The organism is Streptomyces azureus (assembly GCF_001270025.1).
Classification (GTDB): Bacteria; Actinomycetota; Actinomycetes; order Streptomycetales; family Streptomycetaceae; genus Streptomyces; species Streptomyces azureus.
The window spans coordinates 1-96942 of the sequence record NZ_DF968232.1; the positions used below are offsets into that span (position 1 = coordinate 1).

General features: G+C 72.9%; 87 protein-coding genes and 8 pseudogenes. 44 read left to right on the forward strand and 51 right to left on the reverse strand.

All coding sequences use genetic code 11. The features are described from left to right. Positions 1-1099, reverse strand: a 1099-nt coding sequence (locus tag AOQ53_RS09805) for an MFS transporter (RefSeq protein ID WP_059416684.1), incomplete at its 3' end; no start/stop codon positions are given. A 90-nt stretch (positions 1100-1189) separates the two neighbouring features. Between AOQ53_RS09805 and AOQ53_RS09810 the strand changes: the two genes are divergently transcribed. The 4 genes from AOQ53_RS09810 to AOQ53_RS09825 all read left to right on the forward strand — a co-directional run bounded on the left by AOQ53_RS09810 (position 1190) and on the right by AOQ53_RS09825 (position 5262). Further along, on the forward strand, positions 1190-1936 hold the full coding sequence (locus AOQ53_RS09810; protein ID WP_059416610.1) for an AraC family transcriptional regulator: 747 nt from the start codon (positions 1190-1192) through the stop codon (positions 1934-1936). A 76-nt stretch (positions 1937-2012) separates the two neighbouring features. Further along, on the forward strand, positions 2013-2393 hold the full coding sequence (locus AOQ53_RS09815; protein WP_059416611.1) for a DoxX family protein: 381 nt from the start codon (positions 2013-2015) through the stop codon (positions 2391-2393). After that, on the forward strand, positions 2390-2857 hold the full coding sequence (locus AOQ53_RS09820; protein WP_059416612.1) for a peroxiredoxin: 468 nt from the start codon (positions 2390-2392) through the stop codon (positions 2855-2857). Before AOQ53_RS09815 ends, AOQ53_RS09820 begins: the two co-directional genes overlap by 4 nt. A gap of 62 nt (positions 2858-2919) precedes the next feature. Further along, a complete protein-coding gene (locus AOQ53_RS09825) occupies positions 2920-5262 on the forward strand; it encodes an ATP-binding SpoIIE family protein phosphatase (RefSeq protein ID WP_059416613.1) in 2343 nt (780 codons plus the stop codon). A 9-nt stretch (positions 5263-5271) separates the two neighbouring features. Here AOQ53_RS09825 and AOQ53_RS09830 read toward each other — a convergent pair. Together AOQ53_RS09830 and AOQ53_RS09835 are read right to left on the reverse strand one after the other, a co-directional pair. After that, a pseudogene (locus AOQ53_RS09830) lies at positions 5272-5688 on the reverse strand (ATP dependent DNA ligase); the annotation flags it as partial. A gap of 7 nt (positions 5689-5695) precedes the next feature. After that, positions 5696-6526 (reverse strand): aldo/keto reductase, encoded by an 831-nt coding sequence (locus tag AOQ53_RS09835; RefSeq protein WP_059416614.1) that lies wholly within the window; start codon positions 6524-6526, stop codon positions 5696-5698. A 110-nt stretch (positions 6527-6636) separates the two neighbouring features. Between AOQ53_RS09835 and AOQ53_RS09840 the strand changes: the two genes are divergently transcribed. Then, entirely contained in the window at positions 6637-7701 is a 1065-nt protein-coding gene (locus AOQ53_RS09840) for a LacI family DNA-binding transcriptional regulator (RefSeq protein ID WP_059416685.1), read from the forward strand. Here AOQ53_RS09840 and AOQ53_RS09845 read toward each other — a convergent pair. The 4 genes from AOQ53_RS09845 to AOQ53_RS09860 are packed head-to-tail and all read right to left on the reverse strand — an operon-like array spanning position 7664 to position 12268. Next, entirely contained in the window at positions 7664-9040 is a 1377-nt protein-coding gene (locus AOQ53_RS09845) for a glycoside hydrolase family 32 protein (RefSeq protein WP_059416615.1), read from the reverse strand. The two genes, AOQ53_RS09840 and AOQ53_RS09845, sit on opposite strands and share 38 nt — an antisense overlap. Beyond that, positions 9037-9891 (reverse strand): carbohydrate ABC transporter permease, encoded by an 855-nt coding sequence (locus tag AOQ53_RS09850; RefSeq protein WP_059416616.1) that lies wholly within the window; start codon positions 9889-9891, stop codon positions 9037-9039. Before AOQ53_RS09850 ends, AOQ53_RS09845 begins: the two co-directional genes overlap by 4 nt. Positions 9892-9905: 14 nt before the next feature. After that, positions 9906-10862 (reverse strand): carbohydrate ABC transporter permease, encoded by a 957-nt coding sequence (locus AOQ53_RS09855; RefSeq protein ID WP_059416617.1) that lies wholly within the window; start codon positions 10860-10862, stop codon positions 9906-9908. Further along, positions 10859-12268, reverse strand: coding sequence for an extracellular solute-binding protein (locus tag AOQ53_RS09860; RefSeq protein ID WP_059416618.1), 1410 nt, complete (start codon positions 12266-12268; stop codon positions 10859-10861). The genes AOQ53_RS09855 and AOQ53_RS09860 overlap by 4 nt, the downstream gene beginning before the upstream one ends. Before the next feature lie 159 nt (positions 12269-12427). Between AOQ53_RS09860 and AOQ53_RS09865 the strand changes: the two genes are divergently transcribed. Together AOQ53_RS09865 and AOQ53_RS09870 are read left to right on the forward strand one after the other, a co-directional pair. Next, entirely contained in the window at positions 12428-13972 is a 1545-nt protein-coding gene (locus AOQ53_RS09865) for a glycoside hydrolase family 32 protein (RefSeq protein ID WP_059416619.1), read from the forward strand. A gap of 88 nt (positions 13973-14060) precedes the next feature. After that, positions 14061-15035, forward strand: coding sequence for a TauD/TfdA dioxygenase family protein (locus tag AOQ53_RS09870; RefSeq protein WP_059416620.1), 975 nt, complete (start codon positions 14061-14063; stop codon positions 15033-15035). Positions 15036-15198: 163 nt separating this feature from the next. Here the strand turns inward: AOQ53_RS09870 and AOQ53_RS09875 are convergent, their stop codons facing one another. The 4 genes from AOQ53_RS09875 to AOQ53_RS09890 all read right to left on the reverse strand — a co-directional run bounded on the left by AOQ53_RS09875 (position 15199) and on the right by AOQ53_RS09890 (position 19245). Continuing rightward, a complete protein-coding gene (locus AOQ53_RS09875; protein WP_059416621.1) occupies positions 15199-16704 on the reverse strand; it encodes a metallophosphoesterase family protein in 1506 nt (501 codons plus the stop codon). Between the two features lie 46 nt (positions 16705-16750). Further along, a complete protein-coding gene (locus tag AOQ53_RS09880; RefSeq protein WP_059416622.1) occupies positions 16751-17605 on the reverse strand; it encodes an MHYT domain-containing protein in 855 nt (284 codons plus the stop codon). A 119-nt stretch (positions 17606-17724) separates the two neighbouring features. Next, on the reverse strand, positions 17725-18480 hold the full coding sequence (locus AOQ53_RS09885; RefSeq protein WP_059416623.1) for a dienelactone hydrolase family protein: 756 nt from the start codon (positions 18478-18480) through the stop codon (positions 17725-17727). Positions 18481-18624: 144 nt separating this feature from the next. Continuing rightward, entirely contained in the window at positions 18625-19245 is a 621-nt protein-coding gene (locus tag AOQ53_RS09890) for an L-threonylcarbamoyladenylate synthase (protein WP_059416624.1), read from the reverse strand. Between the two features lie 164 nt (positions 19246-19409). Here AOQ53_RS09890 and AOQ53_RS09895 point away from each other — a divergent pair, with 164 nt between their 5' ends. Then, positions 19410-20903, forward strand: coding sequence for a helix-turn-helix domain-containing protein (locus AOQ53_RS09895; RefSeq protein ID WP_059416625.1), 1494 nt, complete (start codon positions 19410-19412; stop codon positions 20901-20903). A gap of 230 nt (positions 20904-21133) precedes the next feature. Here the strand turns inward: AOQ53_RS09895 and AOQ53_RS09900 are convergent, their stop codons facing one another. Genes AOQ53_RS09900 through AOQ53_RS09925 form a run of 6 tightly spaced genes read right to left on the reverse strand, consistent with a single transcriptional unit; the run spans position 21134 to position 26623 of the window. Beyond that, a complete protein-coding gene (locus AOQ53_RS09900) occupies positions 21134-22360 on the reverse strand; it encodes a cytochrome P450 family protein (RefSeq protein WP_059416626.1) in 1227 nt (408 codons plus the stop codon). Beyond that, positions 22357-23595 carry a cytochrome P450 family protein gene (locus tag AOQ53_RS09905; protein ID WP_059416627.1) on the reverse strand — a complete coding sequence of 413 codons (1239 nt, stop codon included), beginning with the start codon at positions 23593-23595 and terminating at the stop codon, positions 22357-22359. The genes AOQ53_RS09900 and AOQ53_RS09905 overlap by 4 nt, the downstream gene beginning before the upstream one ends. Continuing rightward, positions 23592-24218, reverse strand: a complete 627-nt coding sequence (locus AOQ53_RS09910; protein WP_059416628.1) for a GTP-binding protein — start codon at positions 24216-24218, stop codon at positions 23592-23594. Before AOQ53_RS09910 ends, AOQ53_RS09905 begins: the two co-directional genes overlap by 4 nt. Continuing rightward, positions 24190-24552: a DUF742 domain-containing protein gene (locus AOQ53_RS09915; protein WP_059416629.1), complete on the reverse strand. Its 363-nt coding sequence runs from the start codon at positions 24550-24552 to the stop codon at positions 24190-24192. The genes AOQ53_RS09910 and AOQ53_RS09915 overlap by 29 nt, the downstream gene beginning before the upstream one ends. Then, on the reverse strand, positions 24549-24971 hold the full coding sequence (locus AOQ53_RS09920; protein ID WP_059416630.1) for a roadblock/LC7 domain-containing protein: 423 nt from the start codon (positions 24969-24971) through the stop codon (positions 24549-24551). The genes AOQ53_RS09915 and AOQ53_RS09920 overlap by 4 nt, the downstream gene beginning before the upstream one ends. Then, the gene (locus AOQ53_RS09925) at positions 24968-26623 is read right to left on the reverse strand and encodes an ATP-binding protein (protein ID WP_063888875.1); all 1656 of its coding nucleotides are present in this window, start codon (positions 26621-26623) and stop codon (positions 24968-24970) included. Before AOQ53_RS09925 ends, AOQ53_RS09920 begins: the two co-directional genes overlap by 4 nt. A gap of 342 nt (positions 26624-26965) precedes the next feature. Here AOQ53_RS09925 and AOQ53_RS09930 point away from each other — a divergent pair, with 342 nt between their 5' ends. Beyond that, entirely contained in the window at positions 26966-27202 is a 237-nt protein-coding gene (locus AOQ53_RS09930; protein ID WP_020276938.1) for a hypothetical protein, read from the forward strand. Between the two features lie 128 nt (positions 27203-27330). Here the strand turns inward: AOQ53_RS09930 and AOQ53_RS09935 are convergent, their stop codons facing one another. After that, entirely contained in the window at positions 27331-27945 is a 615-nt protein-coding gene (locus tag AOQ53_RS09935) for a hypothetical protein (RefSeq protein WP_059416631.1), read from the reverse strand. Positions 27946-28041: 96 nt separating this feature from the next. Between AOQ53_RS09935 and AOQ53_RS09940 the strand changes: the two genes are divergently transcribed. After that, a complete protein-coding gene (locus AOQ53_RS09940) occupies positions 28042-28401 on the forward strand; it encodes a hypothetical protein (protein ID WP_059416632.1) in 360 nt (119 codons plus the stop codon). A 186-nt stretch (positions 28402-28587) separates the two neighbouring features. Beyond that, positions 28588-30246 (forward strand): catalase, encoded by a 1659-nt coding sequence (locus AOQ53_RS09945; RefSeq protein ID WP_059416633.1) that lies wholly within the window; start codon positions 28588-28590, stop codon positions 30244-30246. A 4-nt stretch (positions 30247-30250) separates the two neighbouring features. Here AOQ53_RS09945 and AOQ53_RS09950 read toward each other — a convergent pair whose 3' ends face one another. Beyond that, positions 30251-31105: a fructosamine kinase family protein gene (locus tag AOQ53_RS09950; protein WP_059416634.1), complete on the reverse strand. Its 855-nt coding sequence runs from the start codon at positions 31103-31105 to the stop codon at positions 30251-30253. 338 nt (positions 31106-31443) lie between these two features. Here AOQ53_RS09950 and AOQ53_RS09955 point away from each other — a divergent pair, with 338 nt between their 5' ends. Continuing rightward, positions 31444-31767 (forward strand): hypothetical protein, encoded by a 324-nt coding sequence (locus AOQ53_RS09955; RefSeq protein ID WP_059416635.1) that lies wholly within the window; start codon positions 31444-31446, stop codon positions 31765-31767. Positions 31768-31794: 27 nt separating this feature from the next. On the opposite strand, the gene AOQ53_RS09960 is transcribed toward AOQ53_RS09955, so the two are convergent. Continuing rightward, the gene (locus AOQ53_RS09960) at positions 31795-32328 is read right to left on the reverse strand and encodes a hypothetical protein (RefSeq protein ID WP_059416636.1); all 534 of its coding nucleotides are present in this window, start codon (positions 32326-32328) and stop codon (positions 31795-31797) included. Positions 32329-32597: 269 nt separating this feature from the next. Here AOQ53_RS09960 and AOQ53_RS09965 point away from each other — a divergent pair, with 269 nt between their 5' ends. The 10 genes from AOQ53_RS09965 (at position 32598) to rfaE2 (ending at position 43674) form a co-directional block, all read left to right on the forward strand. Then, complete coding sequence (locus AOQ53_RS09965; protein WP_059416637.1) at positions 32598-33122, forward strand: hypothetical protein; 525 nt, start codon at positions 32598-32600, stop codon at positions 33120-33122. Positions 33123-33696: 574 nt separating this feature from the next. Next, complete coding sequence (locus AOQ53_RS09970) at positions 33697-34662, forward strand: NAD-dependent epimerase/dehydratase family protein (RefSeq protein WP_059416638.1); 966 nt, start codon at positions 33697-33699, stop codon at positions 34660-34662. Positions 34663-34728: 66 nt separating this feature from the next. After that, positions 34729-36393: a carbamoyltransferase family protein gene (locus tag AOQ53_RS09975; RefSeq protein WP_059416639.1), complete on the forward strand. Its 1665-nt coding sequence runs from the start codon at positions 34729-34731 to the stop codon at positions 36391-36393. Next, complete coding sequence (locus tag AOQ53_RS09980) at positions 36390-37463, forward strand: glycosyltransferase family 2 protein (protein WP_059416640.1); 1074 nt, start codon at positions 36390-36392, stop codon at positions 37461-37463. Before AOQ53_RS09975 ends, AOQ53_RS09980 begins: the two co-directional genes overlap by 4 nt. Next, positions 37460-38230 carry a D-glycero-alpha-D-manno-heptose-1,7-bisphosphate 7-phosphatase gene (locus tag AOQ53_RS09985; protein WP_059416641.1) on the forward strand — a complete coding sequence of 257 codons (771 nt, stop codon included), beginning with the start codon at positions 37460-37462 and terminating at the stop codon, positions 38228-38230. The genes AOQ53_RS09980 and AOQ53_RS09985 overlap by 4 nt, the downstream gene beginning before the upstream one ends. After that, positions 38227-39300 carry a glycosyltransferase family 9 protein gene (locus tag AOQ53_RS09990; RefSeq protein WP_059416686.1) on the forward strand — a complete coding sequence of 358 codons (1074 nt, stop codon included), beginning with the start codon at positions 38227-38229 and terminating at the stop codon, positions 39298-39300. The genes AOQ53_RS09985 and AOQ53_RS09990 overlap by 4 nt, the downstream gene beginning before the upstream one ends. Continuing rightward, complete coding sequence (locus tag AOQ53_RS09995; RefSeq protein WP_059416642.1) at positions 39297-40262, forward strand: glycosyltransferase; 966 nt, start codon at positions 39297-39299, stop codon at positions 40260-40262. The genes AOQ53_RS09990 and AOQ53_RS09995 overlap by 4 nt, the downstream gene beginning before the upstream one ends. Next, on the forward strand, positions 40259-41536 hold the full coding sequence (locus AOQ53_RS10000; protein ID WP_174523258.1) for a glycosyltransferase: 1278 nt from the start codon (positions 40259-40261) through the stop codon (positions 41534-41536). The genes AOQ53_RS09995 and AOQ53_RS10000 overlap by 4 nt, the downstream gene beginning before the upstream one ends. A gap of 99 nt (positions 41537-41635) precedes the next feature. Next, positions 41636-42271 (forward strand): D-sedoheptulose-7-phosphate isomerase, encoded by a 636-nt coding sequence (locus tag AOQ53_RS10005; protein WP_059416643.1) that lies wholly within the window; start codon positions 41636-41638, stop codon positions 42269-42271. Beyond that, positions 42268-43674: a D-glycero-beta-D-manno-heptose 1-phosphate adenylyltransferase gene (rfaE2, locus tag AOQ53_RS10010; protein WP_059416644.1), complete on the forward strand. Its 1407-nt coding sequence runs from the start codon at positions 42268-42270 to the stop codon at positions 43672-43674. Before AOQ53_RS10005 ends, rfaE2 begins: the two co-directional genes overlap by 4 nt. Positions 43675-44394: 720 nt before the next feature. On the opposite strand, the gene AOQ53_RS10015 is transcribed toward rfaE2, so the two are convergent. The 4 genes from AOQ53_RS10015 to AOQ53_RS10030 form a co-directional block, all read right to left on the reverse strand. Next, positions 44395-45636: an MFS transporter gene (locus AOQ53_RS10015; RefSeq protein WP_236711639.1), complete on the reverse strand. Its 1242-nt coding sequence runs from the start codon at positions 45634-45636 to the stop codon at positions 44395-44397. A gap of 427 nt (positions 45637-46063) precedes the next feature. Continuing rightward, positions 46064-46627: a hemerythrin domain-containing protein gene (locus tag AOQ53_RS10020; RefSeq protein WP_059416646.1), complete on the reverse strand. Its 564-nt coding sequence runs from the start codon at positions 46625-46627 to the stop codon at positions 46064-46066. A 75-nt stretch (positions 46628-46702) separates the two neighbouring features. Further along, a complete protein-coding gene (locus AOQ53_RS10025; RefSeq protein WP_059416688.1) occupies positions 46703-47236 on the reverse strand; it encodes a DoxX family protein in 534 nt (177 codons plus the stop codon). Positions 47237-47299: 63 nt separating this feature from the next. Next, positions 47300-48481: an amidohydrolase gene (locus tag AOQ53_RS10030; protein WP_059416647.1), complete on the reverse strand. Its 1182-nt coding sequence runs from the start codon at positions 48479-48481 to the stop codon at positions 47300-47302. Between the two features lie 299 nt (positions 48482-48780). On the opposite strand from AOQ53_RS10030, the gene AOQ53_RS10035 reads away from it, so the two are divergent. Then, entirely contained in the window at positions 48781-50259 is a 1479-nt protein-coding gene (locus AOQ53_RS10035; protein WP_059416648.1) for an aminotransferase class I/II-fold pyridoxal phosphate-dependent enzyme, read from the forward strand. 267 nt (positions 50260-50526) lie between these two features. Here the strand turns inward: AOQ53_RS10035 and AOQ53_RS10040 are convergent, their stop codons facing one another. The 6 genes and pseudogenes from AOQ53_RS10040 to AOQ53_RS10065 form a co-directional block, all read right to left on the reverse strand. Continuing rightward, a complete protein-coding gene (locus AOQ53_RS10040; protein ID WP_059416649.1) occupies positions 50527-51903 on the reverse strand; it encodes an alpha-lytic protease prodomain-containing protein in 1377 nt (458 codons plus the stop codon). A 145-nt stretch (positions 51904-52048) separates the two neighbouring features. After that, a pseudogene (locus tag AOQ53_RS10045) lies at positions 52049-53715 on the reverse strand (alkaline phosphatase D family protein). 244 nt (positions 53716-53959) lie between these two features. Then, positions 53960-54724, reverse strand: a complete 765-nt coding sequence (locus AOQ53_RS10050; protein ID WP_059416650.1) for a metallophosphoesterase family protein — start codon at positions 54722-54724, stop codon at positions 53960-53962. Beyond that, positions 54721-55008, reverse strand: coding sequence for a BON domain-containing protein (locus AOQ53_RS10055; RefSeq protein ID WP_059416651.1), 288 nt, complete (start codon positions 55006-55008; stop codon positions 54721-54723). Before AOQ53_RS10055 ends, AOQ53_RS10050 begins: the two co-directional genes overlap by 4 nt. Positions 55009-55024: 16 nt before the next feature. Further along, a complete protein-coding gene (locus AOQ53_RS10060; RefSeq protein ID WP_059416652.1) occupies positions 55025-55702 on the reverse strand; it encodes a nucleotidyltransferase family protein in 678 nt (225 codons plus the stop codon). A 91-nt stretch (positions 55703-55793) separates the two neighbouring features. Further along, complete coding sequence (locus tag AOQ53_RS10065) at positions 55794-56390, reverse strand: protein-arginine deiminase family protein (protein ID WP_167745702.1); 597 nt, start codon at positions 56388-56390, stop codon at positions 55794-55796. Positions 56391-56747: 357 nt separating this feature from the next. Here AOQ53_RS10065 and AOQ53_RS10070 point away from each other — a divergent pair, with 357 nt between their 5' ends. Together AOQ53_RS10070 and AOQ53_RS10075 are read left to right on the forward strand one after the other, a co-directional pair. Next, positions 56748-57329, forward strand: a complete 582-nt coding sequence (locus tag AOQ53_RS10070) for a hypothetical protein (RefSeq protein WP_059416689.1) — start codon at positions 56748-56750, stop codon at positions 57327-57329. A 15-nt stretch (positions 57330-57344) separates the two neighbouring features. After that, positions 57345-61682: a cation-translocating P-type ATPase gene (locus AOQ53_RS10075; protein WP_059416654.1), complete on the forward strand. Its 4338-nt coding sequence runs from the start codon at positions 57345-57347 to the stop codon at positions 61680-61682. 76 nt (positions 61683-61758) lie between these two features. Here AOQ53_RS10075 and AOQ53_RS10080 read toward each other — a convergent pair whose 3' ends face one another. Further along, on the reverse strand, positions 61759-62208 hold the full coding sequence (locus AOQ53_RS10080) for an SRPBCC family protein (RefSeq protein ID WP_059416655.1): 450 nt from the start codon (positions 62206-62208) through the stop codon (positions 61759-61761). Between the two features lie 95 nt (positions 62209-62303). Here AOQ53_RS10080 and AOQ53_RS10085 point away from each other — a divergent pair, with 95 nt between their 5' ends. Continuing rightward, on the forward strand, positions 62304-62756 hold the full coding sequence (locus AOQ53_RS10085) for a flavodoxin family protein (protein ID WP_059416656.1): 453 nt from the start codon (positions 62304-62306) through the stop codon (positions 62754-62756). Positions 62757-62761: 5 nt separating this feature from the next. Here AOQ53_RS10085 and AOQ53_RS10090 read toward each other — a convergent pair whose 3' ends face one another. Both AOQ53_RS10090 and AOQ53_RS45945 read right to left on the reverse strand, forming a co-directional pair. Beyond that, on the reverse strand, positions 62762-63889 hold the full coding sequence (locus AOQ53_RS10090) for a YihY/virulence factor BrkB family protein (RefSeq protein ID WP_236711640.1): 1128 nt from the start codon (positions 63887-63889) through the stop codon (positions 62762-62764). Between the two features lie 53 nt (positions 63890-63942). Further along, positions 63943-64488, reverse strand: coding sequence for a hypothetical protein (locus tag AOQ53_RS45945; protein ID WP_059416658.1), 546 nt, complete (start codon positions 64486-64488; stop codon positions 63943-63945). Positions 64489-64587: 99 nt separating this feature from the next. On the opposite strand from AOQ53_RS45945, the gene AOQ53_RS10100 reads away from it, so the two are divergent. Beyond that, on the forward strand, positions 64588-65220 hold the full coding sequence (locus AOQ53_RS10100) for a GNAT family N-acetyltransferase (RefSeq protein WP_059416659.1): 633 nt from the start codon (positions 64588-64590) through the stop codon (positions 65218-65220). A gap of 26 nt (positions 65221-65246) precedes the next feature. Here AOQ53_RS10100 and AOQ53_RS42695 read toward each other — a convergent pair. The 3 genes and pseudogenes from AOQ53_RS42695 to AOQ53_RS10105 form a co-directional block, all read right to left on the reverse strand. After that, positions 65247-65445: pseudogene (locus AOQ53_RS42695) on the reverse strand (IS5/IS1182 family transposase); the annotation flags it as partial. Between the two features lie 119 nt (positions 65446-65564). After that, a complete protein-coding gene (locus tag AOQ53_RS40610; RefSeq protein ID WP_078945235.1) occupies positions 65565-65903 on the reverse strand; it encodes an ANTAR domain-containing protein in 339 nt (112 codons plus the stop codon). 100 nt (positions 65904-66003) lie between these two features. After that, the gene (locus AOQ53_RS10105) at positions 66004-66477 is read right to left on the reverse strand and encodes an ATP-binding protein (protein WP_059416660.1); all 474 of its coding nucleotides are present in this window, start codon (positions 66475-66477) and stop codon (positions 66004-66006) included. A gap of 208 nt (positions 66478-66685) precedes the next feature. Between AOQ53_RS10105 and AOQ53_RS10110 the strand changes: the two genes are divergently transcribed. From AOQ53_RS10110 to AOQ53_RS10125, 4 genes are all read left to right on the forward strand, one after another. Further along, positions 66686-67888: a PP2C family protein-serine/threonine phosphatase gene (locus AOQ53_RS10110; RefSeq protein ID WP_059416661.1), complete on the forward strand. Its 1203-nt coding sequence runs from the start codon at positions 66686-66688 to the stop codon at positions 67886-67888. A gap of 232 nt (positions 67889-68120) precedes the next feature. Further along, complete coding sequence (locus AOQ53_RS10115) at positions 68121-68807, forward strand: lytic polysaccharide monooxygenase auxiliary activity family 9 protein (protein ID WP_059416662.1); 687 nt, start codon at positions 68121-68123, stop codon at positions 68805-68807. A 252-nt stretch (positions 68808-69059) separates the two neighbouring features. Then, on the forward strand, positions 69060-71072 hold the full coding sequence (locus tag AOQ53_RS10120; RefSeq protein WP_059416663.1) for a DUF1996 domain-containing protein: 2013 nt from the start codon (positions 69060-69062) through the stop codon (positions 71070-71072). A gap of 195 nt (positions 71073-71267) precedes the next feature. Beyond that, the gene (locus AOQ53_RS10125) at positions 71268-72017 is read left to right on the forward strand and encodes a sulfite exporter TauE/SafE family protein (RefSeq protein ID WP_408055144.1); all 750 of its coding nucleotides are present in this window, start codon (positions 71268-71270) and stop codon (positions 72015-72017) included. Positions 72018-72071: 54 nt separating this feature from the next. Here the strand turns inward: AOQ53_RS10125 and AOQ53_RS40615 are convergent. Next, positions 72072-72941, reverse strand: a pseudogene (locus AOQ53_RS40615) (EamA family transporter); the annotation flags it as partial. A gap of 89 nt (positions 72942-73030) precedes the next feature. After that, a pseudogene (locus AOQ53_RS10135) lies at positions 73031-73866 on the reverse strand (chitosanase). Between the two features lie 199 nt (positions 73867-74065). Here AOQ53_RS10135 and AOQ53_RS10140 point away from each other — a divergent pair. Together AOQ53_RS10140 and AOQ53_RS42705 are read left to right on the forward strand one after the other, a co-directional pair. After that, complete coding sequence (locus AOQ53_RS10140; protein ID WP_059416665.1) at positions 74066-74251, forward strand: hypothetical protein; 186 nt, start codon at positions 74066-74068, stop codon at positions 74249-74251. Positions 74252-74658: 407 nt separating this feature from the next. Further along, positions 74659-74931: a SpoIIE family protein phosphatase gene (locus AOQ53_RS42705; RefSeq protein ID WP_236711642.1), complete on the forward strand. Its 273-nt coding sequence runs from the start codon at positions 74659-74661 to the stop codon at positions 74929-74931. Between the two features lie 23 nt (positions 74932-74954). On the opposite strand, the gene AOQ53_RS10150 is transcribed toward AOQ53_RS42705, so the two are convergent. Then, the gene (locus AOQ53_RS10150; protein WP_408055145.1) at positions 74955-75620 is read right to left on the reverse strand and encodes an ANTAR domain-containing protein; all 666 of its coding nucleotides are present in this window, start codon (positions 75618-75620) and stop codon (positions 74955-74957) included. 154 nt (positions 75621-75774) lie between these two features. Next, positions 75775-78348, reverse strand: coding sequence for a SpoIIE family protein phosphatase (locus tag AOQ53_RS10155; protein WP_078945236.1), 2574 nt, complete (start codon positions 78346-78348; stop codon positions 75775-75777). Between the two features lie 149 nt (positions 78349-78497). On the opposite strand from AOQ53_RS10155, the gene AOQ53_RS10160 reads away from it, so the two are divergent. Further along, on the forward strand, positions 78498-79085 hold the full coding sequence (locus AOQ53_RS10160) for an AMIN-like domain-containing (lipo)protein (protein ID WP_059416668.1): 588 nt from the start codon (positions 78498-78500) through the stop codon (positions 79083-79085). Between the two features lie 48 nt (positions 79086-79133). Here AOQ53_RS10160 and AOQ53_RS10165 read toward each other — a convergent pair whose 3' ends face one another. From AOQ53_RS10165 to AOQ53_RS48000, 3 genes and pseudogenes are all read right to left on the reverse strand, one after another. Further along, a complete protein-coding gene (locus AOQ53_RS10165) occupies positions 79134-80237 on the reverse strand; it encodes a GNAT family N-acetyltransferase (RefSeq protein WP_059416669.1) in 1104 nt (367 codons plus the stop codon). A gap of 716 nt (positions 80238-80953) precedes the next feature. After that, a complete protein-coding gene (locus AOQ53_RS10175) occupies positions 80954-81634 on the reverse strand; it encodes a hypothetical protein (protein WP_236711641.1) in 681 nt (226 codons plus the stop codon). 81 nt (positions 81635-81715) lie between these two features. Beyond that, positions 81716-82325, reverse strand: a pseudogene (locus tag AOQ53_RS48000) (LLM class flavin-dependent oxidoreductase); the annotation flags it as partial. Between the two features lie 392 nt (positions 82326-82717). Here AOQ53_RS48000 and AOQ53_RS10185 point away from each other — a divergent pair. Continuing rightward, positions 82718-84070 (forward strand): diacylglycerol/lipid kinase family protein, encoded by a 1353-nt coding sequence (locus tag AOQ53_RS10185; protein ID WP_059416670.1) that lies wholly within the window; start codon positions 82718-82720, stop codon positions 84068-84070. A gap of 82 nt (positions 84071-84152) precedes the next feature. Here AOQ53_RS10185 and AOQ53_RS10190 read toward each other — a convergent pair whose 3' ends face one another. Then, positions 84153-85382 (reverse strand): serine hydrolase domain-containing protein, encoded by a 1230-nt coding sequence (locus AOQ53_RS10190; protein ID WP_059416671.1) that lies wholly within the window; start codon positions 85380-85382, stop codon positions 84153-84155. 214 nt (positions 85383-85596) lie between these two features. On the opposite strand from AOQ53_RS10190, the gene AOQ53_RS10195 reads away from it, so the two are divergent. Both AOQ53_RS10195 and AOQ53_RS10200 read left to right on the forward strand, forming a co-directional pair. Next, positions 85597-86940, forward strand: coding sequence for a sensor histidine kinase (locus AOQ53_RS10195; protein ID WP_167745703.1), 1344 nt, complete (start codon positions 85597-85599; stop codon positions 86938-86940). Beyond that, positions 86937-87665: a response regulator gene (locus AOQ53_RS10200; protein WP_059416673.1), complete on the forward strand. Its 729-nt coding sequence runs from the start codon at positions 86937-86939 to the stop codon at positions 87663-87665. Before AOQ53_RS10195 ends, AOQ53_RS10200 begins: the two co-directional genes overlap by 4 nt. On the opposite strand, the gene AOQ53_RS10205 is transcribed toward AOQ53_RS10200, so the two are convergent. The 3 genes from AOQ53_RS10205 to AOQ53_RS44540 all read right to left on the reverse strand — a co-directional run bounded on the left by AOQ53_RS10205 (position 87662) and on the right by AOQ53_RS44540 (position 89281). Further along, complete coding sequence (locus AOQ53_RS10205; protein ID WP_059416674.1) at positions 87662-87988, reverse strand: antibiotic biosynthesis monooxygenase family protein; 327 nt, start codon at positions 87986-87988, stop codon at positions 87662-87664. The two genes, AOQ53_RS10200 and AOQ53_RS10205, sit on opposite strands and share 4 nt — an antisense overlap. A gap of 146 nt (positions 87989-88134) precedes the next feature. Next, the gene (locus AOQ53_RS10210; RefSeq protein WP_059416675.1) at positions 88135-89007 is read right to left on the reverse strand and encodes a hypothetical protein; all 873 of its coding nucleotides are present in this window, start codon (positions 89005-89007) and stop codon (positions 88135-88137) included. 127 nt (positions 89008-89134) lie between these two features. Next, positions 89135-89281 carry a hypothetical protein gene (locus AOQ53_RS44540; protein WP_167407405.1) on the reverse strand — a complete coding sequence of 49 codons (147 nt, stop codon included), beginning with the start codon at positions 89279-89281 and terminating at the stop codon, positions 89135-89137. A gap of 138 nt (positions 89282-89419) precedes the next feature. On the opposite strand from AOQ53_RS44540, the gene AOQ53_RS10215 reads away from it, so the two are divergent. Both AOQ53_RS10215 and pgm read left to right on the forward strand, forming a co-directional pair. Continuing rightward, complete coding sequence (locus AOQ53_RS10215; RefSeq protein ID WP_099054564.1) at positions 89420-89848, forward strand: hypothetical protein; 429 nt, start codon at positions 89420-89422, stop codon at positions 89846-89848. A gap of 239 nt (positions 89849-90087) precedes the next feature. After that, on the forward strand, positions 90088-91728 hold the full coding sequence (pgm, locus tag AOQ53_RS10220) for a phosphoglucomutase (alpha-D-glucose-1,6-bisphosphate-dependent) (RefSeq protein ID WP_059416677.1): 1641 nt from the start codon (positions 90088-90090) through the stop codon (positions 91726-91728). 54 nt (positions 91729-91782) lie between these two features. Here pgm and AOQ53_RS47650 read toward each other — a convergent pair whose 3' ends face one another. Both AOQ53_RS47650 and AOQ53_RS47660 read right to left on the reverse strand, forming a co-directional pair. Beyond that, positions 91783-91917 (reverse strand): DUF5949 family protein, encoded by a 135-nt coding sequence (locus AOQ53_RS47650; protein WP_330219315.1) that lies wholly within the window; start codon positions 91915-91917, stop codon positions 91783-91785. Between the two features lie 89 nt (positions 91918-92006). Beyond that, positions 92007-92518: pseudogene (locus AOQ53_RS47660) on the reverse strand (DUF5949 family protein); the annotation flags it as partial. Between AOQ53_RS47660 and AOQ53_RS10230 the strand changes: the two are divergent. Then, positions 92432-92719 (forward strand): zinc-ribbon domain-containing protein, encoded by a 288-nt coding sequence (locus AOQ53_RS10230; protein ID WP_059416678.1) that lies wholly within the window; start codon positions 92432-92434, stop codon positions 92717-92719. The pseudogene AOQ53_RS47660 and the gene AOQ53_RS10230 overlap by 87 nt on opposite strands. A gap of 31 nt (positions 92720-92750) precedes the next feature. On the opposite strand, the gene AOQ53_RS10235 is transcribed toward AOQ53_RS10230, so the two are convergent. Further along, positions 92751-93476: an ArsR/SmtB family transcription factor gene (locus AOQ53_RS10235; RefSeq protein ID WP_059416693.1), complete on the reverse strand. Its 726-nt coding sequence runs from the start codon at positions 93474-93476 to the stop codon at positions 92751-92753. 66 nt (positions 93477-93542) lie between these two features. Between AOQ53_RS10235 and AOQ53_RS10240 the strand changes: the two genes are divergently transcribed. Beyond that, entirely contained in the window at positions 93543-94175 is a 633-nt protein-coding gene (locus AOQ53_RS10240) for a flavin reductase family protein (protein WP_059416679.1), read from the forward strand. A gap of 40 nt (positions 94176-94215) precedes the next feature. On the opposite strand, the gene AOQ53_RS10245 is transcribed toward AOQ53_RS10240, so the two are convergent. Then, positions 94216-94608, reverse strand: a complete 393-nt coding sequence (locus AOQ53_RS10245) for a hypothetical protein (RefSeq protein WP_059416680.1) — start codon at positions 94606-94608, stop codon at positions 94216-94218. Between the two features lie 202 nt (positions 94609-94810). On the opposite strand from AOQ53_RS10245, the gene AOQ53_RS10250 reads away from it, so the two are divergent. The 3 genes and pseudogenes from AOQ53_RS10250 to AOQ53_RS10260 all read left to right on the forward strand — a co-directional run. Beyond that, positions 94811-95293, forward strand: a complete 483-nt coding sequence (locus AOQ53_RS10250) for an SRPBCC family protein (RefSeq protein ID WP_059416681.1) — start codon at positions 94811-94813, stop codon at positions 95291-95293. 260 nt (positions 95294-95553) lie between these two features. Beyond that, on the forward strand, positions 95554-96561 hold the full coding sequence (locus AOQ53_RS10255) for a trypsin-like serine peptidase (protein WP_059416682.1): 1008 nt from the start codon (positions 95554-95556) through the stop codon (positions 96559-96561). A 70-nt stretch (positions 96562-96631) separates the two neighbouring features. Next, positions 96632-96874: pseudogene (locus tag AOQ53_RS10260) on the forward strand (DUF7638 domain-containing protein); the annotation flags it as partial. Positions 96875-96942: the final 68 nt, after the last annotated feature.

Here is a 96942-nt window from a genome sequence, read left to right on the forward strand (position 1 = left end):
CGGGCTCGCGCAGCCGGCACAGCAGCAGCCGGCCCACCGCGGGCAGGGCGATGAGCGGCAGCAGGGCCGTCCGCAGGGACGTCACGTCGGCCAGCGCCCCGAGCAGGGGAGCGGCGAGGCCGCCGACGCTCACCGTCAGCCCCAGCGTGACCCCGCTCGCGGTGCCCACCCGCCGGGGCAGACAGTCCTGGCCCAGCGTGATGTGGAGCGAGAACGGCACGTACAGGCCCGCCGACGTCAACGCGACGAACAGATACACCGACGGCCCGGGCACCAGGACCAGACCGGCCACGGCGGGCACCGTCAGGGCGTACGAGCGGCGGACCACCGTCAGCCGCCCGTACCGCTCGGCCAGCCGCCCCCCGGCCAGCGTGCCCACCGCACCACCGGCGTAGAGCACGAACAGCGCCGCCGTACCGGCCACCTCACCGCCACCGGTGCGCTCCCGCACGTACAGCGAGACGAACGCGCTCAGGCCGACGAAGACGACCGAGCGGCAGACCACGGCCCCGGACAGCCGCAGGAAGGACGCCCAGTCGTCCCGGCCCGCGGCGGTGGACGCACCGGCCCCCGCCCCGCCGGACGCGGCCGCGCGCACCGCCGCCGCACACAGCGCCGCTCCCGCAACCGCCGGGACGGCCAGCAGGGGGGAGGCGCGCAGCCCGCCCGTCGCCACCACGGCGAAGACCAGCAGCGGTGCCAGGGCGAAACCGGCGTTGCCGCCGAAGGAGAACCAGCCCATCGCCGTGTGCCGGCCGTGCGCGACGGCCCGGGCCACCCGGGCGGCCTCCGGATGGTAGGCGGCAACCCCGACCCCCGACACGGCGACCACCGCCAGCGTCGCCGCGTAGGAGCCGGTCACCCCGCTCAGGGCGACGCCCGCCCCGGCCGTCAGTGCGCTGAGCGGCAGCAGCCACGGCATCGCGCACCGGTCGGTGAGCATCCCGAACAGCGGCTGCACCAGTGACGACAGCAGGGAGGCGGCCAGCACGACGCCGGAGGCGGCGGCGTAGGAGTAGGCGCGCTCGGCGACGAAGTACGGCACCAGAGCGGCGACGGCACCCTGGTACACGTCCACGCAGGCGTGTCCCAGGGACATCAGAGCGACGGGCCGGTTGCGGCGGGAAGCGGTCACCCGGCGATCGTCGCCGCCGGGGCGACCGGCCCGCTTCCGATAATCTGCCGGACTGTGCCGAACATCCGCCACAGCCCCACGGCGCCGACCCGTGCCCAGCGGCTGACCGCGGGCGACCGTATCGACGCACACCGGCACGACGACCACCAGATCGTCTACGCGGGCTCCGGCGTCGTCGCCGTCACCACCGACGCCGGCACCTGGTTCGCGCCCGGCACCCGCGCCATCTGGGTCCCCGCGGGCACCGTGCACGCCCACCGCGCCCACGGCCGGCTCGACCTGCACCTGGTGGGCCTGCCCGCCGACGACAACCCCCTCGGCCTGCGCCATCCGGCCGTCCTCGCCGTCAGCCCGCTGCTGCGCGAGCTGATCCTCGCCTACACCCGCGACCCCGGCGACGACAGCCCTGAGCGCCGCAGGCTGCGCGCCGTCCTCCGCGACCAGCTGCGCCTCTCGCCGCAGCAGCCGCTGCGCCTGCCCACGCCCGCCGACCCGCGCCTGGCCGCCGTCTGCGCGCTCGTGCACGCCGACCCGGCGGGCGCGGGCACCCTCGCCGCCCTCGGTGCCGCGACCGGGGTGGGGGAGCGCACCCTCAGCCGGCTCTTCCGCAGCGAGTTCGGGATGACGTTCCCGCAGTGGCGCACTCAGTCGCGGCTCTATCACGCCCTGCGGATGCTGGCCGACGGCCTGCCCGTCACGACCGTCGCCCACCGCTGCGGCTGGTCCTCCGCCAGCGCCTTCATCGACGTCTTCCGCCGCTCGTTCGGCTACACCCCGGGCACGCACAACCACCGCGGCTGACCCGTCGAAACCCCCGCCGCATCACCTCTTTACCGTCCAGTAATATCGCCCGGCAGGCCATCAGAGGAGAAAAACCGTGTCCCGGTCCGAACGCTCGCCCCTGCTGCTCGCCGGCCTGCTGGCCGCCGCGGGGGTCGCCCACTTCGCCGCCCCACGCCCGTTCGACGCGACCATCCCGCGCGGCCTGCCGGGCACGCCCAGGACCTGGACCTACGCCAGCGGCGCCGCCGAGCTCGCGCTGGCCGCGGGCCTGGCGCTGCCGCGTACCCGCAAGGCGGCCGCGCTGGCCACGGCGGCCTTCTTCGTCGGAGTGTTCCCCGCCAATGTGAAGATGGCGGCCGACTGGCGCCACCGCCCCGCGCCGCAGAAGGCCGCGGCCTTCGGACGCCTGCCCCTCCAGCTGCCCCTCGTGCTCTGGGCCCGAGGTGTCGCACGCAACGCCGAGGGCCGGTCATGACCGCGCGCGTGGAGGCCGGGGACAAGGTCGAGGACTTCTCCCTGCCCGACGAGACCGGCACCGTCCGCAGCCTGTCCGGACTGCTCGCCGAGGGGCCGGTCGTGCTCTTCTTCTACCCGGCCGCCCTGACCCCCGGCTGTACCGCACAGGCCTGCCACTTCCGCGATCTCGCCGCCGAGTTCGCCGCTGTCGGCGCACGCCCCGTCGGCATCAGCGGGGACACCGTCGAGCGGCAGCAGGAGTTCGCCGGACAGCACGCCCTCGGCATGCCCTTGCTGTCCGACGCCGATGGCACGGTCCGCGAGCGGTTCGGCGTGAAGCGCGGCTTCTCCCTGGCCCCCACCAAGCGCACCACGTTCGTCATAGGGCAGGACCACACCGTCCTCGACGTCGTACGCAGCGAACTGCGGATGAACGCGCACGCCGACCGGGCGCTCGCCGCCCTGCGCGCTCACCGGAGCTGACAGGCGTCACGAACGCTCCACCGCGGTTGATACAGGGCGACAAAGGGATAATCCTGGACGATATGGAGGACGCCTCCGCTGCTGCGATCATCGACGCCCGCGGCACTGTGACGGGGTGGAGCGAGGGTGCCCGGCGGCTGACCGGCTACTCGGCCGAGGAGGCCGTGGGCCGGTCCGTACGGGAGCTGCTCGCCGAGGACGTGCCGCCCGAGGTGGTGGCCGCTCGGTCGGGCACCGTCATGGTGCGTCATCACGAGGGCTACCTGGTCGGGCTGCGCGTCAGAGCCTGCGTGGTGACCGGCCGGGACGGGGCACCGGACGGCTATGTGATCACCGCCGACGCGCCCGGCAGCGCCGAGACGTCCCTGGCCGGACAGGCCTTCCAGCAGGCGTCCATGTCGATGTCCGTGTTCGACACCGGCCAGCGCTATCTGCGGCTCAACGACGCCGCCTGCCATGTGATGGGCGTGCCCGAGGAGACCCTGCTGGGGCGGCACTTCCCGGAGACCGTCATCGAGGCCGAGCACAGCCGCGGCTTCAACTGGCACCTGCGCCACGTCGTCGAGACCGGCCGCCCGCTGCGCTACGAGAGCTACACGGGCGCCCCGGCCCTGAACCGGGAGCACGCCTGGGTCACCGAGATGTGGCCGCTCCGGGACCCCTCCGGAGAGCTCCTGGGCACCGCCCTGGCCGCGTTCGACAGCACCGAGCAGTACTGGGCGCGGCAGCGGCTGGCCCTGCTGAACGAGGCAGCGGCGGCCATCGGCACCACCCTGGACGTGGTGCGCACGGCCGAGGAGCTGATCGGGGTCATGGTGCCCCGGTTCGCCGACTTCGCGAGCGTGGACCTGTTCGACTGGGTCCTCGGTGCGGAGGAGGCGCCGACCGTGCCCGCCGACGACATCATGCTGCGCCGCGTCGCCCACGGCTCCATCACCGAGGGCACCCCGGAAGCGGCCGTCCACCTGGGAGAGGTGGACGTCTACCCCGCGTTCTCCCCCATCGCGCGGGCGATGTGGGAGGGCCGGGCGATTCTCAGCCAGGCGGGGGAGCCGTCCTTCATGCGCTGGGTCGCGGAGCGCAACACGCGCGCCCCGCAGGGCCGCTCCTACCGTCAGGGCGTCCACTCGATGATGGCGGTGCCGCTGCGGGCCCGCGGCACCACCCTCGGCGTCGCAGTGGCCGTGCGCATCCGGCAGCCGGACGACTACGCCGCCGACGACGCCGTGTTCGCCGAGGAACTCGCCAGCCGCGCCGCGGTCTGCGTCGACAACGCCCGCCGCTTCGCCCGCGAACGCAGCACCGCACTGGCCCTCCAGCACAGCCTGCTGCCGAGGGGACTGCCCGGCCAGGCCGCCGTCCAGGTCGCCCACCGCTATCTGCCCTCCGGCTCGGCGGCCGGCATCGGCGGCGACTGGTTCGACGTGATCCCGCTGTCCGGCAGCCGGGTCGCGCTCGTCGTCGGTGACGTCGTGGGCCACGGCATCCCCTCCACGGCGACCATGGGCCGGCTGGTCACGGCCGTACGCACCCTCGCCGACGTGGACCTGCCACCGGACGAACTGCTCACCCACCTCGACGACCTGGTCACCCATCTCGCGTCGGACGACGACGGCGACGAGGTCGCCGAACTCGGCGCGACCTGCCTGTACGCCGTCTACGACCCCGTCGCGCGCCGGCTGAACCTGGCCGCCGCCGGGCACCCAGCCCCCGCGCTGGTGCTGCCCGACGGGTCCGCGCGGCTGATCCCCATGAGCGCGGGGCCCCCACTGGGCGTCGGGGGGCTGCCGTTCGAGGCGACGGAGCTCCAGCTGCCCGAGGGCTCCGTCGTCGCCCTCTACACCGACGGACTCGTCGAGGACCGCGACCGCGACATCGACCACACCACCGGCGAACTGTGCCGCGCGCTGACCGTGCCCGCCGAATCGCTCGACGCCCAGTGTGACATCGTGCTGAAGGCCGTACTGCCGGAGGAGCCGAGCGACGACGTGGCCCTGCTGCTGGCCCGCACTCGGGCGCTGGGCGCCGACCAGGTCGCCACCTGGGACGTGGACCCGGATCCCGCGCAGGTGGCCGCCACCCGCCAGGCCGCCACCGAGCAGCTCACAGCGTGGGGGCTGGACGAGACGGCCTTCGTCACCGAACTCGTCGTCAGCGAACTGGTCACCAACGCCATCCGGTACGGCGCCGCGCCCATCCAGCTCCGTCTGATCCGCGACCAGACCCTCATCTGCGAGGTGTCCGACGGCAGTTCGACCTCCCCGCACCTGCGGCGGGCCCACCAGGACGACGAGGGCGGACGCGGACTGCTGCTGGTCGCCCAGCTCACCCAGCGCTGGGGCAGCCGGCAGACCACCCGGGGCAAGACCATCTGGTGCGAACAGCCGCTCACGCCGCTGTTCTGACCGGACTGTTCACGCGGCGGTGCGCCCCGACGGGCGTTCCCGCACCACGTCCTGCGGCTTCTTGTCGTCCCGCGGCCCCACGTACCGCGGGTGGCGCAGCATGCCGTCACGGGTCCACTCGGCGAACGCGATCTGCGCCACCAGCTCCGGCCGCACCCACCGCGCACCCGCCTCCCGCACCGGCCCGCCGAACGGCGAGCCGGACTCCCGCAGCCCGTCGAGCCGCTCGCGCAGGTCGAGCAGCGTGCGCCGGCCGAAACCCGTGCCGACCTTGCCCGCGTACCGCAGCCGCCCGCCCTCGTAGTGGCCCAGAAGCAGCGCGCCGAGCCCCACGCGGCTCCCGGCCGACTCGGTGAAACCGCCGATGACGAACTCCTGCCCCAGGGAGCACTTCAGCTTCAGCCAGCCCGCCGACCGGCGCGGCTCTTACCCGTCAGAACTCCTCGTGCACCTCGGGGTCCCCGCCGACGCGCCGGTGCGTCCGGTCCGCGACGGCGGTCATCTCGGCCTCGCTCAGCTCGAAGCCGAAGACGTCGAGGTTCTGGCGCTGCCGCTCGGGGTTCGCCGACTTCGGGATGGGCACCGCGCCGAGCTGCGTGTGCCAGCGCAGCACGACCTGCCCGGGCGTCACCCCGTGCGCCCGGGCGATCCGCGCCACGGCGGGATCCTGAAGCAGGGACGTGCCCCGGCCCAGCGGGCTCCAGCTCTCGGTGAGGACGCCCTTGCCCGCGTGGAAGACGCGAAGGTCCTCCTGCGGTAGGAACGGGTGCAGCTCGATCTGGTTGACGGAGGGCAGCACCCCGGTCTCCTTCTCCAGCCGCTCGATGTGCCCGGCCGTGAAGTTGGAGACGCCGATCGACCGGACGAGCCCGTCCTCGCGCAGCTTGATCATGGCCTTCCACGAGTCGACGTACCGGTCCACGCGCGGCAGCGGCCAGTGGATCAGGTACAGGTCCACGTACTGCAGGCCGAGGCGGGCCCGGGACTCCTCGAACGAGGCGAGCGTCTCCTCGTAACCGTGGTGCCGGCCCGGGAGCTTCGTCGTCACGACGATCTCCTCGCGCGGCACCACGCCGGAGGCCACCGCCCGGCCGACCCCCGTCTCGTTGCGGTAGTTCGTCGCCGTGTCGATCAGGCGGTAGCCCGCCTCCAGGGCGGAGAGCACCGCCTGCTGCGCCTCGTCGTCGCCGAGCGGCCAGGTGCCCAGGCCCAGGGCGGGGAGCGTCGTACCGTCGTTGAGCGTGTGCGTCGGGATGCTGATCACCGTCGGACCTTCCCGTTGGCTGTGTCGTCTGGCTGTGTCCTCCCTCCAGCGTCACGGATAGGGTGAGCAATGATCAACCGGACGGGTGGGGGATGAAGGCGGCGGACGGCATGGGCAGCGCCGAGGGAAAGCAGTCCACGGGATCGGGGCGTCCCACCTCACGGGACGTCGCCCGGCTCGCCGGCGTGTCGCACACCGCGGTGTCCTTCGTGTTCAACGGCCGCGCCGAGGGCAACCTCTCGCCCGCCACCCAGGAACGCATCCGGCAGGCCGCGGTCCAGCTCGGCTACCGGCCCGACCCCGTCGCCCGCGGTCTGCGCCGCAGCCGTACGGCCGTGATCGGGCTGGTCACCGACGAGATCGCCTCCTCGCCGTTCGCCGGGCGGCTGCTGCGCGGCGCCATGGACACCGCCTGGGCCGACGGGCACCTGGTCCTCACCGTCGACTCCGGCGGCGACCCGGCCAAGGAGGACGCGGCGGTCGCCGAGCTCCTCGACCGGCGCGTCGACGGCATCATCTACGCGGCCATGTCCCTGCGCCGCGTCCGGGTCCCCGAGGGACTGCACCGCACCCACTCCGTGCTGGCCAACTGCCTGCCCGAGGACGACTCGCTGCCCGCCGTCATCCCCGCCGAGCGCGCCGGCGGCCGTACGGCGGCCTGGCTGCTGCTGGAGCAGGGGCACCGGCGGGTCGCGTTCGTCGGCGGGCACGGCGACATCGCGTCGGCGGAGCGGCTGCGCGGCTTCCGCGACGCGCTGCGCGCCGAGGGCATCACCGTGCCCAGGGACTGGGTCGTACGGACCGGAGGAGAGATCTCCGGCGGCCACGAGGGTGCCGTCCGCCTCTTCGACGGCACCCCGGCCGACCGCCGGCCCACCGGGGTCTTCGCCTACAACGACCGGGTCGCGGCGGGCGTCCTGCACGCCGCGACCCGGCTCGGGATCTCCGTGCCCGGCGATCTGTCGGTGGTGGGCTACGACGACCAGGAGCACATGGCCGCGTACCTCACGCCGCCCCTCACCACCGTCGCGCTGCCCCACCGGGAGATGGGCGAGGCCGCCACCCGTCTCCTCCTCGACGCCATCGCCACCGGCCGGACCCCGCCCGCCACCGTGCGGCGCCTGGGCTGCCCGGTGATCAGCCGTGCGTCGGTGGGACCAGCTCCCATCCGGTGACGGTCGCGCCGGACGGCACCCTCAACTCCCGTACGTCATCGGGCCGGTGATAGACGCGCTCGGTGACCGTGGCGCGGTCGCCGACGAACAGTTCGTACAGCGAGCCGTCGACGAGGACGCGTACCGTGAGCTCCTCGTCAGGTGGCACCTGGACGACGATCGGCGCACCGGCCCCTTCACGCGGCCAGTCGCCCCGGTCCAGGGTCACGGTGCCCTCCGCCGGGTCCAGCCGGACCGTCAGCTCGGCGCCCGAGGCCGAGCGCAGCAGACTCACGGTGGCCTGACCGCGGGCGCCGACCGTCAGGTCGTAGGCCGTCGGCAGCGCGGCCCGGCCCGGGGCGACGACGAACGGCTCGGCGGCACGCAGCCGGCGCAGCTCCGGGGCCGGGGTCACCCGCAGCGCCCCGTCCGGGTGGACGTCGACGACACGGGGCGCGGTCAGGACGCCGGCCCAGTCGGCCTCGGCCTGCTCGCGGGCCTCCCACGACCAGCCCCACAGCAGGGCCCGGTCAGGCTCCTGGAGCACGGCGGGCGCGTAGAAGTCACGGCCGTGGTCGAGGAGACCGCCCGCGCGGGCGGAGAAGCGCAGGTCCCTGTCCAGACGTCCCGTCAGATAACCGGTGGTCCACGGGTCACCGTCCCACAGGGACACGACCAGCACCCACTCGCCGCCCCGCGTCGCGTACAGCTGCGGGCACTCCCAGCCGGTCGCCCGGTCGCCGAACGCCGCCGCGGCGGCCGGGTCCCGGCCGTCCAGGAGCACACCCGCGAAGCGCCAGTCGGCCAGGTCGTCGCAGTCGTACAGCAGGGCCGACGGCGTACCGTCGGCGTGCCCCGCGCCGACCAGGGCCCAGCGCCGTCCGTCGTGCCGGAAGACGAACGGGTCGCGGAACATCACCACGTCCAGGCCCTCGGGCGGGCCCGTCACCACCGGCGTGGGCAGGGGAGTCCAGTCGGTCAGCGCGGGGTCGTCCGGATCCGCCGCCCGGGCCAGGCAGATCGTGCCGAGCCCGCCGTGGTCACGGTCGACCCCGGTGTAGACGGCCGTCGGCACGCCCCCGTCGTCGACCACGCACCCGGACCAGCAGCCCGCCTCGTCCGGGCCGCCCGGGGTCGGGGTGAGGGCGATCGGGTGGTGCTCCCAGTGGGCGAGGTCGGGGCTGGAGGCATGGCCCCAGTGGACGTTCGCGTGCACCGGGGCGTCGGGGTTGTGCTGGTAGAAGAGGTGGTAGCGGCCGCGCCAGCGGAACGGTCCGTTGGGGTCGTTCATCCAGTTGGCGGGCGGGCGGACCCGGAAGCGCGGGGCGTGCGGGTCCTGCGGGGGAGCGGCGAGGCTCAACGGTTGACTCCTGCGGACGTGATGCCCTCGCGCAGAGGGCGCTGGCCGACGGCGAACACGGCGACGGCGGGGATCATGGAGAGGACGACACCGGCGAGCACCACGGAGATGGAGCCGGTGCCGAGATTGCCCTGGAGGGAGACCAGGCCCAGCGGCAACGTGTAGTTGTGGCCGGACGTTTCGAGGATCAGCGGCCGGAAGAACTCGTTCCAGTGGTAGTTGAAGGCCAGGACGCCGACGATCGCGAGGCCCGGCGCGGCCAGCGGGGCGTACACCGACCGGAACGTCCGCCAGGGACCGGCGCCGTCCAGCATCGCCGCCTCGCCCAGGTCCTTGGGCATGCCCAGGAAGTACTGCCGCATCAGGAACGTGCCGAACGCCGTCGGGAAGGCCGGGATGATCAGCCCGAGCAGGGTGTCGGTGAGACTCATCGACTTCAGGACCAGGAACACCGGCACGATCGTGACCTGCAAGGGCACCATCATCGTCGCCAGGACCAGGGCGAACAGCGGCTTCTTGAAGCGGAACTCCAGGCGGGCGAAGGCGTATCCGGCCAGCCCCGCCGTGATCATCTGGCCGATCGCGATCAGAGCCGTGACCAGAGTGGAGTTGAGGGCGAGCAGCCACACGTCGATCTGGTCGAACACTCCGCGGTACGCCTCGGTCGAGGGGTCGGCGGGGATGAGCTGCGGCGGCAGGTTGAACGCCTCGGCGGGCGTGCGCAGCGAGGTGGACACCGTCCACACCACCGGGCCGAGCGTGAGCAGGGCGCACACCGTCAGCCCGGCGATCCGCGCCCACGGCGCCAGCCCGTGGCGCGCACGGCTGAAGGACAGGGTTGCTTGGCTCAAGGGACTCACCCGGCTCACTGGTAGTGGACGAAACGCCGGCTGAGCCGGAACTGGAGGGCCGTGACCGCCATGATCAGCACGAACAGCAGCACACCCACCGCGGACGCCTCACCGAAGCGGAGCTGCTCGAACGCGGTCTCGTAGATCACCATCACGACCGTGCGGGTCGAGTCGCCGGGACCGCCGTTGGTCAGGACGTACGGCTGCTCGAAGACCTGGAGCGCGTTGATGATGCCGACCACCGAGGCGACCAGCAGCGTCGGCGACAGCAGCGGCAGCGTGACGGAGAGGTGCTTGCGCAGGCCGGTCGCGCCGTCCAGGGCGGCGGCCTCGTGGATCTCCTTCGGGATGTTGTTCAGGCCGCCGACGAACAGCAGGAACGAGAAGCCGAACTGCTGCCAGACGTAGACCAGGACCACGGTCGTCATCGCCGCGTTCTCCGACGTCAGCCACGGCACCGGCGCGATCCCGACGAAGCCCAGCAGCCAGTTGACCACCCCGAAGTCCTGGTTGAACAGGTACTTCATCACCACCGAGATCGACGCGGCGGACAGCACCAGCGGGAAGAAGAACGCCGAGCGGAACACCGACCGCAGCCACACGGGCATCCGCCCGTTCAGGGTCAGCGCGAGCGCCAGCGCGACGAGCAGTTGCAGCGCCACCGCGAAAACCATGAAGACGAGGGTGTTGCGGAAGGACACCAGCACGGTCTCGTCGCCGAACACCGCGCCGTAGTTGGAGCCGCCGGCGAAGCGCGGTTCGTCGATCACATTCCAGTGGAAGAGGCTCAGCACCACCGAGCCGACGATGGGGACGACCGTGAAGACGACGATGCCGACGATCGTCGGGGCCAGGAACAGCGTGGCCAGCAGCCGGGTGCCGCGGTCGCGGGCCGAGGGACGCGGTGCGTCCTTGGCGGGCGGGGCCTTCGGCCGTTCGGCTCGCGCGGGCGGTATCTGGGTGTTCGTCATACGTCACGCTCCATGGCCTTCTCCAGGTCGCCCTGCAGCCGGCGCAGCGCGGGACGCACCGAGCGCGGTGAGGCCAGGGCCGTGCCGGTGTGCTTGAGCAGCAGCTGCTCGACCTCGGCGACCTGCGGCGGCGCCGGGATCGGGCCCGTGTCGGGGAATCGGTCGAGGGTGTCGTAGAAGACCGGCCAGTGCGCCGGGCCGGTCTCCGCGTAGCGGTCCGCGGTCAGCATCGAGCGGCGGGCCGGGGTGGTCTGGTTCGTCGTGAACAGCCGCGTCAGGGTGTCCTTGCGGGCCGCGTACTTGATGAACTCCCAGGCCTCTTCCTGCCTCTTCGAGGTGCGCAGCAGCGCGTAGCCCGCCGCGCCGTACTGCATGCGCTGGGTGCGCCAGCGCGGGAAGTACTGCACGTCGAACCCGTCCCGCTTCATCCCCGCCAGGTGCAGGCCGCCCGCCCAGAAGCCGCCTGCCGGGGTGACACCGACCCTGCCGGTGGAGAACACGCCGATGAGGTTCTGGCCGTTGCCGCCCTCGGGGCGGGTGCACAGACCGTCTTGGACGAGGGAGGCGAGATAGTCGTAGACCTCCTCCACCCGGTCGTGCGTGGCCTGCGGCGTCGTCCACCGGAAACCGCCCCCGCGGCCCCTGCGCTGGCCGGCCGGGTAGAAGGAGTCCCACAGCCACTCGCCGCCGGGCGCCTTGGACTCCGCGAGCAGATTGGTGCCGTTCGCGAACAGCCAGGGCACCACACCGCCCCACAGCCGGTTGGTCCAGAAGTAGGGCGTGAAGCGGGAGCCGCTCGCCTGCTTCATCTCCCGCAGCAGCGTCGTGAAGTCGTCGCGGGCCCAGTCGGCCGGCGGGTACTGTGCCCCGGCTCGCCGCAGCACCTGGCGGTTGAGGTACATGTCGGCCGCGTTGAACTCCACCGGCAGCTGGTAGAGGCTGCCCTCGTACATCATCGACTCCACCAGCGACGCGTGGACGTCGGCGAAGTACTCCTTCAGCTCGGCCGCGTCCCGCTTCACCCACGTGTCCAGGGCCACGCCGAGCCGCTGCGCGAACAACTGCACCCCCTCGGTGGCCACATACACCAGGTCCGGTGCGGTGCCCGCTGCCACCTGCGTGAGGATCTTCGCGAAGAAGTCCGACCAGTCCACGGCCTGCACCGCGTTGATCTGGAGCTTGATGTCGGGGTGCAGCTCGCGGAAGCCCTCGCGCAGCGTGCGGATGGCCTCCGGCCCGTAGGCGGGGCCGAGTGTGGCGACGACGAGGGAACCGTCGTCACGTCCGGGGATGTCGGCTCCGGTGAGCCGCTCCCAGCTCGCGGCGGTGCCGCCCAGGGCGGCGGCACCCGCGCCGTAGGCGCCGTACCGCAACAGCCTGCGGCGGGTGAGGTGCGAGTCGGTCATCGTGGGGCCTAACTCGTGTTAGTTGAGGACTGATGCCCCAGATGATGTGAGCGCCGCCCAGACGTGTCAAGACGGCGTGACCGCTTGACCTTTAACGAGTTAGGTCCCACAGTCCTGATGCACATGAGCCACCGTTTCCGACGAGAGGAACAAGGTGTGATGGGCGGGATCACGAGGAGGGCCCTGTTCGCCGGGTCGGCCGTGGGCGCGGCCGGCGCGTTGCTGCCCGCTGCGGCGGGCACGGCCGGGGCCAGGCCGCGCAACGGCTGCGCGAGCTACCGCGCGGCCTACCACTTCACCGTCCCCGAGCAGTGGAAGAACGACCCGCAGCGCCCGGTCTGGATCGACGGCGCGTATCACTACTACTACCTGCACAACGCCGACTACCTGTCCGGCGCGATCGGCACGGCCTGGCGGCTGGCCACCAGCACCGACCTGGTCTCCTTCACCGACCGGGGGATCGCCGTGCCCAAGGACACCACCCCCAACGGCGATGTCTGGTCGGGCTCCGCGGTGGTCGACACGGAGAACACGGCGGGCTTCGGGGCGGGGGCGGTCGTCGTCCTGGCCACCATGTCGCCGCACGACGGCCCGAGCGACCAGGCGCAGTACCTGTACTACTCCACCGACGGCGGCCGGACGTTCACCCCGCACGGCACCGACCCGGTGCTGCCCAACCCGGGCGTGCGCGACTTCCGCGACCCGAAGATTATCCGCGACGAGGAACGCGGCCGGTGGGTGATGACCCTCGCCGAGAACGACAAGGTGGGCTTCTACCACTCCGCAGATCTCAGGTCCTGGACGTACGTGGGCGGCTTCGTCAAGAGCGGAATCGGCGTGCTGGAGTGCCCGGACCTGTTCCGGATCCGCGCCGGGGACGGCACGGCCAAGTGGGTGCTCGGGGTGAGCGCCAACGGCAAGGGAGCCGGACTGCCCAACACGTACGCGTACTGGACGGGCTCCTTCGACGGCAGCGCCTTCACGGCCGACGCCGAAGAGCCGCAGTGGCTCGACCACGGCTGGGACTGGTACGGGGCCGTCACCTTCGAGAAGCGGATGGCGAACGGCGCCCTCGACGAGCGGACGCGCTACGCGATCGGCTGGCTGAACAACTGGGACTACGCCCACATCACGCCCACCATCGACAGCGACGGCTTCAACGGCACCGACTCGATCGTCCGCGAGATCACGCTGAAGCGCGCGGCCGACGGCACGTACCACCTGGCGTCCCGGCCGGTCGCCGCGCTCGACCGGTACGTCTCACGCACGGTGCCGCTCGGCGACCTGGTGGTCGAGGGCACCCGCGCCCTCGACTACCGGGGCACCGCCTACGAACTGACCTGCGAGATCACCTGGGACCAGCTCACGGGCGCGGGAGTGCAGCTGCGGCGCTCCCCGGACGGCGTCCGGCACATCGACGCCGGCGTCCACCGCGACTACGCCTACCTCAACCGCCGCCCCACCGTGTCACCCGACCTGTCGGGCAGATGGCAGGAGAGCCGGAGCCCCTTCGACCCGGCCCGGCGCACGGTGAGTCTCCGCATCCTGGTCGACCGCACATCCGTGGAGCTGTTCCTCGACGACGGCCGGTACGCGCACGCGTCGGCGGCCTTCCCGTACCTGGTCGACACCGGGCTCGCGCTGTTCACGGTCGACGGGAGGGCGGTGTTCCGGAACACCGTGATCCGGGAGTTCCAGGTGTGAGGGGCGCTGGTGCGGTGTCGCCCCGGGCGGGGATCGCTGTCACGATCTTCCGGAAGGCACGACCACGCCCACGACCAGCGGAGTGCGCATGACGACGGACAGCCCGATGACGGACGAGGCGGTGCGGGGCGCCGGGGTGGAGGTGAAGCCGGTCGCCGGGCACATCGGCGCCGAGATCGGCGGGGTCGACCTGGCCGCCGACCTCGACGACGCCGTGGTCGCCGCGATCAGGGCGGCGGTGCTGCGGTGGAAGGTGGTGTTCTTCCGGGGACAGCGGCTGGACCACGCCGGACACGTGGCGTTCTCGCGGCGATTCGGGGAGCCGGTCGTGCTGCCGCGGCGCGGCAAGGCCTCGCCCCCGGACTTCCCCGAGATCGAGACGACCGCCGACCGGCTGGAGCTGGGCGGGCGGTTCGGCATGGAGCACGACGAGTGGCTGCGGCGCCGCCGCCACACCCTGCTGCGCGGCTGGCACTGCGACCACGGCGCCCGCGTCGACCCGCCCGCCGCGACGATCCTGCGCGCCGAGACCGTGCCGCCCTACGGCGGCGACACCACCTGGGCGAACCTCGCGGCGGCCTACGCCGGACTCTCCGCGCCGCTGCGGGAGTTCGTCGACGGCCTGCGGGCCGAGCACCGGCTCGGCGTCGGCTACCAGCCCCGGCCCGGCGACGACGCGTACGTACGCCACCTGCTGGACCGCCAGGTCGCCACGCTGCACCCCCTGGTGCGCGTCCACCCGGAGACGGGCGAGCGGATCCTGTACGTCAACGGCTACTACGTCGAGCAGATCGCCGGCCTCTCCCGGCCCGAGAGCGGCGCGATCCTGGAGATGCTGCTGGAGCAGGCGGTCCGGCCCGAGTACACGGTCCGGTTCCGCTGGGAGCCGGGCAGTGTGGCGTTCTGGGACAACCGCGCCACAATGCATCTGGCTCCCGGCGACACCGCGCACCTCGACCACCCGCGGATCATGCACCGGGTGATGCTCGCCGGGGACGTGCCCGTCGGGGTGGACGGCAGGGCGTCGGAGCCGATCACCGGGACCGCACCCGGGCGCTGGTGACCTGCACCGGTCCGGTGGGCCGGGCGGGGAAGAGGTGCCGTCGGGGTGGCTCGGGACCGGTGGGGACGCAGTTCAATGGTGTGCACCTGTGCCAACCCGGCGGCGGACCGGCCGTCCCGCCGCACCGGATCAGCGCCGGGCCGGCGCAGCGAGACCGCCCGGGTCAGCGCAGCGGGATCGTCACCTCGTCCTCGACCGGCGGGTCGATTTCCTGGGCCCGGTTGCCGGTGGCCGCGTAGCAGCGCAGCCGGATCGACCCCGGGGAGACGTCCAGGCGCAGGAAGCACTTGAAGAACGGCGGGCTGTACGTCGCCGAACTCGGCGAGAACAGCGACGTGTAGATCTTGCGCACGGGCAGCCGGAACCGCTTGGCCCGGTCGGGCCGGCGGCCGGTGCCGAGCAGCCCGGCGACCAGCCGGACGCGCCGGGTGACGCGGGTGGCCGCGCCCGGGACACGGGTCGGCGGGATGCCCAGGCGCTCGGCGATCACGGCCGTCGCCTCCGCCTCGGTGAGCGTGAAGAAGCGGGGCATGCGCAGCCGGCGGCCGTAGAGCCGGCTGTAGAAGGCGAGGGAGTCACCGCGCAGCGGATAACAGCGGAAGTCCTGCTCGGTCACGTTCGCGACGTTGACACGGGGGATGGTGTGGGTGGCGTGCATGAACGCCCCACCGCCGCCCGCGACCACGTACTGGAGGGTGCGTCCGTCGTCCAGCCGGACCGGGTACCGCTGGTAGTTGTGGATGTCGCCGCCGATCGCCGCCACGTAGTGGTGTGCCGGGTCGCGGACGATGTCGTCGACGGTGCCACCTCCTTCGATGGCGCACGGCTTGTGTCGGCCGTCCACGTACAGGGGAGATCCGGTGACCAGGATCTTCGGACGGGACCCCCGGGAGACCTCGCGCAGCCAGGCGCCCTGCTCGGCGTCGAGGGTGCCCAACAGGCCCGTGTCGATGCCTATGATCCGTACCGGTCCGGCGTCGATCGCCCAGTACGGGCCCGGTTGGACGGCCTGCTGGGCGGCAGCGGACCGCAACGCGCGGGCCTCGGCGAGGTGGTGACCGTCGTCGGGACGCGGCCGGTGCCAGAGCAGGGACCGCAGCCAGGCCCGGGTCAGGGGACGTGGCCGGGGTTCGGGCGGCAGCGGCGGGGCGTCGTCGCAGAAGACGCGCATGAAGCCGCCGAGGTCCTCGTACCAGTCGTGGTTGCCGGGTATCGCGTAGATCGGCGCCTGGTAGTCCCGGTACGGGCGGAAGAACTTGGTGCCGTAGTCGTCCGCGCTGCCCACCGGGTAGATCACGTCACTGGCCAGCACGGCGAAGCTGGTGTCCTGACCGGTCTTCAGAAAGCCCGGCACGACGGCGTACTGGGGGTCGTCGCCCTCGCCGGTGTCGCCGATGACCAGGAAGGAGAACCGGTCCGGGTCGTCGCGCCGGATCACCTTGCCGGCCGGTGCGCCGGCGGCCGCGCGCTGCGCCGCCCACCGGCCGCGGGTGCGGCCGGTCGGGTCCCCGAACCAGGAGGCCAGCACGCCGTTGCGGGCGGCCCACAGCATCTTCGGGTCCAGCCAGGAGATCTTCTCGACCTTCGGAGGCATCAGCTGCTGGTACGCGCCGCGTTCGTCGGTACCCCAGCCGGCGCCCTCGGCGGTATCGCGTGAGGAGTCGGACACGGCTGCACCGTAACAATGATCTACGAGCCGTCCGCGGGCGGGTCGTTCACCGTCCGCGGGTGGGTGAGTCCATGTCGTGCCACGAAGTGCGCGGCGAGGGAATGGAGTTGGCGGCCCGGCCCCTGGCGGAGGCGCCCGGGTTCGGGGCGGGCTTCCGGTTCCCGGCCCGTTCGCCGTGGACCAGCGGGTCGAACATGACCACGACCCCGGCCAGCAGCAGGAAGACGACCGGCCCCAGCAGCATCGGCAGCAGCAGGGACAGGGGCGAGTCGCCCTCCCACGTCCCGCCGGTCGTGTCGTGCACATGGACGTCGATGGCGGCCATGCCCGTGTAGTGCATCCCGGACACCGCCACGCCCATCACCAGGCTCGCCCCGACGCTGGTCAGGAAGCCGCGGATCGTGACGGCCGACCACAGCGCGGCGGTCGCGGCGGCGATGGCGATCAGGACGGACAGGGCGACGCCGACCGGGTCGTACCCGATGTCGCCGTGCAGCCGCATCGCGGCCATGCCCATGTAGTGCATGGCCGCCACCCCCAGTCCGGTGACGACACCCGCGATCGCCAGGGTGACACCGCTCGTGCCGCGGTAGCCGACGATGAACACGCCGATGCCCACAACAGCGACGGCCACGATGAGACTGAGCACCGTCGTGGCCGCGTCATAACGGACCCGGGTCTCCTCCACGTGGAAGCCGATCATGGCGATGAAGTGCATCGTCCAGATGCCGCACCCGATGGAGGCGGCGCCTAACGCCAGCCAGCCGGGCTTCCACGACCGCGCGTCGGGCAGGGAGCGCACGATGCACCGCAGCCCCAGCGCCCCTCCCAGACAGGCCATCAGGTACGCCGCCACCGGGGTCACCGCACCGTAGCGGAACCCGTCGACCGTGCCGTCCATGAGCCAACTCCCCCCGAGTCATGGCTGGTTTCCAGCAAGGTCTACGCGCAGGGATCGAGGGAGAGCAAGCCCTTACCGTCGGTAGGACGGCAACTTCTGTTCACCAGAGTCGATTGAGGTCAGAATGTGCGCTTCAGCAGGTCGAGCAGAGCCGACCAGTGCCGCTCGTCGGCCTCCTTGTGGTACGACGCGGTGTCGGCCTGCGTGAAACCGTGGGGCGCCCCGGTGTACACATCGCACCGGTGGCGGACGCCCGCGGCGGTCAGGGCCTCCTCCAGGCGCTCGATCTGCTCCTGCGGCAGTGAGGGGTCCTGGTCGGCGTGGCCGAAGTACAGCTCGGCGGTGACCTTGCCGGCCACCAGGTGCGGGCTGTCCGGCGTGTCCGTCGCCAGCCGCCCGCCGTGGAAGCCGGCCGCGGCCGCGACCCGCTCCGGGTAGGTCCCGGCCGTGAGGAGAGACAGGCGTGCCCCCAGGCAGTAGCCGGTCAGCGCCACGGGGCCGTCGGCCACCGCGGGCGACTCGGCCAGCCAGCGCAGATAGGCACCGGCGTCCCGCATCGCCAACTCGGCCGTCAGCGCCTGCATGACCGGCATGATGCGCTCGAATATCTCCGGACGCGCCCCCGGGTCGATGAACTCGGGCAGCTCGAACAGCGGGGCGCGGCCGTGCCGGTAGAACACGTTGGGCACCAGCACCGTGTAGCCCTCGCCGGCCAGCCGGTCGGCCATCGACCGCAGTCGGGGACGCAGTCCGAAGGCGTCCATGTAGAGCAGGACCGCCGGGTGGGCGGCCCCGTCGGCGGGGTGTGCCAGATACGCGTCGGCGGTGCCGTCCTCGGTGGGGATGTCGACAGCGGTTCCCTGTACGGCGGTCATGGCTGTGCTGCCTCTCTGCGGGGTCTCGGCCAGGGACCCGTCCGCGTGACCGGGCGGATCACGGGCATCGTGACACGCCGCTTCCCGGGCATTTCGCCTACCCCCCGCAGGCGGTGCAACCGTGAACGCCCCTTGGCGCGCCCTTTACTCGAAGCGTGTCGTGTCGCCCGCGCCGTGCCGCACGATCTCGGCCTCACCGCCGGAGAAGTCGATCACCGTGGTCGGCTCGGTGCCGCAGTCACCGGAGTCGACCACTCCGTCCAGCACATGGTCGAGCAGGTCCTTGATCTCCCAGCCCTGCGTCATCGGCTCCTCCTCGCCGGGCAGCAGCAGGGTGCTGGACAGCAACGGCTCACCGAGCTCGGCGAGCAGGGCCTGGGTGACGACGTGGTCGGGGATCCGCACGCCGACCGTCTTCTTCTTGGGGTGCTGGAGCATGCGCGGCACCTCCTTCGTCGCGGGCAGGATGAACGTGTAGCTGCCGGGCGTCGACGCCTTGATCGCGCGGAACACGTCGTTGTCGATCCGCACGAACTGGCCGAGCTGCGCGAAGTCCTGGCACACCAGAGTGAAGTGGTGCCGGTCGTCCAGCTTGCGGATCGTCCGGATCCGCTCGATGCCGTCACGGCTGCCCAGGCGGCAGCCCAGTGCGTAACAGGAGTCCGTGGGGTAGGCGACAAGAGCGTCCGCACGGATGCTGTCGGCGATCTGGCCGATGGTGCGGGGCTGGGGGTTGTCGGGGTGCACGTCGTAGTACTTCGCCATCCGTCGAGCTTATGCCGCCCGCGGGGTGCGGCGGCGCAGGGTGGGGTGTCGGCCTGCGGGCGGGCGCCGGGGCGCGTTCGCCCCGGGTGAGAGCGCGGGACGTGTGAGGTAACGTCCCCGACCGGTGCGCCGGAGGCGGCGCGAGGAGCGAGGGGAAGGCCGAGGTGGCTGGCCGAGAGGACGGGAACCGGCAGCGGGAGACGCGGGCCGGGCCGGGCCCGGCATGGGCGGAGGAACTGCTCGAGCACCTGCGCCCGGCGGGGCGGGACGTGCGCAGGGTCGTGGACTGGCTCTCCGGTGCCGTGCGCGGGTCCGTAGCCCTTCAGGACGCCGCCGGGAACCTCATGGCCGGAAGCCGGCTCCCGCTGGACGGGGACCTCGTCACGGAGATCACCGCCGGCCGGATCGCCTCCGCCGCCTGGGAGAGCCGGGAGCGTCATCTGCGGCTGGTCAGGGTGGAGCACCCGTCCCACACCTGCGTCCTGGCCGTCTCCCGCGAGACCCCCTTCGACCGCCGGGCCTCCGACGTCGTCACGCACACCGCCCAGGTGATCGAGCTCCTGCTGGCCGCGCGCGAGTCGACCGCGGCCGGACACCGGCTCCGTCGGGCCACCTCCGACCTGCGCCTGGCGATCCTGCAACTGCTGATGGTCGAGGACACCATAGCCGCCCGCCGTGTCGCCGCCGGGCTCTGGCCCGGGCTGCTCGACGCCGACACGGCGTGCGTGTACGTCGTCGAGTCCGACCCCGCCCTGCGCGACCGGATCGCCGAGGAGTGCCTGGACAGCACCAGGGAGGACGCCCTGGTCGTGCGCTGCCCGGCCATGGCCGGACACGTGATCGTCGTCAGCCTCCGCGACACCACCGGCGAGGCCCTGCGGTCACTGGTCGGCCGGCACCCGGACATCTTCCTCGGCGGCAGCGTCCGGCAGAGCCTCGCCCGGACCGCCACCGCCTACGGGCAGGCCGTCAGCGCCCTCGCCGTCGCCCACTTCCGGCCCGACAAGACCGCGGTCTACGCCGAGCGCACCCACCCCGAACGCCTCATGGACCCGGAAGGGCTGCGCGCCTGGACGGCCAGGGTGCTGCGCCCGCTCGACACCCTGCCGCACCACACCCGCGCCGAACTCCTCGCCACCACCCGCCTCGGCCTGGAGTTCACCGCCGTCAACGCCGCGAAGGTCCTCGGCGTCAGCCGCAACACGGTCCGCGCCCGCATGGAACGCGTGGAAGCCCTGCTCGGCACCGACTTCGCCGACCTCACCGTCCGGGCCGTCGTCCACCTGGCGCTCAACACCCAGATCGGCCTGTCCGACGCCGAGTTCACCGACGGCACCGCGAACTCCACGCTCCGGCTCTCCGACCTGCTGTCCGGGCCCGCCGTAGGCACCTGGGCACAGGGCCTGCTGGGCCGGCTGGACCAGGACGCCAGGAACCCGCGCCGGACGCTGCGCACCTGGATTGCCGCCGGCGGCAACGCCGAACGGGCCGCGCAGGCCCTGGGCATGCACGCGCAGACCGTGCGCGAGCACGTCCGCAGCGCCGAACCCGTCCTGGAACGCCAGCTGCTCGCCGCGGGCACCGACCTGTACGAGGTCGTACTGGCGCACCTGGCCGTCGGCGACCTCGACCTGCCGGTTCTCCACCGCCACGACTGACCGGTTTGCCCCTGGGGCAACCGGTTGGCCAGGTCGGGGCGGGACGAAACCGGACCATCCGGACTCAACTGTGCACGGGTGAGCCTTGTTGAGCGTGCAACGGGCATCGACGCGATTCACAAGGCCTCTGCCATGGACGTAGGTTCGACGAGCCGCGGGGGCTCGACCGGAACGGGGGACCGGTCGCGCTCCCGCGAGCTGTCCGATGAGGTGGTCTTCCTCCTGTTGCCTCAGCCCCGCAGCCGCACCGGGATCTCCTGCCAGCCGAAGGCGATGAAGGACGGCACCTGCCGCAGGCCCTCGGTGCCGGTGGCCAGGCTCAGGCCGGGGAACCGGTCGAACAGCGCCGGCAGCGCGGTGAGCGCCTCCAGGCGGGCCAGGGGTGCCCCGATGCAGCGGTGGACCCCGATCCCGAACGCCAGATGGTCGTCTGCGGCGCGCGTGGCGTCGAAGACGTCGGCGTCCGGGCCGTAGTGCTCGGGGTCGAGCCCCGCGGCGGCGTACGTCGTGAGGATGGCGTCTCCGGCCGGGATCGTGACGTCGCCGACGGTGAGGTCCGTGACGGCGAACCGCAGCGGCAGCGACGCGATCGACGGGTGCGCGCGCAGCGTCTCGTCGACGACGGCGTCCCAGCCGATCTCCCCGGACCGTACGGCGGCGAGCTGCTCGGGGCGGCGGAGCAGGGCGACGGCCGCGTTGCCTATCAGGTTGACGGTGGTCTCGAAACCGGCCCCGATGACCAGCAGCAGCGTGTACAGCAGCTCCTCGTCGCTGAGCCGGTCGCCGTCTTCGTCCCGGACCCGGATCAGCTCGGTGGTCATGTCGTCGCCGGGGTGCGCGGCCTTGTGGGCGATCAGCGCGGGCAGCACCGTGCCGATCTGCCGCTGGACGGACGCCGCGTGCTCGGGGCTCGGGTCGGTGGTGTCCATGATGGCCGCGATCATCCGGCTGGTGTCCTCGCGCAACGCGTCGGGGACGCCGAACAGTTCGCAGATGATCCGCATCGGCAGGGGACGGGCGAGCCCCTCCTTGATGTCCACGACCTCGGCGCCGGCCGCGTCGAGCGCGTCCAGCAGCTCCGCGGTGACGGCCTCCACCCGGGGCCGCATCGCCTCGGTGCGCCGGTGTGTGAAGCTCGGCGCCACCAGCTTGCGCAGCCGCCTGTGGTCCGCACCGTAGGCGGTGAACATGTTGACCACGCCTACCCAGTTCACGATCCAGCCCCAGGACGGATGTTCGCCGAGCTCGGGCCACAGCCGCCAGTGCAGCCGCGGGTCCTTGCTGACCCGCGGGTCGAGGATGAGTTCCTTCAGCGTGTCGTAGCGCGTGGGCGCCCAGGCGGGGATCCCGCCGGGCAGCTCCACGGGCACGATCGGGCCGAGGGCGCGCAGCCGGGCGCTCTCGCCCGCGATGTCCGCGCCGAACGGGTCGAGTGCGATGCGGTCGGTCACGGTCACGGTCGTCCTCCTGGCTGATCGGGGGAGCGGGGAGTGAAACGGACGGGCAGCGCCGTCAGCGAGCGGTGGAAGGGGCCGGGCCGCCAGGTGAGACGCTCGCGGGGCAGCACGGGTTCCAGGTCGGGCAGCCACTGCGTGAGCCGTTCGATCGCCTCGGCGGCGATGAGCAGTGTGTGCTGCTTGACCGGGCAGGCGTGCGGCCCCGCCGACCAGGACAGGTGGGAGGCGTCGCCCGGGTGCCGGTCCGCGCCGCGCTCCTGCTCGGTGGCCTGCGCCAGCGCCCCGTACGAGATCACCACCGGCACCGCCGCCCTGATCCACACGCCGTGGAAGGTCAAGGGCGTGCGGGCGTAGTGGATGCCGTAGTTGGCGAGCGGCGTCTCGTGGTGCAGCACCTCCAGCACCGCGTCCGTCACCGGTCGGGCGCCACTGGTGAGCGTCGAGTAGTACGCCGGATTGCCGAGGATCCTGGACAGCGCGTTGGACACCAGGTTGGCCGTCGGCTCGTGGCCCGCGCCGAGCGTGAGGAACACCTGCCAGGTGACCTCCTCGGGGGTCAGCCCCGCCGGATGGTCCAGCAGCCAGCTCGGCAGGTCGTCGCCGCGCCGCTCGGTCTTGGCCGCGATCAGCTCCAACACGTACCCGGCGTACTCCGCCTCGCCCTGTGCCGCCTGAGCGCCGCCCTCGATCAGCTTGCCGAGCGCGGCATTGAGCCGGTCGCTCGCGCTGTCCGGCAACCCGAACAGGCTGTTGAACACCAGCGCCATCAGCGGCCGAGTGAACTCGCCGACCAGGTCGGCCGCGCCCCGCGGTCCGATCCGGCTCACCAGCAGATGCACCGCCCGGTGCACCCGGGCCCGCAGGTCGTGCGGCTCCACCAGGTCGAAGGCGTCGATCAGCGTGGTGCGGTAGCGGATGTGGGCGGCACCGTCGGCGAAGAGGGTGTTGGGCCGCCAGCGCATCATCCCGAGCACGGGGGAGTCGTCGGGGACGGTCGCCTCCCACGGCCGGGGATCGTGCGAGAACGTCTTCGTGTCGTGCAGCAGATCCAGCGCCGCCCGCCGGTCCGTGACGACGTACGCCGGCACACCGGGCGCCAGTTCCGCCCAGCCGATCGGCCCCTGGGCGCGCAGGGCGGCGTAGTACGGGTGGGGATCGCGGGCGAAGCCGTCCTCCCACAGGCGGACGGGCGCCGCGAGACAGAAGGCCTGCTCGGCAGGGGACGGTTGGGTCACCGGTGCTCCGCGGGTCGGTGGTCGATCAGGTGCTGGACCAGGGCGAGCAGGGAGTCGATCGAGGAGTCCGCCTCACGCGCGTCACAGGTCACCATCGGGATCGTCGGTTCCAGGTCCAGGGCGGCGCGTAACTGCTCGGGCGTGTGGTGGCGAGGCGCGTCCGGAAACGTGTTGAAGGCGACCGCGTACGGCAGTCCGGTCTCCTCCACCAGCCCGAGCACGTCGAACGAGGCGTCGATCCGGCGGGCGTCGACCAGCACGAGCGCGCCGAGCGCCCCGTGGGCGATGTCCTCCCACAGCGACCGGAACCGCTCCTGACCGGGCGTGCCGAACAGATACAGCACGATTCCGCCCGGCAGGCTGATCCGGCCGAAGTCGATGGCGACCGTGGTGGTCGACTTGTCCCGGACCCCGGCGAGATCGTCGACCTGCGCGGACGCCTCGGTGAGCCGCTCCTCCGTGTGCAGCGGGCGGATCTCCGAGACCGATCCGATCAGGGTGGTCTTGCCCACCCCGAAAGCCCCCGTGACCAGGATCTTCACCAGGTCACGGGCGGTGTCCGGGAGGTGGATGCCGTCGCCGCCGGCGGCGGTGTCAACGGTGCTTGAGGTCGCGGAGGCCATCGGCCACTCTCTTCAGCAGGTCGGGGTCGAAGCGCCGGGCGGGCGGGATCGGCGCGCGGGCCAGCACCAGGTCGCGGTCGATGAGGTCGGCGGCCAGCACCAGCACGGCGGAGACCGGCAGCCGCAGCAGGGCCGCGGCCTCCACCACCGTCAGCGACCCGTACTCCAGTTCCTCCAGCAGGGCCGCCTGCGCGGCGGGCAGATCGGCGGGAGCCGGCTCGCCGCTGCCGGTGAGGACCGACAGCCGCTCCAGATGGGCACGGCTGGGCCGGGCCACCCCGCCGGTCGACAGATACGCGGGAACCAGGGGACGGCCGCCTCGGCGGCCGGTCATGCCGGTGTGTCGCCGTCGGCAGCTCGGGGCCCGGCGGCCATCGCCTTCTCACCGAGCCGTGCGACCTGTGAGTGCACCCGGTGGGCGAGCAGGTCCAGGCGTACCTCGGGGTCGCCGTACGCGGCCACACAAGTGCCGTGGTCCGTCGGCACGATGAGCACATAGCCGTGGTCCGACTCGATCACGACCTGCCGGATGTCGGCCCGGTCGGTGTCGGCGAACGCCGCCGCCGCGGTACGGCACGCGCCCTGCACGGTGCTGGTGATGGCGGCGACCCGCTCGGCCGAGGGCTGCGACAGCGCGTCGGTGTAGCCCGTCACGAGCCCGTCCCGGGTGAGCAGGACGACGGCCACGACGTGCGGCACCTCCAGGACCGGTTCGAGCACCCAGGCCGTGTCCCCCGTTGCGCGGCTGGTCATCGAGCCGTTCCCCCTTCGTGGTCGTCCCGGTCTCGGCCGGTGTCGTCGGTCGCTCCGTCGGCCGTGGTCGCGGCCGGGGCATCATCAGGTACGGCTGGAACGGCGCCGGTGTTCGGCCGGGCGGCAAAACGTGCGGCAGCCGTGCCGGACTGGAGGGCGCCGAGGGCGGCGGCGGACTCCTCGGGGCGCCGGGGCCGGCGCTGTGACGCGGGTGCGGGTGCGGGTGCGGGTGCGGAGGCCGGGGCGTCCGGCGGGGGCGTGGCGCGGCTGCGGCGACGCCGCTGGGGGAGGCCGCCGCTGTCACGGGGGCCGTGGTGGCCGGGGGCCGGGGCGGAGGCCTGGTCGTCGTGGTCCGGGCCGTAGCCGTGATCGTCGGACGGCGTGGGACGGGCGGTGGTGGTGGACGGCTGCTCGGGCTTCCGGGACGCGGTGTCCGCGGCCGGCCCGGATTCCCGGGCCGGGCCGGATGGGGTGGCAGGGGCGGAGGCGTCCGGTTCGGCACTGGGGGACGAGGCGCCACTGGAGGACGGTGCGCCACCGGGGGACGAGGCGGCACCGCCCGCCGTCTCCCGCTCCGCCCTGCGCGTCGGACGCGGGGCGCCGGCCGCAGGGGGACGTTCGGCGGGATCGATGCGGGTCAGCAGGTGACTGTCAATCCGCAGCACCGCCCGCACACCGCCGTACGGGGACGGGGAGGACAGGTCCACGCTCAGATCGAACTGCCGGGTCAGCTGGCCGATGGCGGCGAGCCCCATGCGCGGCGGGTCGCCGAGTTCGGTGAGCAGGATCGGTTCGGAGCCGGCCACCAACCGCTGGGCACGGGCCCGTTCGTCCTGTGTCATGCCCAGCCCGGCGTCGTCGACGGTGACACAGACACCGTGGTGGACGTCCTCCAGGTTGACCACGACGTCGGTGTCGGGCGCCGAGTGGCGCAGCGCGTTGTCGAGGAGCTCGGCGACGATGATGGCGACCGGCTCGACCGCGTGGGACACCAGGGCAGTGCCCGCCGCCAGGTGGTTGTGGACCCGGACGCGCTGGTAGCCCGCGAGCCTGGCCTGACCGCCCGTCACCGCGTCCACGAGGTGGGACTCCTCCCGGGCGAGTCCCACCCAGGCCCCGCACACCACCGCGGCGATCTGCGCGCGCCGCAGCGACTGCTCGTTCTCGTGGTCCAGCTCGAACAGGGTCTGCGCCAACTCGGGGTCGTCATAGCGCTGTTGCAGTCCGCGCAGGGCGTCCTGCAACCGGTACAGCGCCGCCTGGATCTCCCGCGTGGCCCCGCGCATCCCGGCCTGCGCGGCGGCGTCGATCCGGGTGCGCTGCGCGGCGAGTCCGGCGTGCAGCCCCTTCAGCACCTGCTCCAGTGCGAGTCCCAGGGGCGAACCGGCGAGCTGCGGGTTGAGCGGGCCGGGCACGGCGACGTGCGGATGGGCCACCTGCCGGGCCGCGGCGGGCACCCGCCGCACCGCCAAGTGCTCGACCTCGGCCGTGAACGTCCGCGAGGTGCCGTCGAGTTGAGCCCGCAGTGCGGCCGTCTTGGCACGCTGCGCGGCCAGTTGCCGTCGTGAGCGCAGCCACCCGCCGCCGAGGGCGAACGCGGACAGTGTGCCGACGGCGAGACCGCCGACGACCAGGTCCGGTAATTCGATCATCGAGTCGAGTCCAGGGAGAGTCGGGCAGGGCGGGGTCCGAGGTGCTCTGACGAGCCACCCGCAGCACAGTACACACCGTCATCGATCGATCTCGCACGGTGGATCGGCACTTCTTTCGGAAAGTGACCAGCGTCTGTTCGCTTCTGTGGCAACTGTCAGGATTGCCGTACGGGGGAGGGGAGTTGATGGTGCGTACGGATCTGACCGCCCGGTCGGCGACCCGCTCCGGGATGACGTGATCATGCGGTCACTGAAAGTGATGCGGGCGGGCTGTGTGCCCGCCCGGAGGACGGGTACCCGTCCGGCGCCTGAAGAGGTCCGCTCCGCAAGAAGGAGGTCCGAATGACCAGCGAGACGGAGACCGGCGGCGTGACCGGTACGCAGGACAAGGACTACAACCTGATCTGGTACGTCGAGGCGTGCCTGAACAACGCCCTGCGTCTGGAGAGCTACATCCAGGACGCGGAGCGCGCCAAGGACACCGAGGTCGCGGACCTGTTCCGCAAGGCTCAGGCGGACAGCCGCAAGGGTGCCGAACTGGGCAAGAACCTCCTGCGCGCACGCCTCAACGGCGGCTGAGGCCCCACCGGGGTCACACGGCCCGGACATCGCCGGTCGGCGGGGTCCGGGCCCTTTCCGTGTCCGGGCGGCGGAACCATCCGGGCCGGTCCGGCCGGCCGGCGTGGGCCCTGCCCTCCTTCACGAGGTCAGAGCCGGAAGATTGCGCTCACCCGCTCGACGAGCTCGTCCTCCGGCATCGTGAGGTCGACGGTGACGGTGGGCAGCCGGAGGCGTGCGGTCTCCTCACGGAGGCGTTCCGTGAACATGTGGTCCCGTGCGGCGATGTTGTGGTTCGCCCGCTCCGGGTCGCTGGTCCTCACCGTGAAACTCCCTTCCGGCGTGGCCCGGCTCGTGAGCGCGGCCTGCCGGAACTCCGGTGTGGGCAGGAGCCAGACCGCGTGTCCGGGCTCGGTGAGCAGGGGCTTTACGAGGTGCGGCAGCAGGCGGAAGCCCTCGACGACGACACACGTCTCCCGCGGCATGCGCAGCAGGTCCTCGACGATCAGCCCGAAGCCCTCACCGCGAAACCAGTGAAATGTCTCGAGCATGGTCTCCGGAGACCGGTTCACCCAGCGCTCGTCCATGTCCATGGCCATGAACTCGTGCAGGAACGGGGCCTCGTCGGGCGTCGTCCGCCGGGCGTGATCCCCCATCACGTCGTCGGTCGAGTACAGACGCCAGCCCTGCCGATCGGCGAGTCTGCGGGCGATCGCGGACTTGCCCGCGGCGCTCCCGCCCCCGATCCAGTAGACGTGCCGCATGCCTCTGCTCTCCCGTGATCGCGCTCTGACTGTCAGTGGCGGACGCCACGATGCCGACAGCTCACCATCCCATCCCCGGACGAGGAGGAGCTGATCGTGCGCAAGCCGGTCGAGGGAGAGGTCCATGTGCAGTACGGCCAGATCTACGTCGAGACCGATCCGGACAGCTTCGGGCCGGGCCTCGCGGAGGCGTTCCCCGGGCAGAGTGCGGGACTGTGCGGGGCGGCGACACCGGGCGCCCTGTGGCTGAACACCGGGCTGCACACCGGCGATGTGGGCTTCACGGTCGAGGTGCACGAGCAGGCGCCGCCGCTGGATCCGGCCTGGGAGGACGTGCTGGAGGTGTCCTTCCGTCCGGTGTCGGCGGACAGCGCGCTGGTGGAATGGGGAGGGGGAGCCTCCTGGCAGCTCGAGGGCTACGCCCCGCCCTTCCGGGGCCGCAGGCCCCACGCGTGAGGACCGCGACGGCGGGGCTGTCCCTGCCTGTCCCCGGACAGCACCGCCGCCGGGCCCCCGACCCGCGAGGCACGTGACTGACCCCGCTCCGCCGGGTACCCGGGCGTTCCGCCAGGGCCGGCCGGGCGGCCGCTCGCGGCGCCGACCCGGTCGGCCGCCGGCCATGAGCCGAAGGAGCCCACGCATATGACGGACGTATCCGGTACCGGTCCCGCTCCGGGCGACGACCGCAAGGTCCTCACCAACCGCCAGGGCCATCCGGTCTACGACAACCAGAACCAGCGCACCATCGGCGCCCGCGGGCCCGCCACGCTGGAGAACTACCAGTTCCTGGAGAAGATCAGCCACTTCGACCGGGAACGCATCCCCGAGCGCGTCGTGCATGCCCGCGGCGTCACCGCCTACGGGCACTTCGAGGCCTACGGCACCTGGGGCGACGAGCCGATCAGCCGCTACACCCGGGCCAAACTGTTCCAGGAGCGCGGCAAACGCACGGACGTGGCGGTCCGCTTCTCCACCGTCATCGGCGGACGCGACTCCTCCGAAGCGGCCCGCGACCCGCGTGGTTTCGCGGTGAAGTTCTACACGCAGGACGGCAACTGGGACCTGGTCGGCAACAACCTCGGCGTCTTCTTCATCCGGGACGCGATCAAGTTCCCGGACGTCATCCACGCTCTCAAGCCGGACCCGGTGACCTTCGAGCAGCAGCCCGGCCGCATCTTCGACTTCATGTCGCAGACGCCCGAGGCCATGCACATGCTGGTCAACCTCTTCAGTCCGCGCGGCATCCCCGCGGACTACCGCCACATGCAGGGTTTCGGCGTCAACACGTACAAGTGGGTCAACGCCGACGGCGGCACCAAGCTCGTCAAGTACCACTGGATGCCCAAGCAGGGCGTGCGCAGCATGACCGAGGAGGACGCGGCCAACGTCCAGGCCGACTCCCTCGGCCACGCCACCAAGGACCTGTACGAGTCGGTGGCCCGCGGTGACTACCCGGAGTGGGAGCTTCTCGTCCAGATGATGGACGACCACGACCACCCCGAGCTCGACTTCGACCCGCTGGACGACACCAAGACCTGGCCCGAGCAGGACTTCCCGCCGAAGCCGGTCGGCCGGATGGTGCTCGACCGGATGCCGAAGGACTTCTTCGCCGAGAACGAGCAGATCTCCTTCGGCACCGGCGTCCTCGTCGACGGCCTGGACTTCTCCGACGACAAGATGCTCGTCGGCCGGACCTTCTCCTACAGCGACACCCAGCGCTACCGGGTCGGCCCGAACTACCTGCAACTGCCCGTCAACCAGGCCAAGAACGCGGACGTGCGCACCAACCAGCGCGACGGCCAGATGACGTACCACGTGGACGGGGGCGGCGAGAACCCGCAGGTCAACTACGAGCCGTCGATCACCGGCGGCCTGCGCGAGGCCCGCTACCCGACCCACGACGAGCAGGGACCCGTGATCGAGGGGCGGCTCACCCGCAAGCGCATCCCCCGTACCAACGACTACATGCAGGCAGGCCAGCGCTACCTGCTCCTGGAGGACTGGGAGCGCGACGACCTGGTGAAGAACTTCATCGACCTGCTGTCCCAGTGCGACCGGCCCGTCCAGGAGCGCATGGTCTGGCACTTCCTGCTGGTCGAGAACGACCTCGGCCTGCGGGTCGGCGAGGGGCTGGGCATCGGCCCGGAGGACGTGGCCGGTCTGGAGCCGCTGGCGAGCCAGGATCTCACGGACGAGGACCGCGAGCGCCTGGCCAACCTGGGCAAGAACCCGCCGCGTGACGTCGAGGGCCTCACCATGACCCACTGTGTGCCGGACGAACGGCACGTCGTGACCCGCTGACCGGTCACCCCGCCAGGGCGCTACGGGCCACCGCGAGGGCCTGCTCCGCATAGCTCCGGCCGAACAGCACGGCGTGCACCAGCAGTGGGAACAGCTGGTGCACGCCGACGCGGTCCGCCCAGCCGCCGGCCAGCGGCGCCTCCTGCTGATAGCCGTCCAGCACCTGCTCCAGATGCGGGCAGCCGAACAGACGCAGCATCGCCAGATCGGTCTCGCGGTGTCCGCCGTGCGCGGCCGGGTCGATCAGCCGGACATGCCCGTCGGCCGCCCACAGCACGTTGCCGTTCCACAGATCGCCGTGCAGCCGCGCGGGCGGCTCGGCGGGGCCCGCCAGCTCCGGCAGTTGCCCGCACAGGCGTTCCACATCGGTCGCCTCGCCGGGCTGGACGGTGCCCTGGTCGACCGCGCGCCGCAGATACGGCAGCACGCGATGCTCGGCGTACCAGCCCGGCCAGTCGGTGCCGGGTTCGTTGCGCATCGGGGCGAGCCCGATGTACGCGTCCGCCGGGCCCTCCGGGGGCGGCGCGCCGAACGCGGGCGCCCCGGCGGCGTGCAGAGCGGCCAGGTCACGGCCGAAGCGGACCGCCGCCTCCCGGCTCGGCCGCCCCCGCGTGACCCGGTCGACGACCAGCCAGTTCCCGTCGTGGCCGTGCACGTCCGGTACCCGCACCGTGCCGGCGCCGGCCAGCCAGCGCAGTCCGGCCGCCTCGGCCCGCGTTGCCCCCGGATCGTCGGCACGCTTGACGATCACCACCCGCCCGTCGTCGAGCGTGACCTCGGCGAGGGCCCCGGACAGCGGCCGTTCCCCGGTGACCACCCGCCCGGTGAGCCGGGCCACGACATCCGTAGGGGCGGTCATACGCACTCCTCACCTGGGTCCGAGCTTGATCGAACACCCAGAGTACGACCGCGCCTCCAGGGGCCCGGCACTCAGCCTTCGGACCCGCGATCGCGTGCAGTGGTGCGGAACATTCCGGATACCCCCGTTGTGGTCTTCTCCCCGTGCTCCCCGAGCCGCGGCGGACCGCTCGCCCGGGGAGCCGATCGCAGGAGTAGACCTCTCGTACCGGGCCGCCGTAGCGCGTCGCTCTGCGGCCGTTTCGATTCCGGGACATTCGCCACCTCCCGGTCACGCGGGACGGTGAAATCCCGCCGCCCGCCGACAGAACCGGCCGCCGTCGGGGGACCAGTCGGAGCATGACGAGTTCATCGTTCCAGCGCACCATCGCCCTGCCCGCCCCTGTGTGCGAACAGGCCGCACAGCACCTGGAGCAGGCCGCGCACCGGGCCGTCGACGGGGCCGCGATCCCCCTGAAGGCGTTCCGCGCCGCCGCCGACAGCGACTTCATCCTCCCCGCGCCGATCGTCGAGCAGGCGGCGGCCTGCCTGCTGGTCCTGGCCACGGAGACCGCCCAGACCGTACGTCCCTCCGCCCTGCGCGCCACCATCAGCGTCGCGCTGCGGCTGCGGGATGCCGTGGAACTGTCGCATCAGCCGGCTCTCAGCAGCAGGTTCTGGTAAGGCGGGGTTGACGGCGGGGCCGGTGCGTCAGGTCTGGCGGAAGGTGACCCCGACCTGCTTGCGGCGCAGCTCCTCCAGCGTGGCGCGCTGCCGCCGGGCCCGTTCGATGAGGTCGTCGAGCTGCCGCGCGTCGAGGCGTGCGTCCGTGGCGGCCAGGTCGCGGAGCGTTTGCCAGCCGGCCGTCTTGCCCTCCACTCCCAGACCCATCGCCTCCAGCTCCCACAACGTGCTCAGCGGAGATCGCCGCACCAGGCTGCCGTTGCTCTTCAGCCGGCTCATCTGCTCGGCCGCCCGGCCCGCGTAGACCTTGTAGCGCCGCACCGGGACGTCGAGCCGCCGCATGATGTGGAGCAGGCTCGCCCGGTCCTCGGCGATCTCGGCGGCGACCGGGGCCAGGGCATCGGAGAGTGCCGTACCCCGGCACGAGCGCAGCAGGTAGCGAATCCGCGCGGTCCCGGCGGTGGCGCCGGCGAGATGGTCGTTGAGGTAGATGCCCAGCAGCGACATGTCGGTGGCCGGAGCACGGGGGGCGCCCGGCGGATCCGTTCGCTGTTCCGTCATGACAGTGCTCCTGTCCTGCTCCGGCCCTGCCCCAGAGCGGCCGGAACAGGGGGTTCGCCGGACCTTTCCGGCTTGCGGAAGGTTACCCGGGGCGGGTGCCCGGGGCCTTCCCGGCGAAACGGGACCAGCCTTCCTGCGTACGAGCCTTGTTTCGGTGTGGCCGAGGCCACAGCCTGGACGAGGTCCCGATCACGTCCGGGGGCGCGGGGCGGCGGCTACCGTCTACGGGCAGATCCCCCGCTTCTCCACCCCTCTCGGACGGCCCGGCAGTGCAAGCAGATCTCTCCCCGGTCATCGCGGCGACCGCCCAGTGGCTGACCCGTGCCTTCCCCGCCTCCGGCGGAGCGCTCGCCTCCGCGCTGTGCGAGGTGCAGGCCCGGCAGGCCGTGACGGTCGCGGCATGGCTCAGGTACCCGACGGCGATGGACGCCGCCCTGGTCGACGTGGCGGGCCCGGGCGGCTCCGCGCGGCTGGACTGGGTCACCGGCGCCGACGCGTCCCTGGGCGACGGCGTGGACGTGCACGCCTGGCGCACCTGGGACGAGGTCGTGGCCAGCTGGGCGGCCAGTCTGCTCACCGACCCGGAGCTGGCCGCCCTGGCGGTGGCCGCGCTCGCCGAGGGCACCCACAGCGCCGGCGCACCGGCCGAGTTCCGCCGGCTCGTCGCGCCCGACGACAGCGACCAGCGCGCCGCCGCCCTGCTGCGCCACCCCGACCTGCTCGCCCCCGTGGCCGAACTGCACCACTCCCAACTCCTCGACCTCCTGCACCCGGGCCGCACACTGATCGCCTGACGCGGGGCTGCCCCTGACGGGGCCCGCCCTCACCGGCTCACGGCGGCCTCGGCCCGCCGGCCTTCGGCGGTCCTCCGAACCGGAACGGTCCTCCGAACCGCGACAGCCCCCCGGAACCGCGACCGCGTTGGTTCTCCGATGCGCGGCGGGGTTGGCCCGCCGTCCCGCGACCGCGTTGGTTCCCCGATCCGCGACGGCGCCGGCCCCCGTCCGCGGCGGCGTCGGTGCGCAGACCCGCGGCGGCCTCGGTCCGTCGGCGCGCCGCGGGTTCGCCCCGCCGCCCGCCGCGGTTCCGCCCGCCGGTCCGAGCGCCCGCCCCGCACGCACGCCCCGTCGCAGGCTGGACGAGCACCCCCTCCCGCTCCCAGCTCCACCCACGCCCCGACCTGCGCGAACAGCCGGTAACTTCAGCCCCTCACCCTCCGTGACTCACCGGTTTGCCGTACGCGACCGTGCCGCGGGCGCAGCGTCGGCGGACGCTGATCGTGGGCTCGACGGCCTCCGGCCACCCTCAGCGGTCCGAGGCGCACACCGTCGTGCCGGGCCATACGCCGCTGACGGAGGAGAGACCGAGATGACCACCGCCCTGTCACGGAGCTGGGAACACGCCGTCGTCACGGGCGGCGCCGGTTTCGTCGGCTCCCACCTGTGCGCCGCCCTGCTGGACGCGGGCGCGGCCGTCACCTGCGTGGACGACTTCAGCACCGGCCGGCCCGAGAACATATCCCCGCTGCTCGAACGGCCCGGCTTCACGCTCGTGCAGGCCAACGTCTCCGAAGGCCTGCGGACCAAGCGAAGGCCCGACCTCGTCCTGCACTTCGCCTCCCCGGCGTCCCCGGCGGACTATCTGCGACTGCCGCTGCACACCATGGAGACGGGCAGCCTCGGCACCCGAAACGCCCTGGAACTCGCACGGTCCTCCCGCGCCCGCTTCGTCCTCGCCTCGACCTCCGAGGTCTACGGCGACCCGCAGCAGAACCCCCAGGACGAGCGCTACTGGGGCAACGTCAACCCGGTCGGCCCGCGCAGCGTCTACGACGAGGCCAAACGCTTCGGCGAGGCGCTGACCACCGCCCACGCCGACACCCACGGCACCGACACCTGCATCGTGCGGCTGTTCAACACCTACGGCCCGCGGATGCGCGGCCACGACGGACGCGCGGTGCCGACCTTCGTGCGGCAGGCCCTGGCCGGCGAGCCCCTCACCGTGACCGGCGACGGCCGGCAGACCCGGTCGCTGTGCTACGTCGACGACACCGTCCGCGGCATCCTCGCGGCGGCCGCCCACGGCATGCGCGGCCCCGTCAACATCGGCAACCCGACCGAGATCACCATGCTCGACCTGGCCCGGCTGGTCGTAGAACTCGCCGGCTCCCCGTCGGAGATCCGCTTCATCGAACGCCCGGTGGACGACCCGGCCGTGCGCTGCCCGGACATCACGCTGGCCCGCGACAAGCTCGGCTGGGAACCGCAGGTGCGCGCCGAGGAGGGACTGCGGCGCACGATCGCCTGGTTCCGCGAGGACGGAACCGACGACTGACCCGCCCGGGCCCCCCGCACCACCGCGTCCGGATTTCTCCCGACCGCCGAAAGGGCCGCCACCCTCATGCGCATCCTCGGAATCAACGCCCTCTTCCACGACCCCGCCGCCGCCCTGGTGGTCGACGGGCGGACCGTCGCCGCCGCGGAGGAGGAGCGGTTCTCCCGGCGCAAGCACGGGAAGAGACCCCTGCCGTTCTCCGCCTGGGAGCTGCCCGAGAAGGCCGCCGCCTGGTGCCTGAAGCGGGCCGGGCTGCGCCCGCAGGACCTCGACGCGGTCACCTACTCCTTCGACCCGGCACTCGCCCGGCCCGCCGGGGACATGGGCCTGGACGACCCGTGGGACCACCTGCGGCTGACCTACGCCCGCGAGGCACCCGGATTCCTGCGGACGGCCCTGCCCGGCCTCGACCCCGGCATCGTCCGCTTCGTGCCGCACCACATGGCCCACGCCGCATCCAGCGCCTTCGCCGCACCGGACGCCGGCGACTCGTCCGTGCTGGTCCTGGACGGCCGCGGCGAACGCGCCTCCCACCTCGCCGCACGCCGCGTGAGGGACCGGCTGGAAGCGCTGCACGCACAGGACCTGCCGCACTCGCTCGGCCTCGTCTACGAGGAACTCACCGAACACCTCGGCTTCCTGCGCTCCTCCGACGAGTTCAAGGTGATGGCGCTCGCCTCCCACGGAACCCCGCGCATGCTCTCCGAACTGCGCCGCCACGTTTACCCGACCGGCGACGGCGGCTTCCACGCCACCGGCGTGCCGTGGCAGGAGCTGTGCGCGCCGCGCGGGGCCGACGAGCCGTGGACGCAGGACCACGCCGACGTCGCCGCCAGCGCCCAGGCCGTGCTGGAGGAGACCCTGCTCGACCTGGTGCGCTGGCTGCACGGCCGTACCCACGACCAGGTGCTCACGCTCGCGGGAGGCGTCGCCCTCAACTGCGTGGCCAACTCCCGTATCGCCCGCGAGGGCCCCTTCTCCCGGGTTTGGGTGCAGCCCGCCGCCGGAGACGCCGGCACCGCCCTGGGCGGCGCCCTGCTGCTGTCCGCCGGCGAGGGCGACGAGCCGGAGCCCATGACCGGCACCGACCTCGGCCGGGACTGGTCCGACGCGGAGCTCGGAGCCTGGCTGAAGACGGCCGCCGTGCCCTTCGAAAGGCCCCCGGACATCGCCGCCACCGTCGCCCGGGCCCTCGCGGACAACGCGATCGTCGCCTGGTTCCAGGGCCGCTCCGAATACGGCCCCCGGGCGCTCGGCCATCGCTCGCTGCTCGCCCACCCGGGGCACGCGGGCAACCTGGAACGGCTCAACGACGTCAAGGGCCGCGAGCAGTTCCGGCCCGTCGCCCCCATGGTCCTCACCGACCGCGCCGCCGAGATCTTCGACGGCCCGCTGCCCAGCCCGTACATGCTGTTCGTGCACGACGTCGCCCCGGCCTGGCGGGACCGCATCCCGGCCGTCGTCCACGTCGACGGCACCGCCCGCATCCAGACCGTCAACCCGGCTCGCGAACCGCTGGTGGCCCGGATGCTGGGCGAGTTCGAGCGGCACACCGGACTGCCCGTGGTGGTCAACACCAGCCTCAACACCGCCGGGCGGCCCATGGTCGACGACCCGCGCGACGCCCTGGAGTGCTTCGGCTCCGCGCCCGTCGACCTGCTGGCCATCGGCCCGTACGCCATCCGCCGCGGCGACCTGTTCCGTTCCGAGGACGCCGGAGGCCTGCGATGACCGAGCGCGACGCCCGCACACGGGACGCCGAGTACGCCGTCGTCGTCCCGACCCTCGGCCGGCCCAGTCTGCGCGTGTGCCTGCACGCCCTGGCCGAGGCGAGCGGGCCGGGGCCGGCCCGGGTGGTCCTCGTCGACGACCGGCCCGGCCCGGCCCGCCTGCCCCTCACCGCCGACGTCCCGCCGTCCCTGCGCTCGCGCACCATCGTCGTACCCGGCGGGGCGCGCGGCCCCGCCGCCGCACGCAACCTCGGCTGGCGGGCGGCCGGTGACGTGCCCTGGATCGTCTTCCTCGACGACGACGTCGTACCCGGGCCCACCTGGGGCGACGACCTGACGCTCGACCTGGCCGCGGCGACGGAGCGGACCGCCGGGATCGCCGCCCGGATCGAGGTGCCGGTGCCCACCGACCGCCGCCCGACCGACTGGGAACGCAACACCGCCGGACTCGCCGCCGCCCGCTGGATCACCGCGGACATGGCGTACCGCCGCGCCGCGCTGGCCGCCGTCGGCGGCTTCGACGAGCGCTTCCGGCGGGCCTTCCGGGAGGACGCCGACCTCGCCCTGCGCATCCTCGACGCCGGCTGGACGCTCACCGGGGGGCGCCGCACCACCACCCACCCCGTGCGGTCGGCCGGGCGCTGGACCTCCGTCCGTCTCCAGGCCGGCAACGCCGACGACGTGCTGATGACCCGGCTGCACGGCCGCCACTGGTGGCGCCGGGCTCAGGCGCACCGCGGGCGGCTGCCCGCCCACCTGGCCGTCACCGGGGCGGGGGTGACCGCGCTCGGCTGCGCCCTGCTCGACCGGCACCGGCCGGCCGGGGTCTGTGCCGCCGCATGGCTGGCCGGCACGACCGAGTTCGCCCTGGCCCGGATCCTGCCCGGGCCGCGCACCCGCGACGAGGTGCTCACCATGGTCGTGACCAGCGTGCTCATCCCGCCGGCCGCGACCTGGCACTGGCTGCGCGGGCGACTCGCCCACCGTACGGCCCGGCCGCTCACCCCGCTCGGGACCGGCGAGCCGGCCCCCGCGGCCCGCCCGGCGGTCAGGGAACGGCTGCGGTCATGACCCGGCCCACCGGTCCATGGCTGCTCTCCGGGCCGTACGGGTCCACCGGCGTGCGGCGGCTCCCGCACGCGCACGACCCCGGCGGGCCGCTCCCCGCGGCTGTCCTCTTCGATCGCGACGGCACCCTCGTCGCCGACGTCCCCTACAACGGGGACCCGGCGCGGGTCGCGCCCATGCCGAGGGCCCGGGAGGCCCTCGACGCCGTGCGCGCCGCCGGGATTCCCGTCGGCGTCGTGACGAACCAGTCGGGCGTGGCCCGTGGCCTGCTGACCGCCCGCCAGGTCGAGGACGTACGCCTGAGGGTGGAGGACCTGCTCGGGCCGTTCGCCGTCTGGGCCGTGTGCCCGCACGGGCCGGCGGAGGGCTGCGGCTGCCGCAAACCCGCACCCGGCCTGGTCCTGGCAGCGTGCCGCAGGCTTGCCGTCCCGCCCGAACGCACCGTCGTCACCGGCGACATCGGGGCCGACATGGAGGCCGCGCGCGCCGCCGGGGCCCGCGGCGTCCTGGTCCCCACGGCTGCCACCCGCCCCGAGGAGACCACGGCGGCCGATACGACGGCAGCCGACCTGCTCGCTGCGGTTCGCCTCGTCCTCGACTCGGTTCCCGTCGCCGCGTCGGCGGGAGAGACACGACGGCATCCCGGTACGGCGACGGGGGAGTGGCGGAGCAGCCCGGCCGGGCCGGTCGGCGCACCGCGCCGGCGCCGGGTCGCGCCGGCAGCGGTACCGCGCGGCCACCCCGCCCTGCCGACGGGGGAGCCGCGATGACCCCCTTCCGTTCCCGCAGCCGCCTGCCCCGGACCCTCGTCGTCCGCCTCGACAGCGCCGGCGACGTGCTCCTGGCCGGGCCCGCCGTGCGGGCCGTCGCGGCCGGGTCCTCGTACACCGCGTTGCTGTGCGGGCCGCAGGGCGCCGCGGCGGGGCGGATGCTGCCCGGGGCGGACGACGTGCTGACCTACGACGCCCCCTGGGTCGGGCTGGAGCCGCCGCCGGTCAAGCGGGCGGCCACCCGGCGGTTGATGGAGACGCTCACGGCGGGCCGCTTCGACCGGGCGCTCGTCCTCGTGTCGTACCACCAGAGCCCGCTGCCGATCGCCCTGCTGCTGAAACTCGCCGGGATCGGATGGACCGCCGGCGACAGCGAGGACTACCCGGGCGCGCTGCTCGACCTGCGGCACCGCAGACCGCCGCACCGCCACGAGGCCCTCGCCGCCCTCGACCTGGCCCGCGCCGCCGGTTTCGCCCTTCCGCCCGGCGATGACGGCGGACTGCGCGTCACACCGCCGCCCCGCACCACCGACCTCACCGGGCCCGAGCCGTACGTCGTCGTCCACCCCGGCGCCGCCGTCCCCGCCCGGGCCTGGACCCCCGGCCGGGCGGCACGGGCCGTCGCCGCCCTGTCCGCCGAGGGTTACCGGGTCGTCGTCACCGGAGGCCGCGCCGAGCGGGAGCTGACCGCGCGGGTCGCCGGGCGGCACGCGCTGGACCTCGGCGGCGCCACCGACCTGCCGCATCTGGCCGGAGTCCTCGCCGGAGCGCGGGTCGTGGTGGCCGGGAACACCGGCCCGGCCCATCTCGCCGCCGCCGTCGGCACGCCCGTCGTCAGCCTCTTCGCACCGGTCGTGCCGGCCGAACGGTGGTCCCCCTACGGCGTACCGCACGTCCTGCTCGGCGACCGGCACGCCGCGTGCGCGGACACCCGGGCCCGGCACTGCCCCGTGCCGGGACACCCCTGCCTGGACGGCATCGGCGACGCCGAGGTGCTGGCCGCCGTGGCGGCCCTCACGGACGACCCGGCGGACCAGGGAGAACAGACGGAGCGAGGAGCGGCCGTATGAACATCCTGCTGTGGCATGTGCACGGCTCCTGGACGACCGCGTTCGTCCAGGGCCCGCACACCTACCTTGTCCCCGTGACCCCGGGCCGTGACCCGGACGGCCTGGGGCGGGCCCGTACCTTCTCCTGGCCGTCCTCGGTGCGCGAGGTCACCCCCGGGGAACTCCGCGAGACGCCCGTGGACCTGGTCGTCCTGCAACGGCCGCACGAACCGGAGCTGGCCGAACGCTGGCTCGGCGGACGCCGCCCCGGCCGGGACGTGCCCGCGCTGTACCTGGAGCACAACGCGCCCGACGGTGACGTACCGGACACCCGGCATCCGTGCGCCGACCGCGCCGATCTGACGATCGTGCACGTCACGCACTTCAACCGGCTGTTCTGGGACTGCGGAACCACCCGGACCGAGGTCGTCGAACACGGCATCGTCGACCCGGGCCACCGCTACACCGGCCGGCTCGCGCGCGCCGCCGTCGTCGTCAACGAGCCCGTGCGACGCGCCCGGTACACCGGTACGGACCTGCTGCCCGCCCTGGCCGAGGCGGTGCCGCTCGACGTGTTCGGCATGGGCACCGAGGGCCTGGCCGGCCACCTCGGCCTGCCACCGGACCGGTGCCGCACCGCCGACCTGCCCCAGAGCGAGCTGCACACGGCCATGGCCGAACGCCGCATGTACCTGCACCCGGTGCGCTGGACCTCCCTCGGCCTGTCCCTGCTGGAGGCGATGCACCTCGGCCTGCCCGTCCTGGCCCTCGCCACCACCGAGGCCGTCGAGGCGGTGCCGCGCGGCGCGGGCACCCTCTCCACCCGGCCCGACGTCCTGGCCCGCGCCGCCCGCCGCTACCTCCACGAACCCGAGGCCGCGGCCGCGGACGGAGCCCGCGCCCGGCAGGCGGCCCTCGAACGCTACGGGCTCAAGCGCTTCCTGGCCGACTGGGAGCGCCTGATCACGGAGGTGTGCTCATGACCCCGTCCCTCAGCCCCTTCCCCGCCGGACCCCTCGGCGGCGACCCCCTCGACCCGGGCGTCCTCGCGATCGCGCTCGTCTCGGAGCACGCGAGTCCCCTCGCCGCGCTCGGCGGGGTCGACGCCGGCGGTCAGAACGTCCACGTCGCCTGCCTCGCCGGGGCGCTCGCCGACCGCGGTCACCGCGTCACCGTCTACACCCGCCGTGACGCGCCCGACCTGCCCTGCCGGGTGGAGCTGCGCGACGGTGTCGAGGTGCACCACGTCCCCGCCGGACCGGCCGAGCCCCTCCCCAAGGACGAACTCCTGCCGTACATGGGCGAGTTCGGCCGTTATCTGGCACGCGGCTGGCGCACCCGGGCCCCCGACCTCGTGCACTCGCACTACTGGATGTCGGGCCTGGCCGCGCTGCGGGCGACCCGCGCGCACGGGTTGCCCCTGCTGCACACGTACCACGCCCTCGGCACCGTGAAGCGACGGCACCAGCGCCACGCCGACACCAGCCCGCCGGAGCGGATCCCCGGCGAGACCGAGATCGGGCTGGGCTGCGACCGGGTCGTCGCCACCTGCCGGGACGAGGCCGCCGAACTGACCCGCATGGGCATACCCCGGCACAAGATCGGTATCGTGCCGTGTGGCGTCGACCCCGACCGGTTCACCCCGAAGGGCCCGGCCGCGCCACGCGGACCGTACCCGCACCGGCTGCTCCAGCTGGGCCGGCTGGTGCCGCGCAAGGGCGCCGCGGTGGCCGTCGCCGCGCTGGCCCGGCTGCCCGGCACCGAGCTCGTCGTGGTCGGCGGGCCGCCCGCGGACCGGCTCGACGACGACCCGGAGGTGCGCCGGCTGCGCGGCATCGCCCGGGACGCCGGCGTCGCCGACCGGGTCCGCTTCACCGGCGCCGTGCCCAGCGAGAAGGTGCCGCCGCTGCTGCGCTCCGCCGACGTCGTGGTGTGCCCCGCCGACTACGAACCCTTCGGCATCGTCCCGCTGGAAGCCATGGCCTGCGGTGTGCCCGTCGTGGCCAGCGCGGTCGGCGGGCAGCTCGACACCGTCACAGACCCCGGCACCGGACGGCTGGTGCCGCCCCGCGACCCCGAAGCCCTGGCCCGCGCCGTCGCCGGCCTGCTCGCCGACCCGGCGGCCCGCGCTGCGTGCGGGGCGACCGGCCGCCGCCGGGTCCTGGGCCGCTACGGCTGGGGCCAGGTCGCCGCGGCCACCGAGTCCGCCTACTGCGAGGTCCTCGACGCCGAGCCCGCCGCGACGGGCTCCGGCTGAAGCGAACCGTCCCCGACCCGCCGGCCGTCGCCGACGCCCGAAGACCGAAGGAGGTGTGGGTCCGCCGCCGTCCACGGGGCGGCGGCACGCCCGAACAGCATGAGCGAACACCCTGCACACCCCGCGCTCGATGCCGCCCGCCTGCACTGCCGGTCACTGGACGAGGCACTCGGCCGGTTCCGCGGGTACGGCCCCGAACGGATCGCGGACTGGGGCAGCCGGCTCGCCGACGTCCTCACCGGCGGCGGCCGCCTGCTCGCCGCGGGCAACGGCGGCAGCGCCGCCCAGGCCCAGCACCTCACCGCCGAACTGGTCGGCCGCTACCGCCAGGAACGCCGTGCCTACTCCGCGCTCGCCCTGCACGCCGAGACGTCCAGCGTGACCGCCATCGGCAACGACTACGGCTTCGACCACGTCTACGCCCGTCAGGTCAGCGCCCACGGCCGCCCCGGTGACATCCTGATGCTGCTGTCCACCTCCGGCCGCAGCGCCAACCTCATCGCCGCGGCCGTGACCGCCCGGCAGGCCGGACTGCGCGTCTGGGCGTTCACCGGGCGCGGCCCGAACCCCCTCGCGGAAGCCGCCCACGAAGCCCTGTGCGTCGACGCCGCCAGCACCGCGAACGTCCAGGAGATCCACCTCGTCGCCGTCCACCTGCTCTGCGAGTGCTTCGACACGGCCGTGTCCACACCGCTCGCACGGCGCACGGTCCTCACCCACGGGAGCACCTCATGACCGGACCGGAACCGCTCGCGGTCGTCGGGGACGTCCTCCTCGACGAGGACATCGAAGGCGTCTCCACCCGGCTCTCCCCGGACGCCCCCGCCCCCGTCGTCGACGTCACCGGCGACCGGCGGCACCCCGGAGGAGCCGGACTGGCCGCCGCCCTCGCCGCCCGCGGCGGCCGGGACGTGGTCCTGGTGACCGCGCTCGGCGACGACGAGGCCAGCGAGGCCGTACGGCGTGACCTGCGCGGCCGGGTCCGGCTGCTGGAGCTCCCGCTCAAGGGCACTTTGCCGGTCAAGACCCGCGTCCTCGCGGGCGGCCGGCCCGTCGTACGCATCGACCGGGGCGGCGGCACCCCCGGCGAGCCCGACGACGCGGTCCGGGAGGCACTGGCGAACGCCCGCGCGATCCTGGTCGCCGACTACGGGCGCCACACCGCGGGCGCCCTGCGGTCGCACCTCGAGGACGCCGCCCGCCGCACACCCCTGGTATGGGACCCGCACCCCAAGGGCGACCCGCCCGTGCCCGGAGCCCGGCTCGTCACCCCCAACGCGGCGGAGGCACAAGCCCTGTACCCCGGTTCCGGAGGGACGTCGCTGGGCGCGTACGCCGAGCGCGGGACGCGACTCGCGGAGCTGTGGCGCGCCGCCGGAGTCGCCGTCACCCTCGGTGACCGCGGAGTCCTGCTGGCCCGGCCCGGCTCCGGTACGCCGATGCTCGTCCCCGTGCCCTACCGGGCCGCCGGAGACCCGTGCGGCGCGGGCGACTGCTTCGCCGCGACGACGGCTGCGGCCCTGGCCGACGGCCTGCTGCCGGAGGAGGCGCTGCAACGGGCCGTCGCCGAGGCCGCCGCGTTCGTCGCGGCCGGCGGCGCGGGCAATCCCGACCTGTGGCGGACCGAGCCGCCGTCCGGCTCCGCGGACGACGCCGCGACCGACGCGTTCGCCCTCGCGGAGAGCGTCCGGGCCCGGGGCGGCACCGTGGTCGCCACCGGCGGCTGCTTCGACCTGGTGCACGCCGGTCACGTCGGCCTGCTGGAGAGCGCCCGGCGCATCGGCGACTGCCTCATCGTGTGCCTGAACTCCGACGCGTCCGTCACCCGCCGCAAGGGCCCGGGCCGCCCGCTCAACCCGGCGGCGGACCGCGCCCGCGTCCTCGCCGCGCTCGGCAGCGTCGACGCCGTCGTGGTCTTCGAGGAGGACACCCCCGAGGCGGTACTGGCCCGGCTGCGCCCGGACGTCTGGGTCAAGGGCGGCGACTACTCCGTCCAGGACCTGCCCGAGGCGGAGGCGCTCCGCACCTGGGGCGGCCAGGCCGTGGTCCTGCCCTACCTCGACGGCCGCTCCACGACCCTGCTGACCCGCCGAGCGGCAAAGGCGGCGACGGTGGCCTTGCGGCCGTCGGGTTCCTGACGGCGTACGACTGACCTGCCGCTGAGGCGGTCCCGCCGGGGCGGCCCGGTCCGACCAGCCGTGGGGCTCTTCGGATCTTCCGGGGTAGCTCGGCCGATCAGCGGCTCGGGTCTTGCGGGCGCCGCTGGGCGGCGGTCCGGCCGGCCAGCCGTGGGGCTGTGTGAACCTCTCCGGGGGTGGCCCTGGCGGATCAGCGGCTGGGATTGTGCGGGTACGGCTGGGCGGCAGGTCTGTCGGCCAGTCGGTGGGGGAGGCGGATTCCCGGGGCAGGCCGGCCGACGAGCCGCTCGGGCCCCTACGGGCCCCTCCGGGGCGGCCCGGCCGGTCGATCGTTGCGGCGGTCTGAGGGACTTCTCCGGCAGCGGCGGTCGATGAGCCGTGTGGCCTGTGCGGACCCGTCAGGGGCAGCCGCGTCGGTCAAGCGTTGCGGACCTGCAGTGTTCTTCGGCAACGGCGGCCGACCAACGGTCGGGGCTTCGCGGCTACCTCAGGGGTACCTGCGAGCGGTCGGCCGTTCCGTCTTGCCGGGTCTCCCCGGCAGCGGCGGCCGATCAGCCGTGCGGGCCCACCGGGCCCGTCAGAGGCAGCCCCGCCGACCGGTCGTTGTGGCCCCGGCTCTCTCCAGCAGCCGCGGCCGACCGCCGTGCGGGCCCCGGGAATCCGCCTCGGTCGGTCGCGGCCACCAGTCGCTGCGCCTCCGCCACGCCGCCACGCTCCCGCTCAGGCCGCCCTGCTCAGCGCCGGCTGCCCCTGTACGTCGCCCTCCTCCGTCCGGAGTACCACCGGCATCGTGGTGCGGCGCTGTCGCAGCAGGTAGCCCGCGCCGATCGAGCCGGCGATGAGCAGGCCGCCGGTGACGAGGGCGCCACGGGCGCCGGCCAGTTCCATGAGGAGGCCGAGCGCGGGCGGGCCGCCCAGGCTCCACACCGTGCCGATGCTGCCCCACACGCCCAGCACGCGACCCCGCAGATGGGCGGGCGGGTCGGTCTGGAGGACGGCCGTGCCGGCGGTGTCGGAGACGGACTCCACCACGGCCATCGGCAGCACGAGCACGATCAGCACCGCGAGCGACGGCGACAGCCCCGCCACCACCTGGAGCAGCGCCCCGGCCGCCGCCAGCGCCCCCACGAGCCGCACGGACGGCCGGCGCAGCCGGGCGCCGAGGACCGCGCCGAGGATGCCGCCGACAGCGAGCACGGTCGACACCGTGCCGAACGAACCGGCGCCACCCGCGAGCGGCCCGGTGACGAGCACGGCCAGGGTGAGCCCGTAGTTGCGGCCGAACACCGCGCTGATCCCGGTCACCCCGGCGAGCGCCATCAGACGCGGCCGGCGCGCGAAGAAGGCCAGCCCCTCGCGCACGGACATGTCCGAGCCGGTGCGCTTCGGGCCCACGGTGACCTCCCGCACCGCCCCGGCAGCGGGCCGCAGGAACGGAATGACCGAGGCCACGAACAGGAACGACAGGCCGTTCGCGAAGTACGCCGCGGACGTGCCGAGGAACCCCACCGCCACCCCGGCCATGGCCGCTCCCACGAGCCTGCCCGACTGGTGCACCAGCGCCCCGACCCCGATGGCCGAGGGCACGTCCTCCGGCGGGACGAGATCATTGCCCAGCAGCGCACACGCCGGGTTGTCGACCGTCGCGACGACACCCGTGACGGCGGCCAGCACCATCAGGGACGTCATGTCGAGCCGGTCCAGCGCCACGAGCACGGCCGTCGTGAAGGCGATCGCGCCGAGCAGCGCCTGGCTCACGGCCGCCGTCAGCTTGCGGGGCCACCGGTCGACGGCCGCGCCGCCGAGGACACTCATCAGCAGGGCAGGCGCGGCCTGCACGGACATGGACAACCCCGTCGCGGCGGGGGACCCGGTGATCTGGAGGACCAGCAGGTTCTGCACCGTGAGCTGCATCCACGTACCGGCGTTCGACACGAAGTTCGCGACGGACCACCAGCGCATGCTGCGGTACCGCAGCGACCGCCAGGGCGAGCGTGAGACGGGCTGGGCAGGGGAGGGCGACGAAGACACAGTGCGCTACTCGCAAGACGAGTCGGAGGACTCAGCAGGAGGAGGACGAGGAGAGCGAGAAGCACCGGCTGCGCTGCGCGGTGGCTCCCCTCGCCGGATACGGCGCCGACCATCGTGGCAGAGGGGACCCCCGAGTCGGTTCCATCCGCACCTCGTCCGCCGCTCCCGTGCCTCCCAACCGCCCTCGGTCTCCGGACATTTGACGCCGCGAGTGTGGTTGATCACAGCCGTCGGTCATCGGCCTCGCCCGGGCCACGTCACGTGACGGCGGCCACAGCGGACACAGAAGGGCCCGTCGCCGGGGCGACGGGCCCTTCTCCTGTACGGCGGTGTGCGGCGGTGTGCGGCAGTGACCGCTCTACTCCGACTTCCCGCGACCGGTCAGCGCGTCGCGCAGCCGGTCGATCATCCCGGTGCCCGGAGCCAGGAGCTTGTTCGCCGGAGGCTTGTCGGGGGCGGCCGGGTGGGGCCGGGTCGGGGCGGTCTTCTTCGCCTTCCGGACCTTCTCGCCCAGCTCGTTGAGCGTGTCCATCGGACAGGCCTGCCGCAGCGCCGGGAAGAGGTTGCCCTCCTCGTCGGCGATGTGCGAGCGGATCTCGCTCATCAGCATGCCCATCAGCCGGTCGAAGTCGGCGTCGCCCGGGTCACAGCCCTCCAGGTCCTTCATGATCCGCTCGGCCGCGGCGTGGTCCTCGAGCTCCTGGTCGGCGAGAGCGTCACCGTTGGCCACGTGCTCGCGTACGGCCGGATAGAGGTAGGCCTCCTCGGCCACCGAGTGCCGCACCAGCTCGATGGTGACCTGGTCCGCGTACGTCTTGCGGTCCTTGTGACCGGACGGCAGTCCCTCGATCTTGCCGAACATCTCCTCGACTTCGCGGTGATCGGTCACCAGCTCGTCGATGACGTTTCCTCCGTGTCCCATGTCCTTCACCTCCAGCCCCCCGGGTCCCCCGGGCCCCAGGGGGCTAACGCACGGTCCGGGGCCCCCTGCGGCGGCTCAGACGGGCAGCTTGGCCCGGACACGCCCGGCCACCGCGGCCGGGCCCGTGGCGGCACGGACGGAGCGCCGCACCAGACCCGCGTCCCGTCGCAGGCCACGGGCGGCGTGGCTGCCACGCCACACCACCGAGGGGCGGGCCCCGGTGTCGTCCGCGGCGATCAGCAGCCCGCCGAGCATGGACATGTTCTTGAAGAAGTGGATCCGCTGCTCGGCCCGCTCCGAAGGGTCCTCGGCCTCCCAGAAGCGGTGCCCCGCCAGCGTCGTCGGCACCAGCGTGGCCGCGATGGCCAGCGCGGCCGGACGCGGCATGCGCCCGGTGGCCAGCATCAGCCCGGCCACGACCTGCACGGCGCCGTTCAGCCGTACGACCTGCTCGGTGCGGTCCGGCAGCGCCGAGACGCGATCGGTGACCGGTTGTACGACAGGCTCGGCGACCGGGGCGACCTCCTTCGGGTTTCGGACGGAGTTCAGCCCGCCCGTGAGGAACATCGAGGCCAGCATGGGACGGCCGAGCACGCGCAACAGACTCATGGCCCTCTCCAGAGTGTCGGTGGGTACGGCGTTCGCCGGGTTCCCCACCAGGGGCGGAAGCACTCACCCCGTTCGTGCCGCCCGGTGCCGCGCCCAGGCCTCCTCGCGCAGCTCCTCGGACAGCAGGACGTCCACGGCGGTGCACGCGAGGGCCTCCGTCGCGGCGACCAGCACCTCGCGGGCCCGGGGAGAGGCGGCGGCCTCGGCGAACTCCGGGGTGTGGTCGGAGCCGTCCTCGTCCATGATCGCGACGAACGGGTGGATGGCGGGCACCCGCGTACTGACGTTCCCGATGTCGGACGACCCCAGGTACACGCCGGGCACGGGCGGGGACAGCGGGATCCCGGCCCGGGACAGATGCGCCGCGAACCGCTCGGACAGCGCCTCGCTGTCCCGGAAGTGCTCGTAGCGCACGGTGGCCCGCTCCACCTCGGCGGCCGTGCCCGTGGCCCGGGCCACGCCGTCGGCGCACTCCCGCAGCCGGTCCGTGAGGTCCTCCAGCGCCGGCGTGGTGGCCGCGCGCAGACCGAACAGGCCCTCGGCGTACTCCGGGACGATGTTCGTGGCGGTGCCGCCCCGGGTGACGATGCCCTGCACGTGCGAGCCCTCCGGCAGTCGCCGCCCAAGCACGGCCAGCACGTTGAACAGCTCCACCAGCGCCGCGAGCGCGTCGATGCCCTCCGTCGGGTTCCCCGTGGGGTGCGCGGCCCGGCCGTGGAAGGCCACCCGGTACTGCACCTGTGCGGTCAGCGGCGCCCGCGCCCAGCTGTGGACGCCCGGATGGAACATCAGCGCCGCCTCGACGCCGTCGAACACACCGGCCTCCACCTCCAGGGCCTTGCCGCCCCCGCCCTCCTCGGCGGGCGTGCCCACCGCCAGCACCGACCCGGCGGACGCCACCACGGCACCGACCGCCAGCGCGGCTCCCAGGCCCGCCGCCGCGATGAGGTTGTGGCCGCACGCGTGGCCGAGGCCGGGCAGGGCGTCGTACTCCATCAGCAGCGCCACCGCGGGCCGGCCCCCGCCCCGGCGCGCGGCGAACGCGGTCGGCATCCCCGCCACGCCGCGCTCCACGGCGAAACCGGCCCGTTCCAGCTCGCCCGACAGCAGGGCCGCCGCCCGGTGCTCGGCGAAGGCGTACTCGGGGTCGGCGTGCAGCCGCGAGGCCACACCCCACAGCGCGTCGGCCCGGGCCGCCACCTCCTCACGGACGGCCTGGTGTACGTCCTCGCGCGTGCGGTCCACAGGGGCCTCCCCGGCGTCGGCTGCGGTGTGTCCCCGACGGGTTTCACCGCCCGGGGCGGCGACACCCGCGGTGTATCGGCCGGTGTGGTCGTGTTCCTGGGCGGGTTCCACCCTGCCGTGGCACTCGCCGCGTCTCGGCCGGTGCGGCTGTGCCCTTGGGCGGGCCCCACCGCCGTGCCGGGGCACCCGCCGCGTTTCGACCCGTGTCCGAGTGCAACACGGTCGGTGTACCCGCCGGGCCACGACAGCGTGGACGCCGCGGCGGCGGCCGGGCGGGCGGGCCGGACCTGGGAGGAACCATGGACCACTCGCGCGTGCCCGTCCTGGAGGCGCTGGAGGGCTTCCGGCGCCGTGGCGACATCGCCTACGGTCCGCCGGGCCACAAGCAGGGCAGGGGAGTGGACCCCCGGGTCGCGGAGATCGTCGGACTCGACGTGTTCCGCTCCGACGTGCTCTCCCTCAACGGCCTCGACGACCGCCGCCAGTCGCAGGGCGTCCTCAGCCGGGCCCAGGAGCTCATGGCGGACGCGGTCGGCGCCGAGCACGCCTTCTTCTCGACCTGCGGAAGCTCCCTGTCCGTGAAGACCGCCATGCTGGCCGCGGCCGGGCCGGGCGAGAAGCTGCTGCTGTCGCGCAACGCCCACAAGTCCGTCATCGCGGCCGTCGTCGTCAACGGCGTCGAGCCGATCTGGGTGCACCCGAAGTTCGACACCGAACGGCACCTGGCCCACCCGCCCGAGCCCGATGACGTCCGCCGGCGGCTGCGGGAACACCCGGACGCCAAGGGCATGCTGCTCATCACGCCCACCGACTGGGGTTCCTGTGCGGACATCGGGGGAGTGGCCCGGGTGTGCCACGAGTTCGACGTGCCCGTCATCGTCGACGAGGCCTGGGGCGCCCATCTGCCGTTCCACCCCGCCCTGCCCGCCTGGGGCATGGACGCCGAGGCCGACCTGGTGGTGACCAGCGTGCACAAGATGGGCGGGGCGGTGGAGCAGAGTTCCGTCTTCCACCTCCAGTACGACCGCATCTCGCCCGAGGTCCTGAAGCAGCGGGAGGACCTGCTCGGCACCACCAGTGCCTCCTCCCTCGTGTTCGCCACGCTCGACGGCTGGCGCCGCCATATGGTCGAACAGGGGCACGAGCTCCTGGAAGCCGCCATCCGCCGAGCCGAGCGCATCCGGGCGGCGGTCGCCGAGCTGCCGGGTCTGCGGCCCATGGGGCGCGAGGTCGTGGAGGAGGGGCTCACCGCCGACCTCGATCCGCTCAAGCTCGTCATCGACGTACGCAAGCTCGGCATCAGCGGGATGCAGGCCGCGGAGTGGCTGCGCACTCACCGCCACGTGGACGTCGGCGGCTCGGACACCTGCCGTATCAGCGCTTCGATCACCCACGCGGACGACGACGAGACCGAGGCGGCCCTGGTGGACGCTCTGGCCGCGCTCGTCGAGCGAGCGGACACCATCGAGCGGCGGCCGCCGGTCCACCTGCCCGAGCCCTCCGCCCTGGAGCTGGAGCAGGCGATGCTGCCCCGCGAGGCGTTCTTCGCCCCGGTCGAGCACGTGCCCGCCGAGCGGGCCGCCGGACGGATCGCCGCGGAGATGATCAGCCCCTACCCGCCGGGCGTGCCCGTCGTGGCACCCGGCGAGGTCGTCACCGACGAGGTCCTGGACTACCTGCGCAGCGGTGTCGAGCACGGTGTCCTCATCCCTGACGCGGAGGACTCCTCCGTGCGCACCCTGCGCGTCGTGGCACGAGGGGCAACCGCTCACGCCTGAGATATCGCAGAATTTATTTAAGTGACTTCTGGGAAATTGGCAGCTTTGTCTGATTCCGGTGATCCGGAAGCCGAGGGCCTCGCAGCCGCGGCCGTGCGAGTGCCGGGAGCCGACGCCCTGCTGCCGAGCGCCCTTCTGCACGCCACGCCCCTGCCGCGCCCACGACCCGTTCGTGGCCACCGTGTACGCGCTGCCGGGGGAGGATTAGCGGGGCCCGCCCGGCGCGGCGGCACGGACCGCGCCGGCGCCGGGCACCCTGACCCTTCGTCACACCCGCTGCCACAGGGCCGGGGTGCGGGTGGGCGCCCACCCGCCCTGGGCCTGGTGGGTCTGGAGGCACTGGTAGCGCACACCGTCGTGGCTCACGGTGGCCCCGGCCTCGTAGACCCGGCCCGCGGCCCACGACTGCGCGACGGCGTTGTCCTGCGGTGCCGTTGCCGGGGAGTCGGCCTCCGCGGTCTTGAGAGTGAGACCGAACTCGCTGAGGAGCGGGTTGATCGGCTGGAAGTACGTGGTGCCGCCGGTCTTGCAGTCACCGGTGCCGCCGGAGGTCACGCCCTGCGCCTGGACGCCGGCGACATACGGCCCGCCGGAGTCGCCGGGCCCGGCGCACACCGTCGTCTGGGTCAGCCCGTCCACCTTGCCCTCGGCGTAGCTGACGCTGGTGTCGTGCTGCTCGACCTTGCCGCAGTGCCAGCCGGTGGTCGAACCGGAGCGGCAGACGGCCGCCCCGACCAGCGCTTGGACCGAGCCGGTGATCTGCACCTTCTGCTCGCCCTCGCCCTTCACGTTCGGCGTCGCCGTCCACTGGTCGTTGACGGCCACCCACGACATGTCCTTGCCGGGGAACGTGGAGGCCTGGAACGTCCCCTGCTCCGCCCTGTCGAACCCGGTCGTCGTGGCGCCCTGCTTGCCGCAGTGTCCCGCCGAGGCGAAGCCCTCCTGCTCGCCCTTCGTGACGGAGAAGCCCACGGAGCAGCGGGCGGTGCCGTCGACGTAGTAGGCGTCGCCGCCGGTGATGTCCGCCATGAGCCGCGGCCGGTTCGCCGTCATCTTGACGCCCACGTTCTTGCCGTGGAGCCCCGCGGCCTTGACGAACGCCGCCGCCGCGGCCTTGTTGCCGGCCTGCACCACGACCTGGTTCGCCGGGACGTCGACATACCACAGGGGCGTGTCCCGGGTGCTCACGCGGGCCGCGGCCGCGTCCAGCTTCGCCTTCGCCGCGTTCAGGTCGCGCAGCGACTTCTTCACGACGGCCGCCTTCGCGCCCTGCGCCTTGATGGCGGCCATGTCCGCGGTGTCCGTGGTCGCCACCACGAGCTCCTGCGACGTCGTGCCCCGCAGCCAGGCCCCCGCGAACCGGTCGCCCAGGGCGTTGCGCAAGCGCCCGGCCCGGGTGCCCGCCTCCGCCTCGTTGACCAGCCGCCGCGACGCCTGGGCCGGGGTCAGACCGAGATCGCGCTCCAGGGCGCGCAGCACCGGAGCCGACGGCCGGTCGGCGCCGAGCGTCTGGGAGGCGGTGGGCAGCGGGCCCGCCGCGGGAGTCGGCTCGGCCGCCGCGGCGGAGGGGAGCCCGGTGGCGATGAGCGCGCCGAGCGCGGCCAGGGCCGCCCGGCGGCCGGTGACGGCATGTCTGTGGGCCATGCGAGGTGTCCCCTTCGTTCACGGATGTAGCTGCCGCAAGGCTTTGGTCTTGCCTGAACGGACTCGCGGGATGTCCACGGCGGCCCCGTTTCACGCTTTGGTGCGGCGCAGGGCGCCAAGTGCAGTACGACGGCCGCCCCGCGTCTCACGCGGACTTCAGGCCGGGCGAACCCACCTCCGTGACGAAGGACGCGGCCGTCGAGATGGCGCCCCCCCCGGCTTCGTGATCGCCGAGACGGTCCGGAAGTCGCCCTGGGCGTTCTCGCGGCCCAGTTCGACCCGGACGTAGCCGCGCCTGCCGTCGAAGTACTTCATGTGCGGGTTGGCCTTCATGTACGTGTCCCAGTCGGCCGGCTTCTCGGCGCCGTTCCCGCCGCTGGCGAGGGAGGTACAGGTGAACTCCGTGCCGACCGTCCTGCTCTGCGGGTCGTCGAAGTCGTCCTTGATGTCGAAGGCGTACCCGACGTGGACGTCACCGGTGAGGACGATCCAGTTGTCGATGCCCGCCGCCTTCGCGCCCGCCATGACCCGGTTGCGGGAGGCGCGGTAGCCGTCCCAGGCGTCCATGGAGCCCCGGGCCGGTACGGTCAGGTCTAACTTGCGCTGGGAGAAGCACACCTGCTGGGGCATCACGTTCCACAGGGCTCCGGAGGCCCGCCAGCCGTCCAGCAGCCAGCGCTCCTGCTCGGCACCGGTGAGGGTGCGCGCCGGGTCGTCCGACTCGGCGCCCCACGCGTGCGGACGTTCGTTGTAGGCCTGGTCGAAGCGGTACTGGCGGGTGTCGAGGACGTCGAACTGGGCGAGCGAGCCCCAGGCCAGCCGGCGGTACAGCTGGGCGTCGGGCCCCTGCGGCAACTGCTCGGCCCGCAGCGGCTGGTTCTCCCAGTACGCCCGGTAGGCGGCGGCCCTGCGTACCAGGAACTCCTCCTGTGGGCTGTTCCGCTCGTCGATGGCGCCCGCGTAGTTGTTCTCCGTCTCGTGGTCGTCCCAGGTGACGACGAAGGGGTGCTGGGCATGCGCGGCCCGCAGGTCGGGGTCGGTCTTGTAGAGCGCGTGGCGCAGCCGGTAGTCCGCCAGGGTGGTGGCCTCCGGTTGAACACGTCGGGCAGTTTGACATCGGTGTAGCGGCGGGCTCCGCCGGCCGAGTCCACGGCGTACTCGTACAGGTAGTCGCCGAGGTGGAAGACCACGTCGACGTCCTCCTGCGCCAGATGCCGGTGGGCGGTGTGGTAGCCGTCCTGGTAGGCCTGGCAGGCCACGGCGGCCAGCCGCATGCTGTCGGCGTCGCTGCCCGCTTCCGGTGCCGTACGGGTCCGGCCCGTGGGGCTGATCCAGGCGCCCACCCGGAACCGGTAGTAGTAGTGGCTGTCCGGCATCAGACCCTTGACGTCGACGTGCACGCTGTGGGCGTACTCGGGATGGGCGGTGGCCACCCCCCCGGTGCTCGACGAAGGCGAACCACTCGTCCATGGCCACTTCCCAGTAGACGACGACCCGCTGCCGGCCCAGGCCGCCGTCCTCCGCGAACGGCTCGGGAGCGAGCCGGGTCCAGATCAGCACCGAGTCGGGCAGCGGGTCCCCGGATGCCACGCCGAGGATGAACGGGTCGTCGGTGATCCGCGCCGCGTCGAGTTCGGGAGCGGCGGTGGCGCCGCGGGCCGGCCGGTTGGTGGTGAAGGCGAGCATCGCGGCCGCCGCGGTGACGTTCAGGAAGCGGCGGCGGGCGACATGCGGTGCCGCGGTGCGCAGTACGGCGTCGTGCGGGGAGAAGGCATGCTCGGACGGTGGCCTTTGACGGCCCGTCAGCGCCATCTGATGTCCTCTCGTACGGGGCGCAAAGCAAGCACGCTAAGCAGGCAAAATGCCTTGAAACGGCACGACTTGCGGGGCGTTCACACCAGAGGCGGTACGGGAGCGGCCCGTGACATCACGCAGCTGCAAGGGGGCGGAGCCGTAAGAAGGCGGACCGTCGGCAGGCGCCGCGTGCCGCGGGACGCGGACGGGACATGAAAACGCCGCCGGCGTCGGCCGGCGGCGGATGGGGGGACTGGGCTGTCTAACGGGCCGCTTGCGCGGCGGCCCCGGTGGTCGCGTGGTCGCGGACGGGCAGATGGTAGACGTGGAAGGCCCGCCCGATGACCGGCTGGGCGACGTTGCGTACCCGCACGCCGCCGCTCGTCATGCCGTGTTCCGTACCGGCGTGCGCGTGCCCGTGCACCGCGAGATCGGCACCGGCGGTGTCGATCGCCTCGGCCAGCAGATAGCTGCCCAGGAACGGATAGATCTCCAGCGGCTCGCCCGCCAGCGTGTCCGGAACGGGGGAGAAGTGGGTCAGGGCGATCCGCGCGTCACAGCCCTCCTCGCCCAACTGCTCCAGGGACGTGCGCAGGCTGTCCGCGGACCGGCGCGAGTACCTGACGAACTCCTTCATGACCGGCTCGCCGAACTCCCCGGCGCAGCGGCCGACGAAGCCGCCGCCGAACCCCTTGGTGCCGGCCACGCCGATCCGCGCCCCGCCGCTCGTCACGACCGTCCCCTGCCCTTCCAGGACATGGGCGCCGGCGTCCCGGAGGATGGCCGTGACCTCGTCGGGCCGGTCGTCGTGATGGTCGTGGTTGCCCAGCACGGCGACCACCGGGACCCCGAGGTCCCGGACCTCCTTGGCCACCACCCGGGCCTCCTCGGGGGTGCCGTGCCGGGTCAGGTCCCCGGCCAGCAGCAGGAGGTCGGCGCATTCGGGCAGGGTCTCGAAGGCGGGGCGGAGCAGGCCCTGGCTGTCGGGCCCCATGTGGATGTCTCCGACGGCTGCGATGCGGATCATGCGAGTTCCTCCGCGTGGTCGGGGGAGGACGTCTCGGTGACCACGAGGTCGCTGTGCACAGGGACCCCGGCGAGCTGCTCCCGGACGGTGCGCAGGATCTCGTCGCGGCAGGGCGCCGAGGGCACGGTGCCGGTGAGCAGCACCGTCTGGCCGCGGGATTCGACCCGCACGCCCAGTTCACCGAGTTCACCGGAGGCGAGGCGGTCCTGGAGGTGGGCGATCCGGTAGTCCAGGTTCTGCTCCGGCTCCCCGCCGCCCGGGTGCTGTGGGCCGTGGGTACTCATGGGTGTTCCTTCCGCATCAGATGACGTTCAGGCGCTCCAGGAGGAAGAAGAAGGCCGCGGGCATGGGCGCGTCCCCGCACTCGCGCCGCACCCGCTCCCAGTCGACCTTCTCGCGCAGCGCACGCGCGATGGGCAGAGCCGCGCCGAAGTCGCAGTGATGCTCGGAGAAGGCGGCGATCAGGCTCCACAGCAGGTCGGTCGGGGCCAGCACCGGCATGCGCACCGAGTCGACCGAAACCTCCTCCGCCCGCTCCAGCATCTCCGCGCCGACCGGTCGGTGCGCCAGCTCGAAGATGATGTCCACCGGCTGGCCGAAACACGTGGCCTTGATCAGCCAGTCCTCCGGCGGGCTGTAGACCGTCAGCCCGGCCTCGCGGAGCGTGACCGCCACCGCGTCCGCGTCCTCGGGGCGGATGGCGAAGTCGACGTCGTGCTGGAGGTTCTTCTCGCCGCCGTGGGCGTAGGCGGCCACGCTCCCGGCCAGCGCGAAGAGGTGCCCCTTCCGCTTCAGCAGGGCACCGACCTGCTTGGCCGCCTCCAGGATCGCCTGGTTGCGGTCCAGGGGGAGTTCCAGGGGCGGCTCGTCGGCCTGCGGGTCCTGTGGTGGCGCGGGCTCGGGCTGGTCCGGGGCCAGCGGGAAATCAGGGATTCCCGGTCGCCGGACGAGCGTCGCGTCATCACCGTTCTGCGTCATGACCACTCCATTCGCCGAACCGGGCACCCCGCCGCCGCAGGGTGCCCGGACCCGTGACGGCCTGCGTGCCTGCTCTGAGTACCCGGAGGTGTCACGCCGACACGGAAGGCCTCCGAAGAGCACCGGGCCGAGGGCCGGTTTCCGCCGCCGCCGGCGGCGCCGGGCCGAGCCGACCGACCCGGCGCCTCCAGCCCTCTGCCCGGTCACCGCCCCTGCCCGGTGCTCCTCCATGGCACACCCCCGGACGTGTCCCCAGCGCGTTCGCCGCGCAGTGCACCTCGCCGCCCGCCAGGTGCGACCAGGCGAAGTTCTCCACCCGGTGCACGCGCACCCCACCGGCGGGGAGCGCTTCCTGCGCGGCGGCGCGGAACAGGTCGCGGCCGTCCGCCTTCGGCCCGTGCGGATCGGGCGCGGCATAGTCCCGGGCGGTCAGCGACAGCCCGTTGGCGATGGTGGGGGAGTAGGCGATCGCGCCCGCCGGCACACCCGGTGCCGGGCTCGCCATCGCGCACAGCACCGGCACCCGTACGAGGTCGCTGCGGGACAGCCCCGTCTCCCGCAGCAGCACGTCGATCTGGCCGTCGATGTGGCGCGGCGCCTCCTCGTTGCCGACGAGGAAGGCGCCGGGGCCCGGGCGGACCACGTCCGGTGGCAGCCCGTGCCCGCCCTGGTGACGCCGGCATGACACCGACACCCTCTCCGCACGAAGGAGCACCCCATGACAAAGGCTGCCGTACGCCCTGCTCACCGCCCTGGCCGGGACGGCGCTCGCCGCGGCCCGCCTGTGGACTCACCGCGAGCCAGTGCATCGCCGTGGGCGGGGTGATCGTCATCTCCGCCGTGGGCGATGGACCGCAGTCGTTCACCAAGCGTTGCATGGGTGGCGTCCACGACGGCGAGAGGCGTCCTGCGTGACCTCGGCCGAGACCTCCGGCGAGACCTCGGCCGTACAAGAAAAAGCGCTCGCTCCAGCAAAGTCTGAATATGGGGCAAAGAGCTGGGAAACCGGTTGAAGCCGCTGGACAACGCGCTTGTGGAGGTCGCCATGAACCAGGAGACATCACGTTCGCCCGATCTTCCGCAGCCGTTGCGGGCTGTCGCCTCGGGTCTGAGGCACCTGCCGGGTGCGGAGCAGGTGGGCAAGGTGGCCGGAGACGCCCTGGACAGGATCGGCGAGGTGTCGCCGCGCGGCCGCCGGATGGCCGTCTACGCCGGTGCCGGAGTGCTCGGCGTGGCCGGGGTGGTGGAGTGGCCGGTGGCGCTGACCGGCGCGGCAGTCGCCTGGCTGACACAGCCGAAGCCCGGACAGCGATCCGACGGCGCGGCGAACGGCGGGGCACCGACCGACCAGACCGGAGAGCGCCGCTCCGGGGCCGGCGGCGAGGACAGGCCGGACGATCAGGACACCTCGTCCTACGGCCCCGGCGACAAACTCGCCTCGTCCCACTACCGGCACGACCGGCCGGAACACCACGTCCAAGAACAGCCCGCGAAGGTGGGCGACACCGCCACCGCCTCCGCGCTGAAGCAGGTCGCCGAGGCCACCGCGCACCACGACCCGCACGGGGAGGAGCCGGACCGGGAGCAGACCCGCCGGCAAGGACACGACAGCCGGCCCACCGGCTGAGTCGGGACACAGGAGATGCTCACACGTTTCGACGTCGCCCCCCTCGTCGGGGCCATGGCTGGGGCGGCGGCAGGCGCCGCCCGCAGCACCGCCCAGGGCGTGACGTCCGTCTACGACACCACGCGACGCGTCCGCAACGTCGCGCGCAACGCCCTGTCCGGCGGGCAGCAATGGCGGGCGGGCCGGCGCGTCCACATCGCCCTGCGGCGGCCCGACGGTGACATCGGCGGCCTCGCCCGCAAGGTCGCCGGGGAACTGCTCGACCACCCGGACGTGCTCGCGGCGTACTGGGACGAGGGACTGTCCCGCCTGGTGATCACGGTGGTCGAGGACGCCGTCACCGACCGCGTCAGCGAGCGGGCCGCGGCGCTCGCCGCCCGCCTCGGCCTGACCGAGGGCGCCGACCCGGTCGCCCAGGAGGCCGCCCACCCCGGCGACCCCGGCGAAGTGCGCGTCACCGCCGCGGCGATCCTGCTGGACGCCGCCGGCGCGGCCGGTGCCCTGGCCGGCCGGTCGCTGCGCCTGCCGCCCACCTCACGCATCGTCACCGCCACCGTCACGCTGCTGCGCGAGAACCCCCGCTTCCGGGCCCTGCTCCAGCAGCGGTTCGGCACCTCCGGCATGGAACTCGTCCTCACCGCCGTCAACGCCGCCGCACACGGCGTCGGCCAGACCCCGTTGGCGCTCGCGCTCGACGGTGTGCTGCGCAGCAGCCAGCTGACCGAAGCGGTGGCCAGGGCCGCGGCCTTCGAGGCCCTGCACGACGACATCTGCCAGGAACGGCGCACCAGCCTGCCCTGCCCTCCGGACACCCGGCCGCCGCTCAAGGTGACACCCGCCCAGGAGTACGCCTCCCACGCCAGTACCGGCAGCCTCGCCGGCGCCGCCGCCACCCTCCTCGTCACGCACTCCGCGAAGGAAGCGGCCGAAGCCGTCCTCGCCGGGTCCCCGAAGGCGGCCCGCTACGGACCGGCAGCCTTCGCCGCGACCCTCGGCACCTTCCTCGCCCAGGCCGGGATCCTCGTGCGCAGCGGGGACCGCCTGCGCCAGCTGGAGATCGCCGACTCCCTCGTCCTGCACGCCGACGCCTTGCGCAGCCGGCGGCAGGACGCCGAAGGAGACTCCGACGGGCTGCCCGACGACCCGGTCCATCCCTATGCCGAGGCCGTCCTCGACGCCGCCCGCCGGGCAGGACTGCACGTCGTGATCGCGGGCGGCTCCGACCTGAAGGACATCGTCCGGCTCGCCGACGAGGTCGCCCCGGGCGCGAAGCCGTTCGGAGACGTCGTACGGGCCCTCCAGGACGACGGGCACGTGGTGGTGACCGTCGCCCGCCTGGACGGGTCCGGCGACGGTCACGTGGCGGCCGGGCTGCCCGCCGGTGACGTGGCCATCGCGCTCACCGACGGCCGCGCGGCCGTCTCCTGGGGCGCCGACGCGCTGGCCACGGGCGGACTCGCCGACGTCTGGCGGCTGCTGACCGCGATCCCGGCGGCCCGGCGTGTCGGACGCCGCTCGCAGACCCTGGCCCGCGCGGGGGCGGCCCTCTCGGGGCTCCTGGTCGCGCGCGGCGGGCAGCCCCCGGGCCGCCGGCTCCTGTGGCCCCTCACCCGGCACGCCCCCGTCAACATCGCCGCCGCGAACGCCCTGCTCGCGGGCTGGCTCGAAGCCGTCCGGGTGGCCCGGGCCACCCCGCCCCCGCCCCGGCTGCACATCCCCTGGCACGCCCTGGAACCCGACGAGGCCCGCGCCCGGCTGGGGCGCACCCGTCGCGACGGCGAGCCCACCGGACTCGCCCTGCTCGCCGACCGCTCGCGCCAACAGACCGCTCGCCTGGGCCGCCACCCGGCCATGGCCCCCGTCCGCTGGACCTGGCAGGCGGCCGGTGCCGTACGCCGTGAACTCGACGATCCGCTGACCCCGGTCCTGGCCACGGGCGCCGTCGCCTCGGCGCTGCTCGGCTCGCTCGTCGACGCGCTGCTGGTCGTCGGCGCCATGGACCTCAACGCCGTGACGGGCGGACTCCAGCGGATGCGCGCCGAACAGGCACTGGCCCGGCTGGCCGCCCGGCAGCAGCCCAAGGCCCGCAAGCGGGACGGCCGCAGGCGCACCGTCACCGTCGACGCCGCCCGGCTGCGACCCGGCGACGAGATCACCCTCGGTGCCGGCGACGTCGTGCCCGCCGACGCCCGGCTGCTCGACGTCGACGGTCTCGAGGTCGACGAGTCGGCGCTCACCGGCGAGTCCCTGCCGGTCACCAAGGCCGTCGAGGCCACCCCCGGTCTGCCGGTGGCCCAGCGCAGTTGCATGGTGTTCGAGGGCACGACCGTCGTGGCCGGACGCGCCACCGCGCTCGTCGTGAACACCGGCGACCAGACCGAGGCGGGCCGCGCCGTCACGCTCGCCGCCCGCACCCCGCCGCCCGCCGGCGTCCAGGCCCGGCTCCAGGAACTGACCCGCAAGGCCCTGCCGGTGACCTTCACGGGCGGCGCCGCCGTGACCGGACTGTCCCTGCTGCGCGGCAGCCCCGTGCGGCGCGCCGTCAGCGGCGGTGTCGCGGTCGCGGTCGCCGCCGTACCGGAGGGACTCCCGCTCGTCGCGACGGTCGCGCAGATGGCGGCCGCCCGCCGGCTCTCCCGGCGCGGCGTCCTGGTCCGCACCCCGCGCACCCTGGAGGCGCTCGGGCGGGTCGACACCGTCTGCTTCGACAAGACCGGCACCCTCACCGAGAACAAACTGCGCCTGGTCCGCGTCGCCACCGCCGACGGCACCGTGCTGCCGGTGGACGCCGAGCAGGCCGAGCCGATCGTGCGCCTGGCCGCGCGTGCCTGCCCGCAGGAGGAGACCGGCCAGGGCCGCCGCGTCGCGCACGCCACCGACGAGGCCGTCCTCGACGTCGCCCCGCCCGACCAGGGCTGGACACCGACCGGCGAGCTGCCCTTCGAGACGCGGCGGGGCTACGCCGCGGCGGTCGGCCGTGACGGCGACCCGGACTTCGGTGAACTCCTCGTCGTCAAGGGCGCGCCGGAGACGATCCTGCCCGCCTGCCGGGACCTCCCCGACGGCACGACCGACACGGCCCACGAGCTGGCGGGACAGGGACTGCGCGTCCTCGCCGTCGCCCGGCGCCCCTGCCGGGCCCACGACGCCGACGCCGAACTCGACGCGCCGCTCGCGGACCTGGAGTTCAGCGGTTTCGTCGCCCTCGCCGACGTCCCGCGTGAAACCTCGCACGCCCTGCTCGCCTCACTGCGCCGCTCCGGCATCCTGCCCGTCATGCTCACCGGCGACCACCCGGAGACCGCCCGTGCCATCGCCCTGCAACTGGGCTGGCCGGAGGAGACCGAGGCGGTGACCGGCGACGAACTCGTCGCCATGGAACGCAGCGAACGCGTCCGGGTGCTGCGCGGTGCGGGCGTCATCGCCCGGGTCGCACCCGAGCAGAAGCTGCACGTCGTGGAGGCCCTGCAGCAGGCCGGGCGGGTCGTGGCGATGGCCGGTGACGGCGCGAACGACGCCGCCGCCATCCGCGCCGCCGACGTCGGAGTCGGCGTCGAGGCCCGCGGCTCCGCGGCCGCCCGCAACGCCGCCGACCTCGTGCTCACCTCCGGCGACCTGTCCGTCCTGGTGGACGCGGTCGACGAGGGCCGTGCCCTGTGGCGCAGCGTCGCCGACGCGGTGAGCATCCTCATCGGCGGCAACGCCGGCGAGGTCGGCTTCAGCGTCCTCGGCACCCTGCTGGCCGGCGCCTCGCCCCTGTCGACGCGCCAACTGCTGCTGGTCAACCTGCTCACCGACATGTTCCCGGCCATGGCGGTGGCGGTCACGCCGAGCGACGACCCCTCGACGGCGGAGCACGCCGAGACCGGCCCGATGGGTCTCGACGTCCTCGGCGCGCCGCTGCTGCGCTCCATACGGCGCCGCGGCGTCACCACCTGCCTCGGCGCGGTCACGGCGTACCTCATCGGCCGCCTCACCCCCGGCACCGAACGCCGCTCCACGACCATGGCCCTGTGCGGCGTGGTCGGCGCCCAGCTCGTGCAGACCCTCTCCGGCCGGCGCCACAGCCCGCTGGTGTGGGCGACCGCGCTCGGCTCGGCCGCCGTACTCGCCGCCCTCGTCCAGACACCCGGCATCAGCCAGTTCTTCGGCTGTACCCCGCTGGGTCCCGTGGGCTTGGCCGGCGTGGCCCTGGCCATCGCCCTCTCGGCCCTGGCCCCGCGTCTGGAACGACTCCAGGCGGTCCACACCCTCTATGACGCCGCGGCACGACTGGCCCTGCGCCTGAACGACCTGGGTCAGCAGGCCCGGGAGCGGCTTCAGAACGGGGTGGGCCAACCGGTGGGGGCGTAGCGGGCGAGGTCAGGGCGACGACAGAAGGCGGCCGCCACCACGTGCAGTGGTGGCGGCCGCCTTCTGTCCCGCAGGGTCAGACCTCGCCGCGCCAGGCCCCGGTCTCCGTCCCACGGGCCTCCATGAACTGCTTGAACCGCCGCAGATCACCGGAGACCTGCCGCTTGACGAACCCGAGCTTGTCGCCGGCTGTCTCGGCCACGCCACTGGGGTCGAAGTCCATCTGGAGCATGACCTTGGTCGTGTCGTCCTGGATGCGGTGGAACGTGACCACACCAGCCTGCCTGGCCTCGCCGTTCACGGTGGTCCAGGCGACGCGCTCGTCGGGGATCTGCTCGGTGATCTCCGCGTCGAACTCCCGCTCCTGGCCGCCGACCTTCGTCACCCAGTGCGTCAGGGTGTCGGTGCGCTGCTCGACGCGCTCGACGCCGTCCATGAACTGGGGAAAGTCCTCGAACTGCGTCCACTGGTTGTACGCGGTGTGCACCGGAACGCGGACCTCGATGGATTCCTCAACCTTTGACAAGGCGGTACCTCTCTTTCTCGTACGGTGAGCGAGGGACGGGTACCAGTTCTGGCGCCGGACACTCATGGTCGTCACGACTTGTAAGGTCGGGTGACGTGGCCACCTTGCTGATCGTCCATCACACGCCCTCGCCCAACTGCCAGGCGATGTTCGAAGCCGTCGTCTCCGGGGCGACGGACCCCGAGATCGAGGACGTCCGGGTCGTCCGCGTGCCCGCGCTGTCCGCCACCGCCTCCGACGTCCTCGCCGCCGATGGCTACCTGCTCGGCACCCCCGCGAACCTCGGCTACATGTCCGGAGCCCTCAAGCACTTCTTCGACCAGGTCTACTACCCGTGCCTGGACGCGACCCGCGGCCGGCCCTTCGGCTACTGGGTGCACGGCGGGAACGACGTCACCGGAGCCGTGCGGGGGATCGAGTCGATCACGACGGGCCTCGGCTGGCGCCGCGCCGCCGAGGCCGTGACCGTGACCGGCGAGCCCGGCAAGGGCGACGTCGAGAAGTGCTGGGAACTGGGCGCGACGGTCGCCGCCGGACTCATGGGCTGAACGGGTCAACTCCCTTCCATACGGCGCCGGTCCTCTTCGTCCCAGGTACGGGTGTCACGCGGCTGCGTGTACGGCTCGGCCTCGGGCGGATGACCACCGGCGATGGCCCGCTGCCGGACCGTCTCCGCGTCGAACTCCAAGCCCAGCAGGATCGCCAGATTGGTGATCCACAGCCACACCAGGAAGACGATGACGCCGGCCATCGTGCCGTAGGTCTTGTTGTACGAGGCGAAGTTGGCCACGTAGATCGCGAACCCGGCCGAGGCGGCCATCCAGATCAGCAGGGCCAGCACGCTGCCCGGTGTGATCCAGCGGAACCCCTTCACCTTGGCGTTCGGGGTCGCCCAGTACAGGATCGCGATCATGATCGTGACCAGCACCACCAGCGCGGGCCACTTCGCGATCGACCACACCGTCAGCGCGGTGTCCCCGATCCCGAGCGCGGTTCCGGCCTGCCGGGCCAGCCCGCCCGTGAACACCACGATCAGCGCGCTGATCACCGCCATCACCATCAGCACGATCGTCACCGCCAGCCGCATCGGCAGCAACTTCCACACCGGCCGGCCCTCGGGCATGTCGTAGACGGCGTTGGCGGAGCGGATGAACGCCCCCACGTAGCCGGAGGCCGACCACACCGCGAGGACGAGACCGGCGATCGCCATCAGCGAGCCGATACCGGCGTTGCCCTGCAACTGCTCGACAGCCCGGGTGATGATGTCGCGGGCCGCGCCGGGGGCGAACTGCTGGACGTTCTCGAGCACCCTGTCCGTGGTCGACCTGCCGGTGATGCCCAGCAGTGACACCAGCACCAGCAGTGCCGGGAAGAGCGCCAGCACCCCGTAGTACGTGAGCGCGGCCGCCCGGTCGGTCAGTTCGTCGTCCTTGAACTCTCGCAGGCTCCCCTTGAGCACCGCACCCCACGACTTCCGGGGGAGGTCACTCGGGCTGTCCGGAGCAGCCCGCTCCACTTCGGGCCCCGGGCCGGGCTCCTCGTCCGATCTCGGAGCGGGCCTCTCCGCGGCCGGGCGGGGCTCTTGCGCAGTCGGGGCGGGAGCCCGGGCAGGGGCGGAGTCCTGAGGCGGAGCCTCTTTCTCACGATGTTCTTTTCGTCCCGGAATATGCAGCTTCACCATGTGGCCCGGGTAACCCCGAACTGGGCAGTTAAGCCGTATTCGGTAGGTCGGCGTCAGCTGTCCATGGGGGAGTCACCCCGCAGGGCGAGGCCGCGCTGCTCCAGCGCCTCCGACAGCACACGCACCGCCTTGGGCCCCACCCCGTGCAGCGCGAGAAGTTCCGCCCGCGAGTGCTGTGCCACCTGCTCCAGCGTCATCACGCCGGCACCGCGCAGGGCCTGCGTGGCGGGCCTGCCGATACCGGCGGGCAGGTCGCCGCCGGGGCTGCCGGCCGCCGCCTGAGCCGCGGCGAGCCGCTTCGGGGCGCGACTGAACCAGGCCGCCCGGACCAGGGCGTTGAGGTCCTTGCCGTCGATGTCGGCGAGCGGCACGCGGAAACCGATCGGCGCGCCCGTGCGCACGAGAGGCTCACCGGCCGGATGTGCGGCCAAGGCGGCGTCGGTCTCCTCCTGCGGCGGACGCAACTGCACCCGGCCGTCCTTGGTCACCGAGACGAAGCCCCTGCCCCGCACGGAGAAGGCGACCATGCCGAAGTGCGTCCCCTCCTCCACCTCCGGGAGGGCGAGTGCGGCCTTGCCCAACTGGGTCACGGTGGTCATGGCCGGAGCTTCCCATAGCCACGCCACCGTTTCGGTGGCCTTGGGGGAGCTCCTCGAAGTGGGTTGAGGGAGCGCTCCCATAGGGGGCACGATGCCGCCATGACCAAGCTCCCCGGCATCCGCCCGTACCGCCCCGAGGACCGTCCGGCCCTCGACGACATCTGCGTCCGCACCGCGCACAACGGCCAGGACAGCCGCCCCCACTACACGGACCCGGGCATCTTCCCGGCCACCTTCGCGGCTCCGTACGTCCATCTGGAGCCTGACCTGGCCTTCGTGCTGGACGACGGGCGCGGGCAGGCGGTCGGCTACATCCTCGGCACGGCGGACACCCCGCGCTTCGCCGAGGCCTTCCGCGCCACCTGGCTGCCGCTGGTCGCCGGCCGCTACCCGAAGCCGCCGGAGCCGCCCCGCACTCCGGACGAGGCGATGGCGGGACTGCTGCACAACCCTGAGCGGATGGTGCTGCCCGAACTCGCGGCCTACCCCGCCCACCTGCACATCGACCTGCTGCCCGAGTGGCAGGGGCGCGGCCACGGCCGCAGCCTGATGCGGACGTTCCTGGCCACCCTCCAGGACAGGGGAGTGCCGGCCGTCCATCTGGCCATGGCGACCGCCAACACCCGGGCCAGGGCCTTCTACGACCGCATGGGCTTCCATGAACTCGACGTCCCCGAGCCCGGCTCGGCCACCTACCTCGGCCGCACCACGAAGGAACTCGACCGGCTCTAACGGCTGGTCTCACATGATCCGGTTCAACGGGCGCGGCCGAGACCAGAACCGTGCGCAACGCCGCGCTGGGCGATGACGGGCTTGATCCCGCGCTTCCGCAGCAGGCGGCGGTACTCGTCACAGTCGTAACCCCGGTTCGGCGAACAGCCGCTTCGGTCGGCGTGGGCGTTCACGTAACCCACGGATTCGGGGCATCGCGTCCGGGAGGGGGATGAGCCGTGTGACGTTGCGCGCAGATTCCCCCCGGGCGCCGGACTCTGTCGGCTGGGAAGGGTCCTTCGACCTCCCCAGGCTGCATGGCCCCTCCCCAGCCGGCTCCGGACGTCTGCTCGCCCGCCCCGGTCTCATGCGGCATCGGTTCGTGTCCGGTTCACCGCCGCCGTCACCGCGTCGGCCAGCGCGCGCAGCTTGACGGTGCTGTTCTGGGAAACCTGCACCAAGATCTCCCACGCCTCGTCGGATGTGCAGCCGAAGCCGGCCATCAGAGCACCCCTGGCCATGTCGATCATCGGCCGGTTGTCGATCGCCTGCTTGAGCTGCTCGTTCTCCGGCTCAAGCCGTTCGACGCGCTCAGGCGCCGCCCTGTCCGGTACGCCGCCGGCGCCTGGTGGTTCGTCGCACCCTGCCCAGAGGGCGGGCGCGCTTCGAGCACGCCGGAAGCCACTGTGCGGGGGAGGTCGCATACGGGGCGCCTGCCCCTCTCGTCCGCCGGCACACTCCCGCGACGGGCAGGCCTCCGCGCGGGAGGCGGCGCGGGAAAACGGCCAGGTACGGCGAAAGCCGTCACAGCCGCCGGCCGGTGACGTCCCCGCCGGGATCGTCGGCCAGCGCGATGGCCGTGGTGATCCGTTTGCCCACGGGTTCGCGGTGGACTGTGAAACTCTGGCCGACCGCCATGACGATCTCCAGCCCGTGCTGGCCGATCCGCATCGGGTCGGGCGCGAGGATCGCAGGCGGCGTCGGATTGCTGTCCCACACGGTCACCTTCACTGCGCCGCCGTCGACTTCCAGCGTCAGCAAACACGGGCCGGGTGCGTACTTGCGGGCGTTGGTCACCAGCTCGCTGACCACGAGCTGCACCATGCCCATCGCGCGCCCGGACACCGGCAGCCCGTGTACGGCCTGGACGTCGGTGAGGAAACTGCGGGCCAGATCGCGGGCGACGGCGATGTCCTCGCTGCCCTCGAACGCCCCTGACACCGATACGAGGTCCTCCACCTGAGACTGCCCGCCCTCACCGCCTGCCGTCTGCTCCATGCCGGCCCACCCTGCTCCCCCGTGTCCGAACGGGCTGCGACCCGTCTACCCCCGAATCTTCACATCAGGCGTCCGGGCCTCAGTCAGAGGGTGACGTCTCCGGGGGTGCTTGTTTGTCCCCGGCGCGCGGGCTGAGGCATGTGTCACAGCCGTGCTGTGCCTGTCGCGTCGGCGGGAAAGCGAGCTGGGAACCCAAAAGGAGGCTGACGTGGCACGCGATCGGATCGGACTGGCTGAGGTGCTGGCAGCGGCGGAGGGCGCCGCACCTGTGGCCTCTCTCGATATCGTGGCGCGCAACTTGCGCGACCGGTTCGGCGCGCGGTACGTGTCGTTCCTCTTCGTCGACGTCGTCGGCCAGCGCCTGCTGCGGGTCAGCGAGCAGGCGGCTACGCAACAGGAGCGCCGCGCCGAACAGGTCCCCTTCGACGACAGCATCTACGACGAGGTCCTGCGCACCCAGAAGCTGGTGCAGACACCGGAGAGCGAGCAGGGGCAGCGGGTGCTCGCCCCCGTCACCAACCGCGGCGACGCCGTCGGTGTGCTGGAGCTGTTCCTTCCCCAGGTCACACGGGATGTCCTGGAGCAGGTAGAAGAGGTCGCGCACGCGCTGGCGTACATCATCGTCACCGACCGCCGGTTCACCGACCTCTACCACTGGGGCAATCGCACCACCTCGGTCAGCCTGGCCGCGGAGATCCAGCGCCAGCTGCTGCCCTCGGCCCCTTCGTGCGAGGCCGCCGAGTTCGTCCTCGCCGGCGCCCTGGTCCCGGCCTCCGACATCGCCGGTGACACCTACGACTACTCCCTCGACCACGACACCCTGCACTTGTCCATCACCGACGCGATGGGCCACGACGTCGACGCCGCGCTCATGGCCACCCTCCTGGTCAACGCCTCCCGCGGCGCCCGCCGCGCCGGGAAAGACCTCGCCGAACAGGCCCGCCAGACCCACCAAGCCCTCGTCGACCACGGCAGACGGACCTTCGCCACCGGCCAGCTGCTGCGCATCGCCCTGGACGGGACCAGCGCCCAGCTCGTCAACGCAGGCCACCCCTGGCCCCTACGGCTGCGCGACGGCACGGTAACCGAACTGCGCCTGGCCGTGAACCTGCCCTTCGGCGTCGCCGCACACGAGGGCCCCTACAAGGTGCAGGACCTTGACCTGCGCCCCGGTGACCGCCTCCTGCTCTACACCGACGGCATGCAAGAACGCCAAGCGCAAGAAGTCGACCTCCCCGGCCTCATCCGTGACACCGCCGCCGAACACCCGCGCGAGGTCGCGCGCAAACTGGCCACCACAGTGACCGACGCCTGCAACGGCCACCCGGCAGACGACGCCACCGTCCTGTGCCTGGACTGGCACGGCCCCCGTTCCGCAGACCGCCGCACGAATGCCGGGACCGACACCTGACCTATCCGCGCAGACGTCGCGGGTCCCGCGGTAAAGGCCGTCACCCCGGACCCGCTGTGGAGCGTCGAACGAATCGAACGCGCCAGGGGGAGCGGAAGTGGCGCAATCGAACGTTGCCCACCCGCGTCACCGGGCGCAGCCTGTGCCTTGCGGGAGCGCTCCCACGCGCTGCCGCACTCCCCACGAAAGACACCGGAAGCACGACAACCCCCACATCCGAAAGAAGGAGATCATGGATTGTCATGGTCATGTCCTAAGGAGTCATGCCCTCAGGGTCCGGTCGCGGCTGACGCTCGCCCTGAGCGTCCTGGTCGCCGCGCTGCTCAGCCTCATCCCCTGGAGCGGCACCGCCGTCGCGCACGGCTCGGTCGTCGACCCGGCATCCCGCAACTACGGCTGCTGGCTGCGCTGGGGGAGCGACTTCCAGAACCCCGCGATGGCGCAGCAGGACCCCATGTGCTGGCAGGCGTGGCAGGACAACCCCAACGCCATGTGGAACTGGAACGGCCTGTACCGCAACGGCTCCGGCGGCAACTTCCAGGCCGTGGTCCCCGACGGCCAGCTGTGCAGCGGCGGACGCACCGAGGGCGGCCGCTACAACTCCCTGGACACGGTGGGCGCCTGGAAGACGACCGACATCACGGGCAACTTCACCGTGAAGCTGTACGACCAGGCCAGCCACGGCGCCGACTACTTCCTGGTATACGTCACGCGGCAGGGCTTCGACCCCACCACCCAGCCGCTGACGTGGAACGACCTCCGTCTCGTCGCGCGCACCGGCAAGTACGCGCCCAGCCAGAACTACGAGATCCCCGTGAGCACTTCGGGCCTGAGCGGCCGGCACGTCGTCTACACGATCTGGCAGGCGTCGCACATGGACCAGACCTACTTCCTCTGCAGTGATGTGAACTTCCGCTGACCTGCGCCGCCCCGCCGGACCGGGTGTCCGGCGGGGCCCGGTTGTTTCGCGGCTTCATGAGAGTTCTCCGAAAGTTTTCGAAACGCTTGAGCACGCCGGTGCTCCCGCACGTATGGGGCGAGGGGATTTTCATGCCCGGTACGCCACAAGCGCAGGAGAGCACCCTTGGGACGCAACACGCGAAGACGCCCTGCCGGCCCACGACGCGCGACCTTCGCCGCATTCGCACTGATCCTGGGCGGAGGCGGCCTGATGGCCGCGAACGTCTACGCCTCCGCGACCGACGGCGGTTCGGGCGGTGACCCCGCCCAGACGCGGTCCGGTACGGGGGTTCGGACCGCGGGCGCCACGGTCGACTGCCCGGACGTCGGCAGCAAGCTGACCTCGGTTCCCGGGCAGGCGCGGGGGGAGGTGGACAAGGAACTCGCCCTCCTCGACGAGCAGATCGCCAAGGCCTACCAGCGGCTGAGTGAATCCGCACAGCAGGTGCAGCAGGACTCCGGCTTCGCTGACAACGCGATCATGAACCCGCTGAAGGACAAGCGGGCCGCGACCCTGGAGCGCATCGCCATCGCCATCGACCGCGTGGGGGACCGCCCCGACGGGCTCGAGGCCCTCGCCGCCTGCACCGTACGGGATTCCGGCAACCAGGCCCCCGCACAGGGCGAAGGCCAGGGCGGCGACGGCGGCCAGCAGCCCGGCCAGGAGCAGGGGCAGGACGGCCAGGGCCAGGGCGCCAACGGCGGACAGGCGGGCAACGGCCCCGTCGCCGCCGACTTCGCGCCCATCACCAGCGTCCAGCCCGAGGCCGGCAGCCCCCGCCAGGGGACGAAAGCCTCCCGGGGCTCCTTCACCACCGACTGCGGCGTGAACGAGAACGGCCTGTTCAACTCCGACAACATCATCGCCGCTCCCGGCGTCACCAACGGCGCGCACCACTTCCACGACTACATCGGAAACCAGGCCAACAACGCCTTCGCCAGCGACCAGGACCTCGCGAACGCCGAGACCAGCTGCGTCGACCAGGGCGACAAGTCCTCCTACTACTGGCCCGTGCTGCGCCTGCAGAACGGCACCCAGGAGCAGGACGCCAACTCGCCCGGCGGCGGCATCGAGGGCAACGCCGGCGAGATCGTCACGCCGAAGCAGGTCACGCTGACCTTCGTGGGGAACCCGCGCGGCAAGGTCACCGCCATGCCGCGGCTGCTGCGCATCATCACCGGCGACGCCAAGTCGTTCGTCAACGGCCCGGCCAACGCCAACGCCTCCTGGAGCTGCACGGGCTTCGAGGACCGGCAGCTGAAGGACAAGTACCCGCTGTGCCCGCAGGGCAGCGACGTGGTGCGCACGTTCGAGTTCCAGAGCTGCTGGGACGGCCGCAACATCGACAGTGCCAACCACCGCACCCACGTGGCCTTCGCGGACGCCGCCGGCAACTGCCCGTCCGGCTTCCGGCCCATACCGCAACTGGTCCAGCGCATCGTCTACGACGTCGACGCGCCGAGCCTGGAGGACGGCGGCCGTACGACACCGCTGTTCGCCGTGGACTCCTTCCCGGAGCAGCTGCACAAGCCGGTCACGGACCACGGCGACTTCATCAACGTCTTCGACGAGGACCTGATGCGGGAGATGGCCGACTGCATCAACGACGGCCGCGAGTGCGGCGCCGGAGCAGGCGCCGAGCCGGGCGACAAGCCGGAAGAGGAGCCGCAGGAGCAGCCGACGAAGACCCCCGAGCAGCCGACGAAGGCCCCCGAGGCCCCGCAGGAGCAGCCCACGCGCACCCCGGACGCCCCACAGGACGGCAACGCCGGCGGAAAGCCCGGCGACACGGGTGACGGCGACGGCGGGAAGGGCGACGGCAGCGGCGGGAAGGACCAGGTCGCCAAGCCGCCGGCGACGAACGAGCCGGCCCCCGAGCCGGAGCAGCCGGAGCAGGGCGGTTCGCCCACGGCCGCGCCGCGCACCGACGAACCGGAGGTGCTCGCCACCCCCACGCCCGAACGGGGCGCCGCGAACACCGGTGACGAGGGCGGCACGAAGGACGACGCAGGCGAGGACGCGGGGGACGGCCTCGGCCAGTCCCAGGCCGTCGGAACGGCGACCAGCGCCGCTCCCACCCCGTCGCTCCCGTCCCGGACCGAGCCCCAGGCGGTCGGCAGCGGCGGCCTCGCCGACACCGGCGCCCAGCTCTGGCCGGCCGCGGCAGGCGCCGTTCTGGTCATCGCGGGCTTCGTCGTCCTCCGCCGCGTCAGGCGAGGCTGAGACGACGGCACCGGCCCGACCGGCGAACGGCGGCAGGATCCCGACCGGATCCTGCCGCCGTTCCTCGCCCCCGGTCATCCGCGACCCTTCGACAGCCGCCGAACAGCCCATCCTCTAGCGTGATCCCATGAACCTCATCAGGAACGCCGGACGCGGTGGTGCTGTCGGCGGTGCGGCACTGTGACGCCGGGCGAGATGGCGGCCGTGTTCGCGGCCGGTACGGGCGCGGGCGCCGTCAACGCCGTCGTCGGCTCGGGAACGCTGATCACCTTCCCGGTACTGCTCGCCACCGGCCTGCCCCCGGTCACCGCCACGGTGTCCAACGGGCTCGGCCTGGTCCCCGGCTCCATCAGCGCGGCCATCGGCTACCGCGAGGAACTCCGCGGGCAGCGGCGCCGCGTCCTGCTGATGGGCATCGGCGCCGTACTGGGCGGCCTCGCGGGTGCCGTCCTGCTGCTGACCCTGCCCGAATCGGCCTTCGAGCGGATCGTGCCGGTCCTCGTGAGCCTCGCCCTCGTCCTGGTCGCCTGCCAGCCGCTGATCGCCAAGAGGGTGCGCCGCCGTCGCCCGGCAGGCGGTCCCGTCCGTCGTGACGGTGGCCCGCTGCTGTTCACCGGCCTGACGCTCGCCAGCGTCTACGGCGGCTACTTCTCCGCCGCGCAGGGCATCATCTACGTCTCCCTGATGGGCATGCTGCTCGACGACACGCTCCAGCGGCTCAACGCCGTCAAGAACGTACTGGCCGCCGTCGTCAACACCGTCGCCGCCGTGCTCTTCGTCTTCTTCGCGGAGTTCGACTGGACGGCCGTCCTGCTCATCGCCGCGGGATCCGCGCTGGGCGGCCTGATCGGAGCCAGGACGGGCCGCCGCTTCAGCCCCGCCGTCCTGCGCACCTTGATCGTGTCGGTCGGCACCGTCGCCCTGGTCCACCTGGTGCTCCACTGACGCGCACTGCCGCCGTACGCGGGCCGTCCGCGGTTCGCCCCTCGTGCCCCCCGGCCGCGTCAGCGCCCCGGACCCCACGGCGACGCCGAGGCCGACCAGCGCGCTGCCCGCCGCCTGCGCGAGACCGTAGGAGCCCGTGCCGACGAGCGGTGCGGTGCAGGCCGCCGCGACCGGGATGAGACCGGAGAAGAGGGTGGCGCGTTCCGCGCCGATCCGCTGCATGCCCATGTACCAGCACACGAAGCCGACCACCGTGACCACCACCGCCTGCCACAGCAGCGCGGAGGCCTCGACGGCGTCCGGACGCCGCAGCCACCCGGCGCCGTCGGCGAGCAGCCCGGCCGCCGCCGACTCCAGCGCGGCGACCGCGCACACCGTGGCGGACAGCAGCCGGGGGCCGAGGGGCCGCAGTACGGGTACGGCGAGCACGGCGAATCCGACCTCCCCCGCCAGGGCGCACACGGAGAAGGCGATGCCCGCGGCGTCGGTGCGCCCCCAGCCCTGGACGGTGCAGGCACCGATGGCGACGAGCAACGCCCCGTACAGCACGGCCCGTTGGGGCCGGCGCCCGTCCAGGAGGGGCACGAGCACGGCGACCACCACCGGCGCACAGCCCACGAACACGCCCGGAACCGCCGGCTCCGCCGTGCGTTCCGCGGCGATGACGGCCAGGTTGAAACCGACCATGCCGACCGCGGCGAGCAGTACGAGCCGGACCCACTGACGGGGTGTCAGCGCCCGCAGCCGGGCGGCCGCGCCCTTCCCGGCCAGCGGCACGAGCAGCAGACAGGCCAGCCCGTAGCGCAGGAACTGGCCGCCCGCGTACGGGTAGTCGCCCAGGACGCTGTTGGCCGTGAAGGACGCTCCGACGAGGACGCAGGCGAGCGCGGCGAGAAGAGCTCCGCGCGTGGTGGTGGCGTTCATACGAGCGACGCTAGGAGGCCGGACGGCCCGGGAAGGAGTCCACTTCTGTGCCTGCTTGCTGGACCAATCCCTGCCCGTGCCACGGCGGGTCAGCCGATGTGGTGGCTGTCGCCGTAGACCTTCCGGTGCAGCGGCGGGTCGAGGTCGAGGTTGCGCTCGCGCAGGAAGACACGCTGCGCCGTGTCGACCCTGCTGGTGTCGCTGTGTGCCTCCTCCTGCTTCATGGCCCACACGCGTGCGTCCAGGAAGGCGTCGAGGTACGTCACCTCGTCGCCGCCCCACGCCGGTGGGTTCGCCGTGCGCAGCGCCCGCTTGCGGATGTCGCGGAAGCTCAGGGGGTCGTTGCCGTCGCCGTGCATGACGATGGCGGCGCAGTACGCGAACTGGCCCAGCACCAGCAGCCCGTCCGCCTTCCCCTGCCGGACCGCCGGGCCGAAGTACACCCGGTCGCGCTCGTGGTCCTGTGCCCGCCGGAACTCGCTGTCGCGGGCCGCCCTGCGCCACTCGCCGGGGAAGCCGGGGTCGAGGCCGTCGTGCGAGTCGGTGCCGTCGACCCGGCGCAGCGCCGGCAGATACTTCGCCAGGACGTTGCCGGGCTTGCGGTCCGTGTAGAGCTCGACGAGGTCGAGCATGTCGCCGGTGCGGAGCAGAAGCCGATGATGCCGGCGGTGTAGCCGCGGCCGTCGCGGATGTCCTCGACGTACTGGTACTGCGCCTTCCAGTCGAGCGAGGAGTTCTCCGCGCTCGACACGAGCTGCATGGCGATCTCCTTCTTCGCCGGGTCGTCGAGGCCGACCGCACGGAAGGACGCCGTGGCGTGCGGCGGCTTCAGGAACGGGGCGGCGGCGAGGGCGGCTCCGAACAGCGCCAGAACGGTGCGGCGCGCTGCCGGGGCCGACGGGTGTCTCACGGTGCCTCCAAGCAGGGTGGGGGCTAGGAAGAGCCGACCGTGAGAACTGATAGGAAAGTTTACTATCACGGCCCGCCGCAAGGGAAACAGCCGAACGCGAAGTTCGCAGGGTCGAACAAGCGACCCCCGGGGAACCATTTGCCCGGCTCGTACGTCAACTCTTTACCCAGGGAGGCCGATCGGTCCGAGAGACCAACCGGAGAGGGGAATCGCCGTGGACGACGCGATGTCGAAGCGGAGCAGCGAGGCGGAGGCCGCGGCAGCACGCCAGACCCGCTTCGGGACGCTGCCGGAGCCGGTGCGACTGGAGGACATGGTCGAGGAGCGCGCCGCCGGCACGCCCGACCCCGCGCGCACCGCGTACAACCAGGACGAGTGGCTCGTGCGCTACTGCTTGTGAGACGACGCGGACGCTACGAGCGGCTCCGCGCGCCTAGGCCGCGCAGCCACCGCACGATGTCGTCGGCGTCCCGGGCGTGTCGAGCGGGGGCCGGTCGTAGCCGCACCAGTCGATGTCGGCGCCGTGCCGGTGGAGATACTGCGCCGTGGACAGGTGGCCGCCGTGGCAGGCGCCTCAGAAGGCGCTGGTGATCTCGTCGGCCGTGGGTGGCTCACCGGCCTCGACGTGCGCTTGGACCCGGTCCGGCAGGCCGAGAGTGGCGGCGTCCTGGGGGCGGTGCGGGCGCCGTGCTCGACGAGCCGGTGCGCGGCACTCCACTGTCCGAAGGCGCGGGCGTCGGCGAGCGGGGCGCCGCCGGCGATCACCGCACCTGAGGCCTCGACGTCGACCCCGGCCCGCTGCTGGGCATCCAGACCGGCGCCCATCACCCGGTCACCACCACGCCCCTGCTCCCCGGCACCACCCTCGCCCTGTACACCGACGGCTTCGTCGAGCTCCCCGGCACCGACGCGCCCCGGACCACCTTTGACCTGGCCGGCCACCTGGACACCGGCGACGGCCACGACCTGGAACGGCTCATCGGCAGGCTCGTCCACCACACGACCCCCACCGGACAGCACGCCGACGACATCACGGTGCTCCTCCTGCGCACCTCCCGGCCCGACGGCGGCCCGGCGTGAGGCCGCCGCCCCGGCCGCTCCGGTCAGGCCTGGCCGGAGGTGTCGACGCGGACGCGCCGGGCGACGTCGCGCAGCTTGATGTTGTGGTGCTGGGAGATGCGCCGCAGCACGTCGAAGGCCTCGTCCTCGCTCATCCGGTGGCGTTCCATGAGGATCCCCATGGCCTCCCCGATGGCATGCCGGGTCTCCAGGGCGTGCTCCAGCTGGTCGACGGTGCGGGCGGTGGCCAGCGCGACGGCGGCATGGGAGGCGAGCAGCCAGCCCGCGGCCTCGATGTCCTTGCCGAAGGCCCCCGGCCGGCGCGAGTAGAGATTGAGCGCGCCGAAGTCCTCCTGGCCGGTGTAGAGCAGCACACCGGTCATGCTGCCGATCCCGAGGTCGCGGGCCGCTTGGGAGAACCGCGGCCAGGACGGCTGCGGCTTCGTCATGTCGGCGATGCGGAACAGCCGCTCGCCGTCCACGCGCCGGGCCGCGTCGAAGCACGGTCCCTCGCCCAGCTCGCCCTGCAACCGGTCGGACTCCTCGACCATGTCACCGCACACGGAGAGCGTCACCGCCCGGCCCTTGGACACCGCCAGGATCCCGGCCGCGTCACAGCCCTCGACCAGCTTCACAGCGGCTGCCGCGATCTCGTCCAGCGTCGCCTGTACCGAATCCTGCGCCACCAGATCCCGGGCGAGCATCGCCATCTGTTCGGCGTACTGCTGCCACTCCACCGCCACCACCGCCTCGCTCACCGGTCCCGCCCACCGTACCCCGCGCCAAGCTGTCCACGCCGATCGCGGGAGACCGGGGACCTGCGAGAAACCGGGGCCGCGCGTGGACACCCGGCAGTCCGCTCGCTCAGCGATACGCCGTCAGCAGCAGTGCCACGTCGTCGGGCCGCTCCCGGGCGCGGCGCGCCGTCCGCACCAGCCGGTCGGCGAGGTGATCCACCGAGTCCGCCGGAGTATCGGCAAGGCAGCGGCGGACCTCCTCGATGCCGGCCTCGATGTCGCTGCCGGGCTGCTCCACGAGCCCGTCGGTGTACAGGGCGAGGACGCTGCCGGGAGACAGCGTGAGCGCCGTGACGGGATAAACCGCGTCGGGCTGCACGCCCAGCATGACGCCGCCCGCGAGATCCAGCGTCTCGGCGTGCCCGTCGGGGTGGCGCAGCAGCGGCGGGGGGTGCCCGGCCCGTACGGCGAACGCCCGCCCCGTGCGCGGGTCCAGCTCGATGTAGCAGCAGGTGGCGCAGACGTCCGCCTCCAGCTCGGCCAGGTGCCGGTTGGTGTGCGTGATGACCTCCTGCGGCGGCCGCTCGCTCGCCGCAAAGGCGTGCACGGCACTGCGCAGCTGACCCATCACCGCGGCGGCGCCCACACTGTGGCCCTCGACGTCCCCGATCACCAGGGCCACCCCACGCCCCGTGGTGATCACGTCGTACCAGTCGCCGCCGATGGCCATGCCCTGCGTGCCGGGCAGGTAGCGCCCGGTGGTGCGCAGCCCCTCGACGGCGGGCAGCCGGTGCGGCAGCAGCCCCTCCTGAAGACCGCGGGCGACGGCGGACTCGGCGTCGTAGAGCCGGGCCCGCTCCAGCGCCTGCGCGGCCAGGCCGCTCAGCGCAGTGAGCGCGGAACGCTCGTCGGCGGTGAACCGGTGCGGGGTGTCCCAGCCGAGGATGCACGAGCCGACGGGATGCCCGGAGGCGATCAGCGGCAGGAACGACCAGGCGCTCATGCGGTCCAGGGTGATGCCCGGGTAGGCGAGGGAGAGGTCCTCGGGCGACTCGAAGAAGAGCGGCAGGCGCGTGGTCAGCGCGTGCACCCCGGGCAGCTGCGTGTCGAGGGTGACGCCCTCGAACGGCGCGAGGAAGCCCTCCGGGTAGCCCGACTCCCACAGCAGGTACATCCGGCCCTCGCGGACCGTGTACAGGGCGAGCTCCCGGACGCCGAACGCGGGCAGCAGCTGCTCGGACACGGCCCGGCAGACGTCCTCGACGGTGACCGCCTGGGTGAGCACGCTCGCCATCTGCACCACGTGGTAGAGCGCCCCGGCACGCGCCGCGGCGACCGGCCCGGGCGGCGGCGCCACGGCCGCTGCCTCCGGCACGTAACCGGCGGCGGACCCCGCCTCGCGCGCCGCCTCGGACCCGGTGGGCGGGCCGGCCGGATGGATCCGGCCCGTCAGTCCGTGCACGTCCGGGTAGAGCACGAAACTCAGCCAGTTCCCGGCGGGATGCCGTACGAGGAAGGACACCTGCTCCTGCGACAGCATCGCCGCCCGGTAGCGGTCCTCGTACGCGGGATCCCGGAGCCAGGTGATCACCTCCCACGGATAGCGGCCCAGGAGTGCCTCCCGGACGCCGCCCAGGAGTTCCTCGCAGCGGCGGTTGGCGTACGTCAGGCGACCGTCCTGGTCCAGCGAGAAGAGACCGTCGGGCAGCCGCTCGGCGGCCTCGGCCGCGGTGAGCCCGCTGCCCGCGTCGACGAGGGCCCCCACCAGGATCCGGTCGGAACCCGTGCCGCCGCGCACGAGATGCCCCCACAGCTCGACGGGCCGGTAGCCGGCCTCCTCGTCGCCCGCGGAGTCGTCCCGCACCCGGAAGTGCCGGCATCTGACCCGGCCGAGCGTGAGTGCGTCGTGCCGGCTGGTCCGCAGTTCATGCAGGTCGTCGGGGCTGACTCGGGCCTCGATGTCCGCCATCGTGCCGCCGAAGTCCGCCCGGCCGATGCCGAGGAGAGCGAGGGCCTCGTCGTCCGCCGTGCACCGGTCGGTGTCCAGGTCCCAGTCGATGAGCCCGACCCGGACGGGGTGGACGGCGGGCGTGGGCAGCCGCACGCTGACCGGTTCACCGTCGTACTCGATCCGGTACGCGGCGGAGTCCGGGCCCGGCCGGCCGGCGGCGAGGCGGGTGAGACGCTCCTCCATGGCCTGCCCGGCGGGGCGCAGCGCCGGCGCCACCGCGTCGGCGTCCAGCGGCGACCGGGCGGCCGAACGCAGCACGACCAGGACACCCACGGCCTCCCCGCCGGCCTGGACGGGCCGGTAGGCCGAGCCGAAGGAGTACGGCAGCCCGGCGGTGAAGTGCGGGAAGCGCACCATGGTGGCGCGCTCGTCCGGCAGCCACAGGGTCTCGCCCCGCCGGTAGGCCTCCGCCATGGGCAGCGCACCGCCCACCGGCACCCGCCACCAGGTCCTGAGCAGTGACCGGGGCACCCCGGTCACCAGCGCGAGCACGAGCGAACGCCGGTCGCGGGAACGCAGGTAGACCAGCCCGCCGTAGCCTCCGAGGTCCCGTACGGCCTCGGTCAGCGGAACGGTCAGGGCATCCTCGATCCGGCCGGTGTCCCCGGTCCGGACCCGGCCGTCACCACCGCCCCGCCTCCGGCCCTCGGGTGACCGCGACCCGTCCGGTACGGCGGCTGACTCATCCATCTCGCGTCCTCCCGGTACGGACGCACCGGACCCCATCGCTCTCCACCAGGATGTGCCATCACCGGCGGTCCGGCGCGGTGGGGTGCAACCTTTCGGACCCGTCGGCCGTCTCACCCCATATCAGCAACATGTGAGCCTTGGGGGCGGTAATGGTACGAATCAGAACAGCATGCGCGACTCTCGCGTTCGTGGGCGCCACGGTGGGCGTGGCGGCGGTGCCGGCCGGTGCCGCACCCGTCGCCGCCCAGGCCGCCACCCAGGCCACGGCCTGTCCGACCGGCTGGGGGAGCCTCCCCAAGACCGACACCAGCGCCACGCTCGCGTCGGTGAAGGACATCCGGACCGGCCGTCACGCCTGCTTCGACCGGATGGTCATCGACGTGCCCGGCGCGGGCGGCGACGTCGGCTACTCCGTCCGCTACGTCGACCAGCTCCACCAGGACGGATCGGGCCGGCACATACCCGTGGCCGGCGGAGCGGTTCTCGAGGTACGGGTGGCCGCGCCCGCCTACGACCCGGAGACCGGCGCCGCCACGTATCCCGGCCGGGTGGCGCGCCCGCTGCCGGGCGTGGACCTCACCGGTTACCGCACCTTCCGGGACACCCGGTTCGCCGGCAGCTTCGAGGGCGAGACCCAGATCGGGCTCGGCGTCCGCGCCCGGCTGCCCTTCCGGGTGTTGCAGTTCGACGGCCGCGTCATCGTGGACGTCGCCCACAGCTGGACCGCCACGAGGTGATCGCGGTGCGCCCGGTTCTCCGGAGCCGGGCGCCCGGGCGGGCCGGCCTCAGTGACCGCGCAGCCGCCCCACCTCCTCCAGTGCCCGCGCCGCCGCGCCGGCCAGGCGGGGCCGGTTGCGGACGAAGCGACGGGCGGCCCGCGCGGGCTCCCGGCCCAGCCAGTGGACGGCCCCGCCGGGCACCGGCCGTACCACCACCCCCTCGTACACCCGCAGGTCACGGGTTTTGAGCGACTCCTTGTAGCGGGCCGGACCGCTCCCCAGGTCGACCGTCTCGACGCCGTCGGCCGCCGCTGCCTCCAGCATCCTCAGCTGGAGCACGAGGCCGGGGGAGTACTTGGCGTAGTCGCGGTCGTACGCCGGGAACCACCAGGACAGCACCGTGCGCGAGCGCAGACCGAAGTGCGCGGCCACCGGCCGGTCCGCCGCGTACAGCACGGACAGCACGCCACGGCACTCCGGTTCCTCGCTCTCCCCGAGTAACCGCACCAGCCGGGTGATCCACTCCTGCGCGAACCGGTCGCGCCGGCCGGTCCGCCGGTACTGTGCCGACTTCCATTCCATCAGCGCCCGCAAGGCGCCCAGGTCCCGGGCGTCGTACGTGAACCGCACCTCGCCGACCTGCCGGGCCAGCCTGCGTTCCTTGGCCAGGATCTGTCTGAGGAAGCTCGGCGATTTCGCGCGCAGCCGCTCCGTGTACCGCTCGAACCCCTCGCCGATGTCGACGACCGGGGACGCGAGCTCCTCGACCGCGTGCGGCACGAAGACCCCCTGGCCGGCTTCGAGGTTGTCGAACTCCCAGGACGACAGCGCGCAGGACCGCAGTAACCGGCGGGCGTCGATCCGGATCCCGGGGCGTAACACGGCCCCCTGACTGTCGGACACCCCGAGCCCGATGGCCCGGCCCTGCCCCAACGGTCCCCTCTCGTACGGGAAGAACCCGACCGGGGAGCCGTCGTCCTGGAGCACCGCCACTCTGGCCGCGGGCCTGACCTGTCCCACCGCCGTGGTGAACGCCGGGTCGAGAAAGGGGTTCGCCGCGGCTCCGGACTCCGTCCGTATCTCCCGCCACATCTTCTGGTCGGTCGGGCTCAGTTCGTCCGGCTTGAGAATCAGAACACGCTTTCCGGGCAACTCCGCCTCCTGTGTCATCGGCACGGGGACACACGAAGGCCTGCACATCACCGCGTACCGGCACCAGGCAGTACTCGGGCCGCACGGCGCAGGCCCTGTCGGTACCGCCGTCACTCAGCAGCGAAACGTCTGTAGCTCAACGGCGTTCGGGGCGGGCGCGACCGCCCCCGGACGCCGGCCCGTTCCCGCCGTTCCGACGTCCGTGCCACCCCGGTCCACCATGGGTGCGCCGCTCACCACGGCGCCCGCCCGGGCCGCTCCCGCCGCCCTCGGCGTCCGTGCCACCGGCTGCCGGACCGACGGCTCCTCCCCGCAGGGGCAGGGCTCCCCGGCCCTTTCGGCCCCGGCCCTTTCGGCCTCGGTGCCCGAAGTCGCCCCCGGCTCCATCGCATTCACTGCCGCTGTGACCGCGGCATCCGCCGTGTGCCCGCCCCGCGCGAACCCCGGGACGACGAGATGCAGCAGCAGGCACACCACCAGGCCCACCGCCGCTGCCCATCGTCGCCGCACCATCAGCCCCCTGACCCGCGTCTCGGTGGGGGAGGACGGAGCGATTCGGCCCACCGGGCCGGCGCCGGACCAGACCCCCGACACGGCCGGCTGCGCCTTCCAGTAGGCCGAGCACAGCCCGCCCCGTCAAGCCCTTGTGAGCCGATTCGCCCCGCGCGGCCGATTGCTGCCGAATTTCAACGGAAAGCGCTGTCGGCAATCGCTCGCTCTCCCGTGACGCCGGGTCAGCTGCCGCCCGGCACGCTCAGCACCTCGCCCGCCTTGGGCGCCCGGATGTCGAGCGGTTCGTCGAAGTCGCTGAAGGAGGTGGTGGTGTGCTGTGCGGCGCTCTTGTAGACCGTCCTGAGCAGATACGGCTTTCCCTCGGCCGCCACGTAGAACGTGTACGTCCCCGCCTTGTCCGCCTTGTCGGTCACCACCAACCTGACGGCCTTCGCACCGTCGACGCGGGCGGAGCCGCCCGTGCGTGCCGTGCCGAACGAGTCGAAGGGCCGTTCGCAGGAGGCGAGACCGTCGCCGCCGGCGCCGGCCGGGTCCACCGGCGTCTTCACCCACAGCTTCTGCTCGTCGGTGAGGCCCGGATAGTTCTTCCACTTCTGCAAGTGGGCCCGGTTCGGCCGGACGTAGTCGGTCTCACCGAGCCGGATCTGCTCCAGGGCGCTGCCCCCGGACCACGTGGTCCTGGATCTGCACCGGCTGTCGAGGTCGGTCACGAGGCGGTTGGCGACCGAACCGCCGCTCGTCGTGCGGTTGGTGATGTCGACGGTGACCGAGTTCAGCTTCCGCATCGTCGCGTTGGCCTCGTCGAGGATGTCGCCGGCGGACTTCTCCCCGCCGGTGTCACCCGCGCCGCACCCGGTCAGGGCGGCGCCCGCGAGCAGGCATGCGAGTGCGGTCGTCGTCACGGTAGTCCTGGCCTGCACGGAGCCCCCCTGCTGTTCGTTGGGTCCGATGATCGGCAAAGGAGCCTACCCGCCCCGCCGGGCTCAGGCCGCGCGGACCAACTCGACTGCCCTGCCGAGGGTTTGAAGCCGGTCATCGAGGGTCTCCCCGGCCGGGTGGAGACGAACCGTGTCCACCCCGGCGTCCCGCCAGACGCCCAGCCGCCGCCGCACCATCTCCTCAGTGCCGATGAGCGTGGTGGCCAGCACCATCTCGCCGGTGACCAGACCCGCCGCACCGTCCCGGTCGCCCGCCAGCCGGCGCTCCCGTACCTCCGCCGCGACCTCGGCCCAGCCCTGCCGGCTGTTGGCCGGTTGCAGAAGTTGGCCGACGCGGAGCCCATGCCGCCCAGGTTGAAGGCGGGTTCCTTCTTCCGGCCTGCGACCATGGCGCCCAGCGCCTCCTCGTCCCGGGCGAAGGCGACCTCGGCCCCTTGGCAGACGTCGAAGCCGGCGCGGCTGCGGCCGGCCCCTCGTGCAGCGGCGCGAAGTAGGCGTCCTCCGCGCCCTCCGGTACGAAGCTGGTGCCGAGCCAGCCGTCCGCGACCTGGCCGGTCAGCCGCAGCATGGCGGGCGACAGCGCGGCCAGAGAGACGGGCACGGCGTGCTCGGCCCGCGTGGACAGGCGCATCGGCACCGCCTCCCCACCGGGCACCCGCTGGGCACCTCGGGCATCCGCGGCACGTCCGACACCAGCGCCCACACCCGCTCCGGCGGAGCGGCGATCCACGTCGTCACCTCGACCGTCGGTCTGTCCGCGTACCGCGCGCCCGCCCACTCCATCGCGGGGTCAAGGGGGAGTACGGGCCCACTGCCGACAGCGGGAGCGCGAGTATGCGCCGCCGTGCCCCGGTGCGCGGAACCACGCTCGCAGGGCCGCGTACGCTACCGATGGCTCCGCCCCGGAAGATCGTCACGTCTGACGTGCCTCACGGTGGGGGAGCCATCAGGGATGGCGGTAGCCATGCCGATCCGTCGGCGGGCACGATGTTTCACGGTCGGGCGCGGTCTGGAAGGTCCGCCCGCGCCTTCGAGCGGAGGAACCACATGGGATCGGCGATGAGCGAGCGGAATCACCGCCGGCAGAGATGGGCGGCCAGGGGAGCCCTGGCCTCGGTGGCGCTGGCGGCGTTGCTGCCACTCGTAACCGGCGGTCTGAAGGGACTGCTGCTGCTCGCGGTCGGCCTGGCGGGGCTCGCCCTGACCGCGGCCGCGCTCTGGTGGGTCCTGTCCCGCCGGGGACCGGCCCGCACGGCGGCGGCCGCGCTGGCCGTCGTCGCCCCCGTCGCCGTCATCACCCTCTTCGCGGTGGCGAATCTGCTCTGGGTGGTCTTCGCGTCCCTGCTGCTGTGGTGCCTCGCGGTCTGGAGCGGCCGCTACGCCCTGCGCAGCACGGGCCTGCGGCCGGTACGCGTCAAGGAGTACCGCACGCCACCGCCGAAGCGTCCCTTCCTCCTGCTCAACCCCCGCTCCGGCGGCGGCAAGGTCGGGAAGTTCGGTCTCAAGGAGAAGGCCGAGGCGCTGGGCGCCCAGGTCGTCCTCCTCGACCCGGACCAGCACCAGGACGTCACCGCGCTGGCCAGGGACGCCGTGGCCGAGGGAGCCGACCTGCTCGGGGTGGCGGGCGGCGACGGCACGCAGGCCCTGGTCGCCGCCGTCGCGGCGGAACACGGCGTGCCGTTCCTCGTCATCTCGGCCGGCACGCGCAACCACTTCGCCATGGACCTGGGCCTGGACCGCGACGATCCGTCCACGTGCCTCGACGCCCTCACCGACGGGGTGGAACTCCGCGTCGACCTCGGCTTCGCCGACGAGCGCCCCTTCGTCAACAACGCGTCGTTCGGCGCGTACGGGGCGGTCGTCCAGAGCCCGGGCTATCGCGAGGACAAGGTGGGCGCGGCGCTGGAGCGGCTGCCCGAGCTCCTCACCCGGCAGAGCGGCCCGCGGCTGACGGCCGGCGCCGACGGCACCACCATCGCCGACCCGCAGGCCGTGCTGGTGAGCAACAACCCGTACCGCATGGACGATCCGTTCGGCTTCGGCCGGCGCGAGCGCCTCGACTCCGGGAAGCTGGGCGTGCTCGCCGTCCGCGTCGACAGTGCCGTGGAAGCGGCCGAACTCCTGCTGGCCCCGCGCCCGGAGGGCCTCACGGTGCTCACCGCCCAGCACGTGGTCGTCGAGGCCGACGCCTCGCACCTGGAGGTCGGCCTCGACGGCGAGGCGCTCACCCTGCCCGCCCCCGTCCACTGCCGCATCGTCCGCCGGGCCCTGCGGGTCCGGGTGCCCCGCAACCGCCCCGGGGTCCCTGAGGCGCCGCCCCGCCTGGACTGGCGCCGGCTCCGCAAGCTGGCGGCGGCGGTCGGCCGTACCGCCGCACCCTCCCGCTCCTGGCGCACCTGAAGAAGGGCCCCGGCCGCCGTTCCAGGGGGAGGCGTCAGCGACAGGGGAGGCATCAGCGACCCCCGTCACCACGACGTACGGCCTACTCCCCGTCGCGGCACAACGCGTTCGCCACCAGCCGCATACCCGCCCGGTGCTGCCGCAGGGTGTCCTCGACGGAGGTGGCCCACCCGGTGGACATCGAGGCGGTGACGGCGACCCGGCCGTCGTCGCTCACCGCGTTCCGGCTCATGTAGCCGATCTCGTCCCCGCCGTGGCCCCAGGACCAGCCGCCGCACGGCAGTCTGGTCTTCATCAGCCCGAGCCCGTACCGTGCGGCCGGGTACGGCACCTGGAACTCGTCGTTCAACGGGACCGTGCGTTTCATCTCCCTGAGCTGCGCGGGCTTCAGGACCTTGCCTGCGATGAGGTCGCGGAAGAAGCGGTTCAGGTCGGCCGTGGTGCTGATGAGGCCGCCGGACGCGTTGGGGTCCTTGTACAGGGTCACGTCCACGAGGTTCGGCTTCGTGCCGAACCGCTGGTAGCCGCGCGCGTGCGGCTTCCGGACGGCGGGCGAGTCGCCCGGGTGGTACGTGTGCCGCAGCCCGAGAGGCTTCAGCAGGCGGTCCCGTACCTGGTCGTGCCAGGTGTGGCCGGTGGCCTTCTCGATGACCATGCCGAGCAGGATGTAGCCGACGTTCGAGTAGCTCCAGCCCTTGCCGGGCCGGAAGTCCGGGCGGTGCCGCATGGCCCGTTCGACCAGCTGCTCGGGGGTGAGCGGGCGGAAGCGGACCTCGTAGTACTTCTTCGCGGTCTCGATGCCGGGATAGTCGTCGTGGATGCCGCTGGTGTGCTGGAGCAGCTGGCGGACGGTGATCTTCCGGCCGTCGTTGCCGTTGCCGCGCACCACGCCCGGCAGCCACTTCTCGACGGTGTCCTCCAGCGCCACCTTCCGCTCGCCGACGAGTTGGAGTATGACGGCGGCCACGAAGGTCTTGGTGTTGCTGGCGATCCGGAAGTAGCCGCCGTCGGGTACGGGGCGGCCCGTACGGATGTCGGCGGTGCCGCTCGTCACGGTGTAGGGACCGTGCCGGCCACCACTCACCCGGGCCTCTACGCCGATGGCGCCCGTGTCGCGTACGGCGTCGGCGTCGCGCTGGAACGGCGTGTGCCGCGCGGCGGCGGAGACGGAACTGTCGTCCGCGCTCACCCCGGAGACGGCGTTGGTGACGGCCGGCGGTAAGGCGACCGCCATGGCGAGGGCGGCGGCGATCCCCAGTGTGACGCGACGGCGGCGCGGCTGGGCATGTCGTCGGGACGGGTTGGCTGACACGGGATCCTCCAGAGGTTCGGACGCTGTGTGCGCAAGCACCACCGACGCTAGGAGCGGGGCCCCTGGGCGGGCGTCGTCCGCCGGGAGGGGCGGGCGGGGCAACTTTCGTTCCGTGCCCTGCGTCTCCTGGGATCGCCGGTCATACGATGCCGGCAGGGCCGCGAGGGGAAGACCGCTCGGCGAGCGGGGACCAGGGACGGGGACGGGGTTGGGCATGACGGGGGGTTCGTGGCGGCGGCACGGAACGGACCGGTCGGCACGGTCCTTACTGGTGCCGCGCGGCTCCTTACCGGCGTCGGCCGGTTCCGTACGGGCGTCCGCCGCCGCGCTGCGCCGCAGGCTCGCCGGGCGCCCCGCGGACGTGCTCGTCGCCGCCGTCCTCACCGGCATCGCGGTGCTGCTCCGGCTGTACCAGCCGCTGCCCGACGGCGTCGGCCCGTGCGCCGCCGTCATGGCACTGCTCGTCGGGACGTGCCTGCCGCTGGTGTGGCGGCGTTCGGATCCGGGTCTCGCGCTGGCCGCCACAGCGGCCTGCTATCTGACGGGTGAACTGCTCGACCCCGTCGGTGACAACGCCCAGTCCGTGTTCCTGGCCTGCTACTCGGTGGCGCGGCACACGCCCGCGCCGCGCAGCCTCCTCGCTCCCGTCGCTCTCACCACGGCGCTGCTCGCCCCGGAGTCGGCCGACGGCCGGCTGAACGTGTTCTCCTCGGCCGACACCGCCATCCCGCTCGGCCCCGCCGACTACCTGGTGGCCGCCGCGATGGCCGCCGCCGTATGGCTGCTGGGCGCGTCACGGCGCCGGCTGTACGCGGACGCCGAGCGCCTGCGCGACCTGGCCGAACGGCTCCGTGCCGAGCAGCGGGTCAGCGCCCGGCGCGCGGTGGCCGCCGAACGCGCCCGGATCGCCCGCGATCTGCACGACCTGGTGGCCCACCACGTCAGCGCGATCGCCTTGCAGGCACACGCGGTCACCGTAGTTCTGCCGGACGACTCGCGCGCCGCCGGTCAGGGGGTGGCGGCGATCAGCGAGGCGGCGGACACCGCGCTGGACGAGATGCGCGGCCTGGTCCAGTTGCTCGCGGACACGCCGCCGGACGGTGGCGCCGCGCCGCTCCCGCAGCCGTCGCTGCGCCACCTGGAACGGCTGACCGGGGAGTCAGAGGCGGCGGGCTGCCCGGTCACGCTCACGGTGACCGGGCCGACCGCGGAGCTGCCGCCCGCCGTACAGGTCTCGGTGTACCGCGTCGTACAGGAGGCGCTGTCGAACGTACGCAAGCACGCCGGCGCCGTACCCGTCCGCGTCGGACTGGCCTGCCGGAACGGCCGGTTGACCGTCACGGTGGAGAATGCCGCGCCCGCCTCGGACCGTTGTCCGATGCCCGGCTCCGGGCTCGGGCTGATCGGCATGCGCGAGCGCACCGCGCTGTTCGGCGGCACGCTCCGCGCGGAACCTGCCCCGGACGGCGGCTGGCGGGTCGTGGCCACGTTCCGTCCGCAGGACGGCAGCCCGTACGCGCCCGCCGACGGCGTGTACGCGTCGGAGGACGGCCGATGACGCCGCCGGTGCGGGTGCTGACCGTGGACGACCAGGAGCTGGTCAGGACGGCGCTGCGGGTGATGCTGCGGCGGCGTTCGGATGTGGAGGTGGTGGGCGAGGCGGCGGACGGCGCGCGGGCCGTCGAGGCGGCGTACGAACTGCGCCCGGACGTGGTGCTGATGGACGTACGGATGCCGGGCATGACCGGGGTGGAGGCGACCGCGCGGATCATCCAGGGCTGGCCGCACCCCGGACGGCTACCGCGCGTGCTGGTGCTGACGACCTTCGACCTGGACGAGTACGTGCACGCCGCGCTGCGCGCCGGGGCCAGCGGGTTCCTGCTGAAGAACACCACGCCGGAGCTACTGGTCGAGGCGATCGGAGTGGTCGCGGCGGGCGAGGCGATGCTCGCGCCGACGGTCACGCGGCGGCTGATCCGGACGTTCTCCGACCTGCCGCCGCCGCTGCTGTCCGGCGTGCGGCCCCGCCCGTCAGCGGCCGACGGGCCGCCCGGAGCCCCGGACGACCCGCTGGACGCGCTCACCCGGCGCGAACGTGACGTCGCGGAACTGGTCGCCCGCGGACTCTCGAACGCGCGGATCGCCGGGTCGCTCGGCTTCAGCGAATCCGGCGTGAAGAGCACCGTCAACCGCATCCTGACCAGGCTCGGACTGGAGAATCGCGTACAGATCGCGATCCTCGTGCTCGCGGCCCGGCCCACGACGGAACAGGGTGACGGCTAGGCGCCCTTCGGCCCCGCCTGCTGCACCACCTCGAACGACCAGAGCGTCGAATCGCTCGCCGCGGGCTTGGGGCGCTCGCCTCCCTCGCCGCCGCCCTGGTGCGCGGCCTTCATCGGTCCTTCCATCCAGGCCTGGAACGACGCCTCGTCACGCCACCGGGTGTAGACGAGGTAGGTGTCGGTGCCCTCCACCGGGCGGAGGAGCTCGAACCACTCGAAGCCGTCGGAGCTCTCCACGGTGTGCGCGCGGGAGGCGAACCGCTTCTCCAGCGTCTCCCGCTGCTCGGCGGGCACGGTCAGCACATTGATCTTGACTACGCTCATGGCCCCATCTTGCCCGATGGCACATCTGCGCAGGCTAAGCCCTGCGCCATCGGGAGTTTTGAACGCGTTCAAACATGAGGATCGGCCGACGGCCGCGGACGACCTCGTACGGCGGCTCCGCAGCCGTGGCGTGAGATGAGCTCTGGTCAGCCCTGCTTCCTGCCCTGCTCCAAGGCCTTGCCGGTCATGTCGGTGACCTGCCCGGCCGGGGGCGTGTCCGCTTCCACCTCGGTGCCGAAGTCGGTGAAGTCCATGACCGTGCGCACCGTGACCCGCTGAGGCGAGGGCGAGGCGTCGGTGGAGGACCGCTCCGTCGACCCCGGTGCGGACTTGAGGGTCATGTCGACCTGCTGACGGCGCATGCGGCCCTCTTCGTCGAGCCACACGTCCATCGGCAGAGTCGGGCCGACCTGCTGGCGCAGCGCGTCGCCGTTGGGCAGCTCGGCGACGTCGACGGAGACGCGGTAGTGCGTGGTCTCGACGCCGTCGATCGTGGCCGTGCCCTTCTTGGTCACGTCCTTTTCGGTGATCGCCTTCGCGTACGCCGCGGACTGCGCCGGATCGCTCATGGACCGGTCGCCCGCGCCCTGCTGTGCGGAGACCTTCCCCAGGTCGATCTTGATCCAGGGCTTGCCGCCCGGCGCCTGCCCCTGGGGCATCTTCTGGTACAGCACCTGATCGACCACCCGCTGCTCGATCCGCTGCCCCTGCACCGTGAGCGTCATGACGCTGTCGCCGTTGTCCAGGTCCACGGCGCCCTGGCCGTTCGCGGACTCCGAGGCGCCCTGGGCCGAGGTCTGCACCCGCAGCCTCACCTTGGCGGTGTCCTCCTCGGTCGTCCTGTCGTAGGCGGAGCGCACCGCCTGCGTGCCCTGCTCCTGTGTGTTGCCCTGCGCCGAGGAACCCCGTGCGCCGTCACCCGTGCCGTCGTCGTCGCCGCAGCCGACCAGCACCGTGCCGGCCAGCACACCGGCGACGCCTAAGGCGCAGACCTTCCTGCCGTTGCCTGCCGTGCCCATCGAACCAGCTCCTCTCAGGTGTGATGCGACCCAAGTGCCCATGCCGGGCATGAACACACTTGTGTGCTCGAAGAGTTGGTTTCCGGGAGGATTCCGTCCCCGGCCGGTGCGCTCGGCGCGAACCCGGTCAGCGGCGCCCGCGGAGCTTGCCCAGCAGCCGCTGGGCCTGGGCCCGCTTGCGAGGATCGGCGGCGGCCCGCCGTGCCTGCTCGGTGGCGCGCCGCCCCTGCGGGCTCCGGGCGAACTGCTTGATGCGATTCAGGATGCCGGCCATGATGCACTTCCCTCGTGTTGTGACGTCGTCTTGTCTGTAGCTCGTTTACCCCTCCGACGAGGTGCTCAGCCCTTCGGCCGCCCGGACGGTGCGCGACCGAACGTGTTTGCCGCCGGAGTCAGAGGCAAGTCGGAGTCCATGACCGAAGAGAACAAGCGCACGAATCAGAAGCCGACCACCATACGGGCGACGGAGTCCAAGACCCGTCGCACCGCGGACAAGGCGACCGCGCCGACGGCCCAGGCCACGAAGCGCGCGTCGGCCAAGGCCGATGACGCGGCGTCAGCCGTCAAGGCCGGCGCCGAACGCTCCGCCGAGACGACGACGGCGGCCGCGCAGACCGCGGCCAGGAGTGTCGAGGCGGGCCGCCAGGCCGTCGTCGCGGCCTCGGGCCAGGTCGCCGCCACGGCGAAGACGGCCTGGACGGCGATCGCCCACCGCAAGGCCGTCGCCGCGGGCGTCGGGGCCGGCCTGACCGCCCTGAGCGCCGCGTCGTACGCGGTGGGACGCCGCGCGGGACGCCACACGCACGGCCCGCTCACCCGGCTCACCGGCGGGCGGATCTGACCCGAGGCGAGGGCGCTCGGCAGGACGCCCACAAGGCCGGAAGGCGGCGCGGCGCATCACCGGGCGTCCCGGTGGTACGCGGCGCCGCCTCCTTGTGGTGCGGGCGCGGTCCGGCGGTTCGCCGCGTGGCCTGGCGCACATCCTGCCCTCACAGCGGTGCCCCTCTCGCGCGTGACGGCTGTGACGAGGAAGGATGAGAGCGCAAGCGAAGGATCACACCCATGTGGAGGAGCGGGCCCATGCAGCACGAGCGAGCGGGCAGTCCGGCCGGTCCCGAAGATCTCGTCGACGTCGCTCGGCTGGTCACCGCGTACTACGCGCTCCACCCCGACCTGGACGACCCGGGGCAGCGCGTCACGTTCGGGACCTCCGGACACCGCGGAACCTCACTGGCCGGCGCTTTCAACGACGACCACATCGCCGCGACCAGCCAGGCCATCTGCGAGTACCGCGCGGCCCAGGGCATCGACGGCCCGCTGTTCCTGGGCGCCGACACCCATGCTCTCTCGGAGCCCGCGCGGGTCACCGCGCTGGAGGTGTTCGCCGCCAACGAGGTGACGGTGCTGATCGACGACGCGGACGGCTACACGCCGACTCCGGCCGTCTCGCACGCCATCCTCACCCACAACCGCGGCCGTACCACCGGCCTCGCGGACGGCGTCGTGGTCACCCCGTCCCACAACCCGCCCGCCGACGGGGGGTTCAAGTACAACCCGCCCAGCGGCGGCCCGGCCGCCTCCGACGCGACCTCCTGGATCCAGGACCGGGCGAACGAGATCATCCGCGGCGGCCTGAAGGACGTCCGGCGCATCCCCCACGCCCGGGCCCTCGCCGCGGCCACCACCGGCCGCTACGACTTCCTGGGCACCTACGTCACCGACCTGCCCGGCGTGCTCGACCTGGACGCGATCCGCGCGGCCGGGGTGCGCATCGGAGCGGACCCGCTGGGAGGGGCGTCCGTCGCCTACTGGGGCCGGATCGCCGAACAGCACGGCCTCGACCTCACCGTGGTCAACCCGCACACCGACCCCACCTGGCGGTTCATGACGCTGGACTGGGACGGCAAGATCCGCATGGACTGCTCGTCGCCGTACGCCATGGCCTCCCTCATCGAGCAGCGCGACCGCTTCGACGTCGCCACCGGCAACGACGCCGACGCCGACCGGCACGGCATCGTCACCCCGGACGCGGGCCTGATGAACCCCAACCACTACCTCGCCGTCGCCATCTCCTACCTGTACGCCCACCGCGACCGCTGGCCCGCCGCCGCCGGTGTCGGCAAGACCCTGGTCTCCTCCGCCATGATCGACCGGGTCGCCGCCGACCTCGGCCGCGAACTGGCCGAGGTGCCCGTCGGGTTCAAGTGGTTCGTGGACGGGCTGGTCGACGGCACCATCGGCTTCGGCGGAGAGGAGTCGGCCGGGGCGTCCTTCCTGCGCAGGGACGGCTCCGTGTGGACGACCGACAAGGACGGCATCATCCTGGCGCTGCTCGCCTCCGAGATCACCGCGGTCACCGGAAAGACCCCGTCGGAGCACTACGCCGCACTGACCGCCCGCTTCGGCGAACCGGCGTACGCGCGGATCGACGCCCCGGCGTCCCGCGAGGAGAAGGCCCTGCTCGCCAAGCTCTCCCCGGCGCAGGTCAGCGCGGACACCCTGGCCGGGGACGCCGTCACCGCGGTGCTCACCGAAGCTCCCGGCAACGGCGCACCCATCGGCGGCATCAAGGTGACCACCGACAACGCCTGGTTCGCGGCCCGGCCCTCGGGCACCGAGGACGTCTACAAGATCTACGCCGAGTCGTTCCGCGGCCCCGACCACCTCCGTCAGGTCCAGGAGGAGGCCAAGACCGTGGTGCTGACGGCGCTTTCCAGCTGAGCACCGGCACGCGACGGCCCGGGCCACATCACGGTGGCCCGGGCCGGGTGGGCTTCAGCTCCGCAGGCTGTGGGCGGGCAGGACGGCATGCGCCGCCGAGGAGAGCGCGTCCTCGTCGGACGTGAAGGCGGCCGGCGTATCGACGGCGCCGGGCTCGGCGCCCTCCGGCCACGGGCGGGCGGTGAGGATGAGGCAGGCGTATCCGAGTTCGGCCCGGTCTCCGGCGGGACGAACCGGGACTCGAGGTGCTGCACGGTCAGGACGGCCGACCCGGGCACGACCAGCAGGCCGACCGGCAGACTCGGCCGCCCGGTCGCGTGGACGAGGCCCTCGCCCGGGGGAGGCCGGCGCCGGTCAGCAACTGCTCGATGGCCTTCGACGTGGCCTCGGGGCCGTTCGCACCGTCTCCGAGGAAGCAGGCCAGGAGGTACGGGACGTCCCCGCCGGGGGTCGTGCCCCGCCAGGACAGGACGACGAAGGAGCCCAGGTCGTCGGTGTGCACAGGCTGCGTTTCGGCTGAGATCGAGGTCACCGCGGAACCGTATCGGCGCACCGGCGGGCACCCGGCCCTCTCACCCGACTGGACCACGCCCCGCCGGGCTCTCCACAGGAACGAGGGCACATCTCCCGCGGGTACCGGTTCGCCGGGGTGGAACGCGATGCAGGACACTGGGAGAAGATCCGACCCGGGAAGGACCGTCACGTGATCATCTTCGGCACCAAGGGGTACCTGTACCAGCTGGCGATACTGACGCTGGTCTGCGGCCAGTGCGGCAACCCCGCCGCGCACACGCTCAGGAAGCGCGTCACGAAGTTCACGCTGTTCTTCGTGCCGCTGTTCCCGATCTCGACGAAGTACCTCACCCAGTGCACCTTCTGCGGTGCGGAACAGAAGGTGACCAAGGAACAGGCGGAGCAGTTGCAGGCCCAGAGCGAGAGCGGCGACGGCGGCCAGACGTACGGGCAGCCGCAGCAGCAGCACCGGTTCTGAGCCGGCCGGCCGTCCCGGGGCGGGGAGGTGCTCAGCCGGTCGTGAGCACCTCGTCCGCCAGGCCAAGGTGCCGCCGGAAGGCGTCGCGCCCCTGATCCGTCAGCCGCACGACGCGGGAGCCGTCGCCGTGCACGAGCCAGGACGCCTCCAGCGCGCGGTGGAACACGGCCGCGGCCACCGCGCCCGCCACATGAAGGCGCTGCTCGGTCCAGTCCAGGCAGGTACGCACATGCGGACGGCCCGCCGCCCCCACCGCCCCGTCCGCGATCCCGATGCCCGTCAGCCATGCCGCGCCGGACGCGGTGAGGGCCGGGCCGGACTCCCAGGACAACAGCCCACGAGCGGTCATGGCATCGGTCATCGCCACGGCGAGGGAGCCGCCGAGATGGTCGTAGCAGACGCGGGCGAAGCCGACGGCGCGGTGCCTGCGGGCAGCGGTGAGCGAACGGACCGGGACCAGCCGGCGGGGCGCCCTGGCCGCCAGTGCCTCGATCATCTCCGCGATGCCGGCATCCGCCAGCCGCACATAACGGTGCCGGCCCCGGCGCTCCTGAGCCAGCAGACCACCGGTCACCAGCCGGTTCAGATGGCTCGTGGCCGTGGACGGCGCGACACCGGCGACGCGGGCCACCTCGGAGGCCGTCCAGGCCCGGCCGTCGAGCAGGGCGAGACAGATCGCGGCGCGCGTGCGATCGGCCAGCAGCGCCCCCAGTGAGGCGAGATCCGGTTCTTCGGCATGGACGTCGGGGCTGGTCACCGACCGATTGTCCCCGGCCGACACTTCGACGCGCATCGAAACGTCCCGCCCGTAGCGTCCTGGGCCATGACGACCGACACCCACCGTGTGATCCAGCCCAGCGTCCTCTACTTCGGTACGCCCGTCGTGCTGCTGACCACCGAGAACGACGACGGCTCCTGCAATCTCGCCCCGATCTCCTCCGCATGGGCCCTGGGACAGCACATCGTCCTGGGCATCGGCAGCGAGAGCCGGACCGTGCGCAACCTCGCCGAGCGCCCGGAGCTCGTGATCAACATCGCCTCGCCCGAGCTGTGGGAGCACGTGGAACGCCTCGCACCGCTCACCGGGGCCCACCCCGTGCCGGAGGCCAAGCGGGCGCTGTACCGCTACGAGCCGGACAAGTTCGCGGCGGCCGGACTCACTCCCGCCGCTGCCGACCTCGTGAAGCCGCCGCGTGTGGCCGAGTGCGCCCTCCAGTTGGAGGCCCGGGCGCGCGCGTTGACACCCGGCGGAGCGGGTCTCTTCTTCAGCGTCGAGTGCGAGGTCCTGCGCGTCCACGCCGCCGACCGCGTCGTCGTGGCCGGCACCCACCACATCGACCCGGCCGTCTGGAGCCCGCTCATCTACAACTTCCGCCACTACCACGGCCTTACCCCCGAGCTCGGTCACGGCTTCCGTTCGGAGACGGCGAGGGCCACGGCCCCCGTCGCCTCCTGACCCGCCCGCACCGAACCCACGAGCTGACCTCTTCGCCCGGTCACGGCGCGGGCGTCGGCCCGTCCGCCCGGCGGCGCCGTTCCAGCAGCAGCGCCGCACCTGTGGCGACCGCCCCGGCGCCCTCCCACAGGCCGACACCGACGAAGACACCCGGCGCTCTCCCGCTGAGCGCCGCGACGGTGAAGACCGTGCAGGTGAGCAGCCGGAACGGAACGGTCCACCGGAAGAAGGCCCGCCAGTCGGCCAGCGCCGCCAGCACGTAGTACACGCCCATGTTGAGCGCCGCCATGGACGACGCCATTAGGAACGCGGGCGTGAAGTCCCCGGCAGCACGCTCGCCCGGGGCGGCCAGACCCAGCAGCGACAACTGCGTGGCCGGTGAGACCAGGCCCACCGCCCCGAGGGCGGCGGCGAGCACACCGAAGACGGCCATGGTCCAGCCGGAAACCGAGCGGGGGAGACGCACGCCGGGATCGTATCCATGTTCGACCGGCGGCCGGGCCGGTTCCGTTCGCTTTCCCGGACGGCACCGAACCGTGTGGCAACCGGAAGATCCCGGGTACTCGTCCCGCGGGCCCGGACCTGTGTGGGCCGATGGGCCTCCAGCAGTCGATCAGGAAAACGGAGGCGAACAGATGAGCACCGTCAAGGAAACCGTGGAAGTCGACGTCCCTATCCACACTGCCTACAACCAGTGGACGCAGTTCGAGGAGTTCCCGAACTTCATGGAGGGCGTCGAGGAGGTAAGGCAGCTCGACGACCGTCACAACCACTGGACCACCAAGATCGGCGGAGTACGGCGCGAGTTCGACACCGAGATCGTCGACCAGCTGCCCGACGAGCGTGTCACTTGGCGCACGACCAGCGGAGACACCCACCAGAAGGGCACTGTCCGCTTCCAGCGCCTGGACGACACCCACACCCGGGTGGAGCTTGTGATGGACGTCGAGCCCAGCGGCGCCGTGGAGAAGGCCGGGGACGTGCTCGGCGCGATCGACCGCCAGATCAAGGGCGACATGAAGCGCTTCAAGCAGTACATCGAGAAGCGCGGCGGCGAGTCCGGCGCCTGGCGCGGACGCATCCAGCCGGGCGGCGGCACCGGTCCCACCCCCCTCTGACACCCAGGCCCCGACCCGGCCTCCACCACAGACCCGGTGGAGGCCGGGTTCTCTTGTGCCCGCCCTGGTCCTCGGTGCGCCCTCGTTCCTGATGCGCTCGTGTCCCCGACGCGAGGAATGTGTGGCGTTTCGGCCATCTCAGTGACATGCACCTGTCCAAGTCGGTCTGCTGGTGGCACGCTGCCCTCTGGTTCGCAGCGACACCCCTGCCTGACCGGGTGGATGCCCACCACCCGGCCCCCACAGCAGAAGGAGACCGCGTGACAGGCATACCTCGTAGCCTTCGCTCCTCCGGCAGCGGCACCCGCGTTCGTCGCACCGTCCTCGGCGCACTCGCCGGCGTCGCCGCGCTGCTGGCGACCGGCGTCACCGCCACACCGGCGAACGCCGCGCCCGACCCGGGAACGGTGGCGCCCTCGGCGCAGGAACGCGCCCTCGACTTCTGGACTCCCCAGCGGATGCGCGCGGCCACCCCGCTCGACGTCCTGTCCGTCGACCGCTCCGACGTGCGGGCCTCGGACATCCGCAAGGGCAAGGCGACCGTCGTGGCACCCAGCACACCCGCCTCCGACGTCGGCCCCCTGGCGATCCCCCACGGCGGCGGCCCGTGGACCGGGGGCGGAGCGGTGACCAAGACCGCCGGGCGGGTGTTCTTCACCTACCAGGGGCGCACGGCCTCCTGCTCCGGCAACGCCGTCACCAGCGCCAACAAGAGCACCGTGATCACCGCGGGCCACTGCGTGAAGATGGAGGGCGCCTGGCACACCAACTGGGTGTTCGTGCCCGGCTACCACGACGGGCAGCGCCCGTACGGCACCTGGACCGCGTCCAGGATCCTTTCCACGCCGCAGTGGACGGCCAGCGAGGACATCAACTACGACATCGGCGCTGCCGTGGTCGCCCCGCTGGACGGCAAGAAGCTGACCGACGTCGTCGGAGGCCAGGGCTTGGCCTTCAACACCGGCTACAGCAAGGCCATGTACGCCTTCGGCTTCCCCGCCGCCGCTCCCTACGACGGTGAGAAGTTCATCTACTGCAGCGGCACCACCTACCGCGACTTCCTGCTCTCCAGCGACCACGGTCTGACCTGCAACATGACCGGCGGCTCCAGCGGCGGCCCGTGGTTCACCCAGTTCAACGAGGCCACCGGGACCGGGCTGCAGTCCTCGGTGAACAGCTTCAAGTACAACTTCCTGCCCAACGCCATGTACGGCCCGTACTTCGGCGCGGACGCACAGAACCTCTACCAGAGCGCCCAGTCGTCCTGAGCCATCGGCCGGCCGGGAGCCGGGTCCTCCTCCGGACGGTGGGGGAGGCCCCGGCTCACGGCGTCGCCGCGAAGAGAAGCTGCGCTGCGGCCGGGTCGCCACCGAACCCCCGGACGGCGCCGGGGTGTCCGCCCATGAGCCGGCCGCGTGGCGGTTCAGTGAGCCGCGCACCCGGCTCACGCCCGAGCTGCTGCTGGCCGAGGTCCGCGACACCATCGACCAGCTCAACGGACACCCGGACTCCACGGACCGCTGTCTGGCCGCCGTCGACGGGTTGCTCGCCGACCGGACCGAGCAGAACCGGCCCGCCGCCTAGGGCCTGTTGTGAAAGTGCTGGTCACAGCCACTCGTTGATGGCTGCGACCAGCACTGTCGCTTCGT

Coding starts and splice junctions, on each gene's coding strand:
- AOQ53_RS10015 (WP_236711639.1), bottom strand. CDS start 45,636: ATGCGCTGGTGGTCCGTCGCGAACTTCGTGTCGAACGCCGGTACGTGG.
- AOQ53_RS10070 (WP_059416689.1), top strand. CDS start 56,748: ATGAACCAGGAGACATCACGTTCGCCCGATCTTCCGCAGCCGTTGCGG.
- AOQ53_RS10090 (WP_236711640.1), bottom strand. CDS start 63,889: ATGGTGAAGCTGCATATTCCGGGACGAAAAGAACATCGTGAGAAAGAG.
- AOQ53_RS44540 (WP_167407405.1), bottom strand. CDS start 89,281: ATGGCCGGCATCCTGAATCGCATCAAGCAGTTCGCCCGGAGCCCGCAG.
- AOQ53_RS10000 (WP_174523258.1), top strand. CDS start 40,259: ATGACCCCGTCCCTCAGCCCCTTCCCCGCCGGACCCCTCGGCGGCGAC.
- AOQ53_RS09945 (WP_059416633.1), top strand. CDS start 28,588: ATGACGGACGTATCCGGTACCGGTCCCGCTCCGGGCGACGACCGCAAG.
- AOQ53_RS10075 (WP_059416654.1), top strand. CDS start 57,345: ATGCTCACACGTTTCGACGTCGCCCCCCTCGTCGGGGCCATGGCTGGG.
- AOQ53_RS09885 (WP_059416623.1), bottom strand. CDS start 18,480: ATGACCGCCGTACAGGGAACCGCTGTCGACATCCCCACCGAGGACGGC.
- AOQ53_RS10155 (WP_078945236.1), bottom strand. CDS start 78,348: ATGGATGAGTCAGCCGCCGTACCGGACGGGTCGCGGTCACCCGAGGGC.
- AOQ53_RS10005 (WP_059416643.1), top strand. CDS start 41,636: ATGAGCGAACACCCTGCACACCCCGCGCTCGATGCCGCCCGCCTGCAC.
- AOQ53_RS09980 (WP_059416640.1), top strand. CDS start 36,390: ATGACCGAGCGCGACGCCCGCACACGGGACGCCGAGTACGCCGTCGTC.
- AOQ53_RS45945 (WP_059416658.1), bottom strand. CDS start 64,488: ATGACCACCGTGACCCAGTTGGGCAAGGCCGCACTCGCCCTCCCGGAG.
- AOQ53_RS09930 (WP_020276938.1), top strand. CDS start 26,966: ATGACCAGCGAGACGGAGACCGGCGGCGTGACCGGTACGCAGGACAAG.
- AOQ53_RS10050 (WP_059416650.1), bottom strand. CDS start 54,724: ATGATCCGCATCGCAGCCGTCGGAGACATCCACATGGGGCCCGACAGC.
- AOQ53_RS10150 (WP_408055145.1), bottom strand. CDS start 75,620: ATGGCGATGCTCGCCCGGGATCTGGTGGCGCAGGATTCGGTACAGGCG.
- AOQ53_RS09990 (WP_059416686.1), top strand. CDS start 38,227: ATGACCCCCTTCCGTTCCCGCAGCCGCCTGCCCCGGACCCTCGTCGTC.
- AOQ53_RS10160 (WP_059416668.1), top strand. CDS start 78,498: ATGGTACGAATCAGAACAGCATGCGCGACTCTCGCGTTCGTGGGCGCC.
- AOQ53_RS10025 (WP_059416688.1), bottom strand. CDS start 47,236: ATGAGTCTGTTGCGCGTGCTCGGCCGTCCCATGCTGGCCTCGATGTTC.
- AOQ53_RS10040 (WP_059416649.1), bottom strand. CDS start 51,903: ATGGCCCACAGACATGCCGTCACCGGCCGCCGGGCGGCCCTGGCCGCG.
- AOQ53_RS10125 (WP_408055144.1), top strand. CDS start 71,268: ATGGCGGCCGTGTTCGCGGCCGGTACGGGCGCGGGCGCCGTCAACGCC.
- AOQ53_RS09880 (WP_059416622.1), bottom strand. CDS start 17,605: ATGGACGGCACGGTCGACGGGTTCCGCTACGGTGCGGTGACCCCGGTG.
- AOQ53_RS10250 (WP_059416681.1), top strand. CDS start 94,811: ATGAGCACCGTCAAGGAAACCGTGGAAGTCGACGTCCCTATCCACACT.
- AOQ53_RS09975 (WP_059416639.1), top strand. CDS start 34,729: ATGCGCATCCTCGGAATCAACGCCCTCTTCCACGACCCCGCCGCCGCC.
- AOQ53_RS10100 (WP_059416659.1), top strand. CDS start 64,588: ATGACCAAGCTCCCCGGCATCCGCCCGTACCGCCCCGAGGACCGTCCG.
- AOQ53_RS10060 (WP_059416652.1), bottom strand. CDS start 55,702: ATGACGCAGAACGGTGATGACGCGACGCTCGTCCGGCGACCGGGAATC.
- AOQ53_RS09870 (WP_059416620.1), top strand. CDS start 14,061: ATGACGACGGACAGCCCGATGACGGACGAGGCGGTGCGGGGCGCCGGG.
- AOQ53_RS09825 (WP_059416613.1), top strand. CDS start 2,920: ATGGAGGACGCCTCCGCTGCTGCGATCATCGACGCCCGCGGCACTGTG.
- AOQ53_RS10245 (WP_059416680.1), bottom strand. CDS start 94,608: ATGGCCGTCTTCGGTGTGCTCGCCGCCGCCCTCGGGGCGGTGGGCCTG.
- AOQ53_RS09970 (WP_059416638.1), top strand. CDS start 33,697: ATGACCACCGCCCTGTCACGGAGCTGGGAACACGCCGTCGTCACGGGC.
- AOQ53_RS09960 (WP_059416636.1), bottom strand. CDS start 32,328: ATGACGGAACAGCGAACGGATCCGCCGGGCGCCCCCCGTGCTCCGGCC.
- AOQ53_RS09935 (WP_059416631.1), bottom strand. CDS start 27,945: ATGCGGCACGTCTACTGGATCGGGGGCGGGAGCGCCGCGGGCAAGTCC.
- AOQ53_RS10240 (WP_059416679.1), top strand. CDS start 93,543: ATGACGACCGACACCCACCGTGTGATCCAGCCCAGCGTCCTCTACTTC.
- AOQ53_RS09820 (WP_059416612.1), top strand. CDS start 2,390: ATGACCGCGCGCGTGGAGGCCGGGGACAAGGTCGAGGACTTCTCCCTG.
- AOQ53_RS09910 (WP_059416628.1), bottom strand. CDS start 24,218: ATGGCCTCCGCGACCTCAAGCACCGTTGACACCGCCGCCGGCGGCGAC.
- pgm (WP_059416677.1), top strand. CDS start 90,088: ATGCAGCACGAGCGAGCGGGCAGTCCGGCCGGTCCCGAAGATCTCGTC.
- AOQ53_RS10105 (WP_059416660.1), bottom strand. CDS start 66,477: ATGGAGCAGACGGCAGGCGGTGAGGGCGGGCAGTCTCAGGTGGAGGAC.
- AOQ53_RS09915 (WP_059416629.1), bottom strand. CDS start 24,552: ATGACCGGCCGCCGAGGCGGCCGTCCCCTGGTTCCCGCGTATCTGTCG.
- AOQ53_RS10210 (WP_059416675.1), bottom strand. CDS start 89,007: ATGGGCACGGCAGGCAACGGCAGGAAGGTCTGCGCCTTAGGCGTCGCC.
- AOQ53_RS10020 (WP_059416646.1), bottom strand. CDS start 46,627: ATGGGACACGGAGGAAACGTCATCGACGAGCTGGTGACCGATCACCGC.
- AOQ53_RS09985 (WP_059416641.1), top strand. CDS start 37,460: ATGACCCGGCCCACCGGTCCATGGCTGCTCTCCGGGCCGTACGGGTCC.
- AOQ53_RS10165 (WP_059416669.1), bottom strand. CDS start 80,237: ATGACACAGGAGGCGGAGTTGCCCGGAAAGCGTGTTCTGATTCTCAAG.
- AOQ53_RS09950 (WP_059416634.1), bottom strand. CDS start 31,105: ATGACCGCCCCTACGGATGTCGTGGCCCGGCTCACCGGGCGGGTGGTC.
- AOQ53_RS09890 (WP_059416624.1), bottom strand. CDS start 19,245: ATGGCGAAGTACTACGACGTGCACCCCGACAACCCCCAGCCCCGCACC.
- AOQ53_RS09955 (WP_059416635.1), top strand. CDS start 31,444: ATGACGAGTTCATCGTTCCAGCGCACCATCGCCCTGCCCGCCCCTGTG.
- AOQ53_RS10215 (WP_099054564.1), top strand. CDS start 89,420: ATGACCGAAGAGAACAAGCGCACGAATCAGAAGCCGACCACCATACGG.
- AOQ53_RS09860 (WP_059416618.1), bottom strand. CDS start 12,268: ATGACCGACTCGCACCTCACCCGCCGCAGGCTGTTGCGGTACGGCGCC.
- AOQ53_RS10120 (WP_059416663.1), top strand. CDS start 69,060: ATGGCCGCGAACGTCTACGCCTCCGCGACCGACGGCGGTTCGGGCGGT.
- AOQ53_RS10195 (WP_167745703.1), top strand. CDS start 85,597: ATGACGGGGGGTTCGTGGCGGCGGCACGGAACGGACCGGTCGGCACGG.
- AOQ53_RS10205 (WP_059416674.1), bottom strand. CDS start 87,988: ATGAGCGTAGTCAAGATCAATGTGCTGACCGTGCCCGCCGAGCAGCGG.
- AOQ53_RS09840 (WP_059416685.1), top strand. CDS start 6,637: ATGGGCAGCGCCGAGGGAAAGCAGTCCACGGGATCGGGGCGTCCCACC.
- AOQ53_RS10200 (WP_059416673.1), top strand. CDS start 86,937: ATGACGCCGCCGGTGCGGGTGCTGACCGTGGACGACCAGGAGCTGGTC.
- AOQ53_RS09865 (WP_059416619.1), top strand. CDS start 12,428: ATGGGCGGGATCACGAGGAGGGCCCTGTTCGCCGGGTCGGCCGTGGGC.
- AOQ53_RS10185 (WP_059416670.1), top strand. CDS start 82,718: ATGGGATCGGCGATGAGCGAGCGGAATCACCGCCGGCAGAGATGGGCG.
- AOQ53_RS10115 (WP_059416662.1), top strand. CDS start 68,121: ATGGATTGTCATGGTCATGTCCTAAGGAGTCATGCCCTCAGGGTCCGG.
- AOQ53_RS10035 (WP_059416648.1), top strand. CDS start 48,781: ATGGACCACTCGCGCGTGCCCGTCCTGGAGGCGCTGGAGGGCTTCCGG.
- rfaE2 (WP_059416644.1), top strand. CDS start 42,268: ATGACCGGACCGGAACCGCTCGCGGTCGTCGGGGACGTCCTCCTCGAC.
- AOQ53_RS40610 (WP_078945235.1), bottom strand. CDS start 65,903: ATGCGACCTCCCCCGCACAGTGGCTTCCGGCGTGCTCGAAGCGCGCCC.
- AOQ53_RS09855 (WP_059416617.1), bottom strand. CDS start 10,862: ATGACGAACACCCAGATACCGCCCGCGCGAGCCGAACGGCCGAAGGCC.
- AOQ53_RS09920 (WP_059416630.1), bottom strand. CDS start 24,971: ATGACCAGCCGCGCAACGGGGGACACGGCCTGGGTGCTCGAACCGGTC.
- AOQ53_RS10055 (WP_059416651.1), bottom strand. CDS start 55,008: ATGAGTACCCACGGCCCACAGCACCCGGGCGGCGGGGAGCCGGAGCAG.
- AOQ53_RS09925 (WP_063888875.1), bottom strand. CDS start 26,623: ATGATCGAATTACCGGACCTGGTCGTCGGCGGTCTCGCCGTCGGCACA.
- AOQ53_RS09995 (WP_059416642.1), top strand. CDS start 39,297: ATGAACATCCTGCTGTGGCATGTGCACGGCTCCTGGACGACCGCGTTC.